The 112,445-nt window shown below is 72.7% G+C and carries 102 protein-coding genes and 1 tRNA gene (2 of these 103 cut by a window edge); 33 read left to right on the top strand and 70 right to left on the bottom strand.

All coding sequences use genetic code 11. The features are described from left to right. On the bottom strand, positions 1 to 1,136 hold the 5' portion of the coding sequence (locus CXR04_RS30665; RefSeq protein WP_442802423.1) for a glycoside hydrolase family 10 protein. It extends 142 nt beyond the left edge of the window; the window shows 1,136 of its 1,278 coding nt (coding positions 1–1,136); its start codon is at positions 1,134 to 1,136; the stop codon falls past the left edge of the window. A 181-nt stretch (positions 1,137 to 1,317) separates the two neighbouring features. On the opposite strand from CXR04_RS30665, the gene CXR04_RS30660 reads away from it, so the two are divergent. Next, entirely contained in the window at positions 1,318 to 2,175 is an 858-nt protein-coding gene (locus CXR04_RS30660; RefSeq protein WP_101425460.1) for a 3-hydroxybutyryl-CoA dehydrogenase, read from the top strand. A gap of 58 nt (positions 2,176 to 2,233) precedes the next feature. On the opposite strand, the gene pheT is transcribed toward CXR04_RS30660, so the two are convergent. The 11 genes from pheT to CXR04_RS30605 form a co-directional block, all read right to left on the bottom strand. After that, entirely contained in the window at positions 2,234 to 4,792 is a 2,559-nt protein-coding gene (pheT, locus tag CXR04_RS30655; protein WP_101425459.1) for a phenylalanine--tRNA ligase subunit beta, read from the bottom strand. Next, the gene (gene pheS, locus CXR04_RS30650; protein WP_101425458.1) at positions 4,792 to 5,934 is read right to left on the bottom strand and encodes a phenylalanine--tRNA ligase subunit alpha; all 1,143 of its coding nucleotides are present in this window, start codon (positions 5,932 to 5,934) and stop codon (positions 4,792 to 4,794) included. The genes pheT and pheS overlap by 1 nt, the downstream gene beginning before the upstream one ends. A gap of 155 nt (positions 5,935 to 6,089) precedes the next feature. Then, entirely contained in the window at positions 6,090 to 7,178 is a 1,089-nt protein-coding gene (locus CXR04_RS30645; RefSeq protein ID WP_101425457.1) for a sensor histidine kinase, read from the bottom strand. Positions 7,179 to 7,251: 73 nt separating this feature from the next. Further along, the gene (locus CXR04_RS30640) at positions 7,252 to 8,121 is read right to left on the bottom strand and encodes a TrmH family RNA methyltransferase (RefSeq protein WP_101425456.1); all 870 of its coding nucleotides are present in this window, start codon (positions 8,119 to 8,121) and stop codon (positions 7,252 to 7,254) included. A gap of 121 nt (positions 8,122 to 8,242) precedes the next feature. Next, a complete protein-coding gene (gene rplT, locus CXR04_RS30635) occupies positions 8,243 to 8,629 on the bottom strand; it encodes a 50S ribosomal protein L20 (RefSeq protein ID WP_101425455.1) in 387 nt (128 codons plus the stop codon). Between the two features lie 102 nt (positions 8,630 to 8,731). Beyond that, on the bottom strand, positions 8,732 to 8,926 hold the full coding sequence (rpmI, locus tag CXR04_RS30630) for a 50S ribosomal protein L35 (RefSeq protein WP_018852864.1): 195 nt from the start codon (positions 8,924 to 8,926) through the stop codon (positions 8,732 to 8,734). Between the two features lie 109 nt (positions 8,927 to 9,035). Continuing rightward, positions 9,036 to 9,644: a translation initiation factor IF-3 gene (gene infC / locus CXR04_RS30625; RefSeq protein WP_101425454.1), complete on the bottom strand. Its 609-nt coding sequence runs from the start codon at positions 9,642 to 9,644 to the stop codon at positions 9,036 to 9,038. Positions 9,645 to 9,964: 320 nt separating this feature from the next. After that, positions 9,965 to 10,330, bottom strand: coding sequence for a DUF1844 domain-containing protein (locus CXR04_RS30620; RefSeq protein ID WP_101425453.1), 366 nt, complete (start codon positions 10,328 to 10,330; stop codon positions 9,965 to 9,967). 78 nt (positions 10,331 to 10,408) lie between these two features. Next, positions 10,409 to 11,185 carry an SseB family protein gene (locus CXR04_RS30615; RefSeq protein WP_101426690.1) on the bottom strand — a complete coding sequence of 259 codons (777 nt, stop codon included), beginning with the start codon at positions 11,183 to 11,185 and terminating at the stop codon, positions 10,409 to 10,411. Then, positions 11,163 to 12,500, bottom strand: coding sequence for a type VII secretion-associated serine protease mycosin (gene mycP / locus CXR04_RS30610; protein WP_101425452.1), 1,338 nt, complete (start codon positions 12,498 to 12,500; stop codon positions 11,163 to 11,165). The genes CXR04_RS30615 and mycP overlap by 23 nt, the downstream gene beginning before the upstream one ends. Continuing rightward, positions 12,497 to 13,309 carry a hypothetical protein gene (locus CXR04_RS30605; protein WP_234380563.1) on the bottom strand — a complete coding sequence of 271 codons (813 nt, stop codon included), beginning with the start codon at positions 13,307 to 13,309 and terminating at the stop codon, positions 12,497 to 12,499. The genes mycP and CXR04_RS30605 overlap by 4 nt, the downstream gene beginning before the upstream one ends. A gap of 70 nt (positions 13,310 to 13,379) precedes the next feature. Here CXR04_RS30605 and CXR04_RS30600 point away from each other — a divergent pair, with 70 nt between their 5' ends. Together CXR04_RS30600 and CXR04_RS30595 are read left to right on the top strand one after the other, a co-directional pair. After that, positions 13,380 to 13,712: a hypothetical protein gene (locus CXR04_RS30600; RefSeq protein ID WP_234380561.1), complete on the top strand. Its 333-nt coding sequence runs from the start codon at positions 13,380 to 13,382 to the stop codon at positions 13,710 to 13,712. Between the two features lie 137 nt (positions 13,713 to 13,849). Next, complete coding sequence (locus CXR04_RS30595; protein WP_101425449.1) at positions 13,850 to 15,070, top strand: alanine racemase; 1,221 nt, start codon at positions 13,850 to 13,852, stop codon at positions 15,068 to 15,070. A gap of 73 nt (positions 15,071 to 15,143) precedes the next feature. Here CXR04_RS30595 and CXR04_RS30590 read toward each other — a convergent pair whose 3' ends face one another. The 3 genes from CXR04_RS30590 to CXR04_RS30580 are packed head-to-tail and all read right to left on the bottom strand — an operon-like array spanning position 15,144 to position 18,744. Further along, a complete protein-coding gene (locus CXR04_RS30590; RefSeq protein WP_101425448.1) occupies positions 15,144 to 15,929 on the bottom strand; it encodes a 3-oxoacyl-ACP reductase in 786 nt (261 codons plus the stop codon). A gap of 5 nt (positions 15,930 to 15,934) precedes the next feature. Next, positions 15,935 to 17,341 (bottom strand): aldehyde dehydrogenase family protein, encoded by a 1,407-nt coding sequence (locus CXR04_RS30585; protein ID WP_101425447.1) that lies wholly within the window; start codon positions 17,339 to 17,341, stop codon positions 15,935 to 15,937. Positions 17,342 to 17,352: 11 nt separating this feature from the next. Beyond that, the gene (locus CXR04_RS30580; RefSeq protein ID WP_101425446.1) at positions 17,353 to 18,744 is read right to left on the bottom strand and encodes a glutamine synthetase family protein; all 1,392 of its coding nucleotides are present in this window, start codon (positions 18,742 to 18,744) and stop codon (positions 17,353 to 17,355) included. A 96-nt stretch (positions 18,745 to 18,840) separates the two neighbouring features. Between CXR04_RS30580 and CXR04_RS30575 the strand changes: the two genes are divergently transcribed. The 3 genes from CXR04_RS30575 to CXR04_RS30565 all read left to right on the top strand — a co-directional run bounded on the left by CXR04_RS30575 (position 18,841) and on the right by CXR04_RS30565 (position 21,960). Next, positions 18,841 to 19,581 (top strand): FadR/GntR family transcriptional regulator, encoded by a 741-nt coding sequence (locus CXR04_RS30575; protein WP_101425445.1) that lies wholly within the window; start codon positions 18,841 to 18,843, stop codon positions 19,579 to 19,581. A 142-nt stretch (positions 19,582 to 19,723) separates the two neighbouring features. Beyond that, a complete protein-coding gene (gene eat / locus CXR04_RS30570; protein ID WP_101425444.1) occupies positions 19,724 to 21,262 on the top strand; it encodes an ethanolamine permease in 1,539 nt (512 codons plus the stop codon). Further along, positions 21,262 to 21,960, top strand: a complete 699-nt coding sequence (locus CXR04_RS30565) for a gamma-glutamyl-gamma-aminobutyrate hydrolase family protein (protein WP_101425443.1) — start codon at positions 21,262 to 21,264, stop codon at positions 21,958 to 21,960. The genes eat and CXR04_RS30565 overlap by 1 nt, the downstream gene beginning before the upstream one ends. Before the next feature lie 18 nt (positions 21,961 to 21,978). On the opposite strand, the gene CXR04_RS30560 is transcribed toward CXR04_RS30565, so the two are convergent. Next, entirely contained in the window at positions 21,979 to 22,833 is an 855-nt protein-coding gene (locus CXR04_RS30560; protein ID WP_101426689.1) for an SAM-dependent methyltransferase, read from the bottom strand. Positions 22,834 to 23,241: 408 nt separating this feature from the next. After that, positions 23,242 to 24,201 (bottom strand): LysR family transcriptional regulator, encoded by a 960-nt coding sequence (locus CXR04_RS30555; protein WP_101425442.1) that lies wholly within the window; start codon positions 24,199 to 24,201, stop codon positions 23,242 to 23,244. A 70-nt stretch (positions 24,202 to 24,271) separates the two neighbouring features. Between CXR04_RS30555 and CXR04_RS30550 the strand changes: the two genes are divergently transcribed. Together CXR04_RS30550 and CXR04_RS30545 are read left to right on the top strand one after the other, a co-directional pair. Further along, positions 24,272 to 25,354 (top strand): TDT family transporter, encoded by a 1,083-nt coding sequence (locus CXR04_RS30550; protein ID WP_101425441.1) that lies wholly within the window; start codon positions 24,272 to 24,274, stop codon positions 25,352 to 25,354. A gap of 24 nt (positions 25,355 to 25,378) precedes the next feature. Then, positions 25,379 to 26,098, top strand: coding sequence for a helical backbone metal receptor (locus tag CXR04_RS30545; protein ID WP_101425440.1), 720 nt, complete (start codon positions 25,379 to 25,381; stop codon positions 26,096 to 26,098). A gap of 99 nt (positions 26,099 to 26,197) precedes the next feature. Here the strand turns inward: CXR04_RS30545 and CXR04_RS30540 are convergent, their stop codons facing one another. Together CXR04_RS30540 and CXR04_RS30535 are read right to left on the bottom strand one after the other, a co-directional pair. Then, complete coding sequence (locus CXR04_RS30540; protein WP_101425439.1) at positions 26,198 to 28,831, bottom strand: ABC transporter permease/substrate binding protein; 2,634 nt, start codon at positions 28,829 to 28,831, stop codon at positions 26,198 to 26,200. Then, positions 28,824 to 29,894 carry a quaternary amine ABC transporter ATP-binding protein gene (locus CXR04_RS30535; RefSeq protein WP_101425438.1) on the bottom strand — a complete coding sequence of 357 codons (1,071 nt, stop codon included), beginning with the start codon at positions 29,892 to 29,894 and terminating at the stop codon, positions 28,824 to 28,826. The genes CXR04_RS30540 and CXR04_RS30535 overlap by 8 nt, the downstream gene beginning before the upstream one ends. 235 nt (positions 29,895 to 30,129) lie before the next feature. On the opposite strand from CXR04_RS30535, the gene CXR04_RS30530 reads away from it, so the two are divergent. Then, positions 30,130 to 31,038, top strand: a complete 909-nt coding sequence (locus CXR04_RS30530; protein ID WP_101425437.1) for a 5'-3' exonuclease — start codon at positions 30,130 to 30,132, stop codon at positions 31,036 to 31,038. A 117-nt stretch (positions 31,039 to 31,155) separates the two neighbouring features. Next, positions 31,156 to 32,016, top strand: a complete 861-nt coding sequence (locus CXR04_RS30525; protein WP_101425436.1) for a siderophore-interacting protein — start codon at positions 31,156 to 31,158, stop codon at positions 32,014 to 32,016. Positions 32,017 to 32,035: 19 nt separating this feature from the next. On the opposite strand, the gene CXR04_RS30520 is transcribed toward CXR04_RS30525, so the two are convergent. The 16 genes from CXR04_RS30520 to CXR04_RS30445 form a co-directional block, all read right to left on the bottom strand. Continuing rightward, the gene (locus CXR04_RS30520; protein WP_101425435.1) at positions 32,036 to 32,812 is read right to left on the bottom strand and encodes an ABC transporter permease; all 777 of its coding nucleotides are present in this window, start codon (positions 32,810 to 32,812) and stop codon (positions 32,036 to 32,038) included. Next, positions 32,809 to 33,846 carry an ATP-binding cassette domain-containing protein gene (locus CXR04_RS30515; RefSeq protein ID WP_101425434.1) on the bottom strand — a complete coding sequence of 346 codons (1,038 nt, stop codon included), beginning with the start codon at positions 33,844 to 33,846 and terminating at the stop codon, positions 32,809 to 32,811. The genes CXR04_RS30520 and CXR04_RS30515 overlap by 4 nt, the downstream gene beginning before the upstream one ends. 184 nt (positions 33,847 to 34,030) lie before the next feature. Next, on the bottom strand, positions 34,031 to 34,732 hold the full coding sequence (locus tag CXR04_RS30510; RefSeq protein WP_101425433.1) for a PadR family transcriptional regulator: 702 nt from the start codon (positions 34,730 to 34,732) through the stop codon (positions 34,031 to 34,033). Between the two features lie 255 nt (positions 34,733 to 34,987). Continuing rightward, positions 34,988 to 35,674: a L,D-transpeptidase gene (locus CXR04_RS30505; protein WP_101425432.1), complete on the bottom strand. Its 687-nt coding sequence runs from the start codon at positions 35,672 to 35,674 to the stop codon at positions 34,988 to 34,990. Positions 35,675 to 35,792: 118 nt separating this feature from the next. Next, on the bottom strand, positions 35,793 to 37,274 hold the full coding sequence (locus CXR04_RS30500; RefSeq protein ID WP_101425431.1) for an oxidoreductase: 1,482 nt from the start codon (positions 37,272 to 37,274) through the stop codon (positions 35,793 to 35,795). Between the two features lie 33 nt (positions 37,275 to 37,307). Then, positions 37,308 to 40,145 (bottom strand): DEAD/DEAH box helicase, encoded by a 2,838-nt coding sequence (locus CXR04_RS30495; protein ID WP_101425430.1) that lies wholly within the window; start codon positions 40,143 to 40,145, stop codon positions 37,308 to 37,310. A 114-nt stretch (positions 40,146 to 40,259) separates the two neighbouring features. After that, positions 40,260 to 41,150: a diacylglycerol kinase gene (locus tag CXR04_RS30490; protein ID WP_101425429.1), complete on the bottom strand. Its 891-nt coding sequence runs from the start codon at positions 41,148 to 41,150 to the stop codon at positions 40,260 to 40,262. A 17-nt stretch (positions 41,151 to 41,167) separates the two neighbouring features. Next, positions 41,168 to 42,109, bottom strand: a complete 942-nt coding sequence (tatC, locus tag CXR04_RS30485) for a twin-arginine translocase subunit TatC (RefSeq protein WP_101425428.1) — start codon at positions 42,107 to 42,109, stop codon at positions 41,168 to 41,170. A 124-nt stretch (positions 42,110 to 42,233) separates the two neighbouring features. Continuing rightward, the gene (gene tatA, locus CXR04_RS30480) at positions 42,234 to 42,542 is read right to left on the bottom strand and encodes a Sec-independent protein translocase subunit TatA (protein WP_047014839.1); all 309 of its coding nucleotides are present in this window, start codon (positions 42,540 to 42,542) and stop codon (positions 42,234 to 42,236) included. A gap of 134 nt (positions 42,543 to 42,676) precedes the next feature. Next, positions 42,677 to 42,901 carry a hypothetical protein gene (locus CXR04_RS30475; RefSeq protein ID WP_101425427.1) on the bottom strand — a complete coding sequence of 75 codons (225 nt, stop codon included), beginning with the start codon at positions 42,899 to 42,901 and terminating at the stop codon, positions 42,677 to 42,679. A 107-nt stretch (positions 42,902 to 43,008) separates the two neighbouring features. Beyond that, positions 43,009 to 43,932: a helix-turn-helix transcriptional regulator gene (locus tag CXR04_RS30470; RefSeq protein WP_101426688.1), complete on the bottom strand. Its 924-nt coding sequence runs from the start codon at positions 43,930 to 43,932 to the stop codon at positions 43,009 to 43,011. Positions 43,933 to 43,978: 46 nt separating this feature from the next. Further along, a complete protein-coding gene (locus CXR04_RS30465; RefSeq protein ID WP_047014841.1) occupies positions 43,979 to 44,995 on the bottom strand; it encodes a helix-turn-helix transcriptional regulator in 1,017 nt (338 codons plus the stop codon). A 179-nt stretch (positions 44,996 to 45,174) separates the two neighbouring features. After that, on the bottom strand, positions 45,175 to 45,549 hold the full coding sequence (locus CXR04_RS30460) for an FKBP-type peptidyl-prolyl cis-trans isomerase (protein WP_101425426.1): 375 nt from the start codon (positions 45,547 to 45,549) through the stop codon (positions 45,175 to 45,177). A gap of 182 nt (positions 45,550 to 45,731) precedes the next feature. Continuing rightward, on the bottom strand, positions 45,732 to 46,718 hold the full coding sequence (locus CXR04_RS30455) for an FKBP-type peptidyl-prolyl cis-trans isomerase (RefSeq protein ID WP_101425425.1): 987 nt from the start codon (positions 46,716 to 46,718) through the stop codon (positions 45,732 to 45,734). Between the two features lie 127 nt (positions 46,719 to 46,845). Next, positions 46,846 to 48,207: a Pup--protein ligase gene (gene pafA, locus CXR04_RS30450; RefSeq protein ID WP_101425424.1), complete on the bottom strand. Its 1,362-nt coding sequence runs from the start codon at positions 48,205 to 48,207 to the stop codon at positions 46,846 to 46,848. Between the two features lie 9 nt (positions 48,208 to 48,216). Further along, positions 48,217 to 49,467 (bottom strand): MFS transporter, encoded by a 1,251-nt coding sequence (locus CXR04_RS30445; RefSeq protein WP_101425423.1) that lies wholly within the window; start codon positions 49,465 to 49,467, stop codon positions 48,217 to 48,219. Between the two features lie 101 nt (positions 49,468 to 49,568). On the opposite strand from CXR04_RS30445, the gene CXR04_RS30440 reads away from it, so the two are divergent. Beyond that, entirely contained in the window at positions 49,569 to 50,669 is a 1,101-nt protein-coding gene (locus CXR04_RS30440) for a LacI family DNA-binding transcriptional regulator (RefSeq protein ID WP_101425422.1), read from the top strand. Between the two features lie 103 nt (positions 50,670 to 50,772). Here CXR04_RS30440 and prcA read toward each other — a convergent pair whose 3' ends face one another. The 8 genes from prcA to CXR04_RS30400 all read right to left on the bottom strand — a co-directional run bounded on the left by prcA (position 50,773) and on the right by CXR04_RS30400 (position 59,568). Further along, entirely contained in the window at positions 50,773 to 51,618 is an 846-nt protein-coding gene (gene prcA, locus CXR04_RS30435; protein WP_101425421.1) for a proteasome subunit alpha, read from the bottom strand. A 54-nt stretch (positions 51,619 to 51,672) separates the two neighbouring features. Next, complete coding sequence (gene prcB, locus CXR04_RS30430) at positions 51,673 to 52,518, bottom strand: proteasome subunit beta (RefSeq protein ID WP_101425420.1); 846 nt, start codon at positions 52,516 to 52,518, stop codon at positions 51,673 to 51,675. Positions 52,519 to 52,647: 129 nt separating this feature from the next. Next, positions 52,648 to 52,866, bottom strand: coding sequence for a ubiquitin-like protein Pup (locus tag CXR04_RS30425; RefSeq protein WP_018836875.1), 219 nt, complete (start codon positions 52,864 to 52,866; stop codon positions 52,648 to 52,650). 161 nt (positions 52,867 to 53,027) lie between these two features. Continuing rightward, the gene (gene dop / locus CXR04_RS30420; RefSeq protein ID WP_199850562.1) at positions 53,028 to 54,539 is read right to left on the bottom strand and encodes a depupylase/deamidase Dop; all 1,512 of its coding nucleotides are present in this window, start codon (positions 54,537 to 54,539) and stop codon (positions 53,028 to 53,030) included. Between the two features lie 244 nt (positions 54,540 to 54,783). Continuing rightward, positions 54,784 to 56,550: a proteasome ATPase gene (gene arc / locus CXR04_RS30415; protein WP_101425418.1), complete on the bottom strand. Its 1,767-nt coding sequence runs from the start codon at positions 56,548 to 56,550 to the stop codon at positions 54,784 to 54,786. Positions 56,551 to 56,842: 292 nt separating this feature from the next. Then, a complete protein-coding gene (locus CXR04_RS30410; RefSeq protein WP_101425417.1) occupies positions 56,843 to 57,418 on the bottom strand; it encodes a hypothetical protein in 576 nt (191 codons plus the stop codon). Between the two features lie 99 nt (positions 57,419 to 57,517). After that, complete coding sequence (locus tag CXR04_RS30405; RefSeq protein ID WP_101425416.1) at positions 57,518 to 58,423, bottom strand: tRNA (adenine-N1)-methyltransferase; 906 nt, start codon at positions 58,421 to 58,423, stop codon at positions 57,518 to 57,520. Positions 58,424 to 58,449: 26 nt separating this feature from the next. Beyond that, entirely contained in the window at positions 58,450 to 59,568 is a 1,119-nt protein-coding gene (locus tag CXR04_RS30400) for a site-2 protease family protein (RefSeq protein ID WP_234380836.1), read from the bottom strand. 154 nt (positions 59,569 to 59,722) lie between these two features. Between CXR04_RS30400 and CXR04_RS30395 the strand changes: the two genes are divergently transcribed. Both CXR04_RS30395 and CXR04_RS30390 read left to right on the top strand, forming a co-directional pair. Further along, positions 59,723 to 60,784 carry a RecB family exonuclease gene (locus tag CXR04_RS30395; RefSeq protein ID WP_101425414.1) on the top strand — a complete coding sequence of 354 codons (1,062 nt, stop codon included), beginning with the start codon at positions 59,723 to 59,725 and terminating at the stop codon, positions 60,782 to 60,784. 32 nt (positions 60,785 to 60,816) lie between these two features. Continuing rightward, positions 60,817 to 61,488 (top strand): response regulator, encoded by a 672-nt coding sequence (locus CXR04_RS30390; RefSeq protein WP_018836882.1) that lies wholly within the window; start codon positions 60,817 to 60,819, stop codon positions 61,486 to 61,488. A 67-nt stretch (positions 61,489 to 61,555) separates the two neighbouring features. Here the strand turns inward: CXR04_RS30390 and CXR04_RS30385 are convergent, their stop codons facing one another. The 4 genes from CXR04_RS30385 to metH all read right to left on the bottom strand — a co-directional run bounded on the left by CXR04_RS30385 (position 61,556) and on the right by metH (position 69,602). Next, entirely contained in the window at positions 61,556 to 63,160 is a 1,605-nt protein-coding gene (locus CXR04_RS30385; RefSeq protein ID WP_101425413.1) for an ABC transporter substrate-binding protein, read from the bottom strand. 59 nt (positions 63,161 to 63,219) lie between these two features. Beyond that, positions 63,220 to 64,824 (bottom strand): ABC transporter substrate-binding protein, encoded by a 1,605-nt coding sequence (locus CXR04_RS30380; RefSeq protein ID WP_199850561.1) that lies wholly within the window; start codon positions 64,822 to 64,824, stop codon positions 63,220 to 63,222. Positions 64,825 to 65,164: 340 nt separating this feature from the next. Further along, positions 65,165 to 65,899, bottom strand: a complete 735-nt coding sequence (locus CXR04_RS30375) for an HAD family hydrolase (RefSeq protein ID WP_101425411.1) — start codon at positions 65,897 to 65,899, stop codon at positions 65,165 to 65,167. A 163-nt stretch (positions 65,900 to 66,062) separates the two neighbouring features. Then, positions 66,063 to 69,602: a methionine synthase gene (metH, locus tag CXR04_RS30370; protein ID WP_101425410.1), complete on the bottom strand. Its 3,540-nt coding sequence runs from the start codon at positions 69,600 to 69,602 to the stop codon at positions 66,063 to 66,065. Positions 69,603 to 69,859: 257 nt separating this feature from the next. Here metH and CXR04_RS30365 point away from each other — a divergent pair, with 257 nt between their 5' ends. The 5 genes from CXR04_RS30365 to CXR04_RS30345 all read left to right on the top strand — a co-directional run bounded on the left by CXR04_RS30365 (position 69,860) and on the right by CXR04_RS30345 (position 75,694). Then, complete coding sequence (locus CXR04_RS30365) at positions 69,860 to 70,624, top strand: IclR family transcriptional regulator (protein ID WP_101425409.1); 765 nt, start codon at positions 69,860 to 69,862, stop codon at positions 70,622 to 70,624. Positions 70,625 to 70,813: 189 nt separating this feature from the next. Next, a complete protein-coding gene (locus CXR04_RS30360) occupies positions 70,814 to 71,611 on the top strand; it encodes an MIP/aquaporin family protein (protein WP_101425408.1) in 798 nt (265 codons plus the stop codon). 84 nt (positions 71,612 to 71,695) lie between these two features. Then, positions 71,696 to 73,222 carry a glycerol kinase GlpK gene (gene glpK / locus CXR04_RS30355; RefSeq protein WP_101425407.1) on the top strand — a complete coding sequence of 509 codons (1,527 nt, stop codon included), beginning with the start codon at positions 71,696 to 71,698 and terminating at the stop codon, positions 73,220 to 73,222. Between the two features lie 5 nt (positions 73,223 to 73,227). Next, the gene (locus CXR04_RS30350; protein WP_101425406.1) at positions 73,228 to 74,850 is read left to right on the top strand and encodes a glycerol-3-phosphate dehydrogenase/oxidase; all 1,623 of its coding nucleotides are present in this window, start codon (positions 73,228 to 73,230) and stop codon (positions 74,848 to 74,850) included. Between the two features lie 172 nt (positions 74,851 to 75,022). Next, positions 75,023 to 75,694 carry a FadR/GntR family transcriptional regulator gene (locus CXR04_RS30345; protein ID WP_101425405.1) on the top strand — a complete coding sequence of 224 codons (672 nt, stop codon included), beginning with the start codon at positions 75,023 to 75,025 and terminating at the stop codon, positions 75,692 to 75,694. A gap of 56 nt (positions 75,695 to 75,750) precedes the next feature. Here CXR04_RS30345 and CXR04_RS30340 read toward each other — a convergent pair whose 3' ends face one another. The 6 genes from CXR04_RS30340 to CXR04_RS30315 form a co-directional block, all read right to left on the bottom strand. Further along, complete coding sequence (locus CXR04_RS30340) at positions 75,751 to 76,578, bottom strand: amidohydrolase family protein (protein WP_101425404.1); 828 nt, start codon at positions 76,576 to 76,578, stop codon at positions 75,751 to 75,753. Between the two features lie 2 nt (positions 76,579 to 76,580). Beyond that, positions 76,581 to 77,546: an aldo/keto reductase gene (locus tag CXR04_RS30335; RefSeq protein WP_101425403.1), complete on the bottom strand. Its 966-nt coding sequence runs from the start codon at positions 77,544 to 77,546 to the stop codon at positions 76,581 to 76,583. 10 nt (positions 77,547 to 77,556) lie between these two features. Then, positions 77,557 to 78,618: an ABC transporter permease gene (locus CXR04_RS30330; protein WP_442802422.1), complete on the bottom strand. Its 1,062-nt coding sequence runs from the start codon at positions 78,616 to 78,618 to the stop codon at positions 77,557 to 77,559. Next, positions 78,615 to 80,243, bottom strand: coding sequence for a sugar ABC transporter ATP-binding protein (locus CXR04_RS30325; RefSeq protein ID WP_101425401.1), 1,629 nt, complete (start codon positions 80,241 to 80,243; stop codon positions 78,615 to 78,617). The genes CXR04_RS30330 and CXR04_RS30325 overlap by 4 nt, the downstream gene beginning before the upstream one ends. 3 nt (positions 80,244 to 80,246) lie before the next feature. Continuing rightward, positions 80,247 to 81,293: a sugar ABC transporter substrate-binding protein gene (locus tag CXR04_RS30320; protein ID WP_101425400.1), complete on the bottom strand. Its 1,047-nt coding sequence runs from the start codon at positions 81,291 to 81,293 to the stop codon at positions 80,247 to 80,249. Positions 81,294 to 81,415: 122 nt separating this feature from the next. Next, positions 81,416 to 82,735, bottom strand: a complete 1,320-nt coding sequence (locus tag CXR04_RS30315; protein ID WP_101425399.1) for an enolase C-terminal domain-like protein — start codon at positions 82,733 to 82,735, stop codon at positions 81,416 to 81,418. A 261-nt stretch (positions 82,736 to 82,996) separates the two neighbouring features. Here CXR04_RS30315 and CXR04_RS30310 point away from each other — a divergent pair, with 261 nt between their 5' ends. Beyond that, positions 82,997 to 84,232 (top strand): PAC2 family protein, encoded by a 1,236-nt coding sequence (locus CXR04_RS30310; protein WP_101425398.1) that lies wholly within the window; start codon positions 82,997 to 82,999, stop codon positions 84,230 to 84,232. Positions 84,233 to 84,251: 19 nt separating this feature from the next. On the opposite strand, the gene mshC is transcribed toward CXR04_RS30310, so the two are convergent. The 4 genes from mshC to CXR04_RS30290 form a co-directional block, all read right to left on the bottom strand. Then, positions 84,252 to 85,481 (bottom strand): cysteine--1-D-myo-inosityl 2-amino-2-deoxy-alpha-D-glucopyranoside ligase, encoded by a 1,230-nt coding sequence (gene mshC, locus CXR04_RS30305; RefSeq protein ID WP_101425397.1) that lies wholly within the window; start codon positions 85,479 to 85,481, stop codon positions 84,252 to 84,254. A gap of 126 nt (positions 85,482 to 85,607) precedes the next feature. Continuing rightward, positions 85,608 to 86,540 (bottom strand): SCO1664 family protein, encoded by a 933-nt coding sequence (locus CXR04_RS30300; protein WP_101425396.1) that lies wholly within the window; start codon positions 86,538 to 86,540, stop codon positions 85,608 to 85,610. Then, on the bottom strand, positions 86,504 to 87,094 hold the full coding sequence (locus CXR04_RS30295; protein WP_101425395.1) for a DUF3090 domain-containing protein: 591 nt from the start codon (positions 87,092 to 87,094) through the stop codon (positions 86,504 to 86,506). The genes CXR04_RS30300 and CXR04_RS30295 overlap by 37 nt, the downstream gene beginning before the upstream one ends. Before the next feature lie 85 nt (positions 87,095 to 87,179). Beyond that, positions 87,180 to 87,905, bottom strand: a complete 726-nt coding sequence (locus CXR04_RS30290) for a histidine phosphatase family protein (protein ID WP_101425394.1) — start codon at positions 87,903 to 87,905, stop codon at positions 87,180 to 87,182. Between the two features lie 56 nt (positions 87,906 to 87,961). On the opposite strand from CXR04_RS30290, the gene corA reads away from it, so the two are divergent. Further along, positions 87,962 to 88,960 (top strand): magnesium/cobalt transporter CorA, encoded by a 999-nt coding sequence (gene corA, locus CXR04_RS30285; RefSeq protein WP_101425393.1) that lies wholly within the window; start codon positions 87,962 to 87,964, stop codon positions 88,958 to 88,960. Between the two features lie 57 nt (positions 88,961 to 89,017). Here corA and CXR04_RS30280 read toward each other — a convergent pair whose 3' ends face one another. Next, positions 89,018 to 89,809: a hypothetical protein gene (locus tag CXR04_RS30280; RefSeq protein WP_101425392.1), complete on the bottom strand. Its 792-nt coding sequence runs from the start codon at positions 89,807 to 89,809 to the stop codon at positions 89,018 to 89,020. Positions 89,810 to 90,031: 222 nt separating this feature from the next. Beyond that, positions 90,032 to 91,081: an LLM class F420-dependent oxidoreductase gene (locus tag CXR04_RS30275; protein WP_101425391.1), complete on the bottom strand. Its 1,050-nt coding sequence runs from the start codon at positions 91,079 to 91,081 to the stop codon at positions 90,032 to 90,034. A 123-nt stretch (positions 91,082 to 91,204) separates the two neighbouring features. On the opposite strand from CXR04_RS30275, the gene CXR04_RS30270 reads away from it, so the two are divergent. After that, positions 91,205 to 92,212 (top strand): aldo/keto reductase, encoded by a 1,008-nt coding sequence (locus CXR04_RS30270; RefSeq protein ID WP_101425390.1) that lies wholly within the window; start codon positions 91,205 to 91,207, stop codon positions 92,210 to 92,212. After that, positions 92,209 to 94,509, top strand: coding sequence for a helix-hairpin-helix domain-containing protein (locus CXR04_RS30265; protein WP_101425389.1), 2,301 nt, complete (start codon positions 92,209 to 92,211; stop codon positions 94,507 to 94,509). The genes CXR04_RS30270 and CXR04_RS30265 overlap by 4 nt, the downstream gene beginning before the upstream one ends. 134 nt (positions 94,510 to 94,643) lie before the next feature. Here the strand turns inward: CXR04_RS30265 and CXR04_RS30260 are convergent, their stop codons facing one another. After that, on the bottom strand, positions 94,644 to 95,402 hold the full coding sequence (locus CXR04_RS30260) for a hypothetical protein (protein ID WP_199850560.1): 759 nt from the start codon (positions 95,400 to 95,402) through the stop codon (positions 94,644 to 94,646). Positions 95,403 to 95,449: 47 nt separating this feature from the next. Between CXR04_RS30260 and CXR04_RS30255 the strand changes: the two genes are divergently transcribed. Further along, positions 95,450 to 95,638, top strand: coding sequence for a DUF5703 family protein (locus CXR04_RS30255; RefSeq protein WP_026276372.1), 189 nt, complete (start codon positions 95,450 to 95,452; stop codon positions 95,636 to 95,638). Positions 95,639 to 95,885: 247 nt separating this feature from the next. Here the strand turns inward: CXR04_RS30255 and CXR04_RS36720 are convergent, their stop codons facing one another. The 3 genes from CXR04_RS36720 to CXR04_RS30240 form a co-directional block, all read right to left on the bottom strand. Beyond that, a complete protein-coding gene (locus tag CXR04_RS36720) occupies positions 95,886 to 96,668 on the bottom strand; it encodes a chaplin (RefSeq protein ID WP_234380560.1) in 783 nt (260 codons plus the stop codon). Positions 96,669 to 96,809: 141 nt separating this feature from the next. Continuing rightward, the gene (locus CXR04_RS30245; RefSeq protein WP_101425387.1) at positions 96,810 to 97,043 is read right to left on the bottom strand and encodes a chaplin; all 234 of its coding nucleotides are present in this window, start codon (positions 97,041 to 97,043) and stop codon (positions 96,810 to 96,812) included. A 183-nt stretch (positions 97,044 to 97,226) separates the two neighbouring features. After that, positions 97,227 to 98,597: a M20/M25/M40 family metallo-hydrolase gene (locus CXR04_RS30240; RefSeq protein ID WP_442802421.1), complete on the bottom strand. Its 1,371-nt coding sequence runs from the start codon at positions 98,595 to 98,597 to the stop codon at positions 97,227 to 97,229. A 107-nt stretch (positions 98,598 to 98,704) separates the two neighbouring features. Here CXR04_RS30240 and CXR04_RS30235 point away from each other — a divergent pair. After that, positions 98,705 to 98,792, top strand: a tRNA-Leu gene (locus CXR04_RS30235). Between the two features lie 173 nt (positions 98,793 to 98,965). On the opposite strand, the gene CXR04_RS30230 is transcribed toward CXR04_RS30235, so the two are convergent. Further along, the gene (locus CXR04_RS30230; protein WP_101426686.1) at positions 98,966 to 99,832 is read right to left on the bottom strand and encodes an AraC family transcriptional regulator; all 867 of its coding nucleotides are present in this window, start codon (positions 99,830 to 99,832) and stop codon (positions 98,966 to 98,968) included. 119 nt (positions 99,833 to 99,951) lie between these two features. On the opposite strand from CXR04_RS30230, the gene CXR04_RS30225 reads away from it, so the two are divergent. After that, complete coding sequence (locus tag CXR04_RS30225) at positions 99,952 to 100,785, top strand: phytanoyl-CoA dioxygenase family protein (protein WP_101425385.1); 834 nt, start codon at positions 99,952 to 99,954, stop codon at positions 100,783 to 100,785. 332 nt (positions 100,786 to 101,117) lie between these two features. Then, entirely contained in the window at positions 101,118 to 101,246 is a 129-nt protein-coding gene (locus CXR04_RS36540; RefSeq protein ID WP_267898210.1) for a hypothetical protein, read from the top strand. Positions 101,247 to 101,275: 29 nt separating this feature from the next. On the opposite strand, the gene CXR04_RS30220 is transcribed toward CXR04_RS36540, so the two are convergent. Continuing rightward, positions 101,276 to 101,968 carry a hypothetical protein gene (locus tag CXR04_RS30220; RefSeq protein ID WP_159072409.1) on the bottom strand — a complete coding sequence of 231 codons (693 nt, stop codon included), beginning with the start codon at positions 101,966 to 101,968 and terminating at the stop codon, positions 101,276 to 101,278. Between the two features lie 232 nt (positions 101,969 to 102,200). Further along, on the bottom strand, positions 102,201 to 102,524 hold the full coding sequence (locus tag CXR04_RS30215) for a plasmid stabilization protein (RefSeq protein WP_101425383.1): 324 nt from the start codon (positions 102,522 to 102,524) through the stop codon (positions 102,201 to 102,203). Between the two features lie 164 nt (positions 102,525 to 102,688). Between CXR04_RS30215 and CXR04_RS30210 the strand changes: the two genes are divergently transcribed. Together CXR04_RS30210 and CXR04_RS30205 are read left to right on the top strand one after the other, a co-directional pair. Continuing rightward, entirely contained in the window at positions 102,689 to 103,084 is a 396-nt protein-coding gene (locus CXR04_RS30210) for an SseB family protein (protein WP_101425382.1), read from the top strand. A 97-nt stretch (positions 103,085 to 103,181) separates the two neighbouring features. Continuing rightward, the gene (locus CXR04_RS30205) at positions 103,182 to 103,556 is read left to right on the top strand and encodes a VOC family protein (protein ID WP_101426685.1); all 375 of its coding nucleotides are present in this window, start codon (positions 103,182 to 103,184) and stop codon (positions 103,554 to 103,556) included. Between the two features lie 99 nt (positions 103,557 to 103,655). Here CXR04_RS30205 and CXR04_RS30200 read toward each other — a convergent pair whose 3' ends face one another. Then, positions 103,656 to 105,527 carry a transketolase gene (locus CXR04_RS30200; RefSeq protein WP_101425381.1) on the bottom strand — a complete coding sequence of 624 codons (1,872 nt, stop codon included), beginning with the start codon at positions 105,525 to 105,527 and terminating at the stop codon, positions 103,656 to 103,658. A 455-nt stretch (positions 105,528 to 105,982) separates the two neighbouring features. Here CXR04_RS30200 and CXR04_RS30195 point away from each other — a divergent pair, with 455 nt between their 5' ends. Next, entirely contained in the window at positions 105,983 to 106,828 is an 846-nt protein-coding gene (locus tag CXR04_RS30195) for a SigB/SigF/SigG family RNA polymerase sigma factor (protein ID WP_101425380.1), read from the top strand. A gap of 181 nt (positions 106,829 to 107,009) precedes the next feature. On the opposite strand, the gene CXR04_RS30190 is transcribed toward CXR04_RS30195, so the two are convergent. Further along, a complete protein-coding gene (locus CXR04_RS30190) occupies positions 107,010 to 107,228 on the bottom strand; it encodes a hypothetical protein (RefSeq protein ID WP_159072408.1) in 219 nt (72 codons plus the stop codon). A gap of 34 nt (positions 107,229 to 107,262) precedes the next feature. Further along, positions 107,263 to 107,982: an AfsR/SARP family transcriptional regulator gene (locus CXR04_RS30185; protein ID WP_159072407.1), complete on the bottom strand. Its 720-nt coding sequence runs from the start codon at positions 107,980 to 107,982 to the stop codon at positions 107,263 to 107,265. A 327-nt stretch (positions 107,983 to 108,309) separates the two neighbouring features. Between CXR04_RS30185 and CXR04_RS30180 the strand changes: the two genes are divergently transcribed. Genes CXR04_RS30180 through CXR04_RS30170 form a run of 3 tightly spaced genes read left to right on the top strand, consistent with a single transcriptional unit; the run spans position 108,310 to position 111,116 of the window. Then, on the top strand, positions 108,310 to 108,606 hold the full coding sequence (locus CXR04_RS30180; RefSeq protein WP_159072406.1) for a hypothetical protein: 297 nt from the start codon (positions 108,310 to 108,312) through the stop codon (positions 108,604 to 108,606). Then, positions 108,603 to 109,910: an Nramp family divalent metal transporter gene (locus tag CXR04_RS30175; protein ID WP_101425376.1), complete on the top strand. Its 1,308-nt coding sequence runs from the start codon at positions 108,603 to 108,605 to the stop codon at positions 109,908 to 109,910. Before CXR04_RS30180 ends, CXR04_RS30175 begins: the two co-directional genes overlap by 4 nt. Before the next feature lie 54 nt (positions 109,911 to 109,964). After that, positions 109,965 to 111,116, top strand: a complete 1,152-nt coding sequence (locus tag CXR04_RS30170; protein ID WP_101425375.1) for an oxalate decarboxylase family bicupin — start codon at positions 109,965 to 109,967, stop codon at positions 111,114 to 111,116. A 121-nt stretch (positions 111,117 to 111,237) separates the two neighbouring features. Here the strand turns inward: CXR04_RS30170 and CXR04_RS30165 are convergent, their stop codons facing one another. Continuing rightward, positions 111,238 to 112,125 carry an SDR family NAD(P)-dependent oxidoreductase gene (locus tag CXR04_RS30165; protein ID WP_101425374.1) on the bottom strand — a complete coding sequence of 296 codons (888 nt, stop codon included), beginning with the start codon at positions 112,123 to 112,125 and terminating at the stop codon, positions 111,238 to 111,240. Positions 112,126 to 112,217: 92 nt separating this feature from the next. Here CXR04_RS30165 and CXR04_RS30160 point away from each other — a divergent pair, with 92 nt between their 5' ends. Beyond that, positions 112,218 to 112,445: the start of a TetR family transcriptional regulator gene (locus CXR04_RS30160; RefSeq protein WP_101425373.1), read on the top strand. 462 nt of this gene lie beyond the right edge of the window; the window shows 228 of its 690 coding nt (coding positions 1–228); it begins with the start codon at positions 112,218 to 112,220; the stop codon falls past the right edge of the window.

Raw genomic sequence — 112,445 nt, 5'->3', positions numbered from 1 at the left:
TGACGGCTCAGCTCCGCCGGGTCGAACCAGGCGGCGGGCTGGCCGGCGGCGCCGACCTTGTACAGCGCCTCGCCGATGTAGAGGTTGACGCCGGTGCCCGCGACCACGTCGTTCCACCAGGGCACGATCTTGGCGTAGTCGGCGACCGCGAAGCCGATGTTCCAGTACACCTGCGGGACGATGTAGTCGATCCAGCGTTCGCGCACCCATGTGCGGGTGTCGGCGTAGAGGTTGTCGTACGTCTGCGTGCCCGCCTGGGTGTCGGAGCCCTCGGGGTCGGTGGCCGCGTTCCGCCAGACCGCGAACGGGCTGACGCCGAACTGCACGTTCGGCTTCGTCCGCTTGATGGCCCGGCCCAGCTCCGCGACCAGCAGGTCGACGTTGTTGCGCCGCCAGTCGGCCTTGTCCGCGAAGGCGCCGCCGTACTTCCGGTACGTCTCCTCGTCGGCGAACTCCTGGCCCGCGACCGGGTACGGGTAGAAGTAGTCGTCGAAGTGCACGGCGTCGATGTCGTAGCGGCGTACGGCGTCGAGGATGCAGCGCTGGACGAAGCGGCGGACCTCCGGTACCCCCGGGTCGTAGTAGATCTTGCCGCCGTACGGTACGACCCAGTCGGGGTGCCGGTTCGCCGGGTGCTCAGGCACCAGCTTCTCCGCGAGCGCGTCGTTGCGCACCCGGTAGGGGTTGAACCAGGCGTGCAGTTCGAGACCGCGCCGGTGGGCCTCGCGGACGGCGAAGCCGAGCGGGTCCCAGCCCGGGTCGGTGCCCTGGGTCCCGGAGAGCCACTCCGACCACGGCTCGTGCGGTGACGGCCACATCGCGTCCGCCGTCGGCCGGGCCTGGAAGACGACGGTGTTCATCCGCCGGTCCGCCGCCTCGTCGAGCCGGGCCAGCAACTGACGCTGCTGCTCGGCCGCGCTCAGGCCCTGCTTGACCGGCCAGTCGATGTTCGCCACCGTCGCCACCCACGAGCCGCGCATCTGCCCGGCCGGGCGGCCGTGGCCGCGCCCCGCCGCGCCGGCCGGGGCCGCGATCGCGTCGCCCGCCACGGCCACCGCGGACAGGGCACCCACCGCGGCGGCGCCGAACCGGCGCCGGCTCAGGTGGTGCGGTCTGCCGGGAGTGCTGCTCCCCATCTGGATCCTCCGAATCGCCGAGAACAAGAATCCGACTGAGCCAAGTGGTCTGAACCACTCGTCAGTTGCGGCACATCCTCGCGCCCCGGCTCACCCGGGGACAAGAGCCATGCGCTACGCGGGTAACGTCAGGGGTCCGAAAGGGTTGCCCACACGGCAGGACGAGGGACGAGGAGAGACATTGACCGACATCGAACGCGTCGGAGTGGTCGGATCCGGCCAGATGGGCTCGGGCATCGCCGAGGTGTGTGCCCGCTCCGGCCTTCAGGTCGTCGTCGCCGAGACCACCGGCGACGCCCTCGAACTGGGGCGTACCCGCGTCACCAACTCGCTCGCCAAGGCCGCGGAGCGCGGCAAGATCACCGAGGTGGAGCGGGACGAGGCGCTGGACGCGCTGAGCTTCACGACCGATCTCGGAGAGCTTGCGGAGAGCGATCTCGTGATCGAGGCGGTGGTGGAAAACGAACAGGTCAAGACCGAAATCTTCCAGATCCTCGACCAGGTCGTCGCCCGCCAGGACGCCGTCCTCGCCTCCAACACCTCCTCCATCCCGCTGATCAAGCTCGCCATCGCCACCACCCGGCCGGAGCAGGTCATCGGGATGCACTTCTTCAACCCCGCCCCCGTGCAGCGCCTCGTCGAGCTGATCCCGGCGCTGACGACCAGCGACGAGACCCTCAAGCGGACCGAGGCACTGGCCCGCGACGTGCTGGGCAAGCACTCCATCCGGGCCCAGGACCGGTCCGGGTTCGTCGTCAACGCACTGCTGATCCCGTATCTGCTCTCCGCGGTGCGGATGTTCGAGTCGGGCATCGCGACGCGCGAGGACATCGACAACGGGATGGAGCTGGGCTGCGCCCACCCGATGGGCCCGCTCAAGCTCACGGACCTCATCGGCCTCGACGTCATCGCCTCGGTGGCCGACTCGATGTACGCCGAGTACAAGGAGCCGTCGTACGCGACCCCGCCGCTGCTGGCGCGGATGGTCGAGGCGGGCCGGCTGGGCCGGAAGACGGGCGCCGGGTTCTACGCCTACTGAGGCGTCCCGTACGGCACGGTACGGGGCCCGCCTGCCGGCCCCGTACCGTCGTGCGGGCTCACGCCCCGCGCAGCACCGCGCCCGCCTCCTCGGCGGCCCTGGCCACCGCGGCGTCCCGGGCGGCGCCCGCCTCCTCGGCGGTCAGCGTGCGGTCGGGGGCGCGGAAGCGCAGCGCGTAGGCGAGCGACTTGCGGCCCTCGCCCACCTGCTCGCCGGTGAAGACGTCGAACAGCCGCACCGACTCCAGCAGTTCCCCGGCCCCCGCGCGCAGCGCCTCGGCGACCTTCGCCGCCGACACGTCCGCGGCCACGACCAGCGCCACGTCCTGCGCCGCCACCGGGTACGTGGAGATCCGCGGCGCCTGCAGCGGGCCGCCGCCGGCGATCTCCAGCAGGTCGAGCGAGACCTCCATCGCGCAGGTGCGCTCCGGCAACTGCAGCGCCTTGACCACCCGCGGGTGCAGCTCGCCGGCGTGGCCGACGACCCGCCGCTCGCCGTCCACGACCGCGAACAGCGCGGCGCACCTGCCGGGGTGCCACGGCGCGTGCCGGTCGGCCTCGGTCGCCAGCTCCACGCCCGCCTCCCGGGCCACGGTACGGGCCGCCTCCACCGCGTCCGCCCAGTCCGCCGGCCGGCCCTCGCCCCACCAGCCGGCCCGCTCGCGGGCGCCGGCGAGGACGACGGCGGCGCGGCGCGGCTGCTTGGGCAGGGCGGCGTCGAGCCGGGCGATCTCCTCGTCAGTGGGCCGCCGGTCGACGGGCAGCCGCACCGGCGCGGTCTCGTAGCCGGAGGGCCGGAAGACCAGGCCGGTCTCGAAGAGCGCCAGGTCCGCGGCGCCGCGGCCGTGGTTGCGGCGCAGGGCGGCGAGGAGACCGGGCAGCAGCGTGGTGCGCAGCGCCGGCTCCTCGTCGCTCAGCGGGTTGACGAGGGTGACCGTACGGCGGCGGGCGTCGTCCGGCTCCAGGCCGAGGGCGTCGAGCGCCGCCTCGCCGAGGAACGGGTAGTTCAGCACCTCGACGTAGCCGGCGCCGGCCAGCGCCCGGCCGGCCCTGCGGTGCAGCCGCTGGCGGCCGGTCAGACCGCGGCCCGCGGGCGGCCGGGGCAGCGTGGAGGGCAGGTTCTCGTAGCCTTCGAGCCGGATGACCTCCTCGGCGAGGTCGTTCGGCGAACCCAGGTCGGGCCGCCAGGACGGCACGGTGACGGTCAGCTCGTCGGCGCCGTAGACGTCGCAGCCGACCTCCTGGAGCCGGCGCACCACGGTCTCACGCCCGTACGTCACGCCCGCCACCAGGTCCGGGTGGTCGGCCTGCATCCGCACCGTACGCGGCCCGCGGGGCGCGGTGACCCCGGTCACGCCCGCCTCGGCGGAACCGCCGGCGAGCAGCACCAGCAGGTCCACGGTGCGCTGCGCCGCGGCCGCTCCCGCCTCCGGGTCGACGCCGCGCTCGAAGCGGCGCGACGCCTCGGAGGTGAGGCGGTGGCGGCGCGAGGTGCGGGCGATGGAGACGGGGTCGAAGTGCGCGGCCTCGATGACGATGTCGGTGGTGCCCGCCACGGTGCCGAGCAGGTGGTCGCGTACCTCGGCCTCGGCGATCTCGGTGTCGGCGCCGCCCATCACCCCGGCCAGCCCGATCGGGCCGCGGTTGTCGGTGATCAGCAGGTCCTCGGGATCGAGGGTGCGCTCGACGCCGTCGAGGGTGGTGAGCTTCTCGCCGGGGGCCGCGCGGCGGACGCCGAGGGGGCCGTCGAGCCGGTCGCGGTCGTAGGCGTGCAGCGGCTGGCCGATCTCCAGCATCACGTAGTTGGTGACGTCCACGGCGAGCGAGATGGGGCGCATGCCGGCCTTCTGCAGCCGGCGCTGGAGCCAGATCGGCGAGCGGGCCTCGGGGTCGACGCCGGTGACGACGCGGGCGGTGAACCGGTCGCAGCCGCGCAGGTCGTCGACCTTGACCTCGTAGCCGTAGTCGTTCGGCGGGGGCACGTCGAGCAGCGCCGGGTCGCGCAGCGGCAGGCCGTAGGCGATGGCGGTCTCGCGGGCGACGCCGCGCAGGGACATCGCGTAGCCGCGGTCGGGGTTGACGGCGATGTCCAGGACCTCGTCGTTCAGCTCCAGCAGCTCGATCGCGTCGGTGCCCGGCTCGTACTCCGGCGGCAGCACGAGGATGCCGTCGTGGTCGTCGCCGATGCCCAGCTCGCGCACCGAGCAGATCATGCCTTCGGAGACCTTGCCGTACGTCTTGCGGGCGCCGATCTTGAAGCCGCCGGGCAGCTCGCCGCCGGGCAGGATGACGACGACCTTGTCGCCGACGGCGAAGTTGCTCGCGCCGCAGACGATGTTCTGCGGCTCGCCGGTCCCTCCCCCAGAGCCTTCTGCCTGGGCGGTACCCCCAGCCCGGCCGACGTCGACCTGGCAGTAGCGGATCGGCTTCTTGAACTCCGTCAGCTCCTCGATCGCCAGCACCCGGCCGACGACCAGCGGGCCCGTCAGGCCCGCGCCGAGCCGCTCGACGGTCTCGACCTCCAGGCCGGCGCTGATCAGCCGGGCCTGGACGGCGCGGCCGGTCTCGCCGGCCGGCAGGTCGACGTACTCCCGCAGCCACGAAAGCGGGACTCGCATCAGATCTCCATCCCGAACGGCCTGGTGAAGCGCACGTCACCCTCGACCATGTCTCGCATGTCCTCGACGTTGTGGCGGAACATCAGCATCCGCTCGATCCCGAACCCGAACGCGAACCCGCTGTAGCGCTCCGGATCGATGCCGCAGGCGACCAGCACCTTCGGGTTGACCATGCCGCAGCCGCCCAGCTCGATCCAGCCCTCGGACCCGCAGGTGCGGCAGGGCCGGTCCGGGTTGCCGACGGACTCGCCGCGGCAGACGAAGCAGACCATGTCCATCTCGGCGGACGGCTCGGTGAACGGGAAGTGGTCCGGGCGCAGCCGGGTCCGCATGCCCTCGCCGAAGAGCGAGGAGACCATGTGGTCGAGGGTGCCCTTGAGGTCGGCCATCGTCAGGCCCTCGTCCACGGCCAGCCCCTCGACCTGCATGAAGACGGGGGTGTGGGTGGCGTCCAGCTCGTCGGTGCGGTAGACCCGGCCGGGGCAGATCACGTAGACCGGCGGCTCGCGGTCGAGCATGGTGCGGATCTGCACGGGCGAGGTGTGGGTACGCAGCACGACGCCGGACTCGTCGTCGCCCTGCCGCTCCGGGGCGTCGCCCTGCGGGCCGCGTACGAAGAAGGTGTCCTGCTCGCTGCGCGCGGGGTGGTCGGGCGCGATGTTGAGGGCGTCGAAGTTGAACCACTCCGCCTCGACCTCGGGGCCCTCGGCCACCTCCCAGCCCATCGCCGTGAAGATGTCCTCGATGCGCTCGGAGAGCGTGGTCAGCGGGTGCCGGGCGCCGGAGGGCGAGCGGTCGTACGGCAGCGTGACGTCCACCGCCTCCTCGACCAGCACGCGGGCGTCGCGCTCCGCCTCCAGCTCCTCCTGCCGCCGCTTGAGCGCCTGGCCCACTTCGCCGCGGGCCCGGCCCACGCGCTTGCCCGCGTCCGCCTTGGCGTGCGGCGGCAGGGCGCCGATCTCGCGGTTGGCCAGCGCCAGCGGGGAGCGGTCGCCGGCGTGGGCGATCTTCACCTCGTGGAGCTCTGCGAGGTCGCCGGCCGCGGCGATGGCGGCCAGCGCCCCGTCGCGCACCCGGTCGATCTCTTCCGGTTTCAGTGCCTCGACCTCGACAGGGTCGTACGACTTGTTCGGTGCCGACATCTCTTCCCGTACTTCCGATTGGCTGGCTGCGCCCCGGCCCGGCGGCCGCGGCGGCGTCGGCGAGCGAAAGTCGCCGAGGGGCCGGGGGTCGAGTCTACGGGCGCGAGGACATGGGCGTGGTCCGTGGGTGATGCCCGTGGGCGGGCGGCCGCTGCTCAGGCGAGGTGGGCCGGGGCGCCGACGGGCAGGGTAAATCGGAAGCGGGCGCCGCCGCCGGGCGCGCGGCCGACCGTGATGATCCCGCCGTGGGCCTCCACGATGCCCTTGACGATGTACAGCCCCAGGCCGGTGCCGCCGCGCTTGCTGCCCCGCCAGAAGCGGGTGAAGACGCGGCTCATCGACTCCTCCGGGATGCCGGGGCCTTCGTCGCTCACGGTGACCTGGGTGCCTTCCCTGCCGTGGTTGAGGGTGGCGGGTGCCACCTCGATGGTGACAAGTCCCTCGCCGTGCCGCACGGCATTTTCCAGCAGGTTGCCCAGCACCTGGTCGACCTTGTCCGGGTCGGCCCACAGGTCGGGCAGCTCCCCCGGCACCAAAAGCGTGCGGAACCGCGCCGGGTCCTGGCCCGCGGTGGTCTGCGCCTCCACGTGCCGGTGCACCGCGGCGACCACGTCGACCCGCTGCTTGCGCACTTCGAGCCGGCCGGAGTCGATACGGGAGATGTCCAGCAGCTCGGCGATGAGCCGGGTGACACGGTTGGCGTCGGCGTGCACCGTCTCCAGCATCAGCCGCTTCTGGTCGTCGGTGAACCGCTCCCACTTCGCCAGCAGCGTGGCGGTGAAGCCCTTCACGGAGGTCAGCGGCGAGCGCAGCTCGTGCGCCACGGTGGCGATCAGCTCCGCGTGGCTGCGCTCGCTGCGCCGCCTGGCCTCCGTGCCGCGCAGGGTGACGACGAGCTTGCGCACCGGGCCCGTGCGCCCGTCGCGTACGTAGCGGGCGGCGACCAGCACCTCGCGGTTGCCGGGCAGCAGCAGGTTGCGCTCCGGGTGCCCGGTGCGGATGGCCAGGCCGCCGTACGGGTCCGTCAGCCGCCACCAGCGGCGGCCCTTCAGGTCCTCCAGGGGCAGCGCCTCGGTCAGCGGGCGGCCGAGGACGGCGGCCGGCTCCAGGGCGGTGATCCGCGCGGCGGCGGCGTTGAAGCGCACCACGATGCCGCGCTCGTCGGCCACGACGAGGCCGTCCGGCAGATCGTCGGGCGCACAGCCGAGGTCCTTGGCCTCGGGCCCGTCATCTGCACTCTCCACCCCATGAACCCCCTCCCGCAGACCGGGCGTTGGCCTGCCCGTACGGTCGACTCGCGGACTTAGAGCGGTCACCTTACCGGGCGGAGCTGACGGCACGGCACCCGCCGATCGGGCGGTGCGCCCGGGCCGAGGCGTAGAGGCACACGGCGGCGGCGGTGGCGAGGTTCAGGCTCTCGGCGCGGCCGTGGATCGGCACCCGCACGACGGCGTCGGCGAGCGCCCTGGTCTCGTCGGGCAGACCCCACGCCTCGTTGCCGAAGATCCAGCCGGTGGGGGCGGCGAGGCCGCCGTCGTCCAGCTCGTCGTCGAGGTCCCGCTCCCCCGCTCCGTCCGCGGCCAGCAGCCGCACGCCGGCGGCGCGCAGCTCGGCGGCGGCGCGCTCGGCGGGCACGCCGGTGACGACGGGCAGGTGGAAGAGGCTGCCGGCGGAGGCCCGTACGGCCTTGGGGTTGTACGGGTCCACGGAGGCGTCGGTCAGCACCACGGCGTCGGCCCCCGCGGCGTCGGCGCAGCGCAGCACGGTGCCGGCGTTGCCGGGGTCGCGGACGTGCGCCAGGACGGCCACCAGCCGGGGGCGGGCGGCGGCGACGTCGGCGAGCGGCACGTCGAGGAACCGGCAGACGCCCACCAGCCCCTGCGGCGTCACGGTCTGCGAGAGCCTGGCGACGACCTCCTCCGCGGCGGCGTGCACGCGCACCCCCGCGTTACGGGCCGCCCCGACGATCTCCGCGTGCCGCTCGGCCGCCTCCGCGGTGACGAACAGCTCGACCAGCGCAGGACCGGCGCCGCCGGCCGCCCCGCCCCCGTACGCCACCGCCTCCCGCACGGCCTGCGGCCCCTCGGCGAGGAACCTGCGCTCCTTGGCCCGCCCGGCGCGCCTGAGCAGCTTGCGGGCGGCGGTGACGCGGGCGGAGCGCGGCGAGATCGGCTCGGGGGTGCCCATGGGCGGCGGGGAGACCTTTCTGACAGCGGGTGCGGACGGCGGGAAGGCCCGCGCTGAAGACAGAACCCGCAGGCCGGCGGGGCCTGCGGGTCCTTGGTACGTACCGTGCGAGCGCGGTGGCTCAGGCAGCGGACTTCGGCGCGTTGACGTCGCTGGGCAGCGCCTTCTGCGCCACCTCGACGAGCGTGGCGAACGCGCCGGCGTCGTTCACGGCCAGCTCGGCCAGCATCTTGCGGTCCACCTCGACGCCCGCGGCCTTCAGGCCCTGGATGAAGCGGTTGTAGGTGATGCCGTTGGCGCGGGCAGCGGCGTTGATCCGCTGGATCCAGAGCTGCCGGAAGTCGCCCTTGCGCTTCTTGCGGTCGTTGTAGTTGTAGACGAGGGAGTGGGTGACCTGCTCCTTCGCCTTGCGGTAGAGGCGGGAGCGCTGGCCGCGGTAACCGCTGGCCTGCTCGAGGATCGCCCGGCGCTTCTTCTGGGCGTTGACTGCCCGCTTGACGCGTGCCACTTGTTCACTCCTTGGGGCTGGGTCACGTCGGCTGCGCGACCCGGAACGGCTGGGTCCCGGTCTCTTGAGTCGTCCTGCGCCCTGCCGGTGCAGGGCGGCGACTCACCTGCCGAGAAGCTTCTTGACCTTCTTGGCGTCGGCCTTGGACAGTTCGACCGTGCCGGCGAGGCGCCGGGTCAGAGTCGACGGCTTGTGCTCCAGGTAGTGGCGCCGGTTGGCACGCTGACGCAGCACCTTGCCGGAGCCGGTCACGCGGAAGCGCTTCTTGGAACCACTGTGGGTCTTGTTCTTCGGCATCTCGCCGTTCACTCCTCGTCTTCGGCGCCTCCCACCACCCGTAAAAGGGCATGCGGAAGCGTCAGACTGACTTCGTCCTAAGTCTCCGGACCCGGGGCCGGGTCCGCGATCAGGCCTCGGCGCGCTCCGCCGGAGCGGTGTCGTCGCCCCTGCGCTCCGCCTTGCGGGCGGCCTGGGCCTCCCGGGCTTCGGCCATCGCCTCGGTCTTCTTCTTGTGCGGACCGAGGACCATGATCATGTTGCGGCCGTCCTGCTTGGGGGTGGACTCCACGAAGCCCAGCTCCTGCACGTCCTCCGCGAGCCGCTGCAGCAGCCGCCGGCCCAGCTCGGGACGGGACTGCTCACGACCGCGGAACATGATCGTGATCTTGACCTTGTCACCCTGCTTGAGAAACCGCTCGACGTGACCCTTCTTGGTGTCGTAGTCGTGCGGGTCGATCTTCGGCCGGAGCTTCATCTCCTTGATGACCGTGTGCGCCTGGTTCTTGCGCGCCTCACGGGCCTTCATGGCCGACTCGTACTTGAACTTCCCGTAGTCCATCAGCTTGCACACCGGAGGACGGGCGGTGGCCGCCACCTCGACCAGGTCGAGGTCGTACTCCTGGGCAAGCTCCAGAGCCTTGGCGAGCGGGACAATGCCCACCTGCTCGCCGCTGGGGCCGACAAGTCGCACCTCGGGGACGCGAATCCGGTCGTTGATGCGGGGCTCGGCGCTGATGTGGCCTCCTCATTTCCACCACGCGACTGCCTGGCGGGCAACCGCGTCACGTTCTGTCTGCCGACCATCCGACGCGGGCACGAAAAAAGCCCCGGACGGGACGCAAATGCGGGCTCCTGCCGGGGAGCACCGCCGCAGAGCCAGCCGCGGGGCGCTTGGGACCGGTGACCCGCCGACCGGGGGCCGGAAGGTGGGAGATCGGAGCCTCCACTTGCGGGCCGGTCGCTCCTCTTTCCTGCATGGCGCGTCCGGCCGGTCGCTGTCCAGCATACCAGTGCGCGGAGAGACCCTGCACATCCGTGCCGCGCCCGCGGCGGAGGTCAGCCGAAGACCGGGCCCGTGTATGCCTCGCCCGGCCCGTGACCCGGCTCGTCCGGGTGCTCGGACGCCTCGCGGAAGGCGAGCTGGAGCGACTTCAGCCCGTCGCGCAGCGGTGCCGCGTGGTACGAGCCGACCTCCGCGGCGCCCGCGGTGACCAGCCCGGCCAGCGCGGTGATCAGCTTGCGGGCCTCGTCCAGGTCCTTGTGCGCGGCGCCGTCCTCGGCCAGCCCGAGCTTGACCGCGGCGGCGCTCATCAGGTGCACCGCCACCGTGGTGATCACCTCCACGGCGGGGACATCGGCGATGTCGCGGGTCATCGCGTCGAAGTCGGGTCCTGCGTCGGCGCCGGGGCCGGTGTCGCTCATGGGGGCTCACTTCCTCGTACGGGACCGGAGGCCACCCTAACCAGCCCCCGGGCCGCGGGCCGGAGCCGGGTGCGGGCGCTATCCGGCCGGGCGCAGCGGCAGCGGAGCGCCCGGAAGCGGGGACTCCGGCGGCAGCAGGGCCAGGTCCAGGCCACGGACCAGCCGGGCCCGCAGGGCGGGGTCGGCGGCCAGCGCCTCGGCGACGGCGCGGGCGACGTCGGCGGGGGCGGTGCCTGCGGTGGGGACGAGGGCCAGGGTGCCGTCCGCCTCGCCGGCGCGGGCCAGGGACGCGGCGCGTACCCCGGGGACACCGGAGACCACGGCGGTCACGGCCGCGACGACGCCGGGGTCGGCCAGCGGGTCGGTGCTGCCGCGGCCCTCGGCGGCGGCAAGCAGGGCCGGTCCTGTCAGCTCGTACGGCACCGGGCCCGCGACGTCCAGGACGACGGTGTCGGCGCGCTCGGCGACGGCGGCCCGTACGGCCTGCGGCAGCGCCACGGCCACGGGGCGGGCGGCGGGGTCCCAGCGGGCGAGGGCGGCGGTGGAGGTGAAGGCGGGCAGGGCACGCCGGCCGCCGGGGATTTCGAGGGTGGGCACGGCCATGTCGCTGGTCTTGTCGCGGCGCAGTCCTCCCCCTGCCTTCGACGGGGGCGACCCCAGTCCCTCCTCCACTTCGCCGAGGAGCGCGACGACGGGGACCAGCACCCGCGTGCCGGCGAGGGCCGCGAGCACCCGGGGTCCGGCCGCGGGGTCGTCGGGGGCTGCCGCGTACGCGGTGAGGGCGGCGGCGAGGCCGGGGTCCGCCGAGCCGTCGTCGGCGGCGAAACCGGGATCAGGAATGTTCTTCAGCGACACCCGACGAGCCTAGCGGTGGCCCGTCGCCGCCCTGCGGGCGCGGTCCTGCGGCGCCGGGCGGGGGCGCCGGCCGCGGCGGCCCGGCCGGCCGCGGCGCGAAGGGCGGGGGCTCGGGGCCGCGCCGGACGCCGGCCGCGCGCGACCGCGGACCGCGCCACAGGAACCACGCGCCCGCGATCAGCCCCACGCCTATGACGCCCGCGGCGAGCGCCAGGCCGTTGGGCCCGTCGTCCTCGGTGGCGACGAGCGCGGGCGCCGAGCCGAAGCGCTTCTCGTCGTACGCGGCCGACCTCGGCTCCTGCGGCGCGGACTGCAGCTCCCGGGCCGCCGCGACCGCGGCCGCCGCGTCCAGCCGGCCGGCGCCCAGCTCGTCGCTGCGGCCGCCCTCCGGCGGGTCCTGCGCGGTGTCCCGCAGCAGGTCGCGGATCTGCCAGGGGGTCAGGTCCGGGTTGGCGGCGCGGACCAGGGCGGTGACGCCGGAGACGAACGCGGCGGCGGCGCTGGTGCCCCAGCCCTCGTAGTAGGTGCGGTCGGGGTCGGCGATGGCGACGTCGACGCCGGGGGCGGAGACGGTGGCGTACCAGTGCTTGGTGGAGAACTCGGCGCGCGCCCCCGTCCGGTCGACGGCGGTGACGGCGATGACGCCGGGGTAGGCCGCGGGGTACGAGATGCGGTCGCCCTTCTCGCCGCTGTTGCCTGCGGACGACACCACGGTCACGCCCTTGCGCAGCGCGTACTGCACGGCGGCGTCCTCGCCGGGCTCGGGGTGGGCGGACTTGCTGTCGTCGCCGAGGGAGAGGTTGATGACGTCGGCGCCGTTGTCGACGGCCCAGCGGATCCCGTCGGCGAGCGCGCTGCCGCGGGTCTCGCGGGCCTTGCCGCGCTGCGCGTCACCGTCCTCCAGGATGACCCGTACCGGCAGGATCTTCGCGTCCGGCGCGACGCCCGTGACGCCCTCCGCGGCGCCGGGGCCGTGGCCGTGCGCGGCGATGATGCCGGCCATGGCGGTGCCGTGCCGGGCCCAGGAGTCGTCGCCGCGGCGGGCGCCGAAGCCGACGAAGTCCTTGCCGTCCAGCACCTGTCCGGTGAGATCGGGGTGGCTGGCGTCGACGCCGGTGTCGAGTACGGCGACGGTGACGCCCTCGCCGCGGGTGGTGTTCCACGCCTCGGGGGCGCGGACGTCGTCCAGGCCCCACTGCAGGTCCTGGAGGCCGTCCGCGTGCGCGGGGGCGGCGGTGGCGGCGAGCAGCGTGGTGGCGGCCAGCGCGGCGAGGAGCGCGGCGGCGCGGCGGCGTACGGGGAACGGGCGGGTCACCGGGGGGACTCCGTGGCCTTGGCGGAGGTCTTGCGCAGGCCGCGCTCCACGCGGTCGGCGATGCCCTCGGCGTCGTGGCCGAGCCCGGCCTGGGCGGGCGCGGTGGCGGCGTCGGGGTGGACGGCCTCATTGGCGGGCTGCGGTTCCGTGACGGCGCGGCCGTCGGCGAAGCCGGTGACGGCGTAGAGGACGACCGGGGCGTCGGAGAGGACCCGCACGGTCCAGGTCGCGCGCTGCCCGGCGCCGAAGCCGGCGGCGGGTCCCGTCTCCGTGCCGTACGCGCGCGGCAGCATGTCCGTCCGCGCGGCCAGCTCCCGGTCCTCGAAGCGGTCCTCGAACCGGCCCATCTTCGCGGCGCCCGCCGCGGTGAAGACCATGCCGACGGTGGTGACGCTGCTGCGGGTGGCGTCGGTGTACGTGGCGCGCAGCAGCTTCTCGCAGCCGACGCGGCGCAACTCCCGTGCCAGCGCCGCGTCGAGGCCCTCCTTGCAGTCCGCGGGCGGGGCGACGGCGACGCGCACCCAGAGGCGGTCGGCGCCGCCGGGGCCCGCGCCGTCGCCTTCGAGGCGGGGCGGGAAGAGGGTGTCGACGGGGGTGGCGTGCCAGAGACCGCGGGCCACCTCGTACGCCCCGGGGCTGGCCTGCGCGCTCGGCCCGTCGCTGAGCAGGCTGCCGGTGGCGGCGCCCACGACGAGGCCGACGCCGGTGACGAGCGCGACGGCAGCGGCCACGGTGCGCGCGACGGTGCGGCGTTCCGCGGGCGGCTCCGGCTCGGGGCGGGGGATGTCGGAGGGGAGCACGGATGCCATGTGCAGCGGGGCGCCTACGGGCTTGGGAGGGACAGCGGGCACCGGCGGGGCGTACGGCCGCGGCGGCGGCTTGGACCCTGACGACGGGGTGGCCGGGGACGGTGAAGACGGCGCGGTGCCGGCGGACTTCGCGGCGGGCGGCGGGGGTTCGGCCGCCGGCTGGGGGCGCTTCGGCCGTACGGAACCGCCGGCCGGTGCAGGCCCCGCCTCCCGTACCGCGGTGCCGGAGCCGCCTGCCGGACCTGCTGGTCGCGGGGGTTCCGCGTCCGCCCGCGGCCGCACCGGCCGTACGGGCTCCGCGCTCTCCCCCGGCTTCGCCGCGGGCGGGGAAGCCGGCGACGGCGGGGCCGCGGGAGTCTGCTCTGCGTCAGTGCTCAACAGCCCCCTCACTCCCCTCCTGTGAGTAGCCCCCGGATGACCTGCTGGACAGGCGCTCGCGACACTCTACTGGGCTCCCGCGGCGGACGGTGCGCCGCCCGAATGCCTCATCCTGTCCGTACCCACTACCGCCTCCCGGCCACGCGGTGGCAGGCTTCCCCCATGCCGGCCCACACCGCCCCCGTCCCGGACCACGCGGCTCTGCGCGCCCGCTACGACCGCGCCACCGCTCATCTCGACGCCCCCTTCGCCGCCGTCGACACCGAGGCGTTCGACGCCAACGCGGCGGATCTGGTGCGCCGGGCCGCGGGCAAGCCGGTGCGGGTGGCGAGCAAGTCGGTGCGCTGCCGGGCGCTGCTGGAGCGGGTGCTCGCCAAGCCGGGCTTCGCCGGGGTCATGTCCTTCACGCTCGCCGAGTCGCTGTGGCTGGCGCGCTCCGGCTTCGCCGACGTGCTGCTGGCGTACCCGTCGGCGGACCGCGCCGGCTTCGCCGAGCTGACCGGCGACCCGAAGCTCGCCGCCGCGCTGACGGTGCTGGTGGACGACCCGGCGCAGTTGGACCTCGTCGACGCCGCGCGGGGGCGCGGGCGCGAGGAGGTGCGCGTCTGCCTGGAACTGGACACGTCACTGCGGCTGCTGGGCGGCAGGGTGCGCGTCGGCGCCCGCCGCTCGCCGCTGTCCGGCGCGGCGGCGCTGGCGGCGGTGGCCCGCGAGGTGGTGCGGCGGCCGGGCTTCCGGCTGGTGGGGCTGATGGCGTACGAGGGGCACGTGGCCGGCGTCGGGGACGACATCCCGGGGTGGCCGGTGACGTCGCGCGGGATCCGGCTGATGCAGGCGGTGGCCCGGCGGCAGCTCGCGGAGCGGCGGGCGGAGGCGGTGGCGGCGGTGCGGCGGCTGGCGGACCTGGAGTTCGTCAACGGCGGCGGTACGGGCAGCGTGCAGCACACCGCCGCGGAGGACGCGGTCACCGAGGTCGCGGCCGGCTCGGGGCTCTACCAGCCGCGGCTGTTCGACAACTACACCGCGTTCGCCGGCCGCCCCGCCGCCGTCTTCGCGCTGCCCGTCGTCCGCCGCCCCGGCGTCGGCGTGGTCACCGTCCTCGGCGGCGGCTACCCCGCCTCCGGCCCCGCCGGCTCCGACCGGCCGCCCGTGCCGTATCTGCCGGCGGGCCTGCGCTACGACAAGCAGGAGGGCGCGGGCGAGGTGCAGACACCGCTGCTCGGCCCGCCCGCCGACGACCTGCTGGTCGGCGACCGGGTGTGGTTCCGGCACGCCAAGGCGGGCGAGCTGTGCGAGCGGTTCGACGCGCTGCACCTGATCGAGGGCGAGCGCGTCACGGAGACGGTCCCGACGTACCGCGGCGAGGGCCGTACGTTCCTCTAGGCAGCGCCCAGGTCCTGCCTGGGCAGGACCGCCCGGACGGCCCGCCTGAGCGGGCCGCCCGCGCGGACCGCGGCTACAGCGGCGTGACGTACGCGCCCGCGATGCCGCCGTCGACCAGGAACTCCGCGGCGTTGACGAACGACGCGTCGTCGCTCGCCAGGAACGCCACCGCGGCGGCGATCTCCTCCGCCTCCGCGAAGCGGCCCGCCGGGATGTGCACCAGCCGCCGGGCCGCGCGCTCCGGGTCCTTGGCGAACAGCTCCTGGAGCAGCGGGGTGTTGACCGGCCCCGGGCACAGCGCGTTGACGCGGATGCCCTCGCGGGCGAACTGCACGCCCAGCTCGCGGGACATGGCCAGCACGCCGCCCTTGGACGCGGTATAGCTGATCTGCGAGGTGGCGGCGCCCATCACGGCCACGAACGAGGCGGTGTTGACGATCGAGCCGCGTCGCTGGCGCTGCATGTACGGGATCGCGGCCTTGCAGCACAGGTACACGGAGGTCAGGTTGACCTCCTGCACCCGGCGCCAGGCGTCGATGCCGGTGAGCAGGATGGAGTCGTCCTCGGGCGGCGAGATGCCGGCGTTGTTGAACGCGACGTCGACCGAGCCGTACGTGTCGTACGCGGCCTTGAACAGCGCCTCGACGTCTTCCTGGACGGTGACGTCGGTACGTACGAACAGCCCGCCGGTCGCTTCGGCCGCCGCCTTGCCCGCGGTCTCGTCGACGTCGGCGCAGACGACGTGCGCGCCCTCCGCCGCGAGCCGGCGGGCGGTGGCCAGGCCGATGCCGCTGCCTGCTCCGGTGACGACGGCGGTGCGGCCGGGCAGCCGGCGGCAGACGGGGGTCTGGTCGGTCAACGTGCTCACTCCTCGGTGCTGATGAAGACGTTCTTGGTCTCGGTGAACGACGCGAGCGCGTCCGGGCCCAGCTCGCGGCCGAGGCCGGACTGCTTGAAGCCGCCGAAGGGGGTCCAGTAGCGCACGCTGCTGTGCGAGTTGACCGAGAGGTTCCCGGCGGCGACGGCGCGCGAGACGCGGACGGCGCGGGCGGTGTCGCGGGTCCACAGCGAGCCCGAGAGCCCGTACGGGCCGGCGTTGGCGAGGCGTACGGCGTCGGCCTCGTCGTCGAAGGGGTGGACGACGGCGACGGGGCCGAAGACCTCCTCGCGGCTGACCGGGTCGCCGGGCGGCGCATCGGTGAGGACCGTGGCCGGGTACCAGTACCCGGGGCCTTCGGGGACGGTGCCGCGGATGGCCGCGGGGCGGGACTCGGGGACGTGGCCGCGGACCCGTTCGCGGTGGGCGGCGGAGATCAGCGGGCCCATCCGCGTACCGGGGTCGGCCGGGTCGCCGGCGGTGAAGGCGAGGACGGCGGGCTCCAGCAGGGCGAGGAAGCGGTCGTACACGCTGCGCTGGACGAGGATGCGGCTGCGGGCGCAGCAGTCCTGGCCGGTGTTGTCGAGGAACGAGGCGGGGGCGGCGGCCGCGGCGCGCTCCAGATCGGCGTCGGCGAAGACGATGTTCGGGCTCTTGCCGCCGAGTTCGAGGGTGACGCGCTTGACCTGCTCCGCGCAGCGCGCCGCGATGCGCTTGCCGACCGCGGTGGAGCCGGTGAACACGACCTTCGCCACGTCCGGGTGGTCGACCAGCGCGGCGCCCGCGACCGGTCCTGCGCCCGGCACGACCTGGAACAGCCCCTCCGGCAGGCCCGCTTCGAGCGCCAGCTCGGCGAGCCGCAGCGCGGTCAGCGGGGTGGTCTCGGCCGGCTTGAGCACGACGGCGTTGCCGGCGGCGAGCGCGGGGGCGGTGCCCCAGGCGGCGATGGGCATGGGGAAGTTCCACGGGGCGATGACGCCGACGACGCCGAGCGGCTCGGCGAAGGTGACGTTGAGCCCGCCGGCCACCGGGATCTGGCTGCCGGTGAGGCGTTCCACTCCCCCGGCGGCGTAGTCGAGGAGGTCGCGTACATTGCCCGCCTCCCAGCGGGCGGCGGCCACCGGGTGCCCGGCCTCGGTGACCTCCAGCCGCGCCAGCTCCTCGATCCGGGCGTCGACCTCGGCGGCGAAGCGGCGCAGCAGCCGGGCGCGGTCGCCGGGGGCGAGGGCGGCCCAGTCCCGCTGGGCCTTCGCGGCGCGGGCGACGGCGGCGGCGACTTCTTCGGGGCCCGCGGCCGGGACGGTGGCGACGGCCTCCTCGGTGGCGGGGTTGACGACGGTGTGCTCGTGCGGCGTGGCGGGTGGTGCCTGTGCTGCGGGTGCCGATGCTGCCAAGGGTGTCGACCTCACATGCGCTCGAAGGACCGGAAGCGTTCCCAGTCGGTGACGGCGGTGTCGTACGCCTCCTGCTCGACCCGCGCCATGTTGCGGTAGTGGCGTACGACGTCCTCGCCGAACGCCTCCCGGGCCAGCGTGCTGTCGCTCCACAGCTCGGCGGCGTCCCGGAGGGTGGCGGGGACGTGCGCGGCGTCACCGGTGTATGCGTTGCCGGTGCAGGCTTCTGGGAGTTCGAGCTTCCGCTCGACGCCGTGCAGCCCGGCGGCGATCATCCCGGCGACCGCGAGGTACGGGTTGACGTCGCCGCCCGGCAGCCGGTTCTCCAGCCGCAGCGAGCCGCCGTGGCCGACAACGCGGATGGCGCAGGTGCGGTTGTCGGGGCCCCAGGCGACGGCGGTGGGGGCGAAGGAGCCGGGGCGGAAGCGCTTGTAGGAGTTGATGTTCGGGGCATAGAGGAGGGTCAGCTCCGGCAGGCAGGCGAGCTGTCCGGCGACGAAGTGCCGCATGGTCTCGGACATGCCGTACGGGGCGTCCCCGTCGTCAGGACCGTCGGGAGCGGCGAAGACGGGGGAGCCGTCGGCGTCGCGTACGGACAGGTGGATGTGGCAGGAGTTGCCCTCGCGCTCGTCGTACTTGGCCATGAAGGTCAGCGCCGTGCCCTCCTGGGCGGCGATCTCCTTCGCGCCGGTCTTGTAGATGCTGTGCTGGTCGCAGGTGGTCAGCGCGTCGTCGTAGCGGAAGGCGATCTCGTGCTGGCCGAGGTTGCACTCGCCCTTGGCGGACTCGACGGTCATGCCGGCGGCGGCCATCTCGTTGCGGATGCGGCGCAGCAGGGGCTCGACGCGGCCGGTGCCGAGGACGGAGTAGTCGACGTTGTACTGGTTGGCGGGGGTCAGGCCCCGGTACGCGCTGTTCCACGCCTGCTCGTAGGTGTCCTTGAAGACCATGAACTCCAGCTCCGTGCCCGCGTACGCGGTCCAGCCGCGCTCGGCGAGCCGGTCGAGCTGGCGTCGCAGCACCTGCCGCGGCGAGGCGGTGACGGGCGCGCCGTCGTGCCAGGCGAGGTCGGCGGTGACCATGGCGGTGCCGGGGTGCCAGGGGATGCGGCGCAGGGTGGCGAGGTCGGGGTGCATGGCGAAGTCGCCGTAGCCGCGCTCCCAGGACGACATCTCGTAGCCCTCGACGGTGTTCATGTCGGCGTCCACGGCCAGCAGGTAGTTGCAGCCCTCGGTGCCGTGTGCCAGTACTTCGTCGAGGAAGAAGGGGGCGGCGAAGCGCTTGCCCTGAAGCCTGCCCTGCATGTCCGTGAAGGCCAGGACTACGGTGTCGAGCTCACCGGCCTCGACGAGCCGGCGCAGCTCGGGCACGGGCAGCGCGGGGGTGCGTGCGGAGTCGGTCACGGATCGGTCTCCTCTTTTGCGGACGTCTTAAGGTATGCGTGGATACCTTTGGTTGGGAAGTAGGCAGAGGCAGCGGGTCGGGAGAGCGGGGTCGGGATGAGGGCGTTCAGCAACGCGGCGGCCGGCGACGGGCTGCGGACCGTACTGCGCCCGGTGCGCGCGGGCAACGGCTTCGAGGAGGCGCTGGAGCAGATACTGCAGGTGCTGCGCCTGGGCCTGGTGCCGCCTGGCGAGCGGCTGCCCGCGGAGCGGGAGTTGGCCGAGCGGCTGCGGATCAGCCGGGTCACGCTGCGGGACGTGCTGAAGGTGCTGGCGGACGAGGGGCTGGTGGAGAGCCGCCGGGGGCGCTACGGAGGCACGTTCGTACGGGAGCGCACCCCCGCGCGCCGGGACGCGCAGGAGGAGTTGCGCCGGCGCACGGAGCGTACGGACCTGGAGGACGTGCTCCGCTTCCGCGAGGTGCTGGAGACGGGCGCCGCCGAGCTGTGCGCCGGCACCGAGATGACGCCCGAGCAGCGGGCGCGGCTGCGCGCCGCCGTGGAGGCCACCCAGGACGCGCCGCTGGGCGACTACCGGCGGCTGGACACCCTGCTGCACCTGACCCTGGCGGAACTCGCGGGCTCGCCGCGGCTCGCCGCGCAGTACGCCGCCGTCCGGGCCACCGTCAACGACCTGTTGGACTGCATCCCGCTGCTGGTGCGGAACCTGGAGCACAGCCAGGCGCAGCACGCCGCGCTCGTCGGCGCGGTGCTCGACGGCGATCCGGACGCCGCCCGCGAGATGATGCGCGAGCACTGCGCCGGCACCGCGGCGCTGCTGCGCGGCTTCCTGGGCTGAGCCCTGCCTGACGCGCCGCCGCGGACGGGGCCGCGTAACAGGACCTTCATGCACGGGGCTTGCGCTCGTGACCTCGGCGCCGCAAAGGTATGGCACCACACCATTGCTGGGTCCCACCGTCCGTTGAGGCAGGAGCGGCACCATGAGCGAAGGCACCGAGTCCCGCACCGCACCGCCCGGCCCGCGCGCCGCCCCCGACGGCGGTCCCGGCGCCCCCGCCGGCCCCGGCCCGGCCGGCCCCGCCGCGCACGACGCCGCGGACGACGCGTACCTCCAGCGCCGCGCGCTGCGCGCCGGCAGCGCCGGGCCGCTGCTGCTCACCGGCCTGGGCGTGGCGTACGTCGTCTCCGGCGACTTCTCCGGCTGGAACTTCGGCCTGGCGGAGGGCGGTTTCGGCGGCCTGGCCATCGCCGCGCTGCTCATGGGCGTCATGTACACCTGCCTGGTCTTCGCCCTCGCCGAGCTGGCCGCCGTGCTGCCCACGGCCGGCGGCGGCTACGGCTTCGCGCGCAAGGCGCTCGGCCCCTGGGGCGGGTTCATGACCGGCACGGCGATCCTCATCGAGTACGTCCTGGCGCCGGCCGCCATCGTCATCTTCATCGGCGACTACGTCGAGTCGCTGGAGCTGTTCGGGCTCACCTCCGGCTGGCCCGTCTACCTCGCCTGCTTCGCCATCTTCCTCGGCATCCACCTGTGGGGCGTCGGCGAGGCGCTGCGCTTCAGCCTCGTCGTGACCGCCGTCGCGGTCGCCGCGCTGCTGATCTTCGCGATCGGCGCCCTCACGGAGTTCAGCGCCGGCTCGCTGAACGACATCCCGGTCGACGACGGCGCCCTCGGCGCCAACTCCTGGCTGCCGTTCGGGATCCTGGGCATCTGGGCGGCGTTCCCGTTCGGCATGTGGTTCTTCCTGGGCGTCGAGGGCGTGCCGCTGGCCGCGGAGGAGACCAAGGACCCGTCCCGTACGCTGCCGCGCGCGATGGCCTGGGCGATGGGCGTGCTGCTGCTGCTCGCCGTCGTCACCTTCATCGCCGCGGCCGGCGCCCGCGGCTCCGCCGCCGTACAGGACGCGGGCAACCCGCTGGTGGAGGCGCTGCAACCGGACGGCGAGGCGACCGCGCTCAGCCGGTTCGTCAACTACGCGGGCCTCGCCGGGCTCGTCGCGTCGTTCTTCTCCCTGATCTACGCCGGCTCGCGCCAGCTCTTCGCGCTCTCCCGGGCCGGCTACCTCCCCCGTGTCCTCTCCCTCACCTCCCGCCGGAAGGCGCCGTACCTGGGCCTGCTGGTGCCCGGCGCGATCGGCTTCGCGCTGGCGGCCGGGAGCGGGAACGGGGCGCGGATGCTGAACGTCGCGGTGTTCGGCGCCACCATCTCGTACGCGCTGATGGCGCTCTCGCACATCGTGCTGCGCCGCCGCGAACCGGGGCTGCACCGCCCGTACCGCACGCCGGGCGGGGCGGTGACGTCCTCGGTGGCGTTCGTGCTCGCGCTGTCGGCGCTGGTGGCGACGTTCCTGGTGGACAAGTGGGCGGCCATGATCGCGGGCTGCGTCTACGCGGTGGCCCTGGGATATTTCGCCGTCTACAGTCGGCACCGGCTGGTCGCGGCGGCACCCGAGGAGGAGTTCGCGGCGCTGGCGGAGGCGGAAGCGGAACTCGAACGTCCCACGACGAGGGAGAAGTGATGACCCGGCCCCGGCCCCTCATCGGCATCTCCACCTACCTCGTGGACGAGGCCAGGTGGGGCCAGTGGCACCTGCCCGCCGCCCTGCTGCCCGCCGGCTACCACCGCCTCACCCAGCGCGCCGGCGGCCTCACCGCGCTGCTCCCTCCCGACGACCCGGCCCGCGCGGCGGAGACCCTGCGCCGCCTGGACGGCCTGATCATCGCGGGCGGCCCTGACCTGGACCCGGCCCGCTACGGCGCCGACGCGGACGCCCGTACGGACCCCGTCACCCCGACGTCACGCGAGCGGGACGAGTGGGAACTGGCCCTGATCGAGGCGGCCCTGGCGGCGGAGCTGCCACTGCTGGGGGTCTGCCGCGGGGCGCAGTTGCTGAACGTCGCCCGCGGCGGCACGCTGTGCCAGCACATGGAGGGCCACCGCGAGCGCCCGGGCGTCTTCGGCGCCCACGAGATCAAACCGGTTCCGGGCACGCGGCTCGCCGCGCTGCTGCCGGAGGCGGTGACGGTCCCGGCGTACCACCACCAGGCGGTGGCGGAGCTGGGCACCGGGGTGATCGCGTCGGCGTACGCGGCGGACGGCGTGGTGGAGGCGCTGGAGCTGCCGGACGCGGGGAGCTTCGCGCTCGGGGTGCAGTGGCATCCGGAGATGGGCGAGGACGTGCGGGTGGTGCGGGGCCTGGTGGAGGCGGCGGGCTGACGTGCCCGACTCCGCGGCTCAGGCGGGCTTGCGGACGATGCCGCCGTACTCGTAGACGGGCTTGGCGTGCTTCGTGGTGCCCAGGTACGGCTGGAGGGCCGGGTCGACGGGGGCCAGCGGCGGCTGGAACCGGTCGGGCCGCCAGTCGACGAGATCCACCAGCCCGGGCTCGACGGGCTCCAGCCCCCGGACGAGGGCGTCGACCTCGGCGGGCGTCCTCGTCTGCCACGGGATGCCCTTGGCCCGTACGCTCTCGGTCATCGCGGCGCTGGTGACGGGGTCGTCGGTGACCACCTGCGACAGACACACGCAACTGCCCGGCTGTGCACGGTCGAGCACCGCGCCGAGAACGCCGACGGGGTCGTCTTCGTCGGGCACGTGGTGCATTACGGACAGGTAGAGCACGGCGAGCGGTTCGTCGAAGTCGATGAGCCGGGTGACGAGCGGGTCGTCGAGGATGGTGGCGGGGTCGCGCAGGTCGCCGTCGACGACGATGGTGGAGGCGTCCTCGGCGAGGAGCGCGCGGCCGTGGGCGAGCACGATGGGGTCGTTGTCGACGTAGACGACGCGGGCGTCGGGGGTGAAGCGCTGGGCGACCTGGTGGACGTTGTTGTCCGTGGGCAGCCCGCACCCCATGTCGAGGAACTGCCGGATCCCGGCTTCTTCGACGAGCCACCGCACGGCCCGGTAGAGGAACAGCCGGTTCTCACGGGTGATGTCGAGCCCGGCGGGGAACTCCTTGAGCTGCTTGAGCGCGAACTCCCGGTCGACGGCGTAGTTGTCCTTGCCGCCGAGAAGCCAGCCGTAGACGCGGGCGGACGTGGGCTGCTCGACGGAGACGCCGGGTATGAAGGACTGGTCCTCTGCTGACACCACGCGCTCCCCGCGTCCGCTCGACGCCTCGAAGATCAAGACAGGTTGGAAGCAGGGTAACGCGGAAATCCCTCACCCGCAGGGGGTACGGAGCCCCTTGCAGGGGCGCGCGGGGCGTGTGCCGGGAAGGCAGGCGCGACGGGTGCAGGGGCGCAGCCCGCGGGGGCGCGGCGGCGGGTGCTGGGAGCGCAGGCCGGGGGTTGCAGGGGCGGAGCCCCGCAGGGGTCTCGGGAGCGGCTCCGCGGAGGCGTACAGGCAGGTATTGGGGCCGCAGGCCCGGGGTGCAGGGGCGCAGCCCCGCTGGGGGTCCGGGGCGCGGCCCCGGCGGGGGCTCGGGGGCGGGGCCCTGAGGAAGCGGGAAGGGGCGGGGACGGGGTCATCCCCACCCGCCACGGAACCGGCAGGCGCTCATCCCTCCCCCGTACCCGCACGCTCACCCCTTCTCGTCAGGGACAGCAGGTCCCGCGCCGGGCCCGTCGGGCGCTGGCCGCGAGGCCAGACCGCGCGGAGGGCTCGGGTCAGGGGTAGGTCCGCCACCTCGACCGACACCAGGCGGCGGGTCGCCACCTCGTCCGCCACCGCCAGTTCCGACAGCACCGCAGGACCCGCACCCGTGACCGCAGCCGACTTCACCGCCGTCGTCGACGCCAGCTCCAGCAGCGGCGTTCCCAGCCCGCCGTACGGGCCCAGCGCCTCGTCCAGCACCTGTCGCGTGCCCGAGCCCTGCTCCCGCAGCACCAGCGCCGCCCCCGCCAGCTCCCCCGGCGGCAGCCCCCGCCGGCGCCGCGCCCACGGATGCGACGGCGCCACGACCACCAGCAGCCGGTCGTGCCCGATCACCGCCCAGTCCAGACCCGACGGCACCCCCGAGCCCTCCACGAACCCCAGGTCCGCCGCCCCGGACCGGACCTGCGACGCCACCGCCACCGAGTTTCCCGCCTGCAGCGACACCGCCGTCTCCGGCCGCGCCGCGCGCAGCGCGACCAGCCACCCCGGCAGCAGGTACTCCGCGACCGTGAGGCTCGCCGCCACCCGCAGCCGCGAGTCCCGCCGCGCGCGCAGCGCCCCCGCGCCCGCGTCGAACGCCTCCGCCGCCTCCACCACCCGCCGGGCCCACTCCGTCACCACGCCCCCGGCCTCCGTGAGCCGCGAACCCGCGGGCGAGCGGTGCACGAGCGCCACACCGAGCTGCCGCTCCATGGACCGGAGGCGCGCGCTGGCCGCCGGCTGGCTCACGCCGAGGGCCTTCGCCGCCCGCCCGAGGCTGCCCAGCCGCGCGACGGCGAGCAGCAGTTCCAGCGCCGCCAGGTCCGGCACCCGGCGGGCCAGCGACGGCTCCGGGTCGCCCGCGGCCTCGTACTCGCTCATAACCCCAGCTTATGAGCCGATAGAAGATCGGTCCCTACCAGGCGCCCACCACCCGGGCAAGGCTGAAGCCATGGCCGCCACCGCCCTCGTACGCCCCCGCCCCGCCGCCCGCGCCCGCCACCGGTTCTCGACCCGCGACCTCGGCCCCAACTGGTACGCCGGCGTCATGGGCACCGCCATCGTCGCCACCGCCGGCGCCGCGGTCGGCCTGCCGCCCGCCGTGCTGGTCCCCGTCTGGGCCCTGGCCGCCGTCCTCCTCGCCGCGGTGCTCGCCGCCCGCGCCGCGCACTGGGCCCGGCACGCCGACCGCGCCCGCGAGCACCTCGCCGATCCCGCGGTCGCGCCGTTCTACGGCTGCCTGTCGATGGCCCTGCTCGCGGTCGGCGCCGCGACGACCGCCGTGGGGGCGCGGGTGACGGGCGGCGACGCCGCGTTCGCCGTGCACGCCGCGCTGTGGGTGGCGGGTACCGCGGTGGGGCTGGTGGCGGCCGTGGCCGTGCCGTATCTGATGGTCGTACGCCACCGGGTGCGCCCCGGCGACGCCTCGCCCGTGTGGCTGCTGCCGGTGGTGGCCCCGATGGTGTCGGCCGCGACGGGCCCGGCGCTGGCGCCGCGGCTGCCCCCGGGGCAGTGGCGGGAGTCGCTGGTGCTGGGCTGCTTCGCGATGTTCGGGATGAGCCTGCTGGCGACGCTGCTGATGCTGCCGCTGGTGTTCGCCCGGCTGGTGGAGCGGGGGCCGCTGCCGCTCGTGCTGACCCCGGCGCTGTTCCTCGTGCTGGGCCCGCTCGGGCAGTCGACGACGGCCGCGGGAGCGCTGGCGGACGGCTCGGCGGCGGTGCCGGGGGCGTTCGCGGCGCTGTACGGGGTGCCGGTGCTGGGCTTCGCGCTGCTGTGGCTGGCGGTGGCGGGGGCGCTGGTCGTACGGGCCGCGCGGCGCGGCATGCCGTTCGCGCTGACGTGGTGGGCGTTCACGTTCCCGGTGGGCACGTGCGTGACGGGCGCGGCGAGCCTGGCGGAGCATACCGGGCTCGCGGCGTTCCGCGGGCTTTGCGTGCTGTTGTACGGGTTCCTGGTCGCGGCCTGGCTGACGGCCGCGGTCCGTACGGCGGCGGCGGTGGCCCGCGGCGACCTCCTCGCGGCCCCGGCCCGCTGACGGCCGTCCCCGTAGCCTGAGGACATGGCAGGCAGGCGTGTGGTGTCCCTGGTTCCGTCGCTGACCGAGGCGGTCGCCGTCTCGGCGCCCGGCGCCCTCGTCGGCGCCACCGACTGGTGCACCCACCCGGCCGGGCTCGACGTCGTACGGGTACGGGGGACGAAGAACCCGGACGTCGGGCGGATCGTCGCACTGGCGCCCGACCTGGTCGTCGCGAACGAGGAGGAGAACCGGGAGCCGGACCTCGCCGCGCTGCGGGCGGCGGGGCTTGAGGTGCTGGTCACCGAAGTCCGCACGCTGGAGCAGGCGTTCGCGGAGCTGGCGCGGGTGCTGACGGCGTGCGGGACCGCGGCGCGGCCGGAGTGGCTGGCCGCCGCGGAGGCGGCCTGGCGGGACGTACGGCCGGAGTCACGGCGGCGGGCGGTGGTGCCCGTGTGGCGGCGGCCGTGGATGGTGCTGGGCCGGGAGACGTTCGCCGGGGACCTGCTGGCGCGGCTGGGGGTGGCGAACGTGTACGCGGCGCACGCGGAGCGGTATCCGCGGGTGCCGCTCGCGGAGCTGCACGAGAGCGGCGCGGAGCTGGTGGTGCTGCCCGACGAACCGTACGCGTTCGGGGCGGACGACGGCCCGGAGGCGTTCCCGGCGATGGCGGCGGCGCCGGTGAGCGGGCGGCATCTGACGTGGTACGGGCCGTCGCTGGCCGAAGCGCCCGGCGTGCTGGGCGCGGCGCTGCGCGCGGCGTAGGAAGCGCAGGCAGGCAGAGGCAGGCGGAGGCGGGCAAAAGGCGGGCGCCCCGCCGCCCCCGCGCAGGGGGACGACGAGGCGCCCGGAGTGTGCCGCCGGTCAGGAGACCGGTGCGATCCTGTCGATGACCTCGGGGTGGTCGTCCAGCCACTTGCGGGCGGACTCCTTCTCCTTGCCGTCACCGCCGTTCTGGATCTCGACCTCCAGCGAGGACAGCTCCTCCTCGGAGAGCTTGAAGTCCTTCAGCCACTCGTTGAACTCCGGGAAGTCCTCGGCGAAGTCCTTCTTGGCCACGGTGTGGATGTCGTCGCCCTCGCCCCATGCCTTCTTGGGGTCCTCCAGCTTGGTCAGGTCCCACTTGCCGTAGGCCCAGTGCGGCGACCAGAGCGTGACGACGATGGGCTCCTTCTTGTCGTACGCCCGCTCCAGCTCGGCCAGCATCGAGGAGGTGGACGAGGAGACGACCTCCCAGTCCTCAAGCCCGTACTCGTTGACGACCTTGTCCTGGAGGATCCCCATCATGCCGGCGCTGGCCTCGATGCCGATGATCTTCCCGTCGAACTGGCCCTTGTGATCCTTCAGATCCTCCAGGGACTTGATGTCCTTCATGTACGACGGGACGGACAGCTCCAGCGTGGTCGGCCCGTACCAGGAGCCGATGTCGGTGAGGTCGTCGCCGAATCTCTCCCAGTACTGCTCGTGCGTCACCGGTAGCCAGGCGTCGAACTGCACGTCCATCTGGCCTTCGGCGAGCGCGGTGTAGAGCGGGCCGGGGTCGAGCTGCTTGACGTTGGTCTTGTAGCCGCGGTCCTCCAGCACGTTCTGCCACAGGTACGTGGACGCGATGGCCTCGTCCCACGGGAAGTAGCCGAGGTTCACGGTCTTGCCCGCGTCCTTGCCCTGGGTGCCGCCGCCGCTGCCGCCGTCGGGGAGCGGGGCCATCTTGTCGACGTAGCCCTCGTTCTGCTCCAGCCAGTCGCGGACGGCCTGCTGCTCGTTGCCCTCCCCGGCGTCGACGATCATCTCCTCCAGGCTGGTGAGCTCCTTCTCCTTCATGGTGAAGTCGCGCAGCCACTCGGCGACGACGGGCTCGTCCTTCGCGAAGCCCTTGCGCGCGGTGGTGTGCACGTCGTCACCGGAGCCCCATGCCTTCTTCGGGTCCGCCAGCTTGGTCATGTCGTACTTGCTGTACGCCCAGTGCGGCGACCACAGCGTGACGACCACCGGCTCCTCGGCCTGGTACGCGCGCTCCAGCTCCGCGAGCATCGAGGAGGTGGACGAGGAGACGACCTCCCAGTCCTCAAGCCCGTACTCGTTGACGACCTTGTCCTTCAGGATGCCCATCATGCCGGCGCTGGCCTCGATGCCGATGATCTTCCCGTCGAACTCGCCCTTGTGATCCTTCAGATCCTCCAGGGACTTGATGTCCTTCATGTACGACGGGACGGACAGCTCCAGCGTCGTGGGCCCGTACCAGGAGCCCATGTCCTCCATCTTGTCGCCGAACTTCTCCCAGTACTGCTCGTGGGTCACGGGCAGCCAGGCGTCGGTCTGGAAGTCGACCTGGCCCTCGGAGACGGCGGTGAAGAGCGGGCCCGGGTCGAGCTGCTTGGCCTCCGCCTTGAAGCCCCGCTGCTCCAGCACCTCCTGCCACAGGAAGGTGGAGGCGATGCCCTCGTCCCACGGGATGTAGCCGATGTCGATCTGCCGGCCCTGGCCGACGTCGGTGGACGCGGCGGCGGCCTGCGGGGTGCCCCCGTCGTCGTCGGAGTCGGCCAGGTTCAGGCCGCCGGCGAGCAGCGCCAGCACGACGATGCCGACGGTGGCGATCGCGGTGGTGGGCTTGTAGTGCAGGAACTTCCACCGGTCGACCGCGGCCGCGGTCTTGGCGAGCGCGCGCCGGCCGAGCGGCGAGACGCGCTGGTTGAGCGCGCTGGTCATCCGGTCCAGGTACATGGCGAGGATGACGACGACCAGGCCGCTCTCGAAGCCGGTGCCGATGGCGACGCGGGTGACGGCGTTGTAGACGACCTCGCCGAGGCCGCCGCCGCCGACCATGCCGGCGATGACGACCATGGACAGCGCGAGCATGATGACCTGGTTGACGCCCGCCATGATCGTCGGCAGCGCCAGCGGCAGTTGCACGCGGCGCAGCGTGTCGGCGGGCTTGGTGCCGAACGCCTCGGCGGCCTCGACCAGTTCCGAGTCGACCTGCCGGATGCCCAGCTCGGTCATGCGCACGCCCGGCGGCATGGCGAACACGATGGTCGCGATGATGCCGGGGGTGATGCCGATGGAGAAGAAGATGACGCCCGGGATCAGATAGACGAAGGCGGGCATCGTCTGCATGAAGTCGAGCATCGGCCTGATGGCGGTGCTGACGACCTTGTTGCGGGCCGCCCAGATGCCCAGCGGCACGGCGATCACCACGGTGATCGCGGTGGCGACCAGCACCATCGACAGGGTTTCCATGGCCTCGGGCCACAGTTGCACCGAGTCGACGACGGCGAATCCGGCGAAGGCGAGCACCGCGGGCAGCGGGCCGCGCAGCCAGAAGGCGATCACGGCGAAGATGCCCGCCATGACGAGCGGTTCCGGCGCGTCGAGGACGGCGTTGACGCCGTCGTACATGCCGGAGAGGACCGTGTCGATGAAGTCGAAGAGCCAGCCCAGGTGGTCCTTGAGCCAGTCGACGACCGACTCGACCCGGGACCCGAAGTCGATCTCAGGCACCTGCGGTCACCTTCTCGCCCTCGTCGTCGCCTGCCTGGTCGCCCAGGATGGACAGCAGCCGGCCGCGCTCCACGAGGCCGACCAGGTCGCCGTCGGCGTCGGTGACGCCCACGGCGTCGTCGCCGGTCGCGAACGGGCCGAACAGCTCGGCGACGGGGGTGTCCTCGGTGACGCTGACGGGCGCGGCGGCGCGCAGTTCCTTCGGGGAGAGGCCGTCCTCCGGCTCCTCCATGATGGATCCGGCGGTGAGCACCCGGGTGCGGTCGACATCCTCGACGAAGCGGCGTACGTAGTCGTCCGCGGGCCTGACGAGGATGTCCTCGGGGCTGCCTATCTGGACGATGCGGCCGTCGCGCATGACGGCGATGCGGTCGCCCAGGCGCATGGCCTCGTTGAGGTCGTGGGTGATGAAGACGATGGTCTTCTTCAGCTTGGACTGCAGCTCGATGAGCTGGTCCTGCATGTCCCGCCGGATCAGCGGGTCGAGCGCGCTGAAGGACTCGTCCATGAGCAGCAGGTCGGCGTCGGTGGCCAGGGCGCGGGCCAGGCCCACGCGCTGCTTCATGCCGCCGGACAGCTCGTCGGGCCAGTGGTGCTCCCAGCCCTTCAGGCCGGTCAGTTCCAGGGCCTCGGTGGCGCGCTGCTCGCGCTCCGCCCGGGGTATGCCCTGGACTTCGAGGCCGTACGCGGCGTTCTCCAGGACGCTGCGGTGCGGGAAGAGCGCGAAGTGCTGGAAGACCATGCTGATCTTCGTGGAACGCACCTCGCGCAGGTCGCGGTCGGTCAGCGACGTCAGGTCCTGGCCGTCGAAGAGCACCCGGCCGGACGTGGCGTCGAGCAGCCCGTTGAGCATGCGCAGCAACGTGGACTTGCCGGACCCGGAGAGGCCCATGACCACGAATATCTCGCCCGACTCGACGGTGAAGGAGGCGTCCACCACCGCCGCGGTCGTGCCCTTCTTGCGAAGTTTCTCACGGTCTTCGCCGGCTTCTAGCCTCGCGACCGCGTCTTCTGGCCGTTTACCGAACACCTTGTACAGGTGCTCCGCCTGGAGCCTGCTCACATACACCTCACGCTTCGAACGGAAAAATCGACCTGCCTCCCCCGTCGGCAGGTCGTGGAGTGACGCGGGTTCTGCCCGGTTGCTTACCGAATTGTCCGTGTATAGACCATCGGTTCACTCCACTTCGGCCGCTGCCCAGGATCACGATGTCCAAACCATTGCGTGATCCAGTTCACATCTCGATCGCGTTTGGTCGCGGTGCATACGGCATCATCAGGGGATGACCCGACGCCTGATGCTGCTCGACTCGGCCAGCCTCTACTTCCGCGCGTACTTCGGCGTACCGGAATCGGTCACGGCCCCCGACGGCACCCCCGTGAACGCCGTGCGGGGGCTGCTCGACTTCATCTCCCGGCTCGTCGCCGACTACCGCCCGGACGACCTCGTGGCCTGCATGGACGCCGACTGGCGGCCGCAGTGGCGGGTGGATCTCATCCCCTCGTACAAGGCGCACCGGGTCGCCGAGGAGCACCCCGGGGAGGAGGCGGACGAGGAGGTGGTGCCGGACACGCTGTCGCCGCAGGTGCCGGTCATCGAGGAGGTGCTCGACGCCCTCGGCATCGCACGGGTGGGCGTGGCCCCGTACGAGGCGGACGACGTGATCGGCACCCTGACCGCGCGGGCGGCCGGACCCGTGGACATCGTCACCGGCGACCGCGACCTCTTCCAACTCGTCGACGACGCCCGGGGGGTACGAGTGGTATACCCCGTCAAGGGCGTCGGCAACGCCACCGTCATGGACGGCGCGGCCCTGCGCGAGAAGTACGGCGTGGACGGCTCCGGCTACGCCGACCTCGCCCTGCTGCGCGGCGACCCCAGCGACGGCCTGCCGGGCGTGCCCGGCATCGGTGAGAAGACCGCGGCCAAGCTCCTCGACGCGTACGGAGACCTCGCCGGCATCATGGCCGCCGTCGACGACCCCGCCTCGCAACTCACCCCGGCGCAGCGGCGCCGGCTGGCCGAGGCGCGGCCGTACGTCGAGGTGGCGCCGAAGGTGGTGCGGGTCGCGGCAGACGTGCCGCTGCCGGCGTACGACCCGGAGCTGCCGCGGACGCCGCGGGACCCGGAGCGGCTGGCGGCGCTCGCGAAGCAGTGGGGACTCGGCGGCTCGCTGGAGCGGCTGCTGACGACGCTGCGCGGCTGACGGCGGGGGCCAACGGGGGCCGCGGTCGGGGGCCGGGCGCCGCGGTTCCGGGCCGCGGGCCGGCCGCCGGGGTGTTAAGTTAGGTGACCCTAACTTCCCCTCGTCCCGGAGGTTCACGTGGCAGACCGCCCCGCCGGCCGGAAGCGCCAGGTCCACACCGCCCGCGTGGTGCGCACCGGGCAACTCACCCCGCACATGGTGCGCGTGGTCCTCGGCGGCGACGAACTGGCCGGCTTCACCGCGGGCGAGTGGACCGACCACTACGTCAAGCTCCTCTTCCCGGCGCCGGGCGCGGAGTACCCGGAGCCGTACGACCTGGACGCGATCCGCCGCGACCTGCCCCGCGACCGCTGGCCCCTGATGCGCACGTACACCGTGCGCGACTGGGACGCCAAGGCCCGGGAGCTGACGCTGGACTTCGTCGTGCACGGCGCGGCCGGCGTGGCCGGCCCCTGGGCGCTGCGCGCCCGGCCCGGCGAGGTGGTGCGCTTCCTCGGCCCCGGCGGCGCGTACGCGCCCGGCCCGGCCGCCGACTGGCATCTGCTGGCGGGCGACGAGAGCGCGCTGCCGGCCATCGCCGCCTCGCTGGAGCGCGTACCGGACGGGGCCGTCGCGCACGTGCTGATCGAGGTCGCCGACGCCGCCGAGCGGCAGCCGCTCGCGGCCCCCGAGGGCGCCGTCACCTGGCTCTGCCGCGACGGCCGGCCCGTGGGCCGGGCCCTCGTCGAGGCGGTGCGGGCGCTGGAGTTCCCGCCCGGCCGGGCACAGGTCTTCGTGCACGGCGAGGCGGGGATGGTCAAGGAGCTGCGCCGGCACCTGCGACTGGAGCGGGAGTTGCCGCGCGAGCAGTTGTCGGTCTCCGGCTACTGGCGGCTCGGCCACGACGAGGACGGCTGGCAGTCCTCGAAGAAGCAGTGGAACCAGGCCGTTGAGCGCGAGCAGGAGGGTGCGGAGCCGGCGGCCGGCTCCGCACCCTGAGGCCCGCGGGACGGACGGCTCAGACCGACCGCTGGTACGTGCGGAACGTACGGGTCGACAGCCACACCGCCGCCACCGCCACCGCCAGCAGCCCCCCGCACCGCAGCAGCACGTCGCCCCAGTCGGGGTCCGCCGACAGCGCGCCCCGGCCGGCCACCACCGCCCAGTCGACCGGGTTGGCGTCGGCGATGTGCCGTATCCACCCGGGCATGAGCGCCGGCGCCATGAACGCCGAGGACAGGAACGTCAGCGGCAGCAGCAGGAACGTGTTGATGCCGATGATCGACTCACGCTGCCGCACCACCATCCCGATCGCGTTGGACATCGCCCCGAACACGGTGCCCAGCAGGATCGCCGCGGCCACCAGCACCAGCAGCCCGGCGGCCCCGCCCGCGTAGTCGGCGCCGGCGAGCAGCCCGAGCAGGACGATCACGACCGACTGCACGAGCACGCTGAGGCCGTTGTTGACGACGTTGGCGTTCATCAGCGCCCCGCGGCTCACCGGGGTGGTCAGGAACCGGTTGAGGGTGCCGCGCTCGATCTCCTCCAGCGTGCCCATGCCGGCCCACATGCTGGAGCTGAGCGCGGTCATCACCACCACGCCGGGGATCAGGTAGTCCAGGTACGAGCCGGTGCCGAAGCCCGGCAGTCCGGTGATCTCGCGGAACAGGTTGCCGAACAGGAAGAGCCAGATCACCGGCTGGACGAGGGTGATCAGCAGATACGCCGGCTGCCGCAGGAACGCGGTCAGTTGACGCTGCGTCATGTACCAGGTGTGGGCGGCGAGCGCGCTCATCGGGCACCTCCCGCGACCGCCGGGGCGGCCGGGTCCTGCGCGTCGCCGGCCGGGCCCGCGCTGTCCGCGTCGGCGAACCGGCGGCCCGCGTACCGCAGATACACGTCGTCCAGCGAGGGCCGGGCGACGGTGACCGCGGCCGCCTCGGCGCCCGCGCGCTCCAGCGCGGCCAGCACCAGCGGCACGGCGGCCGCGCCGTCCGCCGCCCGGGCGCTCAGCCGGCGCCCGTCGAGCACCACTTCGCGTACGCCCGCGGCGCCGGTGAGCGCCGCCCGCAGCGGCCCCGCCCCCGTCTCCCCCGGCGTGCGGGCGAGTTCGACGTGCACGGCGTCGCCGCGCAGCTCGCCCTTCAGCCCGTCGGGCGTCCCCTCGGCGACCACCCGCCCGCGGTCGACGATCGCGACGCGCTCGGCGAGCCTGTCGGCCTCCTCCAGGTAGTGCGTGGTCAGCACGATGGTCAGCCCCTCGCCGCCGGCGAGCCGGGCGATCTCCTCCCACAGGGCGGTACGGGCCTCGGGGTCAAGGCCCGTCGTGGGCTCGTCCAGGAAGAGCACCTCGGGCCGGTGCACCAGGCCAAGCGCCACGTCGAGGCGCCGCTGCATCCCGCCGGAGTAGCCGCGTACGAGCCGGTCCGCGGCACCGGCCAGGTCGAAGCGCGCCAGCAGTTCGTCGGCGCGGCGGCCGAGCGGGGCGCCGCGCAGCCCGTACAACCGGCCCTGCAGCAGCAGGTTCTCGCGTCCGGTGGCCATCGGATCGGCGCCGGACTTCTGCGCCACGACGCCGATCGCGCGCCGGACGCGCCCCGGGCGGCGCAGCACGTCGTGCCCCGCGACGGCGGCGGCGCCGCCGTCGGGCCTGGCCAGGGTGGTGAGGATCTTGACGGTGGTGGACTTGCCGGCGCCGTTCGGGCCGAGCAGCCCGAAGACCGTACCGGCCGCGACGGCCAGGGACATGCCGTCCAGGGCCGTGACGTCGTGGGGATACCTCTTGGTCAGCTCGCGCGCCTCGACGGCGAGCGTTCCTCTTCCGGGCATGGCGAACTCCGCTCTCGCACGGTGTGCGTGGGTGCTGCCGGACCATCGGCGAAAGCGGAGCCTGGCTATCCTGGGGTGTGCCGCACCTCGGCGCCCGGCGCCTGCCTCCACGCAGGTCCGGATGTTCGGGGTCCGTCCCGGCGGGCTGTTGGCGCAGCCCGCCGGGACGCATTCTTCCGGGCCGCTACGGGCCCTTCCTCGCGTCCTGCGTCTCCTGTGCGGCGCCGGGCGTCCCGCCCGCGCCGCCGGGCAACTCCTCCTCCAGATCCCGCCATTCGGCCGGCATCTCGCCGGTCTCGTGCCAGGCGCGCCACTCCGCGACGCCGCTGAGGGAGCCGTCGGCCAGCTCCGCCAGCAGGCCGCGCAGCCAGGCGGCCTCGGCCTCCAGCATGTGCGCCTGGTACTCGGTCTCGACGACGAAGACGCGCGGCAGCGTCTCGTACAGCTTCGCCAGCGCGCCGCGCAGCGCCGCGGCCAGGACCTCCTGCCGCGCCAGCCGGGTCTGCAGCGCCTCGACCGCCTCGTCCGGCGGCAGCACGCCGATCAGGGAGAGGGCGGCCTCGAAGTGCGTGAACTCCCGGCGGGGGGCGGCGACGATCTCGGTGAGCCAGTCGTGCATCTCGGTGCGGCCGGCGTCGGTGATGGCGTAGACCGTGCGCTCCGGCCGGTTCCCCTGCTTCTGCACCCCGGCGGCGGTGACGAAGCCGTGCTTCTCCAGGTTCTGCACCACGGTGTAGAGAGAGCCGAAATTGATCTTGATGCTCTCCTCTTTGCCGCGCTGCCGCAGCAGTTGGGCGATCTCGTACGGGTGCATCGACCGCTCGGCGAGGAAGGCCAGCACGGCCAGGGCCAGCGGGTTGCTCAGCTTCCGCCGCTTCGCGGGCACGGCCGCCCCCCTCCCTTGCCCGGCACCGTATACTCGTGGCCGAACATATCGCGAGTATCGCGAGCCCGTCAATACGAGATGTATCGCGTATACGAGGCGGGGCCCGCCGAGTGGCGGCGGGGCGCGCGAGCGGCGGCCAGGCGGGCATCCGCTTCCGGAGCATCCCGCACGACGCCGCGGTGGGACCGACGTCCACGGCGGCGCCGGCCCGGACACCCGGGCCGGCGCCGCCGGCGCGGCGGCACGGTGCGGCGCTCAGCCGCCCGTGCCCGGCTTCGCGCCCCAGATGTAGAGCTGGTCGTCCTCGCGCAGCAGATCCCAGAGCGTCTTGGCGTCCTCCTCCGTGAGGTTCACGCAGCCGGCGGAGCCGGAGGTGAACAGGTCCTCGTCGGTGCCGTGCAGGGCCTGGCCGCCGTCGAAGAACTGCGCGTAGGGCATCGGGACGTCGTAGATCGTGGAGTGGTGGTCCCGGTTGCGCCAGTAGATGCGGTGCCAGCCGACGCGGGTCTCCAGCCCTTCGCGGCCGGTACGCACGGGCACCGGTGCGAACACCAGCCGCCCGCCCTTCTGCACCCACAGCAACTGCCGGTTGAGGTCCACGCACGTGACGCGGTACGTGCGCGTGGGGCAGTCGCGGCGCTCCGCGGAGTCGCGGCCCACGCGGTCGGCGAGCGCGTAGCGGTACGTCATCAGGTCCGCGTACCCGTCGGGCGGGTGGATGTCGAGGCGGCGCTGCAACGCGCTGATGGCGGCGCAGTCCTCCGGGCTCTGCCGGCCGTCCACTTCGAGCTGCAGTTCCTTCTCCAGCTCCCGCTGGTACGGGCCGGTGTCCGACGTGCACGCCGGCTCGTCGCGGGGGGCCGTGGCGGCGGTCGGTGCGGCCACGAGCACGGACAGGGCGGCGGCGGAGACCGCCGCGGCACAGAGTTTGGTCCAACGCATGGCTCACAGGGTCACCGGCCGCGGCGGCCCGGTGGCGCAACACCCCGCGCCCCTCCCACGTTCGGGGCAGCGGCGTCACCCGGTCACGGACGCGGCGGGACACGCCGCGGCCGGGCCGCTACGTCCGCTCCAGGGTCCGCGTCATCCCCGCCACCAGCGCCGTGGTCAGCAGCCAGCCGGTGGCGACCAGGACGTACGAGAGGATCTGCGCCACCCCGCCGGACATGTACCAGAAGTCGCGCTGGCCGAGGCCCCCGACCGGGATCAGCAGGTCCAGGGCGTAGACGACGGGGTGGAAGTCCGGTCCCTCGCCCTCGCGCACGGGCCGGTCGTCGCCCGCGGCGAAGACCAGGCTGCCGAGCAGCGTGAGCGCCGCCAGCCACAGCCCGGCCAGCCACGGCCGGTAGCCGAAGCCGACGGTGCCGTCGAGCAGCAGGCTCCAGGCCCGGCCCGCAGGGCGCAGCGTGCGGCGGCGGGCGCGCTGCTTGGCGAGCAGGACGCGGCGGGCGTCGTCGACGTGGCCGATCTGCCGGTACCAGGCCGCGAGCTGCTCGTACGGCTGCGGGGCGTAGCCGGTGCCGCGGCGGATCCAGTCGAGCCGCCGGCGTACGGAGTCCTTCCCCGCGGCGCCCGCCGACTGGATGGACCCGTACGCGAAGCCGTCGAGGAGGACGGTCACGGGCCAGCTCTCCGGATCGTCGTGGAGCGTGGTCACCTGCGTGCCGTCGAGCGAGACCGGCCCGGCGGGGCGGACGGCGGGCGTGAAGCGGAAGTCGGTGGCCTGCATCCGGGCGCAGTCGATGCCGGTGCAGCCGCCGAGACGTGCCCCGTCGAAGCTGAGCAGGTCGGCTATGTGCGTGCCGCGCAGCTCCAGCCGGCCCGCGGCGGCGAAGCCGGCGGTGAGCCGGACGGTGGTGGCCTCGGCGTGGTCGAGGAGGAGCGCGAGGCCGTCCGAGGCGCCGATCCGGGCGCCGTCGAGGAAGAGCCCGCCGGACAGCCGGGCGCCGATGAGCCGGATCCCGCCACCGCTGGTGAAGCCGTGGGTGCAGAAGACCGCCCCGTCGACCTCAAGCCCGCCGGCGAAGAGCGACCAGCCGTTCTCGCCTGCCAACCGGGCGCCGTGCAGGAGGAGTTCGCCGCTGATCCGGGCGTTGGTGGCGAGCAGCGCGCCGGCGACCCGGCTGCGCCGCACCGACAGCACGCCCTCGACCCGGGCGAGCCGGGCGTCGACGCGGGGCAGCACGCTGTCGTCGAGATGCACGCTCGCGGTGGTCGCCGAGGTGAGGACGACCTCCTCGTGCAGGAAGCAGTGCTCAAGACGCAGCCGGTGGGTGGTCTCCGCGCCGGTCAGGTCCAGTCCCCCGGTGATCCGCGCCCCGGCCAGCCGCAGCGCCGCGATGGCGCCGGGCTGCGGCGGGTGCGCGCCCAGCAGCAGCGCGGCGAGGACCGCGGCCCGTACCGTACGCTCCGGGCCCCAGGCCGCGCCGCCGGCGGGGTCGTCGAGGGCCGCGTCGCCGACGCGCAGGTCCACCGGGCGGCCTTCGGGGAACGCGGCCCACAACTCCCGCTCCGGCGGCGTCAGATCGTCGTAGGTCATCACCCGGGCAGGGTAGTGCCCCGCGCGCGGGCGGCCTCAGCCCACCGAGCTGTACGCCACGACGCCGCGCAGCACCTTGTCGACCGCCTTGCGGGCGCTGCCCGCGACCGTGCCCTCCGGGTCGGCGGCGGCGGACAACTGCCCCAGCACGTCGATCAACTGCTTGCACCAGCGCACGAAGTCGCCCGGCGGCATGTCCGCCTCGCGCAGCACCTCGTCCAGGCCGCGCCCGGACGCCCACTGGTACGCGGCCCAGGCGAAACCGAGATCCGGCTCGCGCTGGCCGACGCCCTCGGTCTGGCGGATGCCGTGGTCCTCCTCCAGGGCGTCGAGCCGGCCCCAGATGCGCACCATGTCGCCCAGGGCCCGCTTGGCGCCGCCGCCCGGGAGCTTCGGCGCCATCGCGTCGTCGGACTGCCGGGCCTCGTAGACCAGCGCGGAGGCGCAGGCGGCCAGCTCGGCGGGGCCGAGGCCCTCCCAGACGCCCTCGCGCAGGCACTCGGAGGCCAGCAGGTCCAGCTCGCCGTAGAGCCGGGCGAGCCGGCGGCCGTCCTCGGTGACCTTCTCGCCGCCGTCCTGCTCGGCGATGTAGCCCAGCCCGGTGAGCAGCGCGTAGACCCGGTCGAAGGTGCGGGCGATGGTGTTCGTCCGGCCCTCGATCCGGCGCTCCAACTGGTGGGTGTCGCGCAGCAGCCGGTGGTACCGCTCGGCCCAGCGGGCGTGGTCCTCCCGCTCGTCGCAACCGTGGCAGGGGTGGGCGCGGATCGCCTTGCGCAGCCGGGCGATCTCGGCGTCGTCGGCGGCGGGGGCGCGCTCCTTGCGGTGCCGCCGCGGCTCCAGGTGCCCTGCCTTGGTGCGCAGCGCGGAGGCCAGATCCCGGCGCGACTGCGGGCTCTTGGGGTTGAACGACTTGGGGATGCGCATCCGCTCCAGCGGCTCCACCGGCACCGGGAAGTCCATCGCGGCCAGCCGCTTGACCTGCCGGGCGGCGGTGAGCACCAGCGGGCGGGGGCCGTCGTGCTGCTCGAACCCGCGGTGGCCGTTGGTGCGGCCCGCGGGGGTGCCGGGGTCGAGGACGAGGGCGAGGCCGGCGAACTTGCCGGTCGGCACGTGGATCACGTCACCCGGGCGCAGCTTCTCCAGCGAGCCCGCGGCGGCGGCGCGGCGCTGCGCGGCGCCCTGGCGGGCCAGCTCCGTCTCGCGGTCCTTCAGGTCGCGGCGCAGCCGCGCGTACTCCTCGAAGTCCCCGAGGTGGCAGGTCATCGCCTCGCGGTAGCCGGACAGGCCCTCCTCGTTCTTCTGCACCTGGCGGGAGATGCCGACGACCGACTTGTCCGCCTGGAACTGCGCGAAGGACATCTCCAGCAGCTCGCGCGTGCGGTGCCGGCCGAACTGGGCGACGAGGTTGACCGCCATGTTGTACGACGGGCGGAAGGAGGAGCGCAGCGGATACGTCCGCGTGCCGGCCAGGCCCGCGACGTACTCCGGGCTGATCCCGCGCTGCCACAGCACCACCGCGTGGCCCTCGATGTCGATGCCCCGGCGCCCCGCGCGTCCTGTCAACTGCGTGAACTCGCCCGGCGTGACGTCGGCGTGGGTCTCGCCGTTCCACTTCACCAGCTTCTCCAGCACCACGGAGCGAGCCGGCATGTTGATGCCGAGGGCCAGCGTCTCGGTCGCGAACACCGCCTTGACCAGGCCCTTGGCGAACAGCTCCTCGACGACCTCCTTGAACGTCGGCAGCATCCCCGCGTGGTGCGCGGCGATGCCCCGCTCCAGGGCCTCCAGCCAGTCGAAGTACCCCAGCACGTGCAGGTCTTCACGGGGGATCGCGGCCGTGCGCAGCTCGGCGATCTCGCGGACCGCGGCCCGCTCCTCCTCGTCGTTGAGCCGGAGGCCCGCGTAGAGGCACTGCTGTACGGCGCCCTCGCAGCCGGCGCGGCTGAAGATGAACGTGATCGCCGGCAGCAGCGCCTCGGCGTCCAGCCGCTCGATGACCTCGACGCGACTGGGCGTCCAGACCCGGGAGCGGGAGCGGCGCTCGCGCTCGCGGTCGGCCTCGCGGCCCCGGCCGCGGCGGCGGTCGCGCGGACCGGAGGGGCGGGAGTACTCCTGCCGGGCCAGCCGGAGCAGGTCGGGGTTGACCGCCTTGGCGGGCTCCTGCCTGCCGCCGGCGGCGGTGCGCTCCTCGAACAGGTCGTACATCCGGCGGCCGGCCATCACGTGCTGCCACAGCGGCACGGGGCGGTGCTCGGAGACGATGACGGCGGTGTCGCCGCGCACGGTGTCGAGCCAGGAGCCGAACTCCTCGGCGTTGGAGACCGTCGCCGACAGGGAGACCAGGGTGACGGACTCCGGGAGGTGGATGATCACCTCTTCCCAGACGGCGCCGCGGAAGCGGTCGGAGAGGTAGTGCACCTCGTCCATGACCACGTAGCCGAGGCCGAGGAGGGTCTGGGAGCCCGCGTACAGCATGTTCCGCAGGACCTCGGTGGTCATGACGATCACCGGGGCGTCGGAGTTGATGGTGTTGTCGCCGGTCAGCAGGCCGACGTTCGCGGCGCCGTAGCGCCGGACGAGGTCGCCGTACTTCTGGTTCGACAGCGCCTTGATCGGCGTGGTGTAGAAGCACTTGCGGCCCTGCTCCAGCGCCAGGTGCACGGCGAACTCGCCGACGACCGTCTTGCCGGAGCCGGTCGGCGCCGCGACCAGCACGCCGCGGCCGTCCTCCAGGGCCCGGCAGGCGTCGAGCTGGAAGGGGTCGAGGGCGAACTCGTAGAGCCCGCGGAACGAGCCGAGTGCGGTGGCTTCCTCGGCGGCCCGGCGGCGGTGCGCCGCGTACGCCTCGGCGGGAGGGATGTGCTCGTCGGTCATCGTGAGTACGAGCCTACCGGGCGCCACCGACAGCGCACCCGATCTTTAAGGACCGTCCCAGGTCAGCCGGACGGCAGGCGGCCGCGACCAGCGGCGTTCCGGGTGGCCGGAGGCTCAGCGCACCAGCACCCGGGCCGCGCCCGGCACGCACTCCGCGGTCAGCGGCAGCGGCCCCAGCGGCTCCCCGTCCGCGTACCCGGTGACGTCCGCGGCACTCAGCGACACCCGCGCGGCCCGGTGCACGGTGACGGCCGGATGGGTCAGGTGCGTGCCCTTGTAGACCCGCGGGAAGACCCGCAGCAGCGTGCGCCGGCTGCACCGGCCGACGACGGTGATGTCGAAGAGCCCGTCGTCCATCCGCGCCTCGTGGCAGATCCGCATGCCCCCGCCGTACGACGGGCCGTTGCCGACGGCCACGAGGGTCGCCTCGATCTCGGTCTCGGGGCCGTCGTCGAGCCGCATCTTGTACGGGATCGGGCGGAAGGACGCCAGCTCGGCGACCATCGCCACGTCGTACTTGAACCGCCCGGGCGGCCAGCTCATCCGGTTGCCGCGGTCGTTGACGCGGGAGTCGAACCCGGAGGCCAGCACCGTCCCGAAGTACGTCTCCCCCGCCTTGCCCAGGTCGATCGCCCGGGTGCTGCCGGACTCCAGGGCCCCCACGACGACCTCCGCGGCGGCGGCCGGGTCGCGCACGGGCAGCCCGGTGGCGCGGGCGAAGTCGTTGCCGGTGCCCACGGCCACGATACCCACGGGCACCTCGGTGCCGGCCACGGCCTGCAGCGCGAGGGCGGCCATCCCGTCGCCGCCGACCGATATGAGCGCCCCCGTGCCCGCGGCGACGGCCTCGCGGGCGCCGGCGAGCGCGGTGGCGGCGTCGCGGCCCTGGACGGTGGTCACCTCGTAGCCGGCGTCGCGCAGCGCCTCGGTGACGACGGGGGCGGCCTGGGCACCCCGGCCGCGGCCCGCGGTGGGGTTGACGAACACGGTGATATCGCTGGTCACCCGCGTGACCCTAGCGCTCAGGTGGCGTCGTCGTAACCATTTCTGCGGGGCGTGCTGTCCCCGCTCCCGCCGCCACCTGCACTGTCGGCCTCGCCGGTGGACTGCTCGGGCAGCGTCGCCGACGCGCTCACGGGCTCCACGTCGCCCACGTCCTCGGGCGTGAGGTCGAGGTCGGACGCCTCGTCGTCCGCCGGCCCACGGGCCGCGATACGGGCCCGGCGGCGGTCGTTGAGCAGGGAGAACCCGGTCGCCAGGAAGTACAGCACGATCACCGGGCCGGCCAGCGCGAACATGCCGATCGGGTCGGTGCTGGGAGTGGCGACGGCGCCGAAGGCGACGATGCCGAAGATCATGGCCCGCCACCAGCCGAGCATGCGGCGCCCGGTGACGGCCCCGCCCATGTTCAGCATCACCAGCACGAGCGGCAGCTCGAAGGCGAGCCCGAAGACCACGACCATGCGGGTCAGCAGGTCGATGAACTCCGGCAGCGGCAGCAGGTTGGTGGCGTTCTCCGGGGTGAACTCCAGCAGCACCTCGGCCGTGGTCGGCAGGATCTTGTACGCGAAGAAGGCACCGCCGAGGAAGAGCGGCACGCCCGCGGCGACGAACCCGAGCGAGTACTTCTTCTCGTTCTTGTGCAGCCCAGGGGCGAGGAACGCCCACAACTGGTACAGCCAGATCGGCGTCGAGACCACCATGCCGGTCATGAAGGAGACCTTCAGCATGATGGTGAACGGCGAGATGAGGCCGTTGACCGTGAAGGAGGCGCAGTCCTCCTGCTTGCCGATGTCGGACGCCTTCAGGTCGTCCGGGCAGCCGACGGATTCGAGCACCGGGTCCATCAGGAAGTCGACGATGTCCTGATAGAAGAAGAGCGCGACGATACAGACGGCGAGGATGGCCCCGACGGCCTTGACGAGCCGGTCGCGAAGCTCCCTCAGGTGCTCCGCGAGCGGCATGCGCCCCTCGGGGTCCCTCTCCTCGCGCTCCTTGCGCTCCTTACGGCGGGCAACGCTTAGCAACCCACGTCCTCATCTCGTGCCGCGAGGCCGTCTCCGGCCGCGGAGTGCCCCTGCGGATCGGTCAGCGCTGCGACTGCTGCTGCGTCTGAGCCTGCGGCTGCTGGTCGTTGACCTGCGGCTCGCTGACCGGACGGGAGCTGGTCACGTCGCCGGGGGCAGCCTGGATGGTCTTAGGCGCGGGCTGCGGCGGGTCCGCAGGAGCGGCCTCGTCCGTCTTGCCCTCGTTCTTCATGGCCTTGGCCTCGCTCTTGAGGATGCGGGCCGACTTGCCCAGCGAACGGGCCATGTCCGGAAGCTTCTTCGCGCCGAACAGCAGGATGACGACGACGAGAATCAGGATGATCTCGGTAGGGCCGAGCCGTCCGAACATATGCGTCTACCTTCTCACCGAGGCTGCGTGGGTTTGGGCGTGATCGATCGTAACCCGCGGGGGTGAACTCCGGGCAATCCCCCGGCGTACACCAATCGTGGCCCCCGCCTCGCACCGGAGCCGCGACCTGCAGCCTACCTCCCGAAATCCGATCCGGGGAGGTCACCTGTCGAGCCCGCCCGCCGGGCGACGTCCGCCGCGGAGCGTTCCAGATCCCGCGTCGCACGGCTGATCTGCTGCGCCGCGTCGTCCAGCCGGCGGGCGAGCCGGTGCACTTCGAGGCCGACGCGAAGGGCCGGAACGGCGAGGGCGACGAGCCCGAGGAAGCCGAGCGCGACGGCGGTCATGGGCCACATCATGGGCGAAGCCTAGCCGCCGCCGCGGCCCCGGAAGACACCGGCGTCCGAAGGAGCCGATCACCGATTCGTACGGTACGCGCCTTATGCCGGAATTACTAAGCTTGGCACTAAACGTCGTACGCGGCCAGCGCCTTGACCGCCGCTTCGCGCGCGCTGTCCGCAAGATCGCCCGGCGCCACGATCCGCCCGTCCCGCCCCAGCCGCAGCGCCAGCCGGCGCAGCGACGCCGGGTCCGGGGCCCGCAGCGAGATCCGCAGCCCCCCGTCGGTCAGCTCCTCCGCGCTGTCGTGCGGGTAGTACTCGGCGACCCAACGCCCGCCCGGGCCCACCTCGATGACGACCTCGGGGTCCTCGGCGGACGGCTGGACGATGCCCTCGGACAGATCGCGCAGCTCGACGGGCGGCGGGTCGGCGGGCGCGTCGAGGATCCGGATCTCGGCGACCCGGTCGAGCCGGAACGTCCGCCGCGCCTCCGACAGCCGGCACCACGCCTCCACGTACGTGTGCCCGACGGAGACCAGCCGGATCGGATCGATCTCGCGCTCGGTCAGCTCGTCGCGGGACGGCGAGTAGTACCGCAGCCACAGCCGGCGCCGCTCGGAGATCGCCCGGTCCACCTCGGCGAAGACCCCGCCCTCGGACTCGAACGTCACCGACAGGCTGGAGCTGGCCGCCGCCGACTCGCCGGCCGCGGCCTCCAGCTTCGCGGTGGCCCGCAGCAGCGCCCGCCGGTCACCGGCCCGCAGCCCCGGCAAAGTGGCCACGGCCCGGGCCGCCACCAGCAGCGCGGTGGCCTCGTCCGCGGCCAGTCGCAGCGGCTCGCCGGTGCCGGTGGACTCGGGATTGTGGAACCAGATGCGCTCGCCGTCGGTGTCGATGTCCAGCAGATCGCCGCCGCGGAAGCTCGTGCCGCACATGGGCAGCACGTCCAGGTCGGAGATCAGCTCGTCCTCGGTGACACCGAAGGCGCGGGCGACGTCCGACAGGTATGCGCCGTTGCGCTCCCGCAGATACGTCACCAGCGACAGCATCCGCCGGGTCTGGTCGATGGCACTGGCCACTTCTCCCCGCTCCCCCTCAGCCCTTGGCCACGGCACGCAGCCGGTCGATGACGTCGGCCCGCAGCTCGGCGGGCTCCAGGACCACCACGTCAGGACCGAACTCCACCAGCCAGGCGTCCAGTCCGTGCCCGTACGGGATCTCCAGCTCGTCCCAGCCGGGCAGCACCGCCTCGCGGATGCCGTACGCGCGGGCGCGCAGCGGGTAGCCGGCGCCGGTGCGCAGCCGGATCAGGGCCGAGCGGTCCGCGCTCTCGCCGGCCCAGCGCTCGACGGTCTCGCGTACGGTCACCCGGTCCGGCACCTCGGCGGTGAAGCCGCGGCCGCGGTTGCGGACCCGTCCGGTGATGCGCGAGAGCCGGAAGACGCGCTCGGCGTCGCGGCCGCGGTCGTGGCCGACGAGGTACCAGTGGCCCCGCCAGCACTCCAATTGCCACGGCTCGACGTGCCGCTCCTCCGGGCGGGCCGCATTGGCCTTGCGGTACGGGAAGACGACGGGCCGGCGGTCCCGGCAGGCGAGCATCAGCGGCTCGAACGCCGCCTCGCGCACCGGAATCCGCGGCTCCAGCGCGCTGACCTGCTCCACCGCACCGGCCTCGGGGTCGTCTCCCTCCCCCGCGAGCGGCATCCCGGCGGCGCGCAGCTTCTGCAGCGCGCCACTGGCCGCACCCGCGAGCCGGGCCTGCTGCCAGACTTTCGCAGCCACTCCGAGCGCGGCGGCCTCTTCCGCGTCCAGGGTGACGGGCGGCAGCCGGTTGTTGTCCCTGCGGGCCAGATAGCCGGGCTCGCCGTCCAGCCCCTCGACGGTGTCGATCACCATGCCCAGCTCGCGCAGGTCGTCCTTGTCGCGCTCGAACATCCGGTTGAAGGCGTCCTCGCCGGAGGTGTCGGAGCCGAACGCGGTCCCGCGGCCGGGTCCGAAGGCTTCCACGTACGCCTCGATGGACGTGCGCAGCTCCCGCTTGCTGAGCGGGCGGCCGGTGCCGAGCAGGCACAGCGCCAGGCACATCAGCCGCTCCGCCTTGGCGATCGCCATCGAGGGGGTCTCCTTATTGCGCGTCCGGGGCAGCGGGCGGCTGCCGCCGGCGACCGTTTACCGCACGTGTCGCTGCTGTTCGCAGATGACGACGGTACTCCGCCTGGGCCCGGCGGCCAAAGCGAAGGCCCCCGCCGTACGGCGGGGGCCTTGCGCTCTGCTGTGTGCGGACGGTGCCGTCAGACCGCGACCAGGTCGCAGACGAAGATCAGTGTCTCGCCGGGCTTGATCCGGCCGCCGCCGGCGCCGGCCTCGCCGTAGGCCAGGTGCGGCGGGATGGTCAGCCGGCGGCGGCCGCCGACCTTCATGCCCGCCACGCCCTGGTCCCAGCCGGGGATGACCTGGCCGGCACCGAGCTGGAACTGCAGCGGCTTGCCGCGGTTCCAGCTCGCGTCGAACTCCTCGCCGCTGGAGAAGGCGACCCCGACGTAGTGGACGGAGACGGTGTCACCGGCCTTCGCGACGGGTCCATCGCCCTCCCACAGGTCCTGGACCTCCAGTTCGGCCGGCGGCGGGCCCTCGGGGAAGTCGACCTCGGGCTTGTCGATGCTCACGGAAGAACACTCCTCGCGCATGGGTGGTCGGTGACTGGGCCGTAAGTCTTGCAGACACCCCGGGGCGCCGGTGCCGCCGCCTCCCCGGGGGGGCGGCCGGCGGCCCTCGGGCGGCTCCCGGTGCCGGTGGTCGTCACCGCACCCGGGGTGTCCGGGCCCGCGCCGGCCGCGCGGACCGCGGGTCAGACCGTGCCGAGGATGTCGACGACGAAGACGAGGGTCTTCTTCTCCAGTTCGTGGCCCTTGGACTTGCCGTAGCCCAGGTCGGGCGGAATGACCAGGAGCACCCGGTCGCCGACCTTCTTGCCGACCAGCGCCTTGTCCCAGCCCTCGACGACCGAGCCGGTGCCGATCTGGAAGGTGGCCGCGCCGGCGTTGTCCCAGGAGGCGTCGAACTTCTTGCCGTCCTCCCAGGCGTAGCCGGTGTACTGGGCGACGAGACCCTGGCCCGCCTCGACCTTGGCGCCCTTGCCCTTGACGAGGACCTGCTCCTGCAGCTCCTTCGGGGCGTCCGCGCCGTCCGGGATGGTGATCTTCGCGGCCTTGCCCGCGGGCACCTCGATCTCCGGCATGCCCTCGCGCGGCTCGGCGGACTCGCCCTTCAGCCCGGCCTTGGCGTCGACCTTCCCGGCGCCGGCAACGTCGATAACCCAGACCAGGCCGTCGCCCTTCTTGATGCCGGACTCGGGGTTCAGGCTCTCGCCGACGAGCGCGCCCGCGGTGCCCTCGACCAGCAGGCGGCTGCCCACGGTGTGCCCCTCGACGGAGTCGAGGACGTCCGGCGGCAGCGACTGGTTCGGCTCGCCGACCTTGCCCATGAGCTGCTGGTGCACGGCGCCGCCGGCCTGCTGGCCACCGCCGCCGCCCGCGGCGGGCTGCGCCCAGGTGCTGCCCAGGTCCTGGTCGCCCTTCATGGTCTTGCCGGCGAAGTCCAGCCGGACCTGGTCGCCCTTGCCGACCTTGGCGCCGTCGCCCTCGCTGAGGACCTTGACGACGGCCTCGTCGGACGCCTTGGCGTCGTCCGGGACGTCGAACTTCGGCTCCTCGCCGAAGGCGCCCGTGACCTTGGTCACGGCGCCGGTCTTCCCCCCGTTGTCCGAGTCGGAGGAGTCCTCGGAGCCACAGGCCGCGGCGAACAGCAGGGCGGGCACGACGAGCGCCGCCCCCATGCGGGTCATTCTGCGATGTGTCATGGGTCCAACTCGTGTAGGGGGTCCGGGCAGCTCCGGCCACTCTACGGCCTTCGCGCCCGGATCCCCGTCATCACATCCGTCCCGCACCCACCGCGCGCCCCGCCTACATTCCGGCGATCAGCTTTTCCACCCGGTCGTCCACGGAGCGGAACGGGTCCTTGCACAGCACGGTCCGCTGCGCCTGGTCGTTCAGCTTCAGATGCACCCAGTCCACCGTGAAGTCGCGCCGCTGCTCCTGCGCCCGGCGGATGAAGTCGCCGCGCAGCCTGGCCCGGGTGGTCTGCGGCGGGACCGATTTGGCCTCGAAGATCTTCAGGTCGTTGCAGACCCGGGCGGCCTGGCCCCGCTTCTCCAGCAGGTAGTACAGCCCGCGGCGGCGGTGGATGTCGTGGTACGCGAGGTCTATCTGCGCGATCCGGGGGTGGGAGAGGGTGATGTTGTTCTTCGCCCGGTAGCGCTCGATGAGCTGGTGCTTCATCACCCAGTCGATCTCGGTGCCGACCTTGGCGAGGTCCTGGGAGCGGATCGCCTCCAGGGTGCGCCCCCACAGCTCCAGGACCTGCTCGACGACGCCGGTGCGGATACCGCGGCGCTCGACGAAGTCCACGGCCTTCTCGTAGTACTCCTGCTGCACCTCCAGCGCGGACGCCTCCCGCCCGCTGGCGAGGCGCACCTTGCGCTGCCCGGTCATGTCGTGGCTGACCTCGCGGATGGCCCGGATCGGGTTCTCCAGGGTCAGGTCGCGCATCACCGTGCCGGCCTCGATCATGCGCAGCACCAGGTCGGTGGCGCCGACCTTGAGCAGCATGGTCGTCTCGGACATGTTGGAGTCGCCGACGATGACGTGCAGCCGGCGGTAGCGCTCGGCGTCGGCGTGCGGCTCGTCGCGGGTGTTGATGATGGGCCGGGAGCGCGTCGTGGCGGAGCTGACGCCCTCCCAGATGTGCTCCGCGCGCTGGCTGACGCAGTAGACCGCGCCGCGCGGCGTCTGCAGCACCTTGCCGGCGCCGCAGATGAGCTGCCTGGTGACGAGGAACGGGATGAGGATGTCGGCGAGCCGGGAGAACTCGCCGTGCCGGGCCACCAGATAGTTCTCGTGGCAGCCGTAGGAGTTGCCGGCGGAGTCGGTGTTGTTCTTGAAGAGGTAGACGTCGCCGGCGATGCCCTCCTCGTGGAGCCGGCGCTCGGCGTCGACGAGGAGGCCCTCGAGGATGCGCTCGCCCGCCTTGTCGTGGGTGACCAGCTCGATGACGTTGTCACACTCGGGAGTTGCGTATTCGGGGTGCGAGCCGACGTCCAGATACAGGCGTGCACCGTTGCGCAGGAAGACGTTGCTGCTGCGGCCCCAGGAGACGACCCGGCGGAAGAGGTAGCGCGCCACCTCGTCCGGGGACAGGCGGCGCTGCCCCCGGAACGTGCACGTGACGCCGTACTCGTTCTCAAGCCCGAAAATGCGGCGGTCCATGACTGAACATTACGCCTGTCGCTCTGTTTCGAAACCGGGTGCAGCTCCGCCGATTCGATCTTTTTCGGCCGGTCGGGGCGGGCGGCCGGTGCCCGCAAGAACCCGTACGAAGCCGGTCAGCACCAGCAGCGCCGCCGCCCCGCCGAGGCCGACGACCGCGAAGCCGCCCGTCTCGCCGCCGCGCTCGACCGCGGGACCGCTGATCGCGGTGCCCGCGGCGGCGCCGAAACCGAAGGTCGTGACCAGCCAGGAGAACGCCTCCGTGGCCGTGCCGCGCGGCGCGTGCCGGTCGACGACGACGAACGAGCAGGCGAGCGCCGGGGCGAGGAACAGGCCCGCGACACCGGAGAGCAACGTCATGGCGGCCGTGCCGGGCGTGAGCATCAGCGGCAGATAGCCGACCGCCAGGCCCACCAGCAGCAACTGCAGCCGCCGCTCGGCCCGGCCAGGCCACTGCCGCGCGCCGTAGACGATGCCGCCGACCAGGGCACCGGCGCCGAGCGCGGAGAGGAGATAGCCGCCGATGGCGTCGTCGCCGCGGGCGTCGGCGTACGCGACGGAGGCGACGGCCGTACCGCCGAGGGCGACGCCGACGAAGAAGAAGGCGCCGAGGATCACCAGCAGCCCGCGGGCCCGCAGCGCGCCCAGCCAGTGCGCCTCGCGCGGCTCGGAGCGCCACCGGCGGGCGGGCGGTGACAGGACGACCCACAGGGCGCCCAGCACACCCAGGGCGTTGAGCACGAGCAGCGCGGCCGACTCGGAGGCGGTGGCGACCAGCAGGGTGACGATCAGCGGCGCGACGGCGAACATCACCTCCTGCGCCACGGCGTCCAGCGCGTACGCCCCGTGCACCCGGTCGCCGCGCTTGAGCACGCTGGGCCACAGCGCCCGCAGGGCGCCCTCCAGCGGCGGCGTGAAGAGCCCGGCGACCAGGACGGCTACGCAGGCCAGCGGCAGCGGATCGATGCCGACGACGGCGAAGAGGGCCATCCCTGCGGCGGAGAGCAGCGCGCTGGGCAGCAGCACGCGCGGCTGGCCGCGCAGGTCGACGGCGCGGCCGAGGAGCGGCTGCCCGATCGCGGTGGCGAGGCCGTAGCCGCCGGAGAGGATCCCGCCCAGGGTGTACGAGCCGCCTTCCGCCCGGACGAACAGCACGATGGCGAACGCGGCGGTGGCGTTCGGCAGCCGCCCGACGAGCGTCCCGGTGAGCAGCCTGCCGACGTGTCTGACGCGCAGCAACTCGGCGTATCCCCGCAGCACGGCCCCTCCCGAGACGCTGAAGTGTTACGTATAACGTCGTAGGTTATACGTAACACGGGCGAGGGTCGACCCCGTATGCCGGAACGCGACGAGGAGGCACGATGCGGGGCGCGCACGAGGACGGAAGGCGCGCCGCGGCGCGCACCGGACCGGCGGCGGCGGGCGAGCCGGCCCCGCGGCCGGCCGCGGGCCGCGGCGGCGGCGTCACCAGCCGCGACGTCGCCCGCGCCGCGGGAGTCTCCCAGGCGGCCGTCTCCCTCGTCCTCGGCGACAAGTGGCGCGGCCGCGTCTCCGCCGCCAAGGCCGACGCCGTCCGCGCTGCCGCCCGCGAGCTGGACTACCGCCCCAACGCCGCCGCCCGCACCCTGCGCACCGGCGGCACCCGCACCGCGCTCCTCGTCGTCCCCGCACTCACCAACGAGTTCTTCGCCGGGGTCCACGGCGGCGCCGCACGCGCCGCCGCCGCCCACGACTTCGGCGTCGTGCTCTACCCCTCCCCCGAAGGCATCGGCCCCGCCCGCGACCCCTTCGCCGCCGCCCACACCGCCGTCGACGGCGTGATCGCGTCCTCCATGGCCACCGACGCCGTGCGGAACCTGCGCGGCGGCGGACTCCCGCTCGTCATGCTCGACAGCGACCCGGCCGACACTGGCGCCGTCGCCACCGTCAACGCCGACGTCGCCGACGGCATGCGGCAGGTCGCCTGGCATCTGCTGCGGCTCGGCCACCGTCGGATCACCCGCCTCGCCGCCGCCATCGACTCCTGGACCTTCGCCGCCCGCGGCGGGGCGCTGGCCGACGCGCTCGCCGCCGTGCCGGGCGCGCGGCTGCGCACCGAACCCGCCGAGCTGTCCGTCGCCGGCGGTCTCGCGGCGGCTCAGCGGGCGCTCACGGCCGCGGCGGAGGACCGGCCCACGGCGCTGGTCTGCGACGACGACCTGCTCGCGGCCGGCGCCCTCAAGGGTGCACGGCGCCTCGGGCTGCGGGTGCCGTACGACGTGTCGGTCACCGGCTTCGACGACCTGGCGCTGGCCACCGCCGTCGAGCCGGAGCTGACCACGGTGCGGCTCCCGGCGGGCACCGTCGGCGCGGCCGGCATGACGGCGCTGCTCGACGCCCTCGCGGGCCGCGGCGCAAGGAGCACGACGGTCCCGGCCCGCCTGACGGTACGCGCGTCGACGGCCCCGGCCCCGGGCGCATAGCGCCGCCGGAAGGGGCGCGGGGCTGGCGGAGGACTGGAGGGCTGAGCCCGGACACGGCGACGGGCGGGCCCGTCGCTGGGCCCGCCCGGTCGATGCCGTACCGCTACTTCTTCTTGCCGGACTCGTCTCCCGGCTCCTCCGCGGCGCCGTCCGCGGTGGCCGCGCCCTCGGCGCCGCCGTCCGCGTCCGCCGCGGCGTCATCCGCGTCATCCGCGTTATCCGCGCCGGAGGCACCCGCCGGTCCTTCGCCGTCCTCCTCCAGCAGCCGGGAGAGCTGACTGCCGAGGATCCGCCGGAACTTGCGCTGCTGCGGCCGGTTGCGGTCGAGGACCGCGACCTCCAACTGCTTCGACGTCAGCTCCCGCTCGCCGCCGTTGTTGTCCCGCGCCAGCGACTCCGCCGCCAGCTTCAGCCCCTCCGCCAGCGTCAGGCCCTCGCGGTGCCGCTGGTCGAGATAGCTGCTGATCTGATCGGAATTGCCGCCGACCGCGACCGAACCGTGCTCGTCGACGATCGAACCGTCATGCGGCAGCCGGAAGATCTGGTCGTCGGCGGGGGTCTCCCCCACCTCCGCGACGATCAGTTCCACCTCGTACGGCTTCTCCGCGCCGCTGGAGAAGATCGTGCCCAGAGTCTGCGCGTAGACGTTCGCCAGGCCGCGGGCGGTGACGTCCTCGCGGTCGTAGGTGTAACCGCGCAGATCGGCGTAACGGACGCCGCCGATGCGCAGGTTCTCGAACTCGTTGTACTTGCCGACCGCCGCGAAGGCGATCCTGTCGTAGATCTCGCTGACCTTGTGCAGGGCCCGGGACGGGTTCTCGGCGACGAACAGGATGCCGTCGCTGTACTGCAGCACGACCACGCTGCGGCCGCGCGCGATGCCTTTGCGGGCGTACTCCGCGCGGTCCGCCATGGCCTGCTGGGGTGAGACATAGAACGGTGTCGACACCGGCTTATCCGTCCCTCTCTGCTCGTGGAGACATCTCGTGGGGCCGCGCGCCCGCTAGAGCACGGACGCGCGCGGGCCGTCGGGCTGCTCCAGCCGGCCCTCGACCACCAGGCGGGCGATCTCGGAGACCTCGGCGTCGGGCAGCCGGCGGAAGCCCTCGTCGGTGATGGACGTGACGATGGGGAAGATACGGCGGGTCAGGTCCGGCCCGCCGGTGGCGGAGTCGTCATCCGCCGCGTCGTACAGCGCCTGGACGACGACGGTGGCGGCCTGCGCCTCCGTCAGCTCGTCGGTGTACAGCTTCTTCAGCGCACCGCGCGCGAACACCGACCCGGACCCCACGGAGGCGAAACGCCGCTCCTCGGTCCTGCCGCCGGTCACGTCGTACGAGAAGATGCGGCCCTTCTCCCGCGCCGGGTCCCACCCGGCGAAGAGCGGCAGCACGGCCAGACCCTGCATGGCCATGCCCAGATTGGACCGGATCATCGTGGACAGCCGGTTGGCCTTGCCCTCCAGGGAGAGCTGGGCGCCCTCGACCTTCTCGAAGTGCTCCAGCTCCAACTGGAAGAGCCGCACCATCTCGACCGCGACGCCCGCGGTGCCGGCGATGCCGATGGCGGAGTACTCGTCGGCGGGGAAGACCTTCTCGATGTCACGCTGAGCGATCATGTTCCCCATCGTGGCCCGCCGGTCACCGGCGAGGACGACCCCGCCGGGGAAGGTCAGCGCCACGATGGTGGTGCCGTGCGGCGCCTCGACGGCACCCTTCACGGGCGGCAGCTCCCGGTTCCCCGGCAGCGCCGCGGGAGCGTGCTCACCCAGGAAGTCCATAAACGAGGACGAGCCCGGCGTGAGGAAGGCAGCCGGCAGTCGCCCTGCGCCACGGATGTTGGCTTCCACGCGAATCCTTCCGGGGGTACGGCGGCCCGCCCCCACGGGCCGAGCCGGTGACTTGCGCTGGGCACGGACCTTACCCGTGCCGCTGCCGGGCGTCCGCCCGGGTGCTTCCCGGACGGACGCCCGGGACGGCTACTCGCCGCCCTTCTGCACGAAGGACCTCACGAAGTCCTCGGCGTTCTCTTCGAGCACGTCGTCGATTTCGTCGAGGACCGAGTCCACGTCCTCCGACAGCTTCTCCTGCCGTTCCTTCAGGTCCTCGGAGACCTCGGCGTCCTGCGCCTGCTCCTCGACCTCTTCCTGGGAGCGCGTGGCCTTCTGCTGACCACCGCCGGTGTCCTTGGTCGCCATTTCCCTCACCCCGCTCGGTGTCGCCCGATGGTCCTGACTGCGTCGCCCTGCAAGATCCGACCCTACAAGCTGGGCCCGACATCGGCCCGGTGCTCTCTCAACGCTCGGAGGCCACCCGGATGATTCCCCTCCGCGCCACCTTTAGCCCGGTCCGTCCCGGATCAGCCGCCCGAGAGGACCCGTACCAGCTCCTCCGCCGTGCGGCAGCGGTCCAGCAGTTCCTTGACATGGTTGCGGGTACCCCGCAGGGGTTCCAGGGTGGGGACCCGCTGGAGGGAGTCGCGTCCGGGGAGGTCGAAGATGACCGAGTCCCAGGAGGCGGCGGCGACGTCGTCCGCGTACTGTTCGAGGCAGCGGCCGCGGAAGTACGCCCTGGTGTCCTCCGGCGGGTTCTTCACGGCCCGCAGGACCTCGTCCTCGGTCAGGAGCCGCTTGAGGCGGCCGCGGGCCGCCAGCCGGTTGTACAGGCCCTTCTCCGGGCGTACGTCGGCGTACTGCAGGTCGACCAGCGCGAGGCGGGCCGCGTCCCAGTCCAGGGTGTCGCGGCGGCGGTAGCCCTCCAGCAGCTCCCGCTTGGCCAGCCAGTCCAGCTCGCCGGACAGGCTCATGGGGTCGGCTTCCAGCCGGTTGAGGGTGTCCTCCCAGCGGGTGAGCACGTCCTTTGTCTGCTCGTCCGCGTCCGCGCCGAAGCGCTCCTCGACGTATTTACGCGCCAGCTCGCAGTACTCCATCTGGAGCTGTACGGCCGTGAGCGTGCGGCCGCTGCGCAGCACGACCTGGTGGCGCAGCGTGGGGTCGTGCGAGACCTGGTGCAGCGTGCGCACGGGCTGTTCCACGGCCAGGTCGACCGCGATGAAGTTGTCCTCGATCATCGACAGCACCAGGGCGGTGGTGCCGAGCTTCAGGTAGGTGGAGATTTCCGAGAGGTTCGCGTCGCCGATGATGACGTGGAGTCTGCGGTATTTCTCGGCATCCGCGTGGGGCTCGTCGCGGGTGTTGATGATGGGGCGTTTGAGGGTGGTTTCCAGGCCGACCTCGACTTCGAAGTAGTCGGCGCGCTGGCTGATCTGGAAGCCGTGTTCGTTGCCGTCCTGGCCGATGCCGACGCGGCCGGCGCCGGTGAAGACCTGGCGGGAGACGAAGAAGGGCGTGAGGTGGCGCACGATGTCCGAGAAGGGGGTTTCCCGCTTCATCAGGTAGTTCTCGTGGCAGCCGTAGGAGGCGCCCTTGTTGTCGGTGTTGTTCTTGTAGAGAAGGATGGGCTGCGCGCCGGGCAGTTGTCCCGCGCGTTCGGCGGCTTCTGCCATGATGCGCTCGCCGGCCTTGTCCCAGAGCACGGCGTCGCGGGGGTTGGTGACCTCGGGGGCGCTGTACTCGGGGTGGGCGTGGTCGACATAGAGCCGGGCGCCGTTGGTGAGGATGACGTTGGCGAGGCCGATGTCCTCGTCGGTCAACTGGCTGGAGTCGGCGGCCTCACGGGCGAGGTCGAAGCCGCGGGCGTCCCGCAGCGGGTTCTCCTCCTCGAAGTCCCACCGGGCGCGGCGCGCCCGGTGCATCGCCGCCGCGTAGGCGTTGACGACTTGGGACGAGGTGAGCATGGCATTGGCGTTGGGATGGCCCGGGACGGAGATTCCGTACTCCGTCTCGATGCCCATTACTCGCCGTACGGTCATGCGGCCCTCCTTGCCCGGTACCGTCCGCAGCCCTGGACGGAACTCAAGTACCGCTGCGTCTGCGGCACGTGTGGTCCCCGCGGCGGCGATGCGCTGCGCTGCGCGCCGGTACGGAAGAGCCTAGAACGCCTTGGCGGCAGTGGGGAGATCATTACAGTCTTTGCTCCGGTCGGTTTGCACCCGTGGAAATACGTGTCCGGCTGCGGGCGGCCGTGTGGTGCCCCCCGCAGCCGGATCGCCGCATTTACAGGTACTGACCGGTGTTGGCCACCGTGTCGATCGACCGGCCGGTGTCCGCGCCCTGCTTTCCGGTGACGAGGGTGCGGATGAACACGATCCGCTCGCCCTTCTTTCCGGAGATACGGGCCCAGTCGTCGGGGTTGGTCGTGTTGGGCAGGTCCTCGTTCTCCTTGAACTCGTCGACGCACGCGGCGAGGAGGTGGGAGACGCGCAGGCCCTTCTGGTTCTGGTCGAGGAACGCCTTGATGGCCATCTTCTTGGCACGGTCCACGATGTTCTCGATCATTGCGCCGGAGTTGAAGTCCTTGAAGTAGAGGACTTCCTTGTCGCCGTTGGCGTACGTGACTTCGAGGAACCTGTTCTCCTCGGACTCCGCGTACATCTGCTCGACGACGGACTGGATCATCGCGTCGACGGTGGCCTCGGCGGACTCGCCGTGCTCCGACATGTCCTCGGCGTGCAGCGGCAGCGTCCGGGTGAGGTACTTGGAGAAGATGTCCTTGGCGGCCTCGGCGTCCGGGCGCTCGATCTTGATCTTCACGTCGAGCCGGCCGGGGCGCAGGATCGCGGGGTCGATCATGTCCTCGCGGTTGGAGGCGCCGATGACGATGACGTTCTCCAGGCCCTCGACGCCGTCGATCTCGGAGAGGAGCTGCGGGACGATGGTGTTCTCCACGTCCGAGCTGACGCCGGAGCCGCGGGTGCGGAAGAGGGAGTCCATCTCGTCGAAGAAGACGATGACGGGGGTGCCCTCGCTGGCCTTCTCGCGGGCCCGCTGGAAGACCAGGCGGATGTGCCGCTCGGTCTCGCCGACGTACTTGTTGAGCAGCTCGGGGCCCTTGATGTTGAGGAAGTAGCTCTTGCCGGCGGGGCGGCCGGTGTGTTCCGCGACCTTCTTGGCGAGGGAGTTGGCGACCGCCTTGGCGATCAGCGTCTTGCCGCAGCCGGGCGGGCCGTAGAGCAGCACGCCCTTGGGGGGCCGCAGCTCGTGCTCCTTGAAGAGGTCGGGGTGGAGGTACGGCAGCTCGACGGCGTCCCTGATCAGCTCGATCTGGTTGCCCAGGCCGCCGATCTTGGTGTAGTCGATGTCCGGGACCTCTTCGAGGACCAGCTCTTCGACCTCGCTCTTGGGGATGACCTCGTAGACGTACCCGGAGCGGGGCTCCAGGAGCAGGGCGTCGCCGGCGCGGATGGTGGTGTGCAGCAGCGGCTCGGCGAGCCGTACCACCTTCTCCTCGTCGGTGTGCCCCATCACCAGGGCGCGCTCGCCGTCCTCCAGGATCTCCTTCAGGGTGACGATGTCACCGGAGCGCTCGAACGCCATGGCCTCGACCACGTTCAGCGCCTCGTTGAGCATCAGCTCCTGGCCGCGGCGCAGCTCGTCGAGCTCCACGCTGGGGCTGACGTTCACCCGCAGCTTGCGGCCGCCGGTGAAGATGTCCGCCGTGCTGTCGTCGTTGGCCTCAAGGAAGACTCCGAAGCCGGCGGGCGGCTGGGCCAGCCGGTCGACTTCTTCTTTCAGGGCGACGATCTGGTCCCGGGCCTCACGGAGAGTACTGGCCAGGCGCTCGTTCTGCGCGGACACTCCGGCGAGGTTGGTCTGCAACTCGACGATGCGTTCTTCGAGGATCCTCGTGTGACGCGGCGAGTCGGCGAGCTTTCGTCGCAGGACGGCGATCTCCTGCTCAAGGTAGGCGACCTGACCGGCAGGGTCTTCGGACCCTCGACCCGGCCGGATGCCGCGGTTGGTGTCGTCGTCGTGGGCTGCCACGGTCCTCACCTCCTCCAAGGGGAGCTGGACGCTTCCTGACCCTACCTGGCCGCGTCCCACTTGAAACCCCTAGATCACAAAGACGGTCGGGGTGCATCCGATCTTCACCCGTGCGCCCGTCCTCACGCCAGGCAAATACCCATCCAGCAACATCGGAAAGCAGCCATTTGTTTCGTCTACAACGCTCAACACCCGCCAAGGGTGCCTGGAATTGCAGCGGAACGGCGAACGCCTCCCCTCCGGTTCCGGGAACCGGCGGGAAGGCGATGTGGGAGGGGGTGCCGCGGCGGGGTCAGACCTGGGTGCCGGGAACGGGCTCCGCGGTGAGGCGGAAGCGGTCGTTCTCCCACGTCCAGGTCACGTTGCGCTGCTTGTCCGGCTTGCTGCGGGGGACGTCGGGCGAGGAGTAGCCGAGGAGGGTGGCCGAAATCTCGTTTTCGCGGACAGCGAATTCCCCGACGCTCATGCCCTCGGCGGGATCGACGAGAGTTGCGGTCACGCGCGGTGACCGGCCGGTCTCGGTCGCGGACAGGACGTACATCCCGCTGGGCGGGGTGCCGGCGGCGGCGCGGCAGCGCACCACGGCGACGGTCTCGGCGCGGCCGTCGGCGTCGAAGTCGGCGGAGCCCTTCTTGAAGACCTCGGGCTCGGTGCCGGCGCATTCGACCGGATAGTGGGCGGCGCTCGCGTCGGGCCCGGGGGCGGGTCTGCCGCCGTGGTCGCCCTTGCCGTCGTTGCCGGCGGCGACGGACGGGGGTTTGATGAGCGCCGCGAGGGCGATGACGGCGGCCATGGCGGCCGCCGTCGCGATCCAGTGCACCGCGCGCGGGTGCGTGTGCGGGAGGTCGGCGCCGGGCAGAGGCTGCACGGGTGAGGCTCCTGGGAGGGCTGGGAGGGCCGTGGGGAGGCCAGCATGGTGTCACACACCGGCCGCCCGCGGAACGACCCCTGCCGCTTCGGTGCCCCTTCAGTCCCCCGCGGCGGCCCGCTGGCCGCCGGGGCCGGTGTAATCCTCCCCGTACGCCCCCTTCGCGGGCCTGCGGCGGCGCAGCGGCGGCTCGACGCCGTCGGCGAGCCTGCGGGCGGTGAGCAGGAAGCCGGTGTGGCCGATCATGCGGTGGTCCGGGCGTACGGCCAGGCCCTCCACGTGCCAGTTGCGCAGCATCGTCTCCCACGCCTGCGGCTCGTTGAAGTTGCCGTGTTCGCGGATGGACTCCACGGTGCGGGCGAGCTGGGTGGTGGTGGCGACGTACGCGCAGACGATGCCGCCGGGCACCAGGGCCTTGGCGACCGCGTCCAGGCACTCCCAGGGCGCGAGCATGTCCAGGATGACGCGGTCGACGTCGGTGTCGGAGAGGTTGTCCTGGAGGTCGCCGACGGTGAGCTGCCAGGCGGGGTGCGGGCCGCCGAAGTAGCGCTCGACGTTCTGCCGGGCGACGTCGGCGAAGTCCGCGCGGCGCTCGTACGAGTGGAGCATGCCGCTGTCGCCGACGGCGCGCAGCAGGAAGCTGGTCAGCGACCCTGAGCCGACGCCCGCCTCGACCACGCGCGCGCCCGGGAAGACGTCGGCGAACGCGAGGATCTGGCCGGCGTCCTTGGGGTAGACGACGGCCGCTCCGCGCGGCATGGACAGGACGTAGTCGGGGAGCAGGGGGCGCAGCGCGAGATACGGGACGTTGCCCGTGGTGCGCACGACGGTTCCCTCGGGGGCGTCGATCAGCTCGTCGTGCGGGAAGGAGCCCTTGTGGGTGTGGAAGGACTTCCCGGCTTCGAGCGTGAACGTGTAGTGGCGGCCCTTGGGGTCGGTGAGCTGTACCTGGTCCCCGACCTGGAAGGGCCCGCGGCGGCGGGCGGCACCGGTCGGCTCGGACATGCCGCTCACCCTACCGCCGGGGGTGATCAGGACTGCGGCCGGGCCATGGCGGCGACGAAGGCGCGCTCGACGTCGGAGGTGGCGAGGACCCCGTAGATGTGGCCGGTCTCCTCCACCACGAGGTACTCGCTGTGGGGGCTCTCGCGCAGGTGCTCCAGCAGTTGTTCGCCGGTCAGCTCGGCGGAGAGCTTCATCTCGTCCGTGAGGTCCTGGGAGAGCGAGCTGACGGCCACCCAGGGGCGGCGGTGGGCGGGGGTCTGGGCGATGGCCGAGCCGCGTACGACGCCGGTGGGATTCCCGCGGCCGTCGACGACGACCAGGGCGCGGGCGCCGGCTGCCTCGGCCCGGCGCAGCGCCTCGGACAGCGGGGTGTCGGCGGTGACGGGGGCCGCCCGGCGGGTGAGGGCGCGGGCGCGCAGCTCGGGCAGCCGCTCGCGCAGCCGGGCCATGCGCAGGCTGTTCCCGGCGCCGGTCCAGATGATCGCGGCGAGGATCGCGGCCAGCAGGGCGTCGGTGACGGTGTCGACGCTGCCGGGGTCGGAGGCGCGTGAGTGGGTGAAGAGCGGCAGGCCGATGAGCGTGGCCACGGCCAGCGCGCGGCCCACCCAGGCGGCGACGACCGTGCCGGTCATGGGCTTGCCGCTGACCTTCCAGACGGCGGCGCGCAGCATCCGGCCGCCGTCCAGCGGCAGGCCGGGCAGCAGGTTGAAGATGGCCACGATGAGGTTGGAGATCGTGAGGGCGGCGAGGAGCACCGCGGGCACGGTGTCCTCCTCGACGAGCTGGAGGGCGCCGTAGAAGCCGCCGGCGAGGACCAGGGAGAGCAGCGGCCCGGCGAAGGCGAGCCAGAACTCGCGGCCGGGCGTCTCGGACTCCTTCTCGATCTCCGAGACGCCGCCGAAGAACTGCAACTGGATGCGGCGTACGGGCAGCTTGTAGTGCAGGGCGACGCGGGTGTGTGCCAGCTCGTGGACGAGCACGGAGGCGTAGAACGCGACGGCGAAGAAGAGCGCGATCACGTACCGCAGGGCGCCGAGCTCGGGCAGGATCCGTTCGAGCTGGCCGCCGAAGACCCAGGTGATGAGGGCGGCGACGAGGAACCAGCTCGGGGCGACGTACACGGGCACGCCGAAGGGGCGGCCCATGAGGATGCCGCCGCCGCGGCCGGGCCGATCGCCCCTGCGCTCCTCGCTCACGACTTCCACTCCTGCCCGCTCGCGGTGCCCGTCTTCCTGCCCGCCGGTCCGGCCTGCATCGTATGCCGCCGGATGTCGGTCCCGGGCCCTAGGGTCGTACACCATGAGTACCCGCACCGACACCGGGAACCACCCCGCGGACCCCGTACCGCCGCCGCCCGAGGGGGACGGCGGGCCGGACGCGCCGCGGGCCCCGGCGCCGCCCCAGGCGCTGTCTCCCTCCCGCGCGGCGGACTTCATGACCTGCCCGCTGATGTACCGCTTCCGGGTGATCGACAGGCTGCCGGAGAAGCCGCGCGCCTCCGCGGCCCGCGGGACCCTGGTGCACGCGGTCCTGGAGCGGCTGTTCGACGATCCTGCCGCCGAGCGTACGCCGCCGCGGGCGCGATCGCTGGTGGCGCCGGCCTGGGAGCGGCTGCTCGCGGACCGGCCGGAGCTGGCGGAGCTGTTCACGGACGGTGACGAAGATGGGGCCGGGGCCAGGGCCGGGAGCGCGGACGGGGCCGCGGACGGGACCGGGAGCGGGGCCGGGGACGGCGGGGAGACCGGCGCGGCCGGGGCCGCGGAGCGGCTGGCGGAGTGGCTGGCCGGGGCCGAGCGGCTCGTCGAGCGGTGGTTCACGCTGGAGGACCCGGCGCATCTGGAGCCCGCCGAGCGGGAGCTGTTCGTGGAGACCGTGCTGGCCTCCGGGCTGAAGCTGCGCGGCGTCATCGACCGGGTGGACGTGGCGCCGACGGGCGAGGTCCGCGTCGTGGACTACAAGACGGGCAAGGCGCCCCCGCCGGAGTACGCGGCGGACGCCCTCTTCCAGATCAAGTTCTACGCGCTGGTGCTGTGGCGGCTGCGCGGCAGTGTCCCGCGCCGGCTGCAGTTGGTCTACCTGGGCAGCGGCGACGTGCTGACGTACGACCCGGACGAGGCCGACCTGAGCGGCGTGGAGCGCAAGGTGCTCGCCCTGTGGCAGGCGATCCGGCGGGCGACGGAGAGCGGCGACTGGCGGCCCCGGCCGGGCCGGCTGTGCGGCTGGTGCGACTTCAAGGACTCCTGCCCGGCCTTCGGCGGCACCCCGCCCCCGTATCCGCTGACCGGCGTCGATCTCGGGCTGCCGCAGCCCCGCCCGGCCGGGGACGGGGACGGTGCGCAGGGCAGAATGGACACCGCCTGACAGTTCGGTCCGGCCGAGGAAGAGGAGACCCTGTGGCCATCCGCGTCCTGCTCGTCGACGACCAGCCGTTGCTGCGCACCGGCTTCCGCATGATCCTGGAGGCAGAGCAGGACATCGCCGTGGTCGGCGAGGCCGGCGACGGGCTGCAGGCGCTCGACCAGGTCCGGGCGCTGCAGCCGGACGTGGTGCTGATGGACATCCGGATGCCGCGCATGGACGGGGTGGAGGCCACCCGGCAGATCACCGGCGCGGGCCGGGACGGGCCCGCGAAGGTGCTGGTCCTGACCACCTTCGACCTCGACGAGTACGTGGTGGAGGCGCTGCGCGCGGGGGCCAGCGGCTTTCTGCTGAAGGACGCGCCGGCCGGCGAGCTGGTGCAGGCGATCCGCGTGGTGGCCGCCGGGGACGCGATGCTGGCCCCGAGCATCACCAAGCGGCTGCTCGACAAGTTCGCGACCAAGCTGCCGACGGGAGAGCAGGACGTGCCGGACACCCTGGACACGCTCACCGAGCGCGAGGTAGAGGTGCTGAAGCTGGTCGCCCGCGGACTGTCGAACGCGGAGATCGCCGCCGACCTGTTCGTGAGCGAGACGACCGTGAAGACCCACGTGGGCCACGTGCTGACCAAGCTGAGCCTGCGCGACCGGGTGCAGGCCGCGGTGTACGCGTACGAGAGCGGGCTGGTGCGCCCGGGCGGGTCCTGAGCCGCGTACCGGGAGCCCTTGCCTGCGCGGGGCTCCCGGCCGCGTACCCCGGGTCAGCGCGGGCGGGTCACTCCGAGCCCTTCGAGATCTCCCAGAAGCGGAAGACCGTCGAGGCGTCGAGCGTCCACTCCAGGCCGAGGATGTTCTCCCGCGCGGCGGCGTACTGCTTGCCCTGCCACAGCGGTATCACCGGCAGTTGGTCGGCGACGATGTCCTGCAGCTCGCCGTAGGCGTCCACCGTGGCCGTACGCTCCGACTGCCCGGCGGCCGCCGGTATCAGCTCGCTGGTGATCCGGCCCGGGTTGTAGTTGTTGGCCAGCACGTTGCCCTCGCCGAAGAACGGCGCGGTGAAGTTGTCCGGGTCCGGGTAGTCCGGCACCCAGCCCTTGACGTAGACGCCGTACGAGCCCTTCTCGACGCCCTTCTCGAACTCGTCCAGCGGCACGGACTTCACGTCGGCCTGGAACAGGCCGCTGTCGTTGAGCTGCTTGGCGATCAGCTCGAAGGACGGCACCGTGCCGGGGCCGTAGCGCTCGGGCGTGGCGTACAGCGTCACGCGGACCTTCTCGTCGATGCCCGCCTCGCGCAGCGCCTGCTCGGCCCTGGAGGGGTCGGGGCGATCGCCGTAGGTGTCGTAGAAGGCGGTGTTGTGGCCGGTGATGCCGGCCGGGACGATCGAGTACAGCTCCTCGGCGGTGCCCTCGTAGACCTCGCGGACGAGCGCGTTGCGGTCGATGAGGTACGCGAACGCCTTGCGCACGGCGGGGTTGCCCGCGACCGGGTCGTTCATGTTGAAGACCAGGTGCTGCACCTCGGCGCTGGTGCCCTCGACGAGCTGGATCTTCTGGCCGGCGCCTGCCTGGTCCTGCAGCTCGGCGATGTCCTTCATCGCCAGGCCGCGGTAGGCCAGGTCGATGTCGCCGCTCTCCAGGTCCTCCTTCAGCTTGTCGTCGCCGCCGGAGTCGTCGCCGTAGAGCTTCAGCGTCATCCCGGAGTTCTGCACCTTGGCGGTGCCCTTGTAGCCGGAGTTGACGGAGAACTTGGCCTCCTTGTCCTCCTGGTAGTCGTCCAGCTTGTACGGGCCGGAACCGATCGCCTTGTCGTCGTCGCGCAGCTTGCCCTTCGGGTAGGACTCGCTGTCGACGATCGAGCCGGCACCGGAGGCGATCTTCATGGGGAAGGTCGCGTCGGGGTAGTCCAGCCGGAACGTCACGGTCAGCTCGTCGGGCGTCTCGATCCTGCCGATCGAGTCGAGCATGACGGCGGGTCCCGCGGGGTCGTCGATGCCGATGGTGCGCTCGAAGGAGAACTTCACGTCCTCGGAGGTGAGTTCGGAGCCGTTGGAGAACTTCAGCCCGTCCTGCAGCTTGCAGGTGTAGATGCGGCTGTCGGCGTCCTCGAAGGTGCACTCCTTCGCCGCCTCGGGTTCGGGCTCCGTGGACCCCTTGGGGAAGCTCAGCAGGGACTGGAAGACGTTGTTGAACACCAGCCAGGAGCCGGGGTCGTAGCCCGCCGCGGGGTCGATGGCGGTGACCTCGTCGGTCATCCCCATCACGACCGCGTCGCCGGAGCCGGCCCCCGATCCGGAGTCCGAGCCGCAGCCGGCGGCGAGCAGCACGGTGGCCATGGCGGCGCCGAGGGGTGGGGCGAGCCGCTGGACAGCCTTCTTCACGTGTGTGGGTTCCTTCACTCGGGTCGGTTCTCTGCCCGGCGCGGCACCGCCGGAGGCCCCTACTCGCTCAGCCCGCGCCGCAGCTCCCAGAGCTGCAGCGTCGACGACGAGTTGAGCGCCCACTCCGCCCCCGTGACGGTGTCGCGCGCCGCGATGTACTGCTTGCCCTGCCAGAGCGGGAGGTACGGGACGTCACTGGCGAGGACGTCCTGTATCCGCTCGAAGCTGTCCGTCGTGCGCTCCCGCTGTGCTTCCTGGCGGGTCCGCGGGATCAGGTCCTCGATGACGGAGCTGTCGTAGTTGTTGAAGGTGAAGTTCTCCTCGCCGACGAACGGCCCGGTGAACGTGTCGGGGTCGGGGAAGTCGGGATACCAGTGCAGGCCGTAGACGGCGTACCGATTCTCCGCGTAGTTCTTCTTGTACGTCTCCCAGGTGTCGCCCTTGATGTCGGCGTCGAACAGGCCGGACCTGTTGAGCTGGTCGCGCAGCTCCTCGAACTCGGCCTTCGTCGTCTCGCCGTAGTGGTCGGTGGAGTAGTTCAGGGTCAGCTTCACGGGCGTGTCGACGCCCGCCTCCCGCAGCAGTTCGCGGGCGCCGTCGGCGTCCGGACGGTCGCCGTAGGCGTCGTGGAACGCGGTGTTGTGGCCGATGATGCCGCGCGGGATCATCGCGTACAGCGGGTCGACGGTGCGCTGGTAGACGTCGCGTGCGAGCTTCGTCCTGTCGATCACCTCGGCCGCTGCCTGGCGTACGGCCCGGTCCTTCACGGTCGGGTTCTCGACGTCGAAGACGAGGTAGGCGATCTCCGCGCCCGGCGTCTCGAAGAGGCTGACGTCGCCGTCGGCGCCCTCGTCGAGGCGGTTGATCTGCCCGGGCTTCAGGCTGCGGCCCATCACGTCGATGTCGCCGCCGGCGATGGCGTCCTCCATGCTCTTGGAGGTGTCGAAGTAGCGGACCTCGACCGCGTCGTTCTGCGGCTCGACCTCGCCCTTGTAGTCGCCGTTGCCGGTGTAGACGGCCTTGGTGGCGACGTCGTCGTCGTGCTCCACCTTCAGGCTGTACGGGCCGGAGCCGGCGATCTCGAAGCCCTCGTAGAGCTTGTCCTTCTCGTAGACCTCGCTGTCGACGATGGCCGCGGCGGGGGTGGCGAGCTTGAGGGGGAACGTCGCGTCGGGCGTCTTGAGGTGGAAGACCACGGTCAGCTCGTCCGGAGTCTCCACCGTGTCGACGTTGGCGAGCAGCGGGAACGGGCCGTTGGGGTTCTTGATCTTCAGCATCCGCTCGACGGAGAACTTGACGTCCTCGGCGGTGAGGTCGTGGCCGTTGGTGAACGTCAGGCCGTCGCGGAGCGTGCAGCGGTACTGCTCGCTGAGCCGGTCGGCGAAGACGCACTGCTCGGCGGCGTCCGGCTCGGGCTCCGAGCCCGTACGCGGCATCCGCATCAGTGTCTGGAAGGTGTTCTGCAGGACGTTCCAGGAGTTGATGTCGTACGCCGTGGCGGGGTCGAGCGGAGCCGGGTTCTCCTTCGTAAGCTCCAGCCTGTCGGTCGTACCCACCACGATCGCGTCGTCGTCCCCGCCGGAGTCGCCCACCACGCCGCAGGAGGTGACGACCGGGGCGAGCACACCCAGCAGCGCGGGCAGCACCAACGACTTACGAATCATGGTCGACTTTCTCCCTCAGGCGTCCCCGGAGAGATTAGCCGGAGCACCCAGCCGGGCTGGGTGGCAGGGAAGTTGAGAAGGAATCACATGCCGATTACGCCCGGCGTCTTTCCGATAACCGGACGCGGGAACAATGGCCGCGAACCTCCATCAAACCGGGCACATGGAGGCACCTCGGGAGGCCCTCACGACCCGCCAAGCACAGCTCCGTACCCCTGTCGAGAGCTGTGCGCGTGAGAAAGCTCACCCTGTCGAATCCGCGCCCCGTAGCGGCAATGGGGTAACGGCTTTCGTCACGCAAAATACATGAACCACTGCGCGGAGTTTCCCCACCGCTTTCTCAGTGGAGGCGCTCGACTACGGAGCGGAGAAAGGGGAGATCGACTTCCGTGAGGGAACGCACGAGGTGCCGTCCCGGCGCAGGCTCGATGGGCGCCACCGACGGCACCGCCACGACGGCGCACCCGGCCGCCTCCGCCGCCGTCACGCCCGTCATGGTGTCCTCGATCACCGCGCAGTGCCGCGGGTCGGCCCCGAGGGCGGCCGCGGCGTGCAGGTACGGGTCGGGGTGCGGCTTCGTACGCGGGATCTCGTCGCCGGCCACGGAGAGGTGGAACTCGTGCCCGAGCGAGCGCAGCACCCGGTCGATGATGCGCCGGTGGGAGGCGGAGACGAGGGCCGTGGGCACGTCGTGCGCGGCGAGTTCGGTGAGCAGCCGACGGGCGCCGGGCATGAGCGGCACGTCGCCGTCGACCAGCTCCTCGAAGCGGGTGTTGAGCCGCACCGTCAGCTCCGGCAGGCCGATGTCGGCGCCGGTGGTGGCGATGAGGTACGCGGCGCTGCGCGACATCGGGCCGCCGACGACGACCTGGCGCTGCTCCTCGGTCAGCTCGTGGCCGAACTCGGCGAAGACCGAGACCTCGGCGGCCCACCAGAAGCCCTCGGTGTCGACCAGGGTGCCGTCCATGTCGAGCAGTACGGCCTGCGGCGTCGTACCGCGGATGGACCGCACCCGGTGGGCCGGGGCCGTGCCCTGAGCCGTTCGGGTGCCTTCGGCGGGAATGCTGCTGGTCATCCGCTCACCTCCCTCTAAGGGGCGCAAAGGCCGGCCGCCAGAAGCGACCGGCCTGTTCCGGACCGACCAGTATAAGCCGACTGTCCGGAAAGCACCCCGGGAGCCCGTTCGGGGCGCTTTACGACGATGCCGGGGCGCGGGTACGGCCCGGCGCCGGCGGCGCTCAGCGGGCGTTGAAGTACTTCGCCTCGGGGTGGTGGATGACGATGGCGTCCGTGGACTGCTCCGGGTGCAACTGGAACTCCTCGGAGAGCTTCACCCCGATCCGCTCCGGCCCCAGCAGCTCGGCGATCTTCGCCCGGTCCTCCAGGTCCGGGCACGCGCCGTAGCCGAGGGAGAACCGGGCGCCGCGGTACTTCAGCGCGAACATGTCCTCGATCTCCGCCGGGTCCTCGCCGGCGTAGCCCAGCTCGGCCCGCACCCGCGCGTGCCAGTACTCCGCCAGCGCCTCGGCGAGCTGTACGGAGAGCCCGTGCAGCTCCAGGTACTCGCGGTAGGAGTCGGCGGCGAACAGCTCCGCGGTGGCCTCGCCGATCTTCGAGCCGACGGTGACGATCTGGAAGCCGACGACGTCCGTCTCGCCGGACTCCTCCGGCCGGAAGAAGTCCGCCAGGCAGAGCCGCCGGCCGCGCCGCTGCCGCGGGAAGGTGAAGCGGGTGCGCTCGGCGCCGTCGTCGCCGAGGACGATCAGGTCGTCGCCCTTGGAGACGCAGGGGAAGTAGCCGTAGACGACGGCCGCCTCCAGCAGGTTGCCGGTCTGCAGCCGGTCCAGCAGGCCGCGCAGCCGCGGCCGGCCCTCGGTGGCGACCAGGTCCTCGTACGACGGGCCGCCGCCGCGCGGCGCCTTCAGCCCCCACTGGCCCTTGAAGAGCGCGCCCTCGTCCAGCCAGGAGGCGTAGTCGGCCTGCTGGATGCCCTTGACGACCCGGGTGCCCCAGAACGGCGGGGTGGGCACGGGGTTGTCGGTGGCCACGTCGGAGCGGGCGGGGGCGTCCTCTTCCCCGGCGGCGGGCGCGGGGGTGGCGGCGCGTACCCGCCGGGGGCGCAGCTCGGGGAGCTCGGCGCCGGGGACGCCGCGCTTGACGCCGATGAGGGCGTCCATGAGCCGCAGCCCCTCGAAGGCGTCGCGGGCGTAGCGGACCTCGCCCTCGTAGACCTCGTGCAGGTCCTGCTCGACGTACGCGCGGGTGAGCGCGGCGCCGCCGAGGATCACCGGGTACCGGGAGGCCAGCCGGCGCTGGTTCAGCTCCTCCAGGTTCTCCTTCATGATCACCGTGGACTTCACCAGCAGCCCGGACATCCCGATCACGTCGGCGGCGTGCTCCTCCGCGGCCTCCAGGATCGCCGATACGGGCTGCTTGATACCGAGGTTGACCACGTTGTAGCCGTTGTTGGACAGGATGATGTCGACGAGGTTCTTGCCGATGTCGTGGACGTCGCCGCGCACGGTGGCCAGCACGATCGTGCCCTTGCCCGAGCCGCCTGCGCCGTCCTCGACCTTCTCCATGTGCGGCTCCAGATAGGCCACCGCGGTCTTCATCACCTCGGCGGACTGGAGCACGAACGGGAGCTGCATCTGGCCGGAGCCGAACAGCTCGCCGACGACCTTCATGCCGTCCAGCAGGGTCTCGTTGACGATCTCCAGCGCCGGCCGCTCGGCGAGCGCGGCGTCCAGGTCGGCCTCCAGGCCGTTCTTCTCGCCGTCGATGATCCGCCGCTTCAGCCGCTCCTCCAGCGGCAGCGCGGCCAGTTCCTCGGCCCTGCCGGCCTTCATCGACTTGGTGTCGACGCCCTCGAACAGCTCCAGCAGGCGCTGCAGCGGGTCGTACGCGGGCTCGTCGCCCTCGGCCGGGCGGCGCCGGTCGTGGATCAGGTCCAGGCAGACCTGCACCTGCTCCTCCTCCAGCCGGGCGATCGGCAGGATCTTGCTGGCGTGCACGATCGCCGAGTCGAGGCCGGCCTTCACGCACTCGTCGAGGAAGACGGAGTTGAGCACGACCCGGGCGGCCGGGTTGAGGCCGAAGGAGATGTTCGACAGGCCGAGCGTGGTCTGCACGTCGGGGTGGCGGCGCTTGAGCTCGCGGATCGCCTCGATGGTGGCGGCGCCGTCGCCGCGGGACTCCTCCTGGCCGGTGCAGATGGTGAACGTCAGGCAGTCGATGAGGATGTCGGACTCGTGGATGCCCCAGTTGCCGGTCAGGTCGTCGATCAGCCGCTCGGCGATGGCGACCTTGTGCTCGGAGGTACGGGCCTGGCCCTCCTCGTCGATGGTCAGCGCCATCAGCGCGGCACCGTGCTCGCGGGCGAGGGTGGCGACGCGGGCGAAGCGGGACTCGGGGCCGTCGCCGTCCTCGTAGTTGACGGAGTTGATGACGGCCCGGCCACCCAGCTTCTCCAGGCCGGCGCGGATCACGTCGATCTCGGTGGAGTCCAGCACGATGGGCAGGGTGGAGGCGGTGGCGAACCGGCCCGCGAGTTCTGCCATGTCGGCGGCGCCGTCGCGGCCGACGTAGTCGACGCAGAGGTCGAGCATGTGGGCGCCCTCGCGGATCTGGTCGCGGGCCATCTCCACGCAGTCGTCCCAGCGGCCTTCGAGCATGGCGGTACGGAACTTCTTCGAGCCGTTGGCGTTGGTGCGCTCGCCGATCGCCAGGTACGAGGTGTCCTGCCGGAACGGCACCGTCTGGTACAGCGACGCGGCCCCCGGCTCGGGCCGGGGCGTGCGCTCGACCGGCTGCAGGTCCCGTACCCGCTCGGTGAGCTGCCGCAGGTGCTCCGGGGTGGTGCCGCAGCAGCCGCCGACCAGGGACAGCCCGTACTCGCGCACGAACGTCTCCTGGGCGTCGGCCAGTTCGCCCGGGGTCAGCGGGTAGTGGGCGCCGTCCTTGCCGAGCACCGGGAGGCCGGCGTTGGGCATGCAGGACAGCGGCACCCGGGAGTGGCGGGCGAGGTAGCGCAGGTGCTCGCTCATCTCGGCCGGCCCGGTGGCGCAGTTCAGCCCGATCATGTCGATGCCCAGCGGCTCCAGCGCGGTGAGCGCGGCGCCGATCTCGCTGCCGAGGAGCATGGCGCCGGTGGTCTCGACGGTCACCGAGCAGATCAGCGGCAGGTCCACGCCGGTGGCCGCCAGCGCCCGGCGGGCGCCGAGGACGGCGGACTTGGTCTGCAGCAGGTCCTGGGTGGTCTCGACGAGCAGCGCGTCGGCGCCGCCGGCGATCATGCCCTCGGCGTTCTGCTGGTACGCGTCGCGCAGGGTGCCGTACCCGATGTGGCCGAGGGTCGGCAGTTTGGTGCCCGGGCCCATGGAGCCGAGGACCCAGCGCTGCCGGCCGTCGCCCGCGGTGTGCGCGTCGGCGGACTCGCGGGCGATGCGTACGCCGGACTCGGAGAGCTCGAAGATCCGGTCGGCGATGTCGTACTCGCCGAGGGCCGCGTGGTTGGCGCCGAAGGTGTTGGTCTCCACGCAGTCGACGCCGGCCGCGAAGTACTCGTCGTGCACGGAGCGCACGATGTCGGGGCGGGTGACGTTGAGGATCTCGTTGCAGCCTTCCAACTGCTGGAAGTCGTCGAGCGTCGGCTCCTGCGCCTGGAGCATCGTGCCCATGGCGCCGTCGGCCACCACCACTCGGGTGGCGAGGGCCGCGCGCAACGCGTCGGCGCGGGTCTGCTGGCTGGCGGCGGGCTGGGACGGCTGCGAGGCCATGGGGATACTCCCTCGTGTGCGACGGCTGTCGGCTATGCGCGGCCCGCGGGGGCCGGTGCACGGGCCAAGGGTATCGGCCGGAGCCGGTACGGCGCGGGCTGTCCCACGACCCGGACGGTGCAGGTTTGCGGGGTTTTCCGGCAGACTCGGGCACGATCGGCACGTCCGGGGTCTCCCCGACCGCCCCCCTGCGGCGGGACAATGACCGATACTGTTCAGCATTGTCGAACTGCCGGTCTCGTTGAGGAGGATCTTCCGTGGCACGGAACATCCAGTCGCTCGAGCGAGCGGCTGCGGTGCTGCGCCTGCTGGCCGGAGGAGAGCGGCGCCTGGGCCTGTCCGACGTCGCCTCGACGCTGGGCCTGGCCAAGGGCACGGCGCACGGCATCCTGCGCACGCTGCAGCAGGAGGGCTTCGTCGAGCAGGACCCGGTCTCCGGGCGGTACCAGCTCGGCGCCGAACTGCTCCGCCTGGGCAACAGCTACCTGGACGTGCACGAGCTGCGCGCCCGCGCCCTGCCCTGGACCGACGACCTGGCCAGGGCCAGCGGCGAGAGCGTGCACCTGGGCGTGCTGCACCACCAGGGCGTGCTCATCGTCCACCATGTCTTCCGGCCCGACGACAGCCGGCAGGTGCTGGAGATAGGCGCCATGCTGCCGCTGCACAGCACGGCGCTGGGCAAGGTCCTGTGCGCCGTCGACCCGGTGGCGCACGCCGAGGCCGCGGAGGGCGACCGCAAGGCGCTCACGCCCGCCACGGTCACCGAGGCGGCGGACTTCGAACGGATCCTGGAGCTGACCCGGGCCCGCGGCTGGGGCTCGGACGTCGAGGAGACCTGGGACGGGATCGCGGCCGTCGCCGCTCCCGTACGCGACCGCCGCGGCATGCCCGTGGGCGCCGTGGGCGTCACCGGGGCGGTGGAGCGCATCTGCCCCGGCGGCGAGCTGCGGCCCGAACTGGTGGCCTCGGTGCGCGACTGCGCCCGGGCGGTGGCCAGGGACCTGGGCGCCGGGCGCTTCTGACCGCGCGGGCCTCCTCCGACTGGCCGATTCCCCGTTTTCCCGTCACCGGGCCTTGACGCGCCTGTGACGTGGCGGAACACTGCCGTGCACCGGTCGGCATTGTCGAACACCTAACGACAATTATGACGTAGGGTGTTATGCGCCGACCGGATTCCTTGTACGGACCACCCAGGACAAAGGAGTCGCAGGATGGACCCGTCCAATTGGGACATATTCTCCGGCGAGGTAGTGGGTACTGCCTTGCTGATCGTTCTCGGTGGCGGCGTGGTCGCCGCCATCACCTTCAAGAAGTCCAAGGCCCACCAGGCAGGCTGGGTCGCGGTCTCCCTCGGCTGGGGTCTTGCGGTCCTCACCGGCGCCTACGCGGTGGCCGGTGTCTCCGGCGCCCATCTGAACCCCGCGGTGACGCTCGGGCTCGCCATCAAGGGCGACACCCCCTGGAGTGATGTCCCGCTTTACCTCGTCTCCGAACTGCTCGGCGCCATGATCGGCGCCGCGTTCGTGTGGCTCGCCTACTACGGCCAGTTCCACCACCACCTGACCGACAAGGACGTCATCGGTCATCTGGAGAACGCGGACCAGAAGGCCATCGAGGCCCATGAGAAGGGCGCGGGCCCGGTGCTCGGCGTCTTCTCCACCGGCCCCGAGATCCGCAACGTCGTGCAGAACGTGATGACCGAGGTCATCGCCACCTTCGTCCTGGTCATCGCGATCCTCACCCAGGGTCTCAACGCCGAAGGCAACGGGCTCGGCACGCTCGGCGTGCTGATCACCGCGCTGGTCGTGGTCAGCATCGGTCTCTCCCTCGGTGGCCCCACGGGTTACGCCATCAACCCCGCGCGCGACCTCGGGCCGCGCATCGTCCACGCCCTCCTGCCGCTGCCCAACAAGGGCGGCTCCGACTGGACCTACGCGTGGATCCCCGTCGTCGGCCCGCTGATCGGCGGCGCCGCCGCCGGCGGTCTCTACCAAGCCGTCTTCACCTGAGCCGGACGTCCCGCCCGCCCGCCGGGCGGGACGGCGCAGGCCACCACCTCGACCCACGCCGAACCAACGACGTATCGGAGCGACATGACCGACGCACACACTGCAGGCCCGTTCATTGCGGCTATCGATCAGGGGACGACTTCGAGCCGGTGCATCGTGTTCGACACCGATGGCCGGATCGTGTCGGTGGACCAGAAGGAACACGAGCAGATCTTCCCCAGGCCCGGCTGGGTCGAGCACAACGCCACCGAGATCTGGCGCAACGTCCAGCAGGTCGTCGACGGCGCCGTCGCCAAAGCCGGCATCACCCGCGCCGACGTCAAAGCCATCGGCATCACCAACCAACGCGAAACCACCCTGCTCTGGGACAAGAACACCGGCGAACCCGTCGCCAACGCCATCGTCTGGCAAGACACCCGCACCGCCGAACTCTGCCGGCAACTGGGCGGCACCGAAGGCCAGGACCGCTTCCGCGCCACCACCGGCCTGCCCCTCGCCTCCTACTTCGCCGGCCCCAAAATCCGCTGGCTCCTCGACAACACCCCGGGCCTGCCCGCCCGCGCAGAAGCCGGCGACATCCTCTTCGGCACCATGGACTCCTGGGTCATCTGGAACCTCACCGGAGGCCCCGGCCGCGGCGTCCACGTCACCGACGTCACCAACGCCTCCCGCACCATGCTCATGAACCTCGAAACCCTCGACTGGGACCCCGCCATCTGCCAGGCCATGGGCGTCCCCCAAGCAGTCCTCCCCGAAATCCGCTCCTCCGCCGAGGTCTACGGCCACGCCACCTCCGGCACCCTGACCGCAGTACCCGTCGCCTCCGCACTGGGCGACCAGCAAGCGGCACTGTTCGGACAGACCTGCTTCGCCCAGGGCGAAGCCAAATCCACCTACGGCACCGGCACCTTCCTGCTGATGAACACCGCCGGCGAACCCGTCCACTCAGAAAACGGCCTGCTGACCACCGTCGGCTACCGCATCGGCCAGGCACCCGCCGTCTACGCCCTGGAAGGATCCATCGCGATCACCGGGGCACTGGTGCAGTGGATGCGCGACCAGATGGGCATCATCTCCACCGCCGCCGAAATCGAAACCCTCGCCCTGAGCGTCGAGGACAACGGCGGCGCCTACTTCGTACCCGCCTTCTCCGGCCTGTTCGCCCCCTACTGGCGCGACGACGCCCGCGGCGTCATCGCGGGACTCACACGCTACGTGACGAAGGCGCACCTGGCACGGGCGGTACTGGAAGCCACCGCCTGGCAGACCCGCGAGATCGTCGACGCCATGACCAAGGACTCCGGTGTCGAACTCACCTCCCTGAAGGTCGACGGCGGCATGACCGCCAACAACCTCCTCATGCAAACCCTCGCCGACGTCCTCGACGCCCCCGTCGTCCGCCCCCTCGTCGCCGAAACCACCTGCCTCGGCGCCGCCTACGCCGCCGGGCTCGCCGTCGGCTACTGGCCCGACACCAACGCCCTGCGCGCCAACTGGCGCCGCGCCGCCGAATGGACCCCCCGCATGGACACCCAAACCCGCGACCGCGAATACAACAACTGGCACAAAGCAGTCCAGCGCACCATGGGCTGGACCGAAGACAAGGAGTAGCGGCGATGACTCTCCCGCAGACCGTCCCGGCGGCGATACCCGCACTCGGGACGCACCCGACTGCCGGCCGCACCCTCCGCCGCGCGGAGTCCCGGGATCTGCTCGACCGGGCCACGTACGACCTCCTGGTCATCGGCGGCGGGATCCTGGGCACCTCGGTGGCCTGGCACGCCGCCCAGTCGGGACTGCGGGTGGCGATGGTGGACGCCGGCGACTTCGCCGGTGCCACCTCGTCCGCGTCCTCCAAGCTCGTCCACGGCGGCATCCGCTACCTGCAGAACGGCGCGGTGAAGCTGGTGGCCGAGAACCACCACGAGCGCCGGGTGCTGGCCCGCGACGTAGCGCCGCACCTGGTCAACCCGCTCCCCTTCTATCTGCCGCTCTACAAGGGCGGCCCGCACGGCGCCGCCAAGCTCGGCGCCGGCGTCTTCGCCTACTCCGCGCTGTCCGGGTTCCGCGACGGCGTGGGCCACCTCATCACCCCCGGCCGCGCCGCCCGGGACATCCCCGCGCTGCGCACCGAGGGGCTGAAGGCGGTCGCGGTCTTCGGCGACCACCAGATGAACGACTCGCGGATGGCGGTCATGACGGTACGCGCCGCCGTCGGCGCCGGCGCCGTCGTCCTCAACCACGCCGAGGTCACCGGGCTGCGCTTCACCCACGGCCAGGTGACGGGCGCGGACCTGAGGGACCGGCTGAGCGGCGACGAGTTCGGCGTCGACGCCCGGCTGGTGCTCAACGCGACCGGGCCGTGGGTGGACCACCTGCGGCGCCTGGAGGACGCGGCCGCGGACCCCTCCATCCGCCTCTCCAAGGGCGCGCACATCGTGCTCAAGCGGCGGTCGCCGTGGCACGCGGCGATGTCGACGTGGGTGGACAAGTACCGCGTCACCTTCGCGCTGCCGTGGGAGGACCAGTTGCTGCTGGGCACCACGGACGAGCCGTACGAGGGCGATCCTGCCGCCGTGCACCCGACCGAAGGCGACATCGCGCAGATCATCGACGAGGCGTCGCTCTCGGTGCGTGCCGACGACCTGTCGCCCGACCTCGTGACGTACGCCTTCGCCGGGCTGCGGGTGCTGCCCGGCGGTCCCGGCGGTACGGAGCAGGCCAAGCGGGAGACGGTCGTCACCGAGGGCGCCGGCGGGATGCTGTCGGTGGCGGGCGGCAAGTGGACGACGTACCGCCACATCGGCCGGATGGTGCTCCGCAAGCTCGCCAAGGAGCACGGCGGGGCGATCGCCGAGGACATGCAGCCGGTGAAGTCCCTGGTACGGCACACGCCGCTGCCCGGCGTGGCGAACCCCAACGCGGTCGCGCACCGGCTCCTCGTCGACCGCGACCCGGGCCACCGCATGGCCCCGGACACAGCCCGCCAGTTGGCCACGCACTACGGCTCGCTGTCGTTCGACATCGCCCGCCTGGTCAACGAGAACCCGGACCTGGGCGAGCGCATCCACCCCGACGGGCCCGAGATCTGGGCGCAGGTGGTCTACGCCCGGGACCACGAGTGGGCCGAGACGGAGGACGACGTGCTGCGCCGCCGTACGACGGTGACGATCCGCGGCCTGGACACCGCCGACGTACGGGCCAGGGTGCGGGAACTCCTCGCGCGCAAGCCGGGCTGAGCCCCCGCCGCGGGCCGGAAGTCCGGGGGGAGAGGCGCCATGGGGGCGCCTCTCCCCTCCCCCGTTTCCGCCGCGCGCCGGATTCACCGCCCTCCCCTGCTCCGCTCACCGGGGACGCAGGTCATAATGGAGGCGCGCAGACATCGGATGTCTGTGTCAGGGAGGGCGCAAGATGGCGGTCACGGACGAGGCGATCGAGAAGATCAAGGGAATGATCGTCTCCGGCAAGCTGCGGCCGGGCGACCGGCTGCCCAAGGAGAGCGAGCTGGCGGCCGAGCTCGGTCTGTCCCGGAACTCGCTCCGCGAGGCGGTGCGCGCGCTCGCGCTGATACGCATCCTGGACGTACGGCAGGGCGACGGCACGTACGTCACGAGCCTCGACTCCCAACTGCTGCTGGAGGCGATGAGCTTCGTCGTCGACTTCCACCGCGACGACACGGTGCTGGAGCTGCTCGCCGTACGGCGCATCCTGGAGCCCGCCGCCACCGCGCTGGCCTGCACCGGCATCGAGGAGCCCGAGCTGGACGCGCTGGAGGCGGAGCTGGCGGAGCTGGGCCACGACCCGTCCGTGGAGGAACTGGTCCGCGCCGACCTGGAGTTCCACCGCCGCATCGTGCAGGCGTCCGGGAACTCCGTGCTCAGCTCGCTGCTGGAGGGGCTGTCGGGGCCGACGGCCCGCGCCCGCATCTGGCGCGGTCTGACGCAGGAGGACGCGGTACGGCGCACGCTCACCGAGCACCGCGCGATCCTCGACGCGATGCGCAGCCGGGACGCGGAGGCGGCCAGGTCGTGGGCGACGGTGCACATCGCGAGCGTGGAGCAGTGGCTGCGCCGGACGCTGTGACCCGGGGGCCGGGACGGGCCGGGCCGCGGCCACCCGCCACGCCCGGCCGCCCGGCCTCAGTCCCGGAGGTAGAGCCGGCGGGCGTTGCCGCCGAAGAACGCGTCCCGCTCCGCCGCCGTCAGGTCCGCCACCGCCTCCTCGGCCAGCTCGACGACCCGCCCGTAGTCCGCCGCCAGCGTGCACACCGGCCAGTCCGAGCCGAAGAGGATCCGGCCGGGCCCGAACACGTCGATCACGTGCCGGGCGTACGGCAGCACGTCCGCCGGCCGCCAGTGCTCCCAGTCCGCCTGCGTGACCAGGCCGGACAGCTTGCAGCTCACGTTGGGCAGCCGGGCCAGCTCCGCGACCGGATCCGCCCACGGCTGCCACTCCCCCGCCGCGATCTGCGGCTTGCCGGCGTGGTCGAGGACGAACCTGGTGTGCGGCACCGCGCGGGCCGCGGCGATGGCCGCCGGCAGCTCGCGCGGCGTGACCAGCAGGTCGTACACGAGGCCGGCCTCCCCCGCCAGCCCCAGCGCCCGCAGCACGTCGGGGCGCTCCAGCCACCGCGGATCGGGCTCGCCCTCCACCTGGTGGCGCAGCGCCCCGAGGCGCGGGGGCGTGCGGCGGAGGGTGTCCGCGTCCAGTTCCGGCGCGGTCAGGTCGAGCCAGCCGCAGACCAGCGCCACCGGCGGGTCGGGCTCCTCGCACAGCTCCAGCGTCTCCTCGTACGACGACGAGGTCTGCACCAGCACCGTGGCGTCGATGCGGTGCTCCGCCAGGTGCGGCGCGAGGTCGGCCAGGGTGAAGGTGCGCCGCAGCGGGTCGGCCCACGAGCCGTCCATCCACGGCTGCGGGCGGCGGCTGATGTCCCACAGGTGGTGGTGGGCGTCGATTCGCGGCACGTTCAGCCTCCGGTGGCCGCGGGCAGCGGCAGGTCGGCGTCGAGGAGCCCGAGTTCGACGAGCGCGGGCCAGAGCGCGTCGGGGATGTCGTACGCGAACATCTCCGCGTTCTCCCGGACGTCCCGCGTCCGGGAGGCGCCCGGGATGACGGAGACCACCGCGGGGTGCGCGAACGGGTAGCGCAGCGCCGCCGCCTTCAGCGGCACCCCGAACTCGCCGCACACCTCCGCGATCCCGCGCGCCCGCTCCACCACCTCGGCCGGCGCCTCGCCGTAGTGGAACCGCCCGCCGGGCCGCGGGTCGGCAAGCAGCCCGGTGTTGTAGACGCCGCCGACGACGACGGAGGTGCCGCGCCGCCCGCAGACGGGCAGCAGGTCGTCGTACGCGCTCCGCTCCAGCAACGTCCAGCGGCCGGCGCACAGCACCACGTCGACATCGAGGTCGGCGACGAGCCGGCCCAGGTGGTCGCTGAAGTTCATGCCGAAGCCGATGGCGCCGACGACCTTCTCCGCCTTCAGCTCCGCGAGCGCCGCGAAGGCCGTCTCGTACACCTGCGGCAGATGGTTCTCGACGTCGTGGAGGTACGCGATCTCCACCCGGTCGAGCCCCAGCCGCGCCAGGGACGACTCCAGCGTCGCCCGGATCCCGTCCCGGCTCAGGTCCCACACCCGGCCGCGGGCCGGGGTGTCGACGAAGTCGTGGGCGGGCTCGGTCTCGCCCGGGCCGAGGGGCCGCAGCCGCCGGCCGACCTTGGTGGACACGGTGTACGAGTCCCGCGGCCGGCCCGCGAGCGCACGGCCGAGGCGCTCCTCCGACAGCCCGACGCCGTAGTGCGGCGCCGTGTCGAAGTAGCCGTAGCCGTGCGCGAACGCGGTCTCGACGATCTCGGCCGCGGTGGCGTCCGGCATCGCCCGGTAGAGGTTGCCGAGGTTGGCGCAGCCGAGGCCGAGCCTGGGTATGGGGGGCATCCGCCGCCTCTCAGTCCTGTTTCTCGCCGCTGACGAACCGGGAAATGACCAGGGCCACGATGATGATCGCCCCGTTGAGGAACTTCGTCCACTCCGCCGGCACGCCCGCGAGCGTCATCACGTTGATGACGAGCTGGAGCGTCAGCACGCCGGTCAGCGCCCCGAAGAGGGTGCCGCGCCCGCCGCGCAGGCTGATGCCGCCGATGACCGCGGCGGCGAACACCTGGAAGATCATGTCCTTGCCCTGGCCGGCGGAGACCGAGCCGTAGTGACCGGTGTAAAGGACGCCGGCGAAGGCCGCGAGCATGCCGCCGATGGCCAGCACGATCCAGGTGATGCGGTCGACGCGGATGCCCGCGGCGCGCGCCGCCTCCGGGTTGCCGCCGATGGCGTACAGCGCGCGCCCGTGCCGCAGGTAGCCGAGCATCAGCCCGCCGACGGCGTAGAGGCCGAGGCAGACGTAGACGGCGGCGGGGACGCCGAGCCAGCTCTCCTTGCCGAGGTAGGCGAAGGACTCGGGCACCTCGATGATGGACTTGCCGCCCGTGATGCCCTCGTGCAGGCCGCGCAGCATGACCAGCATGCCGAGCGTGGCGATGAAGCCGTTGACTCTGAGCTTGAGGATGAGGAAGCCGTTGAAGAGCCCGATGACGGCGCCGACGAGGAGGCAGAGGAGGATCGACGTGCCGGACGGCAGCAGTTCGATGCCGGTGAACCGGCCGCCCTCGGCGGGCAGGACGAGCCAGAGCGCGATCACCGGCGCGACGCCGATCGTCGACTCCAGCGACAGGTCCATCCGGCCGCTGATGAGGATGAGGGCCTGGGCGAGGACGAGCAGACCGAGTTCGGTGGACTGCTGGACGACGCCGATGAGGTTGTCGGAGGTCAGGAAGGCGGGCGAGACGATGAACCCGATCACGCCGAGCACGAAGATGACGGGTACGAGCGAGAAGTCGCGCCAGCGGCCGAGGTCGATCTCCACCCCGCCGAGCTGCAACTGCGGCTTCTTCTCCACCGCCGCTCCGCCCTCGGCCGCGCCGGCCGGCGGCGCTGTGGGCGTAGGCCGTGTCATGCTTGCTGCCCCTTTTCCGGCTGATCCTGCTGGTCGGGCTGAACTGAGTGGTCCGGCTGTGCCGGCTGTACGTGCTGGTCCGTGCCGTTGCCGTGGTCCTGCGGGTCGCGGGCTCCGGGTTCGATGCCCTCCATGGCGGCGACCAGTTCCCGGTCGGTCCAGCCGCCGGCGAACTCCGCGACCACCCGCCCGTGGAAGAGCGCGAGCACGCGGTCGCAGACGCGCAGGTCGTCCAGTTCGTCGGAGACGATGACGGCCCCGCTGCCGCCGTCGGCCACCCGCCGGACGACGCCCAGCAGGGCGTCCTTGGACTTCACGTCCACGCCCGCGGTCGGCTTGATCGCCACGAGCACGCCGGGGTCCCGGGCGAGCGCGCGGGCGATCACGACCTTCTGCTGGTTGCCGCCGGAGAGCCCGTCGACGTCCTGTCCCGGCCCCGAGGTCTTGATGTCCAGCGACTCGATCATGCGCTGCGCGAACCGGCGGGTGCGCGAGGGCAGCACGGTGCCGTACGGGCCCAGTTGGTCGGCGACGGTGAGCGTCGCGTTCTCCGCGACGCTGCGCCCGGGCACCAGGCCCTGCTCGTGCCGGTCCTCCGGTACGTACCCGATGCCGGCCTCCAGCGCGTGCGGCACGCTGCCGGTGCGCACGGCGGTCCCGCGCACCTCGACCCGGCCGCCGTCCGGCGCCCGCATGCCGACGAGGGTCTCGCCGATCGCCGTGTTGCCGCTGGCGGCGGCGCCGGCCAGGCCGACGACCTCCCCGGCGCGCACGGCCAGGTCCAGCGGCTCGTACGCGCCGGCCACGGCCAGCGCGTGCGCACGCAGCACGGGCTCGGCGCCGCTCGCCGCCGTCGCCTGCCGCGGCACCGCGGCGGGACCCGCGGCGCCGGCGGGCGAGCCCTCGCCGGTCATCGCGGCGACCAGGTCCTCCTTCGGCAGCCCGGAGACCGGCGCGGTGAGGATGTGCCGGGCGTCACGGAAGACGGTGACGGTGTCGCAGAGTTCGTAGACCTCCTGGAGGTGGTGGGAGATGAAGAGGAAGGCGACCCCCTGCCGCTGCAGCTCGCGCAGCTTGCCGAAGAGCCGGTCGATGCCGCCGGCGTCGAGCCTGGCGGTCGGTTCGTCGAGGATGATCAGCCGGGCGCCGAAGCTGAGGGCTCTCGCGATTTCTACGAACTGCCGCTGCTCGACGCCGAGATCCTTCGCCCGCGCCGAGGGGTCCACCTCCACGCCGTACGCCGCCAGCAGCTCGCGGGCGCGTGAGCGCAGGCCGCGCCAGTTGATGGCGCCGCTGCCGGTGTAGCGGTTGAGGAAGAGGTTCTCGGCGACCGTGAGGTCCGGGACGATCATGAGCTTCTGGTAGACGCAGGCGACCTTGGCGCGCCACGCCGCCGTGTCGCCGAACGCCGGCGCGGGCGCGCCGGAGAAGGTCACGGTGCCGGCGTCGGGGCGCTCCATGCCGGTGAGCACGGAGACGAGGGTGGACTTCCCGGCGCCGTTGCGGCCGACGAGGGCGTGCGCCTCGCCGGCCGCGACCTCCAGGTGCACGCCGTCGAGCGCGAGCGTGGGGCCGAAGCGTTTGACGACGCCGTCGGCGCGCACGGCGGGGGGCGCCGCGGGCACGGCTCAGCCCTGCTTTTCGAGCTGGTTGGCCCACAGCTCGGGGTCGTCGACGTTCTCCTTGGTGACCAGCGGGGCCGGCAACTGGTCCTCCAGGCCGTTCGGGATCTTGACGATCTCCGAGCCGTGGTCGGTCTTGCCGGGCTTGAACTCCTTGCCCTTCAGGGCCTGCTGGGCGTAGAAGAGCGCGTACTCGGCGTAGAGGTCGGCGGGCTGGGAGACGGTGGCGTCGATCTTGCCGGAGCGGATGGCGTCCAGCTCCTCGGGGATGCCGTCGTTGGAGACGATCGTGATGTGGCCGTCCTCGCCGGCGGGCTTGAGCATCCCCTTCTGCTCCAGCAGCGCCAGGGTGGGCTGCAGGAAGACGCCGCCCGCCTGCATGTAGATGCCGTCGATCGTCTTCTCCTTGGCCAGGACGCTCTGCAGCTTGGCGGAGGCGACGTCGCCCTTCCACTCGGTGGGCAGCTCGAAGACCTCCATGTCGGGGTACTTCTCGTCCATGCACTTCTTGAACGCCACCGAGCGGTCGCGGCCATTGATGGAGGCCAGGTCGCCCTGGAACTCCACGACCTTGCCCTTGCCGCCCAGTTGCTCGCCGAGGTACTCGCATGCCTGGATGCCGTACGCCTCGTTGTCGGCCCGTACGACCATGTAGATCTCGCCCTTGTCGGGGCGGGTGTCGACGCTGACGACGGGGATGTCCTCCTCCGCCAGCCGTTCCAGGGTGGAGGCGACCGCCCCGGTGTCCTGCGGCGCCATGATGACCGCGTCGGCGCCCTGGTCGGTGAACGCCTGCACGTTGGCGACGAGCTTGCCGATGTCGTTCTGCGAGTTGGTGATCGGCAGGGCGTCGACCACGCCGTCCGAGACGCCCTTCTTCAGGTACTGGTGGTAGGAGTTCCAGAAGTCGCTGTCGGTACGCGGCATGTCGATGCCGACCTGGCCGTCGCCGCCGGCCGCGTCGTTGCCGCGGTTGCAGGCGGTGAGCGGGGCGAGGGCGAGGAGGGTGGTGCAGGCCGCGACGGCCGTCGTGCGAAGTCTGCGAGTCAGCATGGGAGTCCCGTCCCGTCGTTCGTCTCGGGTATGCGGCTGGAGGGTTCGGCTCGGGCCGCGTCGGGCCGGGGAGCCGGCCGTGCGGCGTGGGGTGCGGTGTGCGGTGCGGCGGGCATGGGGGCTCAGCTCCCCTGGTCCCGCTCGGCCACGGCCTGCCAGACCGGGCCGTCCGGGTAGCGGTGCGCGGCCAGCGACTCGGGGAGCATGCGCGCGGAGAAGCCGGGGGCCTCGGGTGCGCGGTAGCTGCCGTCCACGACGACGGCCGGGTCGGTGAAGTGCTCGTGCAGGTGGTCGACGTACTCGATGACGCGGTCCTCGCGGGTGCCGGAGACGGCGACGTAGTCGAACATGGCCAGGTGCTGCACCAGTTCGCACAGGCCGACGCCGCCGGCGTGCGGGCAGACCGGCACGCCGTGCTTGGCGGCGAGCAGCAGGATGGCAAGGTTCTCGTTGACGCCGGCCACCCGGGCGGCGTCGATCTGCACGAAGTCGACGGCGCCGGCCTGGAGCAGTTGCTTGAACATCACGCGGTTGGCGACGTGTTCGCCGGTGGCCACCTTCACCGGCTGCCCGGCGCGGACGGCGGCGTGGCCGAGCACGTCGTCGGGGCTGGTGGGCTCCTCGATCCAGTGCGGCGCGTAGGGGGCCAGGGCGGTCATCCAGCGCACGGCGTCGGCGACATCCCAGCGCTGGTTGGCGTCCACGGCGATGCGCACGTCGGGGCCGACGGCCTCGCGGGCGAGCCGCATCCGGCGTACGTCCGCGTCGAGGTCGCCGCCGACCTTCAGCTTGATCTGGCCGAAGCCCTCGGCGACGGCGGCCTTGGAGAGCTGGATGAGCTTCTCGTCGGAGTAGCCGAGCCAGCCGGGGGTGGTGGTGTACGCGGGGTAGCCCTCGGCGCGCAGCCGCGCGGCCCGCTCGGCGCGGCCCGGTTCCGCGGCGCGCAGCAGGGCCAGCGCCTCGTCGGGGGTGAGGGCGTCGGAGAGATAGCGGAAGTCGACGAGGGACACCAGCTCCTCGGGGGTCATGCGGGACAGGAACTCCCAGACCGGCAGTCCCGCCTGCCCGGCGGCCAGGTCCCAGGCGGCGTTGACCACGGCGCCCGCGGCCATGTGCATCACGCCCTTCTCGGGGCCGAGCCAGCGCAGTTGGGAGTCGTGGGTGAGGGTGTTGCAGAGCTCGGCCAGCTCGGCGGCGGTACGCGGTGCGGGGCGGCCGACGACGTAGGGCGCGAGGGAGCGGATGGCGGCGGCGGTGACGTCGTTGCCGCGGCCGATGGTGAAGCAGAAGCCGTGCCCCTCGACACCGGGGTCGTCGGTGCGGATGACGACGTACGCGGCGGAGTAGTCCGGGTCCGGATGCATGGCATCCGACCCGTCGAGCTCCAGTGAGGTCGGGAAGCGGATGTCGGAGACGTCCAAATCGGTGACAGTCGGTCGCATGCAGGCTTCCCTCGCGTCTGGAACATCGGATCTTTCAGCAGTCATCCGATGTATATCGGGGTGGGCTTGCCAACGTCCAGAGGCAGTGAGTGATTTATCCGTACTGACGCGCTGCCAACCCTCCTGAAGGTGCACACCTCGGATGAATCGGTACTCGTGCCGCACGGGATACGGCGCGCCGACGGGGAAGCCTTAGGCTGGGGGCCGCATGTTTCGGAGCACGTGGCCACAGGGGCCGTCACCGCCGGAAGGAGGCGCTGGGTGATCGAGCTGGAGGGGCTGCCCGAGCTGGTCGATCCGGTGATGATCTGCGCCTTCGAGGGCTGGAACGACGCCGGTGACGCCGCCTCCTCCGCGGTCGGCCATCTCGACCGGGAGTGGAAGGGCGAGGTCTTCGCGTCGCTGGACGCCGAGGACTACTACGACTTCCAGGTCAACCGGCCCACCGTCACCCTCCACGGCGGCGTACGGAAGGTCACCTGGCCCACCACGCAGTTGTCCGCGGTGCGGATCGCGGACGCCGACGGCAAGGGCAACCCGCGGGACCTGGTGCTCGTCCGCGGCATCGAGCCCAGCATGCGCTGGCGCTCGTTCTGCAACGAGATCCTGGGCTTCGCCCACGAGTTGGGCGTGGAGCTGGTCGTGCTCCTCGGCGCGCTCCTCGGCGACACGCCGCACACCCGGCCCGTGCCGGTGACCGGGGTGACCTCGGATCCGGAGCTGGCGGTGTCGATGGACCTGGAGGAGACCCGCTACGAGGGCCCGACCGGGATCGTCGGCATCCTCCAGGAGGCGTGCACGCACGCGGGCGTGCCGACCGCGAGCCTCTGGGCCGCCGTCCCGCACTACGTCTCCCAGCCGCCCAACCCGAAGGCCACCCTGGCGCTGCTCAACCGGCTCGACGACCTGATCGGCGTGCGCATCCCGCTGGGCGAGCTGCCCGAGGACGCGCGGGCCTGGCAGGTGGGCGTGGACCAACTGGCCGCGGAGGACACCGAGGTCGCGGAGTACGTGCAGACGCTGGAGGAGGCGCGCGACACCGCGGAGCTGCCGGAGGCGTCGGGCGAGGCGATCGCCCGCGAGTTCGAGCGCTATCTGCGCCGCCGCGACCCGGGCGCCGGACCGTACCTGCGCGACCTCTCCGGGCCGCAGCCCCTCACGGAGCGGGAGGAGCCGCGGGCGCCGGAGGAGCACGACGGGGACGGCGAGGACGGCGGCGGTACGGACACGGCGGAGGGCGCCGGGGAGCCGGAGGAGGACGGCGCCGGCAAGGACTCCGGGACCGACGGGGACGACGGGGACACCGCTGCCGCGGAGGGTCCGGAGCACTCGGACGGCTCGGAGGGTTCGGACGGCGCGGACCGTAGCGCCGGCGAAGACGCCTCAGAGGAGAGCGACGCGGACGCCGGGGACGACGACGGCAAGCGCCCCGGCCGCGACGACGACGGCAAGCGCCCCGGCGGCGACGGCGACGGCGAGGCCGGCGGCAAGGACTGACGCCGGCCCGCCCGTCCCGCTACAGCGCCACGCCCAGCAGCGCGTCCACCGCCCGCGAGACCACGCCGGGCGCCCCCGTGTCCGTACCGCCCTCGGCGCGCTGCAGCGCCGCCCAGCGGTCCACGGCGGCCAGCACCGCCGGCGAGTCCAGGTCCTCCGCCAGCGCGGCGCGGATCTCCTGCACGAGCCCCTCCGCGGGCGGCCCCTCCGGCCGGGAGACGGCGTCCCGCCAGCGGGCCAGCCGCTGCTCCGCCTGCTCCAGCCCGTGGGCGGTCCACTCCCAGTCCGTGCGGTAGTGGTGGGCGAGGAGCGCGAGCCGTACGGCCACGGGGTCGACGCCGTCGCGGCGCAACTGGGAGACGAAGACCAGGTTGCCCTTGGACTTCGACATCTTCTCGCCGTCGAGGGCGACGAGCCCGGAGTGCACGTACGCCTTGGCGAAGGGGAACTCGCCGGTCAGCACCTGCGCGTGGGACGCGCCCATCTCGTGGTGCGGGAAGATCAGGTCGCTGCCGCCGCCCTGCACGTCGAAGGTCATGCCGAGGTGGTCCAGCGAGATGGCGACGCACTCGATGTGCCAGCCGGGCCGGCCGCGGCCCAGCGAGCCGCCGTCCCAGCTCGGCTCGCCCTCGCGGGCGGCGCTCCAGAGCAGCGGGTCGAGCGGGTTCTTCTTGCCCGGCCGGTCGGGGTCACCGCCGCGCTCGGCGGACAGCTCCCGCATGGTGGCGGCGTCGAGTCCGGAGACGGTGCCGAAGCGGGGGTCGCATTCGACCGAGAAGTAGATGTCGCCGTCGAGTTCGTACGCCGCACCGGCGTCGCGCAGTTGCTCCACGAGGGGCACGATCCGCGGTATCGCCTCCACCGCGCCGACGAACTCGCGCGGCGGCAGGTTCCGCAGGGCCGTCATGTCGTCGCGGAACAGGTCCGTCTCGCGGTCGGCGAGCAGGGTCCAGTCCTCGCCCGTCTCGGCGGCCCGGACGAGCAGCGGGTCATCGACGTCCGTGACGTTCTGGACGTAATGGACCTGCCGCTTGTTGTCCAGCCAGACGCGCTGCACGAGGTCGAACGCGGTGTACGTGGCCGCGTGCCCCATGTGGGTGGCGTCGTAGGGGGTGATGCCGCAGACGTAGATGCGGGCCTCCGGGCCGGGATCGAGGGTGACGAGCCCTCCGGTCGCGGTGTCGTGGAGGCGGAGGTCGCGGCCGGTGCCGGGGAGCACCGGGACCTCGGGAGCAGGCCAGGCATGCATGTAAACGAGCGTAACCGCTGGTTGCCTGGTGAAACGACCGGGGCGGCACGAGGCCGCGGTTCCGGACAGGGGTGGGAGGGTTCGTACGGAATATGCCCGCGCGGCGCGGTGCAGGGACCGGCCGGGTCAGACCGGAGGCCAGGGGATGGCCGGCCACTCGCCGCTGGGCTCCGGGTGCCGTCCCGAGGCCAGCAGCGCGGCGGTACGGGCCCGGAGCGCGGCCACCTCCGCCGCCGTGATCAGCGGCGCCAGCCGGGCGGCCAGCGGGCCCTCGGGGGCGAGCCCGGCCGCGAGCCGGTGCAGCACGGTGACGGCCTCGGCGGGCAGCGGCTCGCCTGCCCAGCCCCACAGCAGGGTGCGCAGCTTGTCGTCGGTATGGAACGTCACACCGTGGTCGATGGCGTAGAGCCGACCGCCGGCGGCGGGCAGCAGGTGGCCGCCCTTGCGGTCGCCGTTGTTGATCACGGCGTCCAGGACGGCGAGGCGGCGCAGCCGGACGTCGTCGGCGTGCACGAGCAGCGCGGGGCGGCCCTCGCCGGTCTCGGTGTAACCGACGGCCTTCCAGCCCGGTCCGGGCTCGTCGGCCTCGACGAGGGCCAGCAGGCCGGCACCGCCGGGCGCCGCCTCCGCCGTGTCCTCCCGTCCGCCCTGCCCGTCCGTCCCGCCCTGTGCTTCCCCGTCCTGTGCTTCCCCGTCCTTCTCGTCCGCGGCCGGGATCCAGAGCTGGCACATGCCCTCGCCGAACGGCCCGTCCCGGAGCACCGTCGGCGGCACCAGCCCCCAGCCGGTGGCCTCCGAGACCTCGTACGCCGCGACCTCGCGCTGCGCCAGCGTGCCGTCGGGGAAGTCCCACAGCGGCCGCTCCCCCGCGACCGGCTTGTACACGCACTCCGCCGTGCGCCCGGCGTGGGCGACGGTGCAGAACAGGACCGCGTTCGACGCACCGCGGATACGCCCGGCCACGGTCAGCTCGCCGCCGGTGAGCAGCGCGCGGGCCTCGTCGGACGCCAGGGCGGGCGGGCTCACTCCCCCCGGCGGTATCCGTTCTGGCGCGGACATACGTGTCCCTCCGGGTCGAGCGGCAGGCTGCACAGCGGGCAGGGCGGCCGGCCGGCGTTCACCACGTCGTTGGCCCGCTTGGCGAAGGCGCGCGCCATCTGTCCGGTGAGGCGTACGCGCAGCATCGGCGGGCCGTTCTCGTCGTCCTGCAGCAGCGCCTCCTCGGCCGCCGCCAGGTCTTCATCGGAGTCGGCGTCCAACTCGACCAGAGCCTGCGCCTCGACGACCATCCGCTCGCTGTCCGCGTCCCACGCAAGGGCCATCGTGCCGACCCGGAACTCCTCCTCGATGGGGGCGTCCAGGGGCGCGGTGTCGGACAGCTCAGCGGGAGCGACGGCGGGCACGTCGCTGGTGCCGCCGCTGCGCCGTACCACCTCGTCGAGCAGCTCGTCGATCCGCTGGGCCAGCGCGGACACCTGCGCCTTCTCCAGCGCAACGCTGGTCGTACGGCCGGACTTGGACGCCTGGAGGAAGAAGGTGCGGCGCCCCGGCAGCCCGACCGTGCCGGCCACGAAGCGGTCCGGCGGGTCGTAGAAGTACACCTCACGCGGCACGTGCTGCTCCGATTGCTCGACTCCTGAACGGGATCCGCTGCGGGCCCGATCCGACCACCCTACTGCGCGAGCTGATCATCGGGGATCAACCGGCTCCGGCACCGCCACCGACCTCCGCGGCCGACGCGTCCGCCGCGTTCTCCCGCGCCGCGTCCGCCCCCGGCGCCGCCGCGGGAGGCGGCGGCGCGAGGCCGTCGAGGGGCCCGGTGTCGCCGAGCCGGAGCACGAAGGGGCGCAGGGGCGTGTACCGGATCGCGGTGACGGAGGCGGGGCCTACGGCGATGCGCTGGAAGAGGTCCAGATGCATCCCGAGGGCGTCCGCCACCACGGACTTGATGACGTCGCCGTGGCTGCACATCACGTACAGCGCCTCCGGGCCGTGCTCGGCGAGCACGGTGGCGTTCCAGTCCCGTACCGCCTCGACGGCACGCGCCTGCATCGCGCGCATCGTCTCGCCGCCCGGGAACACCGCCGCCGACGGGTGCTGCTGCACCATGGCCATCAGCGGCTCCTCCGCCAGCTCGGCGAGCTTGCCGCCGGTCCACTCGCCGTAGTCGCACTCGGTCAGCCGCTCGTCGACGTGCACCGGCAGCTCCGGGCGGGCGGCCAGCAGCGGCTTGAGGGTCTCGCGGCAGCGTTCGAGCGGGCTGGTGACCACGGCGGCGGGCGTCAGGGCGGCCAGCCGGGCGGGCAGCGCGGCGGCCTGCTCCGTGCCGCGCTCGTCCAGCGCGACACCCGGGCTGCGGCCGGCGAGCACGCCGTCCACGTTGGCCGTGGACCGGGCGTGCCGGAGCAGGAGGAGGGTGGGCATGGCAGCCAGCGTACGTCCTGCGCGACAGGCGGCACGGTTCGGGAAAGAATGACGGTGTGATCGTCGACTGCGCGCTCTACCGGCACGGACGGCGCGTACCCGCGCCCGCGGACGTCCCGGCGGTGCTCGCGCAGGCGCGTGCCGACGAGGACACCTTCTGCTGGATCGGGCTCTTCGAGCCGTCGCGCGAGGAGTTCGACGACCTGACCCGCGGGCTCGGTCTGCACCCGCTCGCGGCGGAGGACGCGGTCACCGCGCACCAGCGGCCGAAGCTGGAGGTGTACGACGCGGCGCTGTTCCTCGTGCTCAAGCCCGTGCTCTACGACGACAGCACCGACACCATCACCGTCAGCGAGATCAACACCTTCGTCGGCGACTCCTTCGTGGTCACCGTCCGGCACGGCGAGGCGAACCCCCTCGGCCGGGTACGGGCCCGGCTGGAGGGGCAGCCGGAGGTGCTGGCGCACGGGCCGACGGCGGTGGTGTACGCGGTGTGCGACGCCGTCGTCGACAACTACCTGGACGTCGCGGACGACTTCCACACCGACCTGGAGGAGCTGGAGGCCGAGGTCTTCCAGCCGGGCGGCCGCGACCCCGGCCGCTCGGCGGGGCGGATCTACGACTTCAAGCGGCAGGCGCTGGAGTTCCGCCGCGTCACGGGCCCGCTGGCCGACCCGGTCGCCCGGCTGGCGGGGGCCGCGCTGCCGTTCGTCAACGAGCAGGCGCGGCCGTTCTTCCGCGATGTCGGCGACCACCTCATGCGCGTCAACGAGCACCTGGAGACCGTCGACCGGCTGCTGTCCGACATCCTCGCCGCGCACCTCGCGCGGGTGGGGGTGCAGCAGAACGACGACATGCGGAAGATCTCCGCCTACGCCGCCATGGCCGCGGCGCCGACCGTCATCGGCAGCATCTACGGGATGAACTTCGACCACATGCCGGAGCTGCACTGGACGCTCGGGTATCCGGCGGTGCTGCTGGTGATGGCGTCGGTGGTGCTGTCGCTCTACATGTTCTTCCGCCGGCGCGGCTGGCTGGGCAACGGCGGGCGCTGAGGACCGCGGCCCCGCGGCCGGGTGCCGTTCGCGCCGTCCGCTCCGGGTGCGTTCGCGTCAGGCGAACTCGGCCGCGGTGCGCAGCGGCGGCCCGCCGAGGGCGTCGCGGAACTCCGGCATCCGCAGCCTGACCATCCGCCGCCAGCCGCCGGCGCGCTCGTACGCGTACATCGCGTCGATGCCCGCGGACAGCAGCGCGCGCCTGGCGCGGGACCACTTCAGGATCCGCCCCATGTGCGCCATCACCGCGTGGCTCACGTCCCGGTACACCCGGATCTCCGCGAGCGCCGCCTCCCGCAGCGCCGCCTGGACGCGGCGGCCGTGGCCGTGCGCTGCCATGGCGAGCAGTTCCTCGTGGCAGTACGCGAGGTGGTTGTCCTCGTCGTGGGAGATCATCCGCACCGCGCGGCCGATGTCCGGGTGGTCGCCGAAGTACTTGAGGAGCATCCGCATCTGGTCCGACGCCCGCTGCTCGGTGACCCTGCTGTGCGCGAGGTACGTGATGATGTCGGCCTCGGTGAGCTGCCCGTCCCTGCGGAGCTGGTCGTGGGCGAGGCCGATGCCGATGCCCTCCAGCAGCATCGTGTAGTCGGTCTCGGCGGGGACGGCCACCGGCTCCAGGCCGCGCTTCTTCATCAGGGCGTTGAAGATGCGGCCGTGCTTGTCCTCGTCGGCGCCGTGCCGGGCCACCTTGGGGGCCAGCTCCCGGTACGAGTCGGGGACGAGCGCGGAGATGCGGGCGTTCTCCCAGCCGCCCTGGGCCTCCCCGGCGGCGGCGATGGAGCAGAACAGCCGGAAGGTGTCGTCGTTGTCGAGGATCTCCTTGTACAGGTCCTTGGCCGAGAGCATGTCACCGTCGCCTTTCACTGCCGGAATACACCCGTATCCGAGTGAATGACGGGGATGCGCATGACGCAACACCCGCGGTGCGCACCATCCGCCATGCGGGCGATCCGTAACCCATGCGGGGACGGCGCGTTGGGTGGGATGACGGCCGTGGCGGGGAGGACCCCGAGCCCCCACCACGGCCGCCGGGCGGGGGCCGGGGCCGCGAGGCCGGGCCGTGGGGGCTCAGGCGAGGCCGGCGCGCTCCAGCGCCTCCACTCCGGCGCGTACGCCCGCGATGCGCTCCTCCCGCGTGAAGCCGGACGGCGCCAGCGACAGCGACGTCACCCCCGCCTCGGCGTACGCCCGCATCCGGTCCGCGATCCGCTCCACCGGGCCGAGCAGCGTGGTGGCGTCGATCAGGTCCTGCGGCACGGCGGCGGCCGCGGCGGCCTTGTCGCCGGCGAGGTACGCGGACTGGATCTCGGCGGCCTCGCGCTCGTACCCCATCCGGCCGGCGAGGCGGTTGTAGAAGTTCTGCTTGGCGCTGCCCATGCCGCCGACGTACAGGGCGGTGTACGGGCGGAAGACGTCGGCGAGCGCGGCCACGTCGTCGCCGAGGGCCAGGGGGACCGTGGGCACGATGTCGAAGCCCGCCAGGTCCTTGCCGGCCTTCGCCCGCCCGGCACGCACGTGGCGCAGGGTGGTCTCCTCGGCGTGCTCGGGCGAGTAGAAGACCAGCAGGGCGCCCTCGGCGATCTCGCCGGTCTGCTCCAGGTTCTTCGGGCCGATGGCGGCGATGTAGACGGGGATGTGCTCGCGTACGGGGTGCACGGTCAGCTTGATGGGCTTCCCCGCCCCGTCGGGCAGCGGCAGCGTCCAGTGCTCGCCCGCGTACGACAGCCGCTCGCGCGACAGCGCCTTGCGCACGATCTCCACGTACTCGCGGGTGCGGGCGAGCGGTTTGCCGAACTCCACCCCGTACCAGCCCTCGGAGACCTGCGGTCCGGAGACGCCGATGCCGAGGCGGAAGCGGCCCTCGGTGAGCGAGTCGAGGGTGGCGGCGGTCATCGCGGTCATGGCGGGGGCGCGGGCCGGGATCTGGAAGATCGCCGAGCCCACGTCGATGCGCTCGGTCCTGGCGGCGACCCAGCTCAGCACGGTGGCCGCGTCGGAGCCGTACGCCTCGGCCGCCCAGCACACCTCGTAGCCGAGGCGGTCCGCCTCCTGCGCGACGGCGAGGTTGTCGGCGTCCATGCCGGCGCCCCAGTAGCCGAGGTTGATCCCGAGCCGCATGCGGGCCTCCCTGCTCTCCGGCGCCTCGCGCCGGGGTTTCGTACCGGTGGGTAATATATCTGTGCGACTCTAGCGCGGTGGTCCGCGCCGCGCAGCGCGCCGTCCCCAGTAATCTCAACGCCCATGGAGCACAGGCAACTCGGCCGCACGGGCCTTCGCGTCTCCCGCATGGGACTGGGCACCCTCACCTGGGGGCGGGACACCGGAGAGCCCGGGGCGGCCGGACTGCTGAAGACGTTCTGGGAGGCCGGCGGGACGCTCGTCGACACGGCCGACGTGTACGCGGACGGCGGCGCGGAGTACCTGCTGGGCCGGCTGCTGGGGAACCTCGTGCCGAGGCGGGACATCGTCGTCGCCACGAAGGCGGGCAGCGTGCCCGACCCCGAGCGCCGCTTCGACACCTCCCGGCGGCATCTGCTGGCCGCACTCGACGACTCGCTGGAGCGGCTGGGCACCGACTACGTCGACCTGTGGCAGGTGCACGCCTTCGACCCGTACACGCCGCTCGACGAGACCCTCCAGGCCCTCGACACCGCCATAGCGAGCGGCCGGGCCCGCTACGCGGGCGTGAGCAACTTCAGCGGCTGGCAGCTCGCCAAGGCCGCGACCTTGCAGCTCGCCGGGGCCGCGGGCGGCGGCGCGGGCGCGGCGGGCGGGCGGACGCGGCTGGCGTCGACGCAGATGGAGTACTCGCTGCTGCAGCGCGGGGTGGAGCGGGAGGTGCTGCCGGCGGCCCTGGACCTGGGTGTGGGCCTGCTGCCGTCGTCGCCGCTCGGCCGGGGCGTCCTGACCGGCAAGTACCGCGACGCCACGCCGCCGGGATCGCGGCTGGCCTCGGAGCACCTGGCGCCGTTCGTCGCGCCGTACCTGGACGAGGAGGCGAGCCGGGTGGTCGACGCGGTGACCACGGCGGCGGACGGTCTCGCGGTGACGCCGCTGGAGGTGTCGCTCGCGTGGGTACGGGACCGGCCGGGGGTGGCGGCGCCGCTGGTCGGGGCGCGCAACGCCGAGCAGTTGTCGGAGGCGTTGTCGGTGGAGGGTCTTACGCTTCCTGACGAGATCTGCCAGGCGCTGGACGACGTGTCGGCGCCGGTGCACCGCTATCCCGATCAGGACTGGAGCACGCTGTGAACGACGCACCGGAGGCCGCGGAGACGGCGGCGGGGGGCGGTACGGGGCCGGGGGCTGCGGCTGACGGCGGCGGGAGGGCGGAGACCGACGCGAGCGGGCCGCCCGGCGAGTCCGGCGGGGATGAGTCCGGCGCAAGTGCCGAGGGCGACGCAAGTGCGGCGGCCGGTGGGGCCGGCGAGGGCACGGAGGATGGCGAGGAGCGGCCCAGGCGGGCCGCTGCGCCCGCCGAGAGCGGGGCGGCGCTGACCGGGAAGGCGGCGGAGCTGCTGGCCGCCGTGCGGGCCGTGGAGCGGGGCGAGCGGGACGCCGCCGCGTTCTTCCCCACGCCCGTGCGGGCGCCCAAGCCCCGGCCCGTACGGAGCGCGGAGCCGCCGGCCGGGGCGAGGACGGCGCCGGAGGCGGGCGCCGGGGCCGGAGGCGAGCAGGCGGAGCCGGTGCGGGCGGCGGAGCCGAGCGCCGAGGCGGTCGCCGCCGTACGGCAGTTGCTCGCCGGCGCGGGCGTCCCCGAGGGTTCTGCGGCGCGGGTCGCGGGGCAGTTCGGCGAAGGCGCGGCGGAGTTGCTGCGTGCGGACCCGTGGCAGTTGCTCGCGGTGCCGGGCGTACGGCCGTCGCAGGCCGACGAGTTCGCCCGCGGGCTGCTGGAGTCCGCGGAGCCCGGCGACGAGCGCCGGGTGGAGGCGCTGGTGGGCTGGCTGCTGGCGCAGGCGGCCCTCAGGGGGCACACCGCGCTGGAGTTCCCGGCGCTGGCGGAGGCCCTGTCGGGGTACGGGGTGCCGGGGGCCGAGGAGGCGCTGCGCGAGGCGGCGTCGACGGGCGGCGTGCTGGTCTTCGAGGAGCGCGAGGAGCCGACCGCCGCGGCCCCCGTACCGGAAGGCGGGGAGGACGGCGAGGAGGAGGTCCCCGTACGGCTGCTGCTCGGCCTGGAGCGCTACGCAATGGCGGAGGAGGGCCTGGCGGACGGCCTGTCCCGGCTCGTCAACACGTTCACGGCTCCCCCGGGTCCGGCGGCGGACGACGCCGACGGGCACGGTGAGGACGCCGCCGTCCGCGTCGTGGGCGCGGACGCGTGGGAGGCCGCGGCCGGTGCGGCGCCGTCCCCTTCCGCCGCGGAGCTGATCCGCGCCGCCGCGGGCAGCGCGCTCGTGCTGCACAGCGGCGGCGAAGCCGCCCGCGCGGAGCCGGCGGCGCTGGTCGCCGCGGCCCGCGCCCTGGGGCTGCGCACGTACGCGGCGGCCCACACCGACGACGGCCGCGCCCGCCTGGCCGGCCTGCTCACCGCGGCGGCCCCCGGACCGGAGGCCGCCGCGGAAGGCCACTCCGGAACGGGCGCGGAGGACCCGGCCACCGGCGGAGCCGTGACGGTGCGCGGGCTGCTCTCCGGCCGGGAGGGGCCCGGGCGCGACGCCGACGGCCTGCTCGCCGTCGACGTACTGGCCGTGCTGGACGCGCCGCAGCTCGACGCCGAGGCCGCCGCCGCCCTCGTCGAGGCGCTGCCCGACGGCGCCCGGCTGGTCCTCAGCGGCGACCCCGGGCTGCTGGAGTCCGCGGGCCCCGGCCGGGTCTACGCCGACGTGACCGCCGCGCGGGTCTGCCCGCGGGTGACGTCCCGCACCCCCGACCCGGGCCCGATCGGCGAGCTGGTCTCCGGCGTCGGCGCCGGCGAGCTGCAGGCCGTGGCGGCGCCCGGCAAGGAGGTCGTGATCGTCCCGGTGCAGGACCCCGGCGAGGCGGTCCACCGCACGGTGCAGCTCGTCGCGGACTCCGTACCGCGCGCCCTCGGGGTGCCCGCGGCGGACACGCAGGTGATCGCCGTGGGGCACGGCGGCGCCGCGGGCACCCGGGTGCTGAACGCGGCGCTGAAGGAGCGGCTGAACCCCGGCCCCGGCGCGTTCGGCGGCTTCGACGCGGGCGACCGCGTCGTCTACGTCCCCGCCCCCGGCACCGCCGTGCCCGGACTGGTCACCTCCGGTGACGACGCGGGGCTGCACCTGGACTGCGGCGGCACCGCCGTCGTCGTCCGTCCCGACCGGGTCGCCGAGGCCGTACGGCACGGCTGGGCGCTGACCGCGCACCAGGCGGTGGGGCGGCGCTGGCCGGCCGCGGTGGTCGTGGTGCCCGGGGACGCGGAGGAGGCGCTGAGCCGCGCGTGGGCGTACACGGCGTTCAGCCGCGGCGAGCGGCACCTGTCCGTCGTGCACGGCGCGGGCCCCGTGCTGGCCCGCCGCCTCGCGGAGGTGCCGGCCCCGCGGCGTACGACACGGCTGCGCGGCCTGCTCGACGCCCAGACGCGGGCCTGACCGCAGCACCCCGGCACGAGGCGGCGCCGGACGGCGTCAGACGGCACCGGACAGCGTCAGGCGGCTCAGGCGGCGTCAGGCGGCACGAGGAAGGGCCCGGCGCGTCCGCGCCGGGCCCCGCAGCAGCATCGCGCTCAGCGGCCCGTGTCCACCCGCTCCAGCTCGTCGTCGCCGTCGTCCAGGTCGTCGAGGGCGTCGACCACCCGGCCGTCCTCGCGTCCCTCGGCGTCCTCGTCCTCGATGTCCGCCTCGTCGTCCGCGTCGAAGTCCAGCTCGTCCTCGAACGACGCGCTGACGTCGAAGCGGCAGATGACCAGCTCGGGGTCGACCTGGTCGAACGGTGCCGACAGCCACTCCCCCGGCTCCGCCGGCTCCTCCGCCGCCCCCACCCACACCGCGGAGTCGCCCTCGGAGAGGCCGAACTCCCGGTGCCGCGAGGCGATCTCGTCCGGTTCGAACTCGCCGAAGAGCACGCCGACCGCCGCCGTCAGGCTGCTGCCCACGGCCTCCCGGTCGCCGGTCTCGTCCCCGCCCGCGACGTCCGGGTCGAGGTCGGCGATGCGCTGTGCCTGAGCCAGCAGCCGGTGCGGCTCCGCCACGGTGTAGTCCCGGCGGATGAGGACGCTGAGCGCCCCCGGCTCGTCTGGCCCGGTGTAGGCGGGCAGCGTGTCGCTGCTGGGGATCTCGAAGGGGGTCACCTCGTCGTGGACCTCGTACAGCACCTCGTCGTACGCCTCGGCTGCCGCTGCCAGCTCCTCGAAGGCGGCATAGACGGCAGAGCCCTCCTCGCCAGACCGGCGCTCGACCGCTTCGAGGTGGCGGTCGATCGCGGCTTTCAGCACCGACGCGGCGGCGCGTACCTCGGCAGCCGTAGGCTGCGCAGCATCAGACATAGTGCAGACGCTATCCGGACCGAGGCACTTTCCGCACAATGGATGCGATGCCGGAATACGAGTTTCGTGATGTCTATGTGCCGCGGGGAGTCTCACGGGCCGCCGCGGCGAGGCTTCTGACCGACCAAGCCGAGTACGGGCACTGGGAGTTGCACCGGCTCCGGCTGTACCCCGACGGCAGCCGCAGGGCGCGGCTGCGGCGCCGGATCATCAGACAGGTACGAGCGACGTGGTGAGCCCCGCGAAGGCGTGTCCGTAGCGTGGACAAGCTGCTGACCTGCGATTTCCACCCGCCCAGGGGGTCGGCGCCGGACGGTGCCGGGCGATGACTGAGACGGCTGGGGCGGCTGAGACGACCGAAACGGCGAAGGGGCGGGTCCGGATGTCCGGACCCGCCCCTGCCGTCGGCTACTTGATCAAGGTGCCGGCCCGATCAGGCGCCTGCCTGATCGGGTTGCCCGCGTGATCAGGTTGCCCGCGTGATCAGGCCGCGGACGCGCGAGCGCGGCGGTAGAGCACCGCGCCGCCCAGCAGCAGGCCGCCGCTGAGCGGGATGAGGGCCCCGACCGGGATGCCGGAGCCGGTCTCCGCGAGCTGCTCGAGGGGTGCGCCCGCCTGCGTCTCGTGGTTCGGCGGGGTGTGGCTCCGGTCCTTGGGCTCGTCGGGCCGGTCCGGGGTGCCGGGCTGCTCGGGGGTGTCCGGCACGTCGGGGCGGTCCGGATCGTCCGGCTGGTCCGGCCGGTCCGGCCGGTTGGGCTCCTCCGGGGTCGGCGGCTCCTCGGGCTTGGGCGGCTTCGGGGTGTCGGGGGTGGCGCCGTTGCCGCACTCGTTGCCGAAGACGGCGTTGCCGACGCCGACGACGTTCGCGGAGTTGCCGCACGCGTTCACCGGGACGTCCGCGGGCGCCTGCACCGTGTTGCCGGAGAGCAGCCCCGGGGACTGCGACGACTGGCCCTGGGCCGCGGCGCCGCCGGTGGCATGGCCGCCGCTCTTGCCGCCGGAGCCGGACTTCGCGCCGCCGCCGTCGTTGACGCACGTGTTGCCGTACGCGGGGTTGAGCAGTCCGACGACGTTCACCGTGTTGCCGCACGCGTTCACCGGTGCGTGCACCGGCACCTGAACCGTGTTGCCGGAGGCGACGCCCGGGGAGTTCTGCGCCGCGCCCTCGGCGCCCGCGTCGGCCTGTGCCGCTGCGCCGCCTACGGCGACCAGCATGCCGCCCGCGGCGGCGATGGTGAACAGGCCCTTCCTTGCGACATGTCGCATGGGTCTTTCCTGCCTTCTGAGCTCTGGGTACTCGAGCAGGCGGGCCGTCCCCGTCCCGCTCGTCCAAAAAGCCCGTCCGGCCCCGGGGCGCTGCAGCGCGCACCGGGGCCGTACGGTCACACCCTTACGGGAGGTGCAACGTCACTTGTTGACGCAGGTGTTGCCGAACGCAGGGTTCAGCAGACCGATCACGTTCACGGTGTTGCCGCAGGCGTTCACGGGGATGTGAATCGGGGCCTGCACAACGTTGCCGGACAGGACGCCCGGGGACTGCACGGCAGCGCCCTGAGCACCCGAGTCGGCGGCGGCGACGCCGGCACCCGCGAGCACGAGACCGCCCGTGGCGGCCGCCGCGGCGACAACCTTCTTGATCATTCTTCCTCCTCATTGACGGTGCGGCCCCAGCAGCGGACCGCACCCAATGCAACGACGAGGCAGGTTTCGAGCTACGCGCTTATCGTGCCATTCACCCGTTTCAGTCGGTTTGGCACAGGTGGCCGATTCGACGGCATGTGCCACCTGCCCGCACCCGCGCCACCGCCGCGGAGAAACCCCAGCTCAGCAGGCGTCGAGGAACCGGTCCAGCACCCGCACGCCGAACTGCAGTCCCGCGACCGGGACCCGCTCGTCGACCCCGTGGAACATCCCGGCGAAGTCCAGCTCCGGCGGCAACTGCAGCGGCGCGAAGCCGAAGCAGCGGATGCCGAGGTCGTCGAAGGACTTGGCGTCGGTGCCGCCGGAGAGGGTGTACGGCACGGCGCGGGCGATCGGGTCCTCCGCCTTCAGCGCCGTCGCCATGGCCTCGACCAGGGCCCCGTCGAAGGTGGTCTCCAGTGCCTTGTCGGCGTGCACGTCCTCGCGCTTGACGCGCGGGCCGAGGATCCGGTCGAGGTCGGCGAGGAACTCCTCCTCGTACCCCGGCAGGAAGCGGCCGTCGACGTGCGCCGTGGCCTGCCCGGGGATCACGTTCACCTTGTAGCCGGAGCCGAGCATCGTGGGGTTGGCGGTGTTGCGGAGGGTGGCGCCGATGATCTTCGCGATGCCGCCGAGCCTGGCGAGGGTGGCCTCCATGTCCTCGGGGTCCAGCTCGACGCCGAGGGCGTCGCCGAGCTCGTCGAGGAAGCCGCGTACGGACTTGGTCAGCCGCACGGGGAACTCGTGCCGCCCCAGCCGGGCCACCGCCTCGGACAACTCGGTGATGGCGTTGTCGCGGTTGGTCATGGAGCCGTGCCCGGCGGTCCCGTCGACCGTCAGGCGCATCCAGTGCATGCCCTTCTGCGCGGTCTCGATGAGATACAGCCGCACGTCCTCGTTCACGGTGAACGAGAAGCCGCCGACCTCGCCGATGGCCTCGGTCACGCCCTCGAACAGCTCGGGCTTCGTGTCCACGAGGTGCCTGGCCCCGTAGAGCCCGCCGGCCTCCTCGTCGGCGAGGAAGGCGAGCACGACGTCGCGCGGGGGCTTGCGCCCGGTGCGCAGCCGCTCGCGTACGACGGCGAGGGTCATGGCGTCCATGTCCTTCATGTCCACCGCCCCCCGCCCCCAGACGCAGCCGTCGGCGACCTCGCCGGAGAAGGGGTCGTGGGTCCAGTCGGCGGCGTTGGCCGGCACCACGTCGAGGTGCCCGTGGATGAGCAGCGCGGGACGCGAGGAGTCCTCGCCCTCGATCCGCGCCACGGTCGACGCCCGCCCGGGGTGCGACTCGAAGATCTCCGGCTCCAGCCCCACCTCGGCCAGCTTCTCCGCCACGTACTCCGCGGCGGCCCGCTCCCCCGGCCCGGAGTGGTCGCCGTAGTTGCTGGTGTCTATCCGGATCAGCTCACGGCAGAGGTCGACGACCTCGCTCTCCGCGCGCTCGACGGTGCCGCCACGGGCGTTCTCCGGCTGGCTCACGATGCCTCCCTGGCACGTTGGGGGTCCACGCCCCATCCTGCCCCGCCGGACCCCGCGACCCAACCCGCGGGGTGATCGCGGGCCCCCGCAGGTTTGCTAGGGTGTACCGCGTCGCAGCGGCCCCGCCCGCGCGGCATCCACCGGTCCAGGTGGCGGAATGGCAGACGCGCTAGCTTGAGGTGCTAGTGCCCGTATTAGGGCGTGGGGGTTCAAGTCCCCCCCTGGACACCATCCTTATCCCGACTGGCCCGGATCTCATCCTCGGCCGTCCCGCTTTCTCCGGATCCCTGATCACTCTGCGCAACTGCCTCCGCGCGCCGGGTCCACCGACCGCACCGGTCCCTCTGACGACGCCGTAACCAGGCCCGATCCAGAGGGCCGGCCACTACCATCTGCGGCCGGAATCACCCGGCCTCCCGTTCCACCGGCAGCCACAGCTCGGCATCGGCCTCGCTGCCGTCCGCCGACATCCGGGTACGAAGGATCTCCGGCCCGGGACGGCTCCGGTACGGGTTCGACGGGAACCACTGGGTGAACACATCCCGCCACAGCGCCTGGATCGCCTCCGGCGCCGGCCCCGAGGTGGTGAACACCGCCCAGGTCCCGGCCGGCACGGGCAGCATGGCCATGCCCTCCGGCGCGACCGCCGAGGTGACGACCCCGTGGTAGTAGTCGAGGTCGGTGCCCTCCGCCCGGCTGGGATCGAGGTCGTCGCAGACCGCGAGAAGGCCGTGCGGCTCCTGGTCGGACAGCTCCTCCAGCAACTCCCTTGCCCGGTCACCGGTCCCGCGGACGAAGTCGATGATCGCCTGGTTCGGCCCCCAGTGCACGAGCGGGACCCGGGCCCTCGCCCCGACCACGTTGAACTCCGGCTTGTGCAGGACGCGGTAGCGCATGCTGCTGCTCCCGTCGACGATGAGGCGGAAGGTCATCCGGGGCTGGGAGCTGAGCGCCGCGCCGGTGCGCCGCGCCTCGCCGGGCCCCACGCCGTGCACCGCGCGGAACGCCCGCGCGAATGCCTCTCCCGAGCCGTATCCGTACCGCACCGCGATCTCCAGCAGGGTCCGCTCGCCGGCCAGTACCTCCGCGCCCGCGACGGTCAGCCGGCGGCGCCTGACGTACTCCGACAGCGGCATCCCCGCGAGCGCCGAGAACATCCGCCGCAGGTGATACTCCGAGGTGGCCGCGACCCGCGCCAGCCCGGCCACGTCGACGGAGCCGTCGAGCCGCCGCTCGATGTGCTCCATGGCCTGATTGAGCCGCTCCAGCACGCTCGCCTCCAAGATCCCGGCCATCGATTCAATCAGGCGCGGCCCGGAACGCCGCACCCGATAAAGGCGGTGCGGCAAGTGTCGGGTGACCGGGACGGCCGGCGCCTCACGATGGCGGCATGGACGACACGACCCTGGTATCCCGCTTCCTCCGCGACGGCTTCGTCAAGCTGGAGGGCGCCGTCGCGCCCCGCGTGGCCGCGAGCTGCGCGCGGCTGCTGTGGCGGGAGACGGGCTGCGACCCGGACGACCCGGAGACGTGGACGCGGCCCGTGGACTGGGTCGGCGAGATGGCACAGGGACCGTTCGCCGCCGCACCCAACTCCCCGGCCCTGCACCGGGCGTACGACCTGCTGGCCGGCGCCGGGCGCTGGGCGCCGCGCTACTCGCTCGGCACCTTCCCGCTGCGCTTTCCGCACGAGGACGAGCCCGACGACGCGGGCTGGCACATCGAGGGCAGCTACGCGGTGGAGGGCGAGACCTGGCCCTTCACCAATCTCCGCTCGCACGGCCGGGCCCTGCTGATGCTGTTTCTCTTCAGCGAGGTGGGGGAAGAGGACGCGCCGACCCGGATCCGGGTCGGCTCCCACCTCGACGTGCCGAAGGTGCTGGAGCCGTACGGAGAGGAGGGCGCGAGCGGCCTGGCCATCGCGCCGGACCTCGTAGCGGCATCCGCCCACCGGCCGCTCACCCTCGCCACCGGTTCCCCGGGTGACGTGTTCCTGTGCCATCCGTTCCTGGTACACGCGGCGCAGCCGCACCACGGGGCACGGCCGCGCTTCATGGCCCAGCCGCCGCTGATGCCGGCCGCGCCGTACGAACTGGAGCGGGCCGACGGCGCGTACTCACCCGTGGAGACCGCGATCCGCCGGGGCCTGGGAGAGACCGCCTCCGGCCCGGCCGGCGGCTCGGCCCAGGAGGGCGCTGATCCGCCGACTGGCGCACTCGCATGATGGGCCGAGTCGTCGGAGGTTTGAGAACTGGGCGAACAGGCCGTGTTTTCCCGCCGCGAGGCCAGCGTGCCGACGGCCTCGTCGGCGGCCGTCGTGACCGCGGGGCAACCGTTGCCCCGTAGCGGCGAGTTCACGGTCTTCCTGGAAGCGGTGCCGAGGGGCGCTTCCACGCTGGGACTCGCAGGTGCCGCGGACCGTCTGGCGCAGTTCCGGTCCGGCGGTGCGACCAACGTCGGACGCGGGGAGCGACGTGCGGGGATGCGACTTTCGTCGTACGCGGCACGCCAGGGGACCGCCTCGCCGGGTTCCTGGACGAGGGCGGTGACGGCCGCGTGACGAAGAGTGCCGACGACGGCGGCAGGTACAACCTCATCGAGGACCGGGTGTACACCTTCCAGGTCTGCATCGACGACGACCCGGGCCCGGACAGGTTCTGCACCTCCTACGAGAGGTTCAACTGACCCCGCCCGTCACAGCCATCGGCTTCGGGTCAGGGTACGTCCTCGGAGATCGCGCAGGCGTTCTCGTCGTACAGTCCGTGAACTCCGTCCCCGCACAGCACCATCACCCGGTGCAGGGCGAGTGAGTATCGGCGATCCGGGTTCCCCGCGATCGTGTAATCAATCCATGCCCGCTTGATCACACCACCGCGTTCGTCGGCCTTGACGACGAAGAGCAGCTCGGTAAAGCCGTGGCCGCCCTTCCCGGATTCACTGCAGGGGCGCGTGATGCGCAGGCCCGGGCGGAAGTTCTCGTACGAGCCTCCCATGGCGAGGCCGGACCCGGTGTCCGGATCGATGAATTCCGGTGGTGCACCCTGGGCAGAGATGACGCTGCTCGTGTTCTTGCGCACCTCCCGCAGCGTGAGGGTGACGTCGAGCGGACGGACCGGCGTTTCGTAGCGAATGCGCCTTACGGTGACTTCGCGTCCCGTGGTCGTACACAGGAAGTAGGAGCCGAAGGAGCCCACCCAAGGATGCCGCTTCGGCTCCCCGACGACGACCAGGCCACCGGAGGTCTGGGCGCTGAGGACTCCGACGCCGGAGGGGTACTGCTTGGCGTCGGCAGCCGCAGAAAAGATCAGCACCGCGGACAGCGCCCCGGCCATCACTCGCCCGACAGGATGAGCAGCCCGCCACTGACGCACACGTAACAGGTACTGACGGGCCATCGCGACAATCACCTACCGGTCGTCACGACCATCGGGGATATCCGAGCAGACGCGACATCGTATGCCATGTCCGCCGGCCCAGGTGAGGGTGAAGACGGCTTCGCCTGCGGCCAATTCGACCGCCGTCCTGCACTGGAATCGTGACGTCACCGTTCCGCACCGCCGGATAACCCCCCGCCCCGCCCCCGGCACCCGCCCGGCCGGGGCGGTGGGTTCGGCCGGGTGGGTGACCGGGCGTGGTGGGTCAGCGGGAGAGTTTGCGTTTGAGCTGGGCCTTGTTCATCGAGGAGCGGCCGTGGATGTTGCGGCGCCTGGCCTCCGCGTAGAGCTGGTCGTACGTGGGGCCCGCGGCGCCGCCGTGGGAGCGGAGGCCGCCGCGGCGGGCGGAGGAGACATCGCGGGTGGAGGTGCGGCTCGCGGTGCGGGCCTCGCCCGTACGGGCGCGCTCCTTGTTCACGGTGCGGGCCGCGATCTCCTTGGCCCGCGCGGGGCCGGCGCCGCGCCTCCGGGCGCCCTTCTCGATGTGCCCGTACTGGCGCTCCCGCTTGGGGCTGGATCCTCTCGGCATGGTTTCTCCCTGCTGGTGGTCGGGTTCGACGCCCCCATCGTCAGCTACCGGGGATCTGTCATCAAACGGACAAAAACGTCAGTAGTGCGCTCCGGTTTCAGTCCGCCCGCCCGGGGAACCCGGGCCGAGACCGGCCTCCGGCACCGCACAGCGAAGGGACACCCATGACGTACCACCCGAACGGTCAGCGCTCTGCCGCGCAGCAGGCGCTGCACACCGTCGTCGAGAACGGTCCGGACCAGGAAGCGCTGCACACGCTGGCCGAGAGCCGGGTGCTGCTGCCCGATCCGGACCCCGCCGCTGAGCCCCCGGGGCCGGCGGAGACGCTGAGCCTGCCGGTGGTGGAGCAGGGCGACGGCACCCGGCTGGTGCCGGTCTTCACCTCCCCGGACCGCCTGGAGCAGGTCTTCCCCGAGATCGAGCGCTACAACGCCGTCGGGCTCGGCGACCTCGCCCGCGGCTGGCCCGCGGACGGCCCGTCGCTGGTCGTCGACGCGGGCACGCCGGAAGAGATGGCCCTGACGGCCGAGGGCGTGCGGGAGCTGCTGGCCAGGGCCTGACCGCGGACTGCGACCTACGCCACCCGTGGGGCACCGGATTGAGCACGTGCCCCGCGGGGCATCCGGCGTGGGTCACGTCGTCATCGAGGAGGTCGTCATGCCGGTCGCCACGTTCTGCCTGGTCGCGGTGGACTGCCCGGACCCGCTCCGGCTGGCCGGGTTCTACCGGGGATTGCTCGGGGGCGAGGTGAGTTCGCGCCACGACGACTGGTGCGAACTCCTCGCGCCCGACGGCACCCGGCTCGCCTTCCAGCGCGCGCCCGGATTCCGCCCGCCGGACTGGCCGCGAGCCGACGACAACTCGCAGCAACTGCACCTGGATCTGCGGGTCACGGACATCGAGGCGGCCGAGCGGCACGCGCTGGAGCTGGGCGCCCGGCCGCTGGACACCGACGACGACGGGGGCAGGCGCGACTTCCGCGTCTACGCGGATCCGGCGGGGCATCCGTTCTGCTTCGTCTACGGGACGTAAGCGCGCCGGCACCGTACTCGATCGTGGCACACGGTCCGGCCCCGGCTGAGAGCTGAGGCCGGACCGTTCCGCTCGCCGCCGATCCGGTGCCGCTCCCCGTCAGAGGGGCCTGGCGGCCTCCGCGTCGACGAGGTTGCGGGCCGCCGCCGCGATCGCCTCCGCGTCGATGCCCGCCGCCGCGAGCTGCTGCGTTCCCGTCGCCGAGCCGGGCATGGTGCGTACCGCCAGCCGGGCGAGCCGCGGGACGGCGCGGCCGTCGGCGAACACCTCGGCCACCGCGTCGCCCAGGCCGCCCTCCGGGCGGTGGTCCTCGACGGTGAGGATCCGGCCGGTCAGCTCCGCCGCCGCGCGCAGTGCGGCGACGTCGACGGGCTTGACGGAGTACAGGTCGAGCACGTGTGCCCCGATGCCCTCCGCGGCCAGCAACTCGGCGGCGACCAGCGCCTCGTGCACGGTGACCCCGGCCGCGGCGATGGTCACGCTGTCGCCGGGCGTGGCGCGCAGCAGCTTGCTGCCGCCGATCGGGAAGTCCTCGTCGGGTCCGTAGAGGACGGGCCGGGCGCCGCGCATGGTGCGCAGGTAGCGCACGCCGGTCAGCTCCTCGTCCGCCATGGCGGCGACGAGTCGCGCGGTCTGGTTGGCGTCGCAGGGGTGCAGCACCGTGCTGCCGTGCACGGCGCGGAACATCGCCAGGTCCTCCAGCCCCATCTGCGACGGGCCGTCCTCGCCGATGGCGACGCCGGCGTGCGAGCCGACCAGGCTGAGGTTCGCCCGGCTGACCGCGGCCATGCGCACGAAGTCGTGGGCGCGGGTCATGAACGCGGCGAAGGTCGCGGCGAACGGCACCCAGCCGCACGCCTGCATGCCGACGCCCGCCGCGACGAGTTGCTGCTCGGCGATGTAGCACTCGAAGTACCGGTCGGGGTGCTCCTTGGCGAAGTACTCGGTGCGGGTGGAGTCGCCGACCTCGCCGTCCAGGGCGACGACGTCCGGCCGGGCCGTGCCGAGCGCCGCCAGCGCCTGCCCGTACGCGTCACGCGTGGCCACCGGGTCCCCCACGTCGTACCGCGGCAGCAGCGGATGCGGCGCCGCCGCGCGCGGCGGCGCGAGCGCGGGCGGCGGGGTGTGCGGCTCGACGCGCAGGTGGCTGGTGCCGCCCAGCTCGGCGATCGCCGCCTCGGGGTCCGGCAGGGGCTTGCCGTGCATGCCCTCCCGGTTCGCCACGGCGGCGACCCCGCTGCCCTTCACGGTGCGCGCGAGGACGGCCGTCGGCCGGTCGGTCACGTCCGCGGCCTCGGCGTACGCGGCGTCGACGGCGGCGACGTCGTGCCCGTCGACCTCGATGGTGTGCCAGCCGTACGCCCGCGCCCGGCGGGCGTACGCGTCCAGGTCCCAGCCGTGCCGGGTGGGCCCGCGCTGGCCGAGCCGGTTCACGTCGACGATCACGGTGAGGTTGCCCAGATGCTCGTACCCGGCGTGCTCGAACGCCTCCCAGACCGAGCCCTCGGCCAGCTCGCTGTCGCCGCACAGCACCCACACCCGGTACGGGAGGTGCGCGAGCCGCTTGCCGGCCAGCGCCATGCCGACGCCGATGGGCGGCCCCTGGCCGAGCGACCCGGTGGCCACGTCGACCCACGGCAGCATCGGTGTCGGATGCCCCTCCAGCCGGCTGCCCAGCTTCCTGAACGTCAGCAGTTCTTCGTCGTCGACGGCGCCGACCGCCTTGAACGCCGCGTACAGCAGCGGCGAGGCGTGCCCCTTGGACAGGACCAGGCGGTCCGCTCCCGGGTGGTCGGGCCGGTCGACGTCGTAGCGGAGATGCCTCGCGAGCAGGACGGCCATCAGGTCGGCCGCGGACATCGACGAGGTGGGGTGGCCGGATCCGGCGGCGGCAGCGGCCCGTATCGCGTCCACGCGCAACTGGCGACCGAGTGCGATGGAGAGGTCCGGATCCACATCGGCGGAGGTCATGTCGTGCTCCTTGTCCGAGCGGTATGTGCTGTCCCGGCCCGCGGGCACGGCGGTGCGCCTGTCCGGTCACGTACGCGCCGTGCCCCGGCCGGACATTCCGGGTACCACGCTCCGGCGGGTCCTAACGGCCGATCTCGGGCGGGCGCCGGGCGGGCCACCGTGGGTGGCGGAGGCGTAGCCGAGGGCGATCCGGCGGACCACCGGGAGGCGGGGCGGCGACCGTTCGTGCGGGGTGACATACCGGCGTATTCTGGAACAGGCCGTATGAGCCCCGTTTGCCTCAGACGGCGTCGGGCAGGCGGCCCACGTGCTTCGGACCAGAGGCACGCCGCAGGAGTCCGCGGCCGCCCCGCCGCCGGCGCTCCGGCCGCGGCCGGTGTCCCGGCGGGCGGTGCCGTACGCCGTCGTCCTCCCCTGAGAATCGAACACGCACGACTCGCCCGAGGGAGGCCCCCGTGGCGCATGTCCGGGCAAGGAGAAAGCACCCGCACCACGACGCACCCGACACCTCCGCGCAGTTCCGCCGGCTCGCCGGGATGCCCGAGGGGCCCGACAAGAAGGCCCTGCGGCAGGAGGTCGTACGCGCGTGGATGCCGATGGCCGCGCGGCTGGCCCGCCGGTTCAGCAACCGCGGCGAGGCGCTTGAGGATCTGGAACAGGTCGCGCACCTCGGCCTGGTGAAGGCGGTGCGGCGGTACGACGCGGGGCGCAGCAGCGCCTTCGAGAGCTTCGCCGTGCCGACGATCGTCGGTGAACTGAAGCGCCACTTCCGTGACCACATGTGGGGGGTCCACGTGCCCCGCCGGGTCCAGGAGCTGCGCAACCGCGTCCGCAGCGCGGGCCTGTCGCTGGCCGTCACGGCCGACGACCGGTTCCCGGCGACCGCGGACATAGCGGAGGCGGCGGGGCTGACCGAGGAGGAGGTGCGTACGGGCCTGGAGGCGTGGGAGAGCTACGCCACGCTCTCCCTCGACGCGGCCCTGCCGGGCACCGAGGACGGCTACTCGCTGCTCGACACCTTCGGCAGCACCGAGCCCGGCTTCGACCAGGCCGTGGACCGCGAGGCCGTGCGACCGCATCTGAGCCGACTGCCGGAACGCGAGCGCGAGATCCTCTACCTGCGCTTCTTCTGCGACATGACGCAGCGCGGCATCGCCGACCACCTGGGTATCTCGCAGATGCACGTCTCCCGGCTGATCAGCCACTCGTGCGCGCGGGTCTGCGAACGCGTGGAGGCCGACCGGGCCGCCGCCGGCCGGACGGCCGCACCGGATCCGGTCGGCTCCGCCACCGGCGCGTAGTTCCCGCCCGGCGGCGTACGAGCCGCGGCGGGTGTACGGGGCCAGGTCCTGGCGGGTGTTCACCCGGGAGGGCCTGACCGGCCAGGGCCGCGGCGCCGCACGCGCAGGCACCGAGGCCCACGGCGATGCGATCGAGCGCCATGCGGGTGTGCGCCGCACGCTGTGACCGCGCCGGCGTCCCTCAGCCGTCGCCGCCGCGTGCCCGCGCCTTGTCGCTCCACTCCTGGAGCCAGGCCCGTACGGACTCAGTGACGTCCTCCGTACCGGCGGCGGTCGCGTATTCGACGGGGGCCTCCCGCGGGTCGTCGACGACCAGCAGCCGCGCTCTCAGGGCCGGCGGGTGTGCCGGCTCCCACCAGACCCGGAGGACGAGGACCCCCGTAGGGGATTGAGCAGCCATGACTCCACCGTCCCCGGCCGCCGCCACCGAAGCGTCACGGCTCCGTGCGCTTGGCGGTCACGGCGTCCGTCAGGAGGCGGTGCAGCGCGGGTGACGGCTCCAGTTCGAGTTCCGCGCGCAGCAGCCGGCGCAGTTCCTCGAAGTGGCGCATCGCCTCGCCGGTGTTCCCCTCGGCGAGATAGGTCTCGATGACCTCGCGGTGTGCGCTCTCGCGCAGCGGCTCGCCGGCGACGGCGCGCAGGGCGGCGTCCAGCGCCCGGCCGAAGTGGCCGGCGGAGCGGTGGACGCAGGCGAGCGATTCGAGGGCGTGGAGGCGCATCTGGTGCAGCCGCTCCCGTTCGACGACGACCCAGTCGTCCCACGCCTCGGGCAGCAGGTCGCAGCTCAGCGCCTGATCGGCCGGTTCGAGGTCGGGGGGCGCCTCGCCTGGCATGTGCCGGGCCGGGGACTCCGCGTGCTTGATGGTCCGGTTCAGGAGGTGTTCGGTGGCATCCAGATCGGTTTCCACCTCGTCCGCCACGTGCAGGGTGCCGGCGGTAGCGACGACCAGAGGGTGGCCGAGTTTCGGCAACCGCCACAGGGTCGACCGCAGACTTCCCGCGGCTTTGGTGGCCGCGGCGTCCGGCCAGAGTTTGTCCGCGACGTATTCGCGGGTCACCGTGCGGTGGCTGAGGGCGAGCAGGCTCAGCAGCCGCTGTCCCGCCGGGGTGACGGCCACCGATTCGCCGGCACAGCGCAGATCGAAATTGCCCATCAGATTCAATTGCGGAACGTCCTGGGAAGGGTTTTCACCGGGTCGCATCTGCATCGGATCTCCTCAGGCTCCCTGCCCGCTGGGGGCCGGCCTCTCGGGTACCGCGGCAATGGCACACGACTCCCCCTGTGCACCACACGATTTCGAGGATAACGGCGCGGCGGCACGAGTGCCGGGCGGGGCGCGTACGGCCGGAAATCCGGGATTCCGGCGCCCGATTGTTCCCGTGCGGGGACTGGAATTCTCCGTACGGGTGACGTGGTGGTGACGCGGCGGTGATCGGCCCCGGGCAGCGTATGGGCGTGCCCGAAGTCGAATAAGGGCTACGTGTCGAGAGGAGACATCGTGTGGCAGCCCGGTTCCGTACCGTCATCGCAGTCCCGCTGGCGTGCCGCCTTCCGCACGTCAGCCCGCTCCGGCCGGTTCCGCTGGTCCGGAATTCCGACCCGGATATACGATGCGCTGCTGCTCTTTCTCACGGTCCTCGCGGCGACCCAGCAGTTGCTCGTCCGGGGCACGCTGCTCGCGGCGTTCCTCGGCGTGCGTATCTGCGCCCGCCGGTTCGTACGCCGCCGGGAGCGCCCCTTCATACCCCGGCAGGCCGGTGAGGGGCGGCGGCGATGAGCGCACCCATCGCCACCAGGCCGCCCCGGCCGGCGGTCAAGGAGCAGAACGCGCAGGTGCTCGGGGACTTCCGCGACATCCGCTCGCGCGGGCGGTGGCGGTTCCGGCTGGCGCTGCTCGGCCCCGCGTTCGTCGCGGCCGTCGCGTACATCGACCCGGGCAACGTCGCGACCAACATCGAGGCAGGAGCCCGGACCGGGTACCTGCTGGTGTGGGTCGTGGTGCTGGCCAACGTGATGGCGCTGCTGGTGCAGTACCTGTCGGCGAAGCTGGGTCTTGCCACGGGCCGGAACCTGCCCGAGCAGTGCCGCGACCTCACGCCGCGCTGGGCGAGCCGCGTCCTGTGGGTGCAGGCGGAGTTGGTGGCCATGGCCACGGACCTGGCCGAGTTCGCCGGCGCGGCGCTGGGGCTGAGTCTGCTCTTCGGCATGCCCGTCCCGCTGGCCGGGGTGGTGACGGCCTTTGTGTCCTTCGCCGTGCTGGCGTGCCAGCAGCGCGGGTGCCGCGGCTTCGAACTCGCGGTGTTCGCGCTCCTGCTGCTGGTGGTGGCCGGCTTCGCGTACGACCTCGTGGCCGTGGGCGGGCAGTCCCCTTCGGCGGCGGCGGCCGGCATGGTGCCGCACCTGGAAGGTGAGACGACCGTGCTGCTCGCGGCGGCGATCGTGGGCGCGACGGTGATGCCGCACGCGGTCTACCTCCACTCCGCCCTGACCCAGCGCCGGATCAAGGCCGGCCGCCCCGCGGAACGGCGCTTCCTGCTGCGCTATCTGCGGATCGACTGCGCGCTCGGGTTCACCCTGGCGGGCGCGGTCAACCTGGGCATGCTGTGCCTGTCCGCGGCGCTCTTCCGCGGTACGAGCCCGGGCGCCCTGGACTCCATCACCGCCGCCCACGCGGACCTGGGCAGGACCGTCGGCGGCGCGGCTGCGATGGCCTTCGCCGTCGCCCTGCTCGCCTCCGGCGTCTCCTCCGCCAGCGTGGGCACCTACGCGGGCCAGGTGATGATGCAGGGGTTCCTGCGGCGGCGCATCCCGCTGTTCGCGCGGCGTGCGGTGACGATGGCGCCGGCGCTGATCGTCCTGTCCTCCGGACTCCCGGTCACCTCCACGCTGGTCTTCAGCCAGGTCGTCCTCGCGTTCGGCATCCCCTTCGCGCTGCTGCCGCTCGTGATCTTCACCCGCCGCCGCGACCTCATGGGCCCTCTGGTCAACCGGCCCGTGACGACCGCCGCGGGCGCGGTGGTGTGCGCCCTGGTCATCGCGATGAACGCCTACCTGATCGTGCTCATGGTGCAGGGCTCCTGAGCACGCGCTCCCTTCACCCGTGACGACCCGTCCCTCCCCAGAAAGGCAAGGATCATGGCCGACCCGACCGTCCACGACGTGCCGCAGCCCATCCGCGACGGACACGGCGCGACCGACAACGGCCCGCGCAACACCCCCATGGACATCCAGAACCCGAACCTCCTCGTTCCCCCCAAGGAGGACGCCGGGACGCTGCCCAACATGAAGTTCTCCTTCAGCCAGGCGCACATGCGCCTGGACGCCGGCGGCTGGGCCCGCGAGGTGACGCAGCGGGAGCTGCCGATCGCGACGACGCTCGCGGGCGTCAACATGCGGCTCAAGCCCGGCGCCATCCGGGAGCTGCACTGGCACCTGCAGTCCGAGTGGGCCTACGTACTGGAGGGCAGTTGCCGGATCAGCGCGGTGGACCAGGAGGGCCGGAACTTCCTGGAGGACGTCACGGCCGGCGACCTCTGGTTCTTCCCCCGGGGCATCCCCCACCACATCCAGGCGCTGGCCGACGGCGTGGAGTTCCTTCTGGTCTTCGACGACGGGGAGTTCTCCGAGAACAACACGTTCCAGATCTCCGACTGGTTCGCCCACACGCCCCGTTCGGTGCTGGCCAAGAACTTCGGCGTCGCGGAGGAGGACTTCGACTCGCTCCCCGAGTCCGAGCTGTACATGTTCAACGGCCCGGTCCCGCCGGCGCTCGGCTCCGACCGGATCGTGAGCCCGGCGGGCGACGTGCCGCGGAGCTTCAAGCACAACCTGGACTCCATGACGCCCGTACGCACCAGCGGCGGGACCGCCCGGATCGTCGACTCGACCAACTTCACGGCCTCCACGACCACCTCGGCGGCCCTGGTCGAGATCGACCCGGGTGCCATCCGCGAGCTGCACTGGCACCCCAGCAACGACGAGTGGCAGTACTACGTCTCCGGGCGCGGCCGCATGGGCGTGTTCGCCAACTCCGGCCACAACAGGACGTTCGACTTCCGGGCCGGCGACGTCGGCTACGTCCCGTTCGCGATGGGCCACTACATCGAGAACACCGGCGACACCCCGCTGCGGCTGCTGGAGATGTTCCAGGCACCGCGCTTCGAGGACGTCAGCCTCGCCCAGTGGATGGCGCTCACCCCGGGTGAGCTGGTCCGCCACCACCTCAACCTCAACGACAAGGTCATGGCCTCCCTGCGCAAGGAGAAGCAACCGGTCTTCCGGCCCTGACCGGCACGCTCCGCCCGCGGGCGCCCGGCACCCCGCCCGGAAGCAGGACGCGCGGCCGTCCGGCCCCGCGGGGCGGGGTGCGGCGGGCGCCCCCGTCGCGTACGGCCCCCTGACCACCGGCTCACCGCGCTGCCGTCCCGCCGGCGGCCGGAGGGAAGGCGACCGGATACTCCTCGCCGCTGTCGGCCGACCGGCTCACCGCCTCCCAGGCGGCGGCTTCGTCGAGCTGGCCGCGCGAATAGTCCTGGGCCATCTCCACCGCACCCGCGCCGATGACGAGGTGCGAGGGCAACTCGGTCTCCTTGACGAGGCGGACCAGGATCCCGCCGGCGCGGTCGGGGTCACCCGGAGACGTGACCCCGGCACGCCGGCGCACCATCTCACCGACCGTCGCCTCGTACTCCGGAGTGACCTCGGGGATGCGCATCGAGGAGCCGGCCCAGTCGGTCGCGAAGCCGCCGGGCTCCACGACCAGGCAGCGGATCCCGAACGGCGCCGTCTCGGCGGCCAGCACGCGGGTGAACCCGTCGACGGCGAACTTCGCCGCCTGGTACGAGCCGAGGCCGGGGCTGCCGCCGACCCGGCCGCCGATCGAGGAGAACTGCACGATCACGCCGCCGCCCTGCGCGCGCAGGAGGGGGACGGCCGCGGTGGAGACGCGGTAGACGCCCCAGAAGTTGGTCTCGAACTGCTTGCGGAAGTCGTCCTCGGGCGTCGTCTCGACCGCCGAGGAGTTGGCATAGCCGGCGTTGTTGACGACGACGTCGATGCGGCCGAAGCGGTCCACGCCCGCCTGGAACGCCGCCTGGACGGCCGCGGCGTCCGTGACGTCGAGGGGCACGGGGAGGGCGCGGTCCCCGTACTTCCCGACCAGGTCGGCCAGTTGCTCCGGTCTGCGGGCCGTGGCGACGACCCGGTCGCCGGCCTCCAGGGCGGCGACGGCCAGGGAGCGGCCGAAGCCGCGCGAGGAGCCGGTGATGAACCAGGTGTGGGGCTGCGTCGTCTTCATGTCTATAGCGAAACACGGTTGCGCTAATATCGCAACACCGTTGCGCTAGATTCGCCCTTGGTATCGCAACCGCGTTGCGTTAAGCTGGGACCGTGACCGGAACCGAGTTCGTACGCGCCCGCAGCCCCGAGGCCAAGCGCGCCCGCGAGGACGCGATCCTCGCCGCGGCCGCCCGGCTGGCCACCGCGCACGGGGTCCGGGAGGTGACCGTCACCGCGATCGCGGAAGCCGTCGGCATGCACAAGTCGGCGATGCTGCGCTACTTCGAGACGCGCGAGCAGATCTTCCTGCGGCTGGCCGCCGACGCCTGGCACGCCTGG

It is taken from the genome of Streptomyces sp. CMB-StM0423 (assembly GCF_002847285.1).
Lineage (GTDB): Bacteria > Actinomycetota > Actinomycetes > Streptomycetales > Streptomycetaceae > Streptomyces.
This window is presented reverse-complemented; position numbering and strand designations above follow the sequence as displayed.

Bases quoted from the DNA above. Each gene is read 5' to 3' on its own strand.
- pheT (WP_101425459.1), bottom strand. From the start codon at position 4,792: ATGCGAGTCCCGCTTTCGTGGCTGCGGGAGTACGTCGACCTGCCGGCC.
- CXR04_RS30205 (WP_101426685.1), top strand. From the start codon at position 103,182: ATGCCGGTCGCCACGTTCTGCCTGGTCGCGGTGGACTGCCCGGACCCG.
- CXR04_RS30455 (WP_101425425.1), bottom strand. From the start codon at position 46,718: ATGGGGGCGGCGCTCGTCGTGCCCGCCCTGCTGTTCGCCGCGGCCTGT.
- CXR04_RS30605 (WP_234380563.1), bottom strand. From the start codon at position 13,309: ATGGCATCCGTGCTCCCCTCCGACATCCCCCGCCCCGAGCCGGAGCCG.
- CXR04_RS30225 (WP_101425385.1), top strand. From the start codon at position 99,952: ATGGACGACACGACCCTGGTATCCCGCTTCCTCCGCGACGGCTTCGTC.
- CXR04_RS30425 (WP_018836875.1), bottom strand. From the start codon at position 52,866: ATGGCGACCAAGGACACCGGCGGTGGTCAGCAGAAGGCCACGCGCTCC.
- CXR04_RS30350 (WP_101425406.1), top strand. From the start codon at position 73,228: ATGACTCTCCCGCAGACCGTCCCGGCGGCGATACCCGCACTCGGGACG.
- dop (WP_199850562.1), bottom strand. From the start codon at position 54,539: ATGACCGTACGGCGAGTAATGGGCATCGAGACGGAGTACGGAATCTCC.
- CXR04_RS30345 (WP_101425405.1), top strand. From the start codon at position 75,023: ATGGCGGTCACGGACGAGGCGATCGAGAAGATCAAGGGAATGATCGTC.
- CXR04_RS30395 (WP_101425414.1), top strand. From the start codon at position 59,723: ATGAGTACCCGCACCGACACCGGGAACCACCCCGCGGACCCCGTACCG.
- CXR04_RS30260 (WP_199850560.1), bottom strand. From the start codon at position 95,402: ATGTCTGATGCTGCGCAGCCTACGGCTGCCGAGGTACGCGCCGCCGCG.
- CXR04_RS30505 (WP_101425432.1), bottom strand. From the start codon at position 35,674: ATGCGTTGGACCAAACTCTGTGCCGCGGCGGTCTCCGCCGCCGCCCTG.
- CXR04_RS30190 (WP_159072408.1), bottom strand. From the start codon at position 107,228: ATGGCTGCTCAATCCCCTACGGGGGTCCTCGTCCTCCGGGTCTGGTGG.
- CXR04_RS30575 (WP_101425445.1), top strand. From the start codon at position 18,841: ATGAGGGCGTTCAGCAACGCGGCGGCCGGCGACGGGCTGCGGACCGTA.
- CXR04_RS30400 (WP_234380836.1), bottom strand. From the start codon at position 59,568: ATGGGCCGCCCCTTCGGCGTGCCCGTGTACGTCGCCCCGAGCTGGTTC.
- eat (WP_101425444.1), top strand. From the start codon at position 19,724: ATGAGCGAAGGCACCGAGTCCCGCACCGCACCGCCCGGCCCGCGCGCC.
- CXR04_RS30335 (WP_101425403.1), bottom strand. From the start codon at position 77,546: ATGCCCCCCATACCCAGGCTCGGCCTCGGCTGCGCCAACCTCGGCAAC.
- glpK (WP_101425407.1), top strand. From the start codon at position 71,696: ATGACCGACGCACACACTGCAGGCCCGTTCATTGCGGCTATCGATCAG.
- pheS (WP_101425458.1), bottom strand. From the start codon at position 5,934: ATGTCGGCACCGAACAAGTCGTACGACCCTGTCGAGGTCGAGGCACTG.
- tatC (WP_101425428.1), bottom strand. From the start codon at position 42,109: ATGCCGCTCGCGGAGCACCTGAGGGAGCTTCGCGACCGGCTCGTCAAG.
- CXR04_RS30275 (WP_101425391.1), bottom strand. From the start codon at position 91,081: ATGCGGCTCGGGATCAACCTCGGCTACTGGGGCGCCGGCATGGACGCC.
- CXR04_RS30565 (WP_101425443.1), top strand. From the start codon at position 21,262: ATGACCCGGCCCCGGCCCCTCATCGGCATCTCCACCTACCTCGTGGAC.
- mshC (WP_101425397.1), bottom strand. From the start codon at position 85,481: ATGCATGCCTGGCCTGCTCCCGAGGTCCCGGTGCTCCCCGGCACCGGC.
- CXR04_RS30300 (WP_101425396.1), bottom strand. From the start codon at position 86,540: ATGTCCGCGCCAGAACGGATACCGCCGGGGGGAGTGAGCCCGCCCGCC.
- rpmI (WP_018852864.1), bottom strand. From the start codon at position 8,926: ATGCCGAAGAACAAGACCCACAGTGGTTCCAAGAAGCGCTTCCGCGTG.
- CXR04_RS30440 (WP_101425422.1), top strand. From the start codon at position 49,569: ATGCGGGGCGCGCACGAGGACGGAAGGCGCGCCGCGGCGCGCACCGGA.
- CXR04_RS30255 (WP_026276372.1), top strand. From the start codon at position 95,450: ATGCCGGAATACGAGTTTCGTGATGTCTATGTGCCGCGGGGAGTCTCA.
- CXR04_RS30315 (WP_101425399.1), bottom strand. From the start codon at position 82,735: ATGCGACCGACTGTCACCGATTTGGACGTCTCCGACATCCGCTTCCCG.
- CXR04_RS30175 (WP_101425376.1), top strand. From the start codon at position 108,603: ATGAGCGCACCCATCGCCACCAGGCCGCCCCGGCCGGCGGTCAAGGAG.
- CXR04_RS30375 (WP_101425411.1), bottom strand. From the start codon at position 65,899: ATGACCAGCAGCATTCCCGCCGAAGGCACCCGAACGGCTCAGGGCACG.
- CXR04_RS30330 (WP_442802422.1), bottom strand. From the start codon at position 78,618: ATGACACGGCCTACGCCCACAGCGCCGCCGGCCGGCGCGGCCGAGGGC.
- CXR04_RS30545 (WP_101425440.1), top strand. From the start codon at position 25,379: ATGGCAGGCAGGCGTGTGGTGTCCCTGGTTCCGTCGCTGACCGAGGCG.
- CXR04_RS30200 (WP_101425381.1), bottom strand. From the start codon at position 105,527: ATGACCTCCGCCGATGTGGATCCGGACCTCTCCATCGCACTCGGTCGC.
- CXR04_RS30620 (WP_101425453.1), bottom strand. From the start codon at position 10,330: ATGAGCGACACCGGCCCCGGCGCCGACGCAGGACCCGACTTCGACGCG.
- CXR04_RS30210 (WP_101425382.1), top strand. From the start codon at position 102,689: ATGACGTACCACCCGAACGGTCAGCGCTCTGCCGCGCAGCAGGCGCTG.
- CXR04_RS30555 (WP_101425442.1), bottom strand. From the start codon at position 24,201: ATGAGCGAGTACGAGGCCGCGGGCGACCCGGAGCCGTCGCTGGCCCGC.
- CXR04_RS30290 (WP_101425394.1), bottom strand. From the start codon at position 87,905: ATGCCCACCCTCCTCCTGCTCCGGCACGCCCGGTCCACGGCCAACGTG.
- CXR04_RS30280 (WP_101425392.1), bottom strand. From the start codon at position 89,809: ATGCTCTCGGCCAAGGACCTGTACAAGGAGATCCTCGACAACGACGAC.
- CXR04_RS30530 (WP_101425437.1), top strand. From the start codon at position 30,130: ATGCTGCTCGACTCGGCCAGCCTCTACTTCCGCGCGTACTTCGGCGTA.
- CXR04_RS30170 (WP_101425375.1), top strand. From the start codon at position 109,965: ATGGCCGACCCGACCGTCCACGACGTGCCGCAGCCCATCCGCGACGGA.
- tatA (WP_047014839.1), bottom strand. From the start codon at position 42,542: ATGTTCGGACGGCTCGGCCCTACCGAGATCATCCTGATTCTCGTCGTC.
- CXR04_RS30245 (WP_101425387.1), bottom strand. From the start codon at position 97,043: ATGATCAAGAAGGTTGTCGCCGCGGCGGCCGCCACGGGCGGTCTCGTG.
- CXR04_RS30470 (WP_101426688.1), bottom strand. From the start codon at position 43,932: ATGCTGTCGCTGGTGACGTATCTGCGGGAGCGCAACGGCGCATACCTG.
- CXR04_RS30465 (WP_047014841.1), bottom strand. From the start codon at position 44,995: ATGGCGATCGCCAAGGCGGAGCGGCTGATGTGCCTGGCGCTGTGCCTG.
- CXR04_RS30495 (WP_101425430.1), bottom strand. From the start codon at position 40,145: ATGACCGACGAGCACATCCCTCCCGCCGAGGCGTACGCGGCGCACCGC.
- CXR04_RS30520 (WP_101425435.1), bottom strand. From the start codon at position 32,812: ATGAGCGCGCTCGCCGCCCACACCTGGTACATGACGCAGCGTCAACTG.
- CXR04_RS30320 (WP_101425400.1), bottom strand. From the start codon at position 81,293: ATGCTGACTCGCAGACTTCGCACGACGGCCGTCGCGGCCTGCACCACC.
- CXR04_RS30405 (WP_101425416.1), bottom strand. From the start codon at position 58,423: ATGTCCGAGCCGACCGGTGCCGCCCGCCGCCGCGGGCCCTTCCAGGTC.
- CXR04_RS30270 (WP_101425390.1), top strand. From the start codon at position 91,205: ATGGAGCACAGGCAACTCGGCCGCACGGGCCTTCGCGTCTCCCGCATG.
- CXR04_RS30475 (WP_101425427.1), bottom strand. From the start codon at position 42,901: ATGATGTGGCCCATGACCGCCGTCGCGCTCGGCTTCCTCGGGCTCGTC.
- metH (WP_101425410.1), bottom strand. From the start codon at position 69,602: ATGGCCTCGCAGCCGTCCCAGCCCGCCGCCAGCCAGCAGACCCGCGCC.
- CXR04_RS30550 (WP_101425441.1), top strand. From the start codon at position 24,272: ATGGCCGCCACCGCCCTCGTACGCCCCCGCCCCGCCGCCCGCGCCCGC.
- CXR04_RS30360 (WP_101425408.1), top strand. From the start codon at position 70,814: ATGGACCCGTCCAATTGGGACATATTCTCCGGCGAGGTAGTGGGTACT.
- CXR04_RS30595 (WP_101425449.1), top strand. From the start codon at position 13,850: ATGCCGGCCCACACCGCCCCCGTCCCGGACCACGCGGCTCTGCGCGCC.
- CXR04_RS30165 (WP_101425374.1), bottom strand. From the start codon at position 112,125: ATGAAGACGACGCAGCCCCACACCTGGTTCATCACCGGCTCCTCGCGC.
- CXR04_RS30380 (WP_199850561.1), bottom strand. From the start codon at position 64,824: ATGATTCGTAAGTCGTTGGTGCTGCCCGCGCTGCTGGGTGTGCTCGCC.
- CXR04_RS36720 (WP_234380560.1), bottom strand. From the start codon at position 96,668: ATGCGACATGTCGCAAGGAAGGGCCTGTTCACCATCGCCGCCGCGGGC.
- CXR04_RS30240 (WP_442802421.1), bottom strand. From the start codon at position 98,597: ATGGGGCGTGGACCCCCAACGTGCCAGGGAGGCATCGTGAGCCAGCCG.
- CXR04_RS30515 (WP_101425434.1), bottom strand. From the start codon at position 33,846: ATGCCCGGAAGAGGAACGCTCGCCGTCGAGGCGCGCGAGCTGACCAAG.
- CXR04_RS30185 (WP_159072407.1), bottom strand. From the start codon at position 107,982: ATGGGCAATTTCGATCTGCGCTGTGCCGGCGAATCGGTGGCCGTCACC.
- CXR04_RS30215 (WP_101425383.1), bottom strand. From the start codon at position 102,524: ATGCCGAGAGGATCCAGCCCCAAGCGGGAGCGCCAGTACGGGCACATC.
- CXR04_RS30640 (WP_101425456.1), bottom strand. From the start codon at position 8,121: ATGGGCACCCCCGAGCCGATCTCGCCGCGCTCCGCCCGCGTCACCGCC.
- pafA (WP_101425424.1), bottom strand. From the start codon at position 48,207: ATGGACCGCCGCATTTTCGGGCTTGAGAACGAGTACGGCGTCACGTGC.